At 39.4% G+C, this 115,343-nt stretch carries 89 protein-coding genes, 3 pseudogenes and 2 riboswitches (2 of these 94 running past the window's edge); of the genes and pseudogenes, 47 read left to right on the top strand and 45 right to left on the bottom strand.

The genetic code is table 11. The annotated features are described in order from the left end of the window. The 3 genes from GQR39_RS04920 to GQR39_RS04910 all read right to left on the bottom strand — a co-directional run. On the bottom strand, positions 1-566 hold the 5' end (the start) of the coding sequence (locus GQR39_RS04920; protein ID WP_165734958.1) for a YeaH/YhbH family protein. It extends 718 nt beyond the left edge of the window; only the first 566 of its 1,284 coding nucleotides appear in the window; its start codon is at positions 564-566; its stop codon lies beyond the left edge, outside the window. Between the two features lie 31 nt (positions 567-597). Then, complete coding sequence (locus tag GQR39_RS04915; protein ID WP_165734957.1) at positions 598-2,520, bottom strand: PrkA family serine protein kinase; 1,923 nt, start codon at positions 2,518-2,520, stop codon at positions 598-600. A gap of 210 nt (positions 2,521-2,730) precedes the next feature. Further along, positions 2,731-3,312 (bottom strand): Fe-Mn family superoxide dismutase, encoded by a 582-nt coding sequence (locus GQR39_RS04910; RefSeq protein WP_002960323.1) that lies wholly within the window; start codon positions 3,310-3,312, stop codon positions 2,731-2,733. Positions 3,313-3,578: 266 nt separating this feature from the next. Here GQR39_RS04910 and GQR39_RS04905 point away from each other — a divergent pair, with 266 nt between their 5' ends. Then, positions 3,579-3,917 (top strand): Grx4 family monothiol glutaredoxin, encoded by a 339-nt coding sequence (locus tag GQR39_RS04905; RefSeq protein ID WP_165734956.1) that lies wholly within the window; start codon positions 3,579-3,581, stop codon positions 3,915-3,917. A gap of 89 nt (positions 3,918-4,006) precedes the next feature. Here GQR39_RS04905 and GQR39_RS04900 read toward each other — a convergent pair. Beyond that, positions 4,007-4,285 (bottom strand): annotated as a pseudogene (locus tag GQR39_RS04900) (ATP-binding protein); the annotation flags it as partial. A gap of 655 nt (positions 4,286-4,940) precedes the next feature. Between GQR39_RS04900 and gltB the strand changes: the two are divergent. The 3 genes from gltB to GQR39_RS04885 all read left to right on the top strand — a co-directional run bounded on the left by gltB (position 4,941) and on the right by GQR39_RS04885 (position 12,768). Continuing rightward, positions 4,941-9,398 (top strand): glutamate synthase large subunit, encoded by a 4,458-nt coding sequence (gene gltB, locus GQR39_RS04895; RefSeq protein ID WP_165734955.1) that lies wholly within the window; start codon positions 4,941-4,943, stop codon positions 9,396-9,398. 9 nt (positions 9,399-9,407) lie between these two features. Then, a complete protein-coding gene (locus GQR39_RS04890; RefSeq protein WP_007584567.1) occupies positions 9,408-10,823 on the top strand; it encodes an FAD-dependent oxidoreductase in 1,416 nt (471 codons plus the stop codon). Positions 10,824-11,745: 922 nt separating this feature from the next. After that, the gene (locus GQR39_RS04885; protein ID WP_346774487.1) at positions 11,746-12,768 is read left to right on the top strand and encodes a GGDEF domain-containing protein; all 1,023 of its coding nucleotides are present in this window, start codon (positions 11,746-11,748) and stop codon (positions 12,766-12,768) included. A 371-nt stretch (positions 12,769-13,139) separates the two neighbouring features. Here the strand turns inward: GQR39_RS04885 and recN are convergent, their stop codons facing one another. The 3 genes from recN to nadK form a co-directional block, all read right to left on the bottom strand. Beyond that, complete coding sequence (gene recN, locus GQR39_RS04880; protein WP_165734953.1) at positions 13,140-14,813, bottom strand: DNA repair protein RecN; 1,674 nt, start codon at positions 14,811-14,813, stop codon at positions 13,140-13,142. Positions 14,814-14,888: 75 nt separating this feature from the next. Then, entirely contained in the window at positions 14,889-15,446 is a 558-nt protein-coding gene (locus GQR39_RS04875; RefSeq protein ID WP_165734952.1) for a hypothetical protein, read from the bottom strand. 343 nt (positions 15,447-15,789) lie between these two features. Beyond that, positions 15,790-16,674, bottom strand: a complete 885-nt coding sequence (gene nadK, locus GQR39_RS04870; protein ID WP_004335384.1) for an NAD(+) kinase — start codon at positions 16,672-16,674, stop codon at positions 15,790-15,792. Between the two features lie 154 nt (positions 16,675-16,828). Between nadK and GQR39_RS04865 the strand changes: the two genes are divergently transcribed. Both GQR39_RS04865 and grpE read left to right on the top strand, forming a co-directional pair. Next, positions 16,829-17,794 (top strand): HrcA family transcriptional regulator, encoded by a 966-nt coding sequence (locus GQR39_RS04865; RefSeq protein ID WP_024590838.1) that lies wholly within the window; start codon positions 16,829-16,831, stop codon positions 17,792-17,794. A 58-nt stretch (positions 17,795-17,852) separates the two neighbouring features. After that, positions 17,853-18,464: a nucleotide exchange factor GrpE gene (grpE, locus tag GQR39_RS04860; RefSeq protein WP_007375833.1), complete on the top strand. Its 612-nt coding sequence runs from the start codon at positions 17,853-17,855 to the stop codon at positions 18,462-18,464. 34 nt (positions 18,465-18,498) lie between these two features. Here the strand turns inward: grpE and GQR39_RS04855 are convergent, their stop codons facing one another. Beyond that, a complete protein-coding gene (locus GQR39_RS04855; protein WP_010553412.1) occupies positions 18,499-19,701 on the bottom strand; it encodes a Bcr/CflA family efflux MFS transporter in 1,203 nt (400 codons plus the stop codon). A 197-nt stretch (positions 19,702-19,898) separates the two neighbouring features. On the opposite strand from GQR39_RS04855, the gene GQR39_RS04850 reads away from it, so the two are divergent. Further along, entirely contained in the window at positions 19,899-20,696 is a 798-nt protein-coding gene (locus tag GQR39_RS04850; RefSeq protein WP_010553413.1) for a M48 family metallopeptidase, read from the top strand. 72 nt (positions 20,697-20,768) lie between these two features. Here the strand turns inward: GQR39_RS04850 and GQR39_RS04845 are convergent, their stop codons facing one another. The 3 genes from GQR39_RS04845 to GQR39_RS04835 form a co-directional block, all read right to left on the bottom strand. Further along, complete coding sequence (locus tag GQR39_RS04845) at positions 20,769-21,785, bottom strand: alpha/beta hydrolase (protein WP_165734951.1); 1,017 nt, start codon at positions 21,783-21,785, stop codon at positions 20,769-20,771. Positions 21,786-21,946: 161 nt separating this feature from the next. After that, positions 21,947-22,735, bottom strand: a complete 789-nt coding sequence (locus tag GQR39_RS04840; protein ID WP_010553415.1) for a hypothetical protein — start codon at positions 22,733-22,735, stop codon at positions 21,947-21,949. A 133-nt stretch (positions 22,736-22,868) separates the two neighbouring features. After that, on the bottom strand, positions 22,869-24,182 hold the full coding sequence (locus tag GQR39_RS04835) for a Na+/H+ antiporter NhaC family protein (protein WP_024607544.1): 1,314 nt from the start codon (positions 24,180-24,182) through the stop codon (positions 22,869-22,871). Positions 24,183-24,554: 372 nt separating this feature from the next. Here GQR39_RS04835 and dapB point away from each other — a divergent pair, with 372 nt between their 5' ends. From dapB to ribB, 6 genes are all read left to right on the top strand, one after another. Further along, entirely contained in the window at positions 24,555-25,358 is an 804-nt protein-coding gene (gene dapB, locus GQR39_RS04830) for a 4-hydroxy-tetrahydrodipicolinate reductase (protein ID WP_024592675.1), read from the top strand. Between the two features lie 362 nt (positions 25,359-25,720). Further along, positions 25,721-26,857 (top strand): glutamine-hydrolyzing carbamoyl-phosphate synthase small subunit, encoded by a 1,137-nt coding sequence (carA, locus tag GQR39_RS04825; protein WP_007375827.1) that lies wholly within the window; start codon positions 25,721-25,723, stop codon positions 26,855-26,857. A 16-nt stretch (positions 26,858-26,873) separates the two neighbouring features. Then, complete coding sequence (carB, locus tag GQR39_RS04820; protein WP_121955296.1) at positions 26,874-30,092, top strand: carbamoyl-phosphate synthase large subunit; 3,219 nt, start codon at positions 26,874-26,876, stop codon at positions 30,090-30,092. 48 nt (positions 30,093-30,140) lie between these two features. Further along, entirely contained in the window at positions 30,141-30,617 is a 477-nt protein-coding gene (greA, locus tag GQR39_RS04815; protein ID WP_010553419.1) for a transcription elongation factor GreA, read from the top strand. 241 nt (positions 30,618-30,858) lie between these two features. After that, complete coding sequence (locus tag GQR39_RS04810) at positions 30,859-31,917, top strand: S66 peptidase family protein (RefSeq protein WP_165734950.1); 1,059 nt, start codon at positions 30,859-30,861, stop codon at positions 31,915-31,917. A gap of 80 nt (positions 31,918-31,997) precedes the next feature. Beyond that, a riboswitch (FMN riboswitch) is annotated at positions 31,998-32,175 on the top strand. A gap of 248 nt (positions 32,176-32,423) precedes the next feature. After that, on the top strand, positions 32,424-33,077 hold the full coding sequence (ribB, locus tag GQR39_RS04805; RefSeq protein WP_165734984.1) for a 3,4-dihydroxy-2-butanone-4-phosphate synthase: 654 nt from the start codon (positions 32,424-32,426) through the stop codon (positions 33,075-33,077). 79 nt (positions 33,078-33,156) lie between these two features. Here the strand turns inward: ribB and GQR39_RS04800 are convergent, their stop codons facing one another. Then, entirely contained in the window at positions 33,157-33,813 is a 657-nt protein-coding gene (locus GQR39_RS04800; protein WP_165734949.1) for a nitroreductase family protein, read from the bottom strand. 368 nt (positions 33,814-34,181) lie between these two features. Then, the gene (locus tag GQR39_RS04795; protein WP_165734948.1) at positions 34,182-35,207 is read right to left on the bottom strand and encodes a zinc-binding alcohol dehydrogenase family protein; all 1,026 of its coding nucleotides are present in this window, start codon (positions 35,205-35,207) and stop codon (positions 34,182-34,184) included. A 133-nt stretch (positions 35,208-35,340) separates the two neighbouring features. On the opposite strand from GQR39_RS04795, the gene GQR39_RS04790 reads away from it, so the two are divergent. Genes GQR39_RS04790 through rhlP form a run of 3 tightly spaced genes read left to right on the top strand, consistent with a single transcriptional unit; the run spans position 35,341 to position 37,477 of the window. Then, positions 35,341-36,276 (top strand): LysR family transcriptional regulator, encoded by a 936-nt coding sequence (locus tag GQR39_RS04790; protein ID WP_165734947.1) that lies wholly within the window; start codon positions 35,341-35,343, stop codon positions 36,274-36,276. A 13-nt stretch (positions 36,277-36,289) separates the two neighbouring features. Then, positions 36,290-36,634 carry a lactoylglutathione lyase gene (locus GQR39_RS04785; protein WP_165734946.1) on the top strand — a complete coding sequence of 115 codons (345 nt, stop codon included), beginning with the start codon at positions 36,290-36,292 and terminating at the stop codon, positions 36,632-36,634. Between the two features lie 48 nt (positions 36,635-36,682). Beyond that, a complete protein-coding gene (gene rhlP / locus GQR39_RS04780; RefSeq protein ID WP_165734983.1) occupies positions 36,683-37,477 on the top strand; it encodes a rhombotarget lipoprotein in 795 nt (264 codons plus the stop codon). 74 nt (positions 37,478-37,551) lie between these two features. On the opposite strand, the gene GQR39_RS04775 is transcribed toward rhlP, so the two are convergent. The 3 genes from GQR39_RS04775 to GQR39_RS04765 all read right to left on the bottom strand — a co-directional run bounded on the left by GQR39_RS04775 (position 37,552) and on the right by GQR39_RS04765 (position 43,001). Further along, positions 37,552-38,442, bottom strand: coding sequence for a dienelactone hydrolase family protein (locus tag GQR39_RS04775; protein WP_165734945.1), 891 nt, complete (start codon positions 38,440-38,442; stop codon positions 37,552-37,554). Positions 38,443-38,670: 228 nt separating this feature from the next. After that, positions 38,671-41,820: an efflux RND transporter permease subunit gene (locus GQR39_RS04770; RefSeq protein ID WP_010553426.1), complete on the bottom strand. Its 3,150-nt coding sequence runs from the start codon at positions 41,818-41,820 to the stop codon at positions 38,671-38,673. Positions 41,821-41,822: 2 nt separating this feature from the next. Next, a complete protein-coding gene (locus GQR39_RS04765; protein ID WP_007581894.1) occupies positions 41,823-43,001 on the bottom strand; it encodes an efflux RND transporter periplasmic adaptor subunit in 1,179 nt (392 codons plus the stop codon). Between the two features lie 169 nt (positions 43,002-43,170). Here GQR39_RS04765 and GQR39_RS04760 point away from each other — a divergent pair, with 169 nt between their 5' ends. Together GQR39_RS04760 and GQR39_RS04755 are read left to right on the top strand one after the other, a co-directional pair. After that, a complete protein-coding gene (locus GQR39_RS04760) occupies positions 43,171-43,434 on the top strand; it encodes a YkgJ family cysteine cluster protein (protein ID WP_024612699.1) in 264 nt (87 codons plus the stop codon). 204 nt (positions 43,435-43,638) lie between these two features. Further along, the gene (locus GQR39_RS04755) at positions 43,639-44,109 is read left to right on the top strand and encodes a hypothetical protein (RefSeq protein ID WP_165734944.1); all 471 of its coding nucleotides are present in this window, start codon (positions 43,639-43,641) and stop codon (positions 44,107-44,109) included. Between the two features lie 108 nt (positions 44,110-44,217). On the opposite strand, the gene GQR39_RS04750 is transcribed toward GQR39_RS04755, so the two are convergent. Continuing rightward, positions 44,218-46,083, bottom strand: a complete 1,866-nt coding sequence (locus GQR39_RS04750) for a TonB-dependent receptor (protein WP_165734943.1) — start codon at positions 46,081-46,083, stop codon at positions 44,218-44,220. Between the two features lie 187 nt (positions 46,084-46,270). On the opposite strand from GQR39_RS04750, the gene GQR39_RS04745 reads away from it, so the two are divergent. After that, complete coding sequence (locus GQR39_RS04745) at positions 46,271-46,759, top strand: peptide-methionine (S)-S-oxide reductase (protein WP_165734942.1); 489 nt, start codon at positions 46,271-46,273, stop codon at positions 46,757-46,759. 382 nt (positions 46,760-47,141) lie between these two features. Here the strand turns inward: GQR39_RS04745 and GQR39_RS04740 are convergent, their stop codons facing one another. The 4 genes from GQR39_RS04740 to GQR39_RS04725 all read right to left on the bottom strand — a co-directional run bounded on the left by GQR39_RS04740 (position 47,142) and on the right by GQR39_RS04725 (position 52,428). Further along, on the bottom strand, positions 47,142-47,693 hold the full coding sequence (locus tag GQR39_RS04740) for a DUF4136 domain-containing protein (RefSeq protein ID WP_165734941.1): 552 nt from the start codon (positions 47,691-47,693) through the stop codon (positions 47,142-47,144). A gap of 140 nt (positions 47,694-47,833) precedes the next feature. Continuing rightward, positions 47,834-50,608 carry an ATPase gene (locus GQR39_RS04735; RefSeq protein WP_165734940.1) on the bottom strand — a complete coding sequence of 925 codons (2,775 nt, stop codon included), beginning with the start codon at positions 50,606-50,608 and terminating at the stop codon, positions 47,834-47,836. Further along, the gene (locus tag GQR39_RS04730) at positions 50,605-51,153 is read right to left on the bottom strand and encodes a hypothetical protein (RefSeq protein WP_165734939.1); all 549 of its coding nucleotides are present in this window, start codon (positions 51,151-51,153) and stop codon (positions 50,605-50,607) included. Before GQR39_RS04730 ends, GQR39_RS04735 begins: the two co-directional genes overlap by 4 nt. Before the next feature lie 3 nt (positions 51,154-51,156). Further along, on the bottom strand, positions 51,157-52,428 hold the full coding sequence (locus GQR39_RS04725) for a hypothetical protein (RefSeq protein WP_165734938.1): 1,272 nt from the start codon (positions 52,426-52,428) through the stop codon (positions 51,157-51,159). Between the two features lie 222 nt (positions 52,429-52,650). Here GQR39_RS04725 and nhaD point away from each other — a divergent pair, with 222 nt between their 5' ends. Beyond that, positions 52,651-53,898 (top strand): sodium:proton antiporter NhaD, encoded by a 1,248-nt coding sequence (nhaD, locus tag GQR39_RS04720; protein ID WP_007375803.1) that lies wholly within the window; start codon positions 52,651-52,653, stop codon positions 53,896-53,898. Between the two features lie 101 nt (positions 53,899-53,999). After that, positions 54,000-54,172: riboswitch (Lysine riboswitch) on the top strand. Between the two features lie 75 nt (positions 54,173-54,247). After that, entirely contained in the window at positions 54,248-55,651 is a 1,404-nt protein-coding gene (gene lysC / locus GQR39_RS04715) for a lysine-sensitive aspartokinase 3 (RefSeq protein WP_121955342.1), read from the top strand. Between the two features lie 85 nt (positions 55,652-55,736). Here lysC and GQR39_RS04710 read toward each other — a convergent pair whose 3' ends face one another. Continuing rightward, positions 55,737-56,495: a 4'-phosphopantetheinyl transferase superfamily protein gene (locus GQR39_RS04710; protein ID WP_165734937.1), complete on the bottom strand. Its 759-nt coding sequence runs from the start codon at positions 56,493-56,495 to the stop codon at positions 55,737-55,739. A gap of 141 nt (positions 56,496-56,636) precedes the next feature. On the opposite strand from GQR39_RS04710, the gene GQR39_RS04705 reads away from it, so the two are divergent. Further along, positions 56,637-57,959 (top strand): sodium-dependent transporter, encoded by a 1,323-nt coding sequence (locus GQR39_RS04705; protein ID WP_165734936.1) that lies wholly within the window; start codon positions 56,637-56,639, stop codon positions 57,957-57,959. A 95-nt stretch (positions 57,960-58,054) separates the two neighbouring features. Here GQR39_RS04705 and GQR39_RS04700 read toward each other — a convergent pair whose 3' ends face one another. Together GQR39_RS04700 and GQR39_RS04695 are read right to left on the bottom strand one after the other, a co-directional pair. Then, the gene (locus GQR39_RS04700) at positions 58,055-59,041 is read right to left on the bottom strand and encodes a 2-hydroxyacid dehydrogenase (RefSeq protein WP_165734935.1); all 987 of its coding nucleotides are present in this window, start codon (positions 59,039-59,041) and stop codon (positions 58,055-58,057) included. 110 nt (positions 59,042-59,151) lie between these two features. After that, positions 59,152-59,712 carry a glutathione peroxidase gene (locus tag GQR39_RS04695; protein WP_165725877.1) on the bottom strand — a complete coding sequence of 187 codons (561 nt, stop codon included), beginning with the start codon at positions 59,710-59,712 and terminating at the stop codon, positions 59,152-59,154. A gap of 121 nt (positions 59,713-59,833) precedes the next feature. Here GQR39_RS04695 and GQR39_RS04690 point away from each other — a divergent pair, with 121 nt between their 5' ends. Then, positions 59,834-60,715 carry an NAD(P)-dependent oxidoreductase gene (locus GQR39_RS04690; protein WP_165734934.1) on the top strand — a complete coding sequence of 294 codons (882 nt, stop codon included), beginning with the start codon at positions 59,834-59,836 and terminating at the stop codon, positions 60,713-60,715. Between the two features lie 765 nt (positions 60,716-61,480). On the opposite strand, the gene sbcB is transcribed toward GQR39_RS04690, so the two are convergent. Beyond that, a complete protein-coding gene (gene sbcB, locus GQR39_RS04685; RefSeq protein WP_002963201.1) occupies positions 61,481-62,926 on the bottom strand; it encodes an exodeoxyribonuclease I in 1,446 nt (481 codons plus the stop codon). A gap of 265 nt (positions 62,927-63,191) precedes the next feature. Between sbcB and GQR39_RS04680 the strand changes: the two genes are divergently transcribed. The 8 genes and pseudogenes from GQR39_RS04680 to GQR39_RS04645 all read left to right on the top strand — a co-directional run bounded on the left by GQR39_RS04680 (position 63,192) and on the right by GQR39_RS04645 (position 70,278). Then, positions 63,192-63,929 (top strand): hypothetical protein, encoded by a 738-nt coding sequence (locus tag GQR39_RS04680; RefSeq protein ID WP_165734933.1) that lies wholly within the window; start codon positions 63,192-63,194, stop codon positions 63,927-63,929. A 140-nt stretch (positions 63,930-64,069) separates the two neighbouring features. After that, a pseudogene (locus GQR39_RS04675) lies at positions 64,070-64,612 on the top strand (hypothetical protein). 460 nt (positions 64,613-65,072) lie between these two features. After that, on the top strand, positions 65,073-65,483 hold the full coding sequence (locus GQR39_RS04670; RefSeq protein ID WP_024600637.1) for a hypothetical protein: 411 nt from the start codon (positions 65,073-65,075) through the stop codon (positions 65,481-65,483). 370 nt (positions 65,484-65,853) lie between these two features. Beyond that, positions 65,854-67,347, top strand: a complete 1,494-nt coding sequence (locus GQR39_RS04665) for a hypothetical protein (RefSeq protein WP_165734932.1) — start codon at positions 65,854-65,856, stop codon at positions 67,345-67,347. Between the two features lie 235 nt (positions 67,348-67,582). Next, positions 67,583-67,921, top strand: coding sequence for a methanolan biosynthesis protein EpsI (locus GQR39_RS04660; RefSeq protein ID WP_165734931.1), 339 nt, complete (start codon positions 67,583-67,585; stop codon positions 67,919-67,921). Beyond that, complete coding sequence (locus GQR39_RS04655; protein ID WP_010553499.1) at positions 67,914-69,254, top strand: SPFH domain-containing protein; 1,341 nt, start codon at positions 67,914-67,916, stop codon at positions 69,252-69,254. Before GQR39_RS04660 ends, GQR39_RS04655 begins: the two co-directional genes overlap by 8 nt. A 152-nt stretch (positions 69,255-69,406) precedes the next feature. Beyond that, positions 69,407-69,673 carry a YrhK family protein gene (locus GQR39_RS04650; protein WP_165734930.1) on the top strand — a complete coding sequence of 89 codons (267 nt, stop codon included), beginning with the start codon at positions 69,407-69,409 and terminating at the stop codon, positions 69,671-69,673. A gap of 89 nt (positions 69,674-69,762) precedes the next feature. Beyond that, on the top strand, positions 69,763-70,278 hold the full coding sequence (locus tag GQR39_RS04645; RefSeq protein WP_165734929.1) for a M23 family metallopeptidase: 516 nt from the start codon (positions 69,763-69,765) through the stop codon (positions 70,276-70,278). Here the strand turns inward: GQR39_RS04645 and GQR39_RS04640 are convergent. Further along, entirely contained in the window at positions 70,275-71,444 is a 1,170-nt protein-coding gene (locus tag GQR39_RS04640) for an MFS transporter (protein ID WP_165723005.1), read from the bottom strand. The genes GQR39_RS04645 and GQR39_RS04640 overlap by 4 nt on opposite strands. Positions 71,445-71,743: 299 nt before the next feature. Continuing rightward, on the bottom strand, positions 71,744-72,691 hold the full coding sequence (locus GQR39_RS04635; RefSeq protein ID WP_165734928.1) for a sodium-dependent bicarbonate transport family permease: 948 nt from the start codon (positions 72,689-72,691) through the stop codon (positions 71,744-71,746). A 146-nt stretch (positions 72,692-72,837) separates the two neighbouring features. Here GQR39_RS04635 and GQR39_RS04630 point away from each other — a divergent pair, with 146 nt between their 5' ends. Further along, positions 72,838-73,782 (top strand): LysR family transcriptional regulator, encoded by a 945-nt coding sequence (locus GQR39_RS04630; RefSeq protein ID WP_165734927.1) that lies wholly within the window; start codon positions 72,838-72,840, stop codon positions 73,780-73,782. Positions 73,783-73,794: 12 nt separating this feature from the next. Here GQR39_RS04630 and GQR39_RS04625 read toward each other — a convergent pair whose 3' ends face one another. The 3 genes from GQR39_RS04625 to GQR39_RS04615 form a co-directional block, all read right to left on the bottom strand. Beyond that, positions 73,795-74,796, bottom strand: a complete 1,002-nt coding sequence (locus tag GQR39_RS04625) for a LacI family DNA-binding transcriptional regulator (protein ID WP_007583313.1) — start codon at positions 74,794-74,796, stop codon at positions 73,795-73,797. A 75-nt stretch (positions 74,797-74,871) separates the two neighbouring features. After that, the gene (locus GQR39_RS04620) at positions 74,872-76,398 is read right to left on the bottom strand and encodes an MFS transporter (protein ID WP_165734926.1); all 1,527 of its coding nucleotides are present in this window, start codon (positions 76,396-76,398) and stop codon (positions 74,872-74,874) included. A gap of 32 nt (positions 76,399-76,430) precedes the next feature. Further along, entirely contained in the window at positions 76,431-77,759 is a 1,329-nt protein-coding gene (locus tag GQR39_RS04615) for a GH1 family beta-glucosidase (RefSeq protein WP_165734925.1), read from the bottom strand. A gap of 241 nt (positions 77,760-78,000) precedes the next feature. Between GQR39_RS04615 and GQR39_RS04610 the strand changes: the two genes are divergently transcribed. Then, entirely contained in the window at positions 78,001-80,577 is a 2,577-nt protein-coding gene (locus tag GQR39_RS04610; RefSeq protein ID WP_165734924.1) for an exo 1,3/1,4-beta-D-glucan glucohydrolase, read from the top strand. Positions 80,578-80,895: 318 nt separating this feature from the next. On the opposite strand, the gene GQR39_RS04605 is transcribed toward GQR39_RS04610, so the two are convergent. From GQR39_RS04605 to GQR39_RS04595, 3 genes are all read right to left on the bottom strand, one after another. After that, the gene (locus GQR39_RS04605; protein ID WP_165734923.1) at positions 80,896-82,383 is read right to left on the bottom strand and encodes a tryptophan halogenase family protein; all 1,488 of its coding nucleotides are present in this window, start codon (positions 82,381-82,383) and stop codon (positions 80,896-80,898) included. After that, positions 82,376-83,926: a tryptophan halogenase family protein gene (locus GQR39_RS04600; RefSeq protein ID WP_165734922.1), complete on the bottom strand. Its 1,551-nt coding sequence runs from the start codon at positions 83,924-83,926 to the stop codon at positions 82,376-82,378. Before GQR39_RS04600 ends, GQR39_RS04605 begins: the two co-directional genes overlap by 8 nt. Positions 83,927-84,028: 102 nt before the next feature. After that, positions 84,029-86,995 (bottom strand): TonB-dependent receptor, encoded by a 2,967-nt coding sequence (locus GQR39_RS04595; protein WP_165734921.1) that lies wholly within the window; start codon positions 86,993-86,995, stop codon positions 84,029-84,031. A gap of 656 nt (positions 86,996-87,651) precedes the next feature. Between GQR39_RS04595 and GQR39_RS04590 the strand changes: the two genes are divergently transcribed. The 7 genes from GQR39_RS04590 to GQR39_RS04560 all read left to right on the top strand — a co-directional run bounded on the left by GQR39_RS04590 (position 87,652) and on the right by GQR39_RS04560 (position 92,079). After that, positions 87,652-88,311 carry a hypothetical protein gene (locus GQR39_RS04590; protein ID WP_225305760.1) on the top strand — a complete coding sequence of 220 codons (660 nt, stop codon included), beginning with the start codon at positions 87,652-87,654 and terminating at the stop codon, positions 88,309-88,311. Positions 88,312-88,314: 3 nt separating this feature from the next. After that, positions 88,315-88,989, top strand: a complete 675-nt coding sequence (locus GQR39_RS04585; RefSeq protein ID WP_165734920.1) for a Crp/Fnr family transcriptional regulator — start codon at positions 88,315-88,317, stop codon at positions 88,987-88,989. Between the two features lie 71 nt (positions 88,990-89,060). Beyond that, positions 89,061-89,468, top strand: a complete 408-nt coding sequence (locus tag GQR39_RS04580; RefSeq protein WP_165734919.1) for a hypothetical protein — start codon at positions 89,061-89,063, stop codon at positions 89,466-89,468. A gap of 84 nt (positions 89,469-89,552) precedes the next feature. Continuing rightward, complete coding sequence (locus GQR39_RS04575; RefSeq protein ID WP_165725858.1) at positions 89,553-90,056, top strand: Mpo1-like protein; 504 nt, start codon at positions 89,553-89,555, stop codon at positions 90,054-90,056. Between the two features lie 60 nt (positions 90,057-90,116). Beyond that, positions 90,117-90,908, top strand: a complete 792-nt coding sequence (locus GQR39_RS04570; protein WP_165734918.1) for an SDR family oxidoreductase — start codon at positions 90,117-90,119, stop codon at positions 90,906-90,908. A 61-nt stretch (positions 90,909-90,969) separates the two neighbouring features. Beyond that, positions 90,970-91,563, top strand: coding sequence for a DUF2238 domain-containing protein (locus tag GQR39_RS04565; RefSeq protein WP_165734917.1), 594 nt, complete (start codon positions 90,970-90,972; stop codon positions 91,561-91,563). Positions 91,564-91,623: 60 nt separating this feature from the next. Continuing rightward, positions 91,624-92,079 (top strand): GNAT family N-acetyltransferase, encoded by a 456-nt coding sequence (locus tag GQR39_RS04560; protein ID WP_165734916.1) that lies wholly within the window; start codon positions 91,624-91,626, stop codon positions 92,077-92,079. A gap of 34 nt (positions 92,080-92,113) precedes the next feature. Here GQR39_RS04560 and GQR39_RS04555 read toward each other — a convergent pair whose 3' ends face one another. Beyond that, positions 92,114-92,560 (bottom strand): hypothetical protein, encoded by a 447-nt coding sequence (locus GQR39_RS04555; RefSeq protein WP_165734915.1) that lies wholly within the window; start codon positions 92,558-92,560, stop codon positions 92,114-92,116. Between the two features lie 221 nt (positions 92,561-92,781). Continuing rightward, positions 92,782-92,856 (bottom strand): transposase, encoded by a 75-nt coding sequence (locus GQR39_RS20210; RefSeq protein ID WP_240918174.1) that lies wholly within the window; start codon positions 92,854-92,856, stop codon positions 92,782-92,784. Positions 92,857-93,041: 185 nt separating this feature from the next. Between GQR39_RS20210 and GQR39_RS20205 the strand changes: the two are divergent. After that, a pseudogene (locus GQR39_RS20205) lies at positions 93,042-93,173 on the top strand (IS110 family transposase); the annotation flags it as partial. A 38-nt stretch (positions 93,174-93,211) separates the two neighbouring features. On the opposite strand, the gene dgt reads toward GQR39_RS20205, so the two are convergent. The 4 genes from dgt to GQR39_RS04525 all read right to left on the bottom strand — a co-directional run bounded on the left by dgt (position 93,212) and on the right by GQR39_RS04525 (position 99,198). Further along, the gene (gene dgt, locus GQR39_RS04540) at positions 93,212-94,687 is read right to left on the bottom strand and encodes a dGTPase (protein ID WP_165734914.1); all 1,476 of its coding nucleotides are present in this window, start codon (positions 94,685-94,687) and stop codon (positions 93,212-93,214) included. Between the two features lie 860 nt (positions 94,688-95,547). Beyond that, positions 95,548-96,909, bottom strand: coding sequence for a hypothetical protein (locus GQR39_RS04535; RefSeq protein ID WP_165734913.1), 1,362 nt, complete (start codon positions 96,907-96,909; stop codon positions 95,548-95,550). A 782-nt stretch (positions 96,910-97,691) separates the two neighbouring features. Further along, positions 97,692-97,871, bottom strand: a complete 180-nt coding sequence (locus GQR39_RS04530; RefSeq protein ID WP_002959772.1) for a DUF6435 family protein — start codon at positions 97,869-97,871, stop codon at positions 97,692-97,694. 151 nt (positions 97,872-98,022) lie between these two features. Then, complete coding sequence (locus tag GQR39_RS04525; RefSeq protein ID WP_165734912.1) at positions 98,023-99,198, bottom strand: PQQ-dependent sugar dehydrogenase; 1,176 nt, start codon at positions 99,196-99,198, stop codon at positions 98,023-98,025. A gap of 275 nt (positions 99,199-99,473) precedes the next feature. Here GQR39_RS04525 and GQR39_RS04520 point away from each other — a divergent pair, with 275 nt between their 5' ends. From GQR39_RS04520 to GQR39_RS04510, 3 genes are all read left to right on the top strand, one after another. After that, on the top strand, positions 99,474-100,517 hold the full coding sequence (locus GQR39_RS04520) for an iron-sulfur cluster-binding domain-containing protein (protein ID WP_165734982.1): 1,044 nt from the start codon (positions 99,474-99,476) through the stop codon (positions 100,515-100,517). Beyond that, positions 100,514-101,566: an acyl-CoA desaturase gene (locus tag GQR39_RS04515; RefSeq protein ID WP_165734911.1), complete on the top strand. Its 1,053-nt coding sequence runs from the start codon at positions 100,514-100,516 to the stop codon at positions 101,564-101,566. The genes GQR39_RS04520 and GQR39_RS04515 overlap by 4 nt, the downstream gene beginning before the upstream one ends. A 199-nt stretch (positions 101,567-101,765) precedes the next feature. Continuing rightward, positions 101,766-102,767 (top strand): branched-chain amino acid aminotransferase, encoded by a 1,002-nt coding sequence (locus tag GQR39_RS04510; protein ID WP_257983256.1) that lies wholly within the window; start codon positions 101,766-101,768, stop codon positions 102,765-102,767. A gap of 81 nt (positions 102,768-102,848) precedes the next feature. Here GQR39_RS04510 and GQR39_RS04505 read toward each other — a convergent pair whose 3' ends face one another. Continuing rightward, entirely contained in the window at positions 102,849-105,431 is a 2,583-nt protein-coding gene (locus GQR39_RS04505; RefSeq protein ID WP_165734910.1) for a TonB-dependent receptor, read from the bottom strand. A 671-nt stretch (positions 105,432-106,102) separates the two neighbouring features. Next, complete coding sequence (locus tag GQR39_RS04500) at positions 106,103-106,417, bottom strand: DUF962 domain-containing protein (protein WP_165723651.1); 315 nt, start codon at positions 106,415-106,417, stop codon at positions 106,103-106,105. A gap of 164 nt (positions 106,418-106,581) precedes the next feature. Here GQR39_RS04500 and GQR39_RS04495 point away from each other — a divergent pair, with 164 nt between their 5' ends. After that, positions 106,582-108,738 (top strand): prolyl oligopeptidase family serine peptidase, encoded by a 2,157-nt coding sequence (locus tag GQR39_RS04495; protein WP_165734909.1) that lies wholly within the window; start codon positions 106,582-106,584, stop codon positions 108,736-108,738. A gap of 104 nt (positions 108,739-108,842) precedes the next feature. On the opposite strand, the gene GQR39_RS04490 is transcribed toward GQR39_RS04495, so the two are convergent. Continuing rightward, a complete protein-coding gene (locus GQR39_RS04490) occupies positions 108,843-110,135 on the bottom strand; it encodes an anti-phage deoxyguanosine triphosphatase (RefSeq protein WP_165734908.1) in 1,293 nt (430 codons plus the stop codon). A 247-nt stretch (positions 110,136-110,382) separates the two neighbouring features. On the opposite strand from GQR39_RS04490, the gene GQR39_RS04485 reads away from it, so the two are divergent. Continuing rightward, on the top strand, positions 110,383-111,189 hold the full coding sequence (locus GQR39_RS04485; RefSeq protein WP_165727731.1) for a glucosaminidase domain-containing protein: 807 nt from the start codon (positions 110,383-110,385) through the stop codon (positions 111,187-111,189). Then, positions 111,182-111,850 carry a DUF2987 domain-containing protein gene (locus tag GQR39_RS04480; protein ID WP_101162854.1) on the top strand — a complete coding sequence of 223 codons (669 nt, stop codon included), beginning with the start codon at positions 111,182-111,184 and terminating at the stop codon, positions 111,848-111,850. The genes GQR39_RS04485 and GQR39_RS04480 overlap by 8 nt, the downstream gene beginning before the upstream one ends. 72 nt (positions 111,851-111,922) lie before the next feature. Here GQR39_RS04480 and GQR39_RS04475 read toward each other — a convergent pair whose 3' ends face one another. From GQR39_RS04475 to GQR39_RS04465, 3 genes are all read right to left on the bottom strand, one after another. Next, positions 111,923-112,927, bottom strand: coding sequence for a LacI family DNA-binding transcriptional regulator (locus GQR39_RS04475; protein ID WP_165734907.1), 1,005 nt, complete (start codon positions 112,925-112,927; stop codon positions 111,923-111,925). A 62-nt stretch (positions 112,928-112,989) separates the two neighbouring features. Next, a complete protein-coding gene (locus GQR39_RS04470; RefSeq protein ID WP_165734906.1) occupies positions 112,990-114,312 on the bottom strand; it encodes an MFS transporter in 1,323 nt (440 codons plus the stop codon). A gap of 28 nt (positions 114,313-114,340) precedes the next feature. After that, positions 114,341-115,343, bottom strand: the 3' portion of a protein-coding gene (locus tag GQR39_RS04465; protein ID WP_165734905.1) for a GH1 family beta-glucosidase. The gene runs 326 nt beyond the window's last position; 1,003 of the gene's 1,329 nt are visible here — the last part of the coding sequence; its start codon lies beyond the right edge, outside the window — the gene reads right to left on this strand; it ends in the stop codon at positions 114,341-114,343.

Genomic DNA, 115,343 nt, shown 5'->3' with positions numbered 1-115,343 from the left:
TCTTTTAAACGGCGTTTTTTACCTGCACTCATGGCAACACGCCGTGCAAGCGAGCCTTGTAATGAGCGGACAATATCAATATTACTTGGCATGCCGTCGCTACAAAAACCTGCGCGATGGGTTTTCATTTGCACTAACTTATCAAGCTGGTTCTCTTGTAAGTTAGGAAGTTCTAAATCTTCAAACATTAAATCAAGGTATTCATCTTTTGATATCGAAAATACAAATTCATCTTGCCCTTCGCCCGAATCGCTGGCGTCACCTTCACCGGCACCGCGGCTTTGTCCGCCTGTAGGGCGCTCAATTTTATCACCTGTAGAAAACTGATCGTTGCCTGGGTGAATTTGTTCTCTATTCCCGCCTTGTCCTTGATGAAACGTAGGTTCGCTGATATCGCGCTGTGGAATAGAAATACTCTCACCAGAGCTTGAATCGGTAACGCTGCGCTTGTTAATCGCATCTGAAACCGCTTCTTTAATTTGTTTTTTATAGCGCCTAATAAAGCGCTGGCGATTAAGCGTACTTTTATTTTTTCCGTTTAAACGCCTATCTATAAAATGCGCCATATTGACCTCCTATATACTACGACTATGAAGGTTATTGCGATTTTCTAACCCGTAAATACCACTCAGAAAGCAAGCGAACTTGTTTTTGTGTATAGCCTTTTTCGACCATACGGTTCACAAAGTCTTCGTGCTTTTGCTGATCCTCAGCAGACGTTTTAGTATTAAACGAAATTACGGGGAGTAAATCTTCGGTATTAGAGAACATTTTTTTCTCAATCACCGTGCGTAGTTTTTCGTAGCTTGTCCATAGTGGGTTTTTACCGTTGTTGTGCGCACGGGCACGCAATACAAAGTTCACTATTTCATTACGGAAATCTTTAGGGTTAGAAATACCTGCTGGCTTTTCTATTTTTTCAAGTTCGGCATTAAGTGCCTCACGGTCAAATAGTTGTCCTGTATCAGGGTCGCGATATTCTTGGTCTTGTATCCAAAAGTCTGCATAAATAACATAACGGTCAAAAATGTTTTGTCCGTATTCTGAATACGATTCTAAATAAGCGGTTTGCAGTTCTTTACCTATAAACTCTACATATTGCGGAATTAAATAGCCTTTTAGAAAGCTTAAATAACGCTCTTCTATTTCGCTTGAAAATTGTTCTCGCTCTATTTGTTGTTCAAGCACATAGAACAAATGCACCGGATTTGCAGCAACCTCAGTGGTATCAAAGTTAAACACGCGGGATAAAATTTTAAAGGCAAAGCGAGTAGAGAGCCCCGTCATGCCTTCATCAACACCTGCGTAATCACGATACTCTTGATACGATTTTGCTTTAGGGTCGGTGTCTTTTAGAGTTTCGCCATCATATACCCGCATTTTAGAATAAATACTTGAATTTTCTGGCTCTTTTAAACGTGATAGCGTCGTAAATTGCGCCAATGTTTTAAGTGTACCCGGCGCGCATGGCGCGTTGTATAGCTCGCTGTGCTCAAGTAATTTGTCGTAAATTTTAATTTCTTCAGTTACACGTAAGCAGTAAGGTACTTTTACAATATAGACACGGTCTAAAAATGCTTCGTTGTTTTTATTGTTTTTAAAGGTTTGCCACTCAGACTCATTAGAGTGAGCGAGGATCATGCCATTAAAAGGCAGAGCACTAATGCCTTCTGTGCCGTTATAGTTACCCTCTTGTGTTGCGGTAAGTAAAGGGTGCAGCACTTTAATAGGTGCTTTAAACATTTCTACAAATTCCATCAGCCCTTGGTTAGCTAAACATAAAGAGCCAGAGTAGGCGTATGCATCAGGATCGTTTTGGGCAAAGTGCTCAAGCTGGCGAATATCGACCTTACCCACTAGCGCTGAAATATCTTGGTTGTTTTCATCTCCAGGTTCGGTTTTGGCAATGCCTATTTGGTTTAAAATTGAGGGGTAGCGCTTAACCACTCTAAATTGGCTAATATCACCATTGAATTCTTTTAAGCGTTTGCCAGCCCAAGGCGATATAATGGTTTTTAAGTAGCGCGGTTTAATACCGTATTCTTGCTTTAGTACGTCGGCGTCCTCTATTGGGTCAAATAATGCAAGAGGATGGTCGTTTACCGGAGAGCCTTTAATTGAATAAATAGGTACTTGTTGCATTAAATATTTGAGTTTTTCAGCAATGGATGATTTACCCCCACCAACAGGTCCAAGTAAATAAAGCACTTGTTTGCATTCTTCTAGCCCCTGAGCCGCATGTTTTAAATAAGAGACTATTTGCTCAATGGCGTCTTCCATACCATAAAAATCAGCAAAGGCAGGGTAGCGCGCAACTACTCTATTAGAAAATAACCGGCTTAGTCGTGCATCCGTTGCGGTATCTACCATGTGTGGTTCGCCAATTGCCATGAGTAGGCGTTCTGGTGCGCTGGCGTAGGCAGACTTATCGGTTTTACAAATCTCAAGAAATTCAGCGATACTGTATTCTTCTTCCTGTGCCGCTTCGTATCGTGCTTGGTAATGCTCAAAAATCGTCATAATAACCTCCGAAACCCGCTGTAAAAAGGTGCTTACCTTTTAAAGTCTAGTCACGAATGTGTATTTTTGTGCAATAAAATTAAAAATTTAAGTGAAAAAAGATCATGTTACTAAAAGTGTTTTATTAAATAGTAAGGCGCTTGGGTGTGATAAATAAGAAACAAAAAAAGACGCCTAAGCGTCTTTTTTACATTAGCGTTTAAAGGCTAATTAAGCGAAGTTAGCGTTCGCGAATTCCCAGTTAACAAGCGACCAAAAACCTTTAAGGTAATCTGGACGAACGTTACGGTAATCAATGTAGTAAGCGTGTTCCCATAAATCCACTGTAAGGATTGGAGTAACGCCATCATCAGTTAATGGTGTAGCAGCGTTAGATGTATTAACGATGTCTAGTGAACCATCAGCAAGCTTAACTAACCACGTCCAGCTTGAACCAAAGTTATTTACTGCTTTGTCATTTAATGCATCTTTAAACGCATCAAAAGAACCCCATTTGGCGTTGATTGCATCAGCAACTGCGCCAGTAGGCTCGCCGCCGCCGTTTGGAGATAAGCTGTTCCAGTAAAAAGTATGGTTCCAGATTTGTGCTGCGTTGTTAAATACGCCGCCTTCTGATGAACATACGATCTCTTCTAGAGATTTGTTTTCAAACTCAGTACCAGGGATTAAACCATTAAGCTTAACCACGTAAGTGTTGTGGTGTTTGCCATGGTGAAACTCTAGTGTTTCTTTTGAAATATGTGGCTCAAGTGCGTCGATTGCATATGGTAGTGACGGTAGTTCAAATGCCATTTTTTTATCTCCATCTTCTTTGGTTGATAGTCCATTTGGTAATACGTAATGTCTGTTGAAACAGAGCAGTTACCTATACCAAGCGGTAATATAGTGTTACTATAATTGTTGAGTATTTTACTCAAGTTTAAGCAAACAGCAATGCTATTGCGAAAGACTATTTCAATTGCGGCTTTATTTGCCCATATTAAGTTATATATTTGTGGTCACGATGAGTTATTTTCAAGACCTAAATATATTTAGCTATCGTTACTTTGAGGTTGTAGATGGAAACCATTGATAAAATTAAACAGCAAATTTCAGAAAACCCAATAATCCTTTTCATGAAAGGGTCACCAAAATTACCTAATTGTGGTTTTTCTTCACAAGCATCGCAAGCGTTAATGTCATGTGGTGAACCATTTGCATACGTTGATATTTTACTTAATCCAGACATTCGTGCTGAGCTTCCAGCATACGCAAATTGGCCAACATTCCCGCAATTATGGGTAGATGGCGAATTAGTTGGTGGTTGTGACATTATTATCGAAATGTTTCAACGCGGTGAATTACAGCCGTTAATTACAGAAACTGCTGCTAAATATAAAGTAGCTGACGCAGAGTAATTTATTACTCAACCTGCTATCAGGTTATTAAGCTCTTTAAACACAAAGCCACTTTTTAAGTGGCTTTGTTGTTTTTAATTTTTGTGAATTTACGAATAAGGAAGGCTCACTTGTACGTTTAAGCCGCCCTCTATTTTGTTATGTAAACTTATATGCCCCTGGTGCGCTTCTGCTATTTCTCTGCATAAGGCTAGCCCTAAACCACTCCCCGTACTTTTTGTAGAATAAAAGGGCACTAAAGCATTTGCCATTACTTGCTCGCTCATTCCTTTGCCGCAGTCGCTCACATTTATAACACAAGCTTGGGGTACAAATTCGACCTGAATATGTATTTCATTGGCGTTGGAGCCTGACTCGTGTGAATTTTTATTTCGTAGCTGATAATTCGTATTACTTTTTTCTATATAAGCAGAGACTCCTGTTGCTTTAATTCATTTATCAACTCAGAACTTTATAATAGGGCAAGCGTATTGCCAGACTTTACGTTTAAATTTGTAACTCCCTTCTGGGCTATATATTTTAGGCGTTTTGCTTTCTAGACTTTAAAGTTTATGCCTACATCGGACATAGTTTTAAATAAAAATTCACTATTAACTTACAAAAAATGACAGGAACTTTCATAACTATACTAATGAGCAGCAATAATCGGGGATGTTAAGCCATTAAAGTAATGAAATAGCATAAAACTATCTAAATGTTAACTGAATAGCCCCTCTAGCGCTGAATACTTATTCACTTTCGGTTGTCTTTACGTTTACGTAAGCTGGCATGCTGGAGGCTCGTGTTTTTTACAATATGTTAAACTTGACACCAGTGTCATGAAAAAATAGTGGTTAAAATAACGCTAAATGTTAAAAATAATGATAAAAAGAAATCTTGCTATGAAGTGAGAAATATTCAAGAATGTGAATATGTATTCAAAGTGCTATTGACTCTATTTAAGATAGAGGCTAGTTTTGTCCGTCTGTTAGCAAATCGTCGAGCAGTTCATCCACGCTAACAGTGCAGCAAGGGGAGGGGTCTATGTTATACGACTCAAAGTTAGAAAAAGAAAATTGTGGCTTTGGCTTAATAGCCCAAGTTAATGGTCAAGCTAGTCATAGGCTTATTCGTACTGCTATTACGGGGCTTGATCGCATGCAGCACCGTGGTGGTATATCTGCCGATGGCAAAACAGGTGATGGCTGTGGTTTATTATTACAAAAACCAGATAGCTTTTTCCGTGCTATTGCTAGTGAACATAACTGGCACTTAGGCAAAAACTACGCAGTGGGTATGATATTTTTAAATTCAGACCCTGTTTTAGCGCAAGCTGCAAAACAAATACTTAGCGAAGAATTAGAAAAAGAAACGTTAAATATTTTAGGTTGGCGCGTTGTGCCAACTGACCCATCTATGTTGGGTCCTATTGCTGTACAGCAATTACCAGGTTTTGAACAAATTTTTGTTAGCGCGCCAGAAGGTTGGCGTTCTAAAGACTTAGAGCGTCGCTTATATGTAGCACGCCGCCGCGCTGAAAAGCGCATTGTTGATGACGAAGCTTTCTATATCGCAAGTTTATCTGGTTTGGTAACTATCTATAAAGGCTTAATGATGCCTGCAGATTTACCAAATTTTTACCTGGATTTAGCTGATATTCGTATGACGAGTGCGATTTGTGTTTTCCATCAGCGCTTTTCTACTAATACTCAGCCGCGTTGGCCTTTAGCTCAACCTTTCCGCTATTTAGCACACAATGGTGAAATTAATACTATTGAAGGTAACCGCCAGTGGGCACGCGCACGTTCATACAAGTTTGCGTCACCGCTTATTCCTGATTTACAAAGCGCAGCGCCGTTTGTAAACGAAACCGGTTCTGATTCATCAAGCCTAGATAATATGCTTGAGCTATTTTTAGCTGGTGGCATGGATTTATTCCGCGCTATGCGTATGCTCGTGCCACCTGCATGGCAGAAAAACCGTGCAATGGACGACGATTTACGTGCATTTTACGACTTTAACTCTATGCATATGGAACCATGGGATGGCCCGGCAGGTATTGTAATGTCGGATGGTCGTTTTGCGGCTTGTAACCTTGACCGTAATGGACTTCGCCCAGCGCGTTATGTAATTACACAAGATGGCTTTATTACGCTTGCATCAGAAGTGGGTATTTGGGATTACACTGCCGATGAAGTAGTTGAAAAAGGCCGTGTTGGTCCAGGTGAATTATTAGTTATTGATACTAAGCTTGGCAAAATTTGGCACTCAGATGAAATCGATCAAGATTTAAAATCTCGCCATCCTTACAAGTCATGGCTTGAAGAAAACGTTAAGCGTTTAGTTCCATTTGAAGAACTTACTGAGCAAGACGCCGGTAATCGCTCATTTGATGACGAAACGCTAGCTAAATATCAAAAAATGTTTGGTTATACCAACGAAGAGCTTGATAGCGTTATTCGTGTAATGGGTGAAAACGGCCAAGAAGCAACCGGCTCAATGGGTGATGACACGCCATTTGCTGTGCTTAGTGAAGGGCATCGTTCGCTGTATGATTACTTCCGCCAAAAATTTGCGCAAGTAACAAACCCACCTATCGATCCACTGCGTGAAAATCATGTAATGTCGCTTGCGACATGTATTGGTAGTGAGCAAAACGTATTTAACGAAACAACAGGCCATGCTAAGCGCCTACAGTTTGATACGCCAATTTTAATGTATGCAGACATGCAGCAGCTATTAAATGCTGATGAAGCGCATTACAGCTACTGTAAAATTGATATTACCTACACAGTTGAAGAAGGTTTAGAAAATGCGGTAACGCGTATTTGTGACCAAGCACAAGAAAAAGCAGCCGCTGGTTGTATCATGCTTATTTTAACTGACCGTAACTTTGATGAAGCAAATTTGCCGATTCCAGCAGCTATGGCTGTAGGTGCGGTACAAAAACGATTAGTTGATAACAATCTTCGCTGTGAATCAAACATTATCATTGAAACCGGTAGCGTGCGTGATGCGCATCAGTTTGCTGTGTTATTAGGCTTTGGTGCTACGGCAATTTATCCATACCTTGCGTATGAATCGTTAGTTGCAATGAGCGACAGCAAAATTATTAATAAGTCGTATTGCGAAGTAACTCTTGCTTACCGTAAAGCCATTAACAAGGGCTTATACAAAATCATGTCTAAAATGGGCATAAGTACGGTTGCGTCATATCGCTGCTCAATGTTGTTTGAAGCGGTTGGTTTATCTGACGCTATTGTACAAATGTGCTTTAAAGGTGTTGCAAGTCGCATACAGGGCGCATGCTTTACCGACTTTGATGACGATCAGCAAAGCTTACACAAACTCGCTCTAAGTAAGCGTAAATTATTAAGCCACGGCGGCTTGTTTAAGTACGTACATGGTGGCGAGTATCATGCTTATAATCCAGATGTAATCCAAACCCTACAAAAAGCAGTTCGTTCTGGTGAATATAGTGATTACAGTGAATATGCAAAACTTGTTAATACGCGTCCTATTGCCACTTTACGTGACATGCTTGCGCTTAAAATTCCAGAGCAAGGCATTAGCATCGATGATGTAGAGCCTGCAGAAAACCTATACAAGCGTTTCGATTCAGCAGCAATGAGTATTGGTGCATTATCGCCAGAAGCGCATGAGGCTCTAGCAATTGCAATGAACCGCTTAGGCGGTTGTTCAAACTCTGGTGAAGGCGGCGAAGATAAGCTGCGTTATGGTACCGAGAAAAACTCGCGTATTAAACAAGTTGCTTCAGGTCGATTTGGCGTAACGCCGCATTATTTACGCAGTGCTGACGTTATTCAAATTAAAGTAGCGCAAGGTGCAAAACCAGGCGAAGGCGGTCAATTACCGGGTGAAAAAGTAACCCCATACATTGCTAAACTTCGTTATTCGGTTCCCGGTGTTACGTTAATTTCGCCACCACCACATCACGATATTTATTCAATTGAAGATTTAGCGCAGCTAATTTTCGATTTGAAACAAGTAAACCCTAAAGCGCTAATTTCTGTAAAACTGGTTTCAGAACCAGGCGTAGGAACCATTGCAACGGGTGTTGCTAAAGCGTATGCCGATTTAATTACTATTTCTGGCTATGATGGTGGTACAGGCGCAAGCCCACTTACTTCAGTTAAATATGCAGGTAGCCCATGGGAGCTAGGACTTGCTGAAACGCAGCAAGCCCTTGTTGAAAACGGACTACGTCATCGTATTCGCCTGCAAACAGATGGTGGTTTAAAAACAGGTTTAGATATAATTAAAGCGGCAATTTTAGGTGCAGAAAGCTTTGGCTTTGGTACCGGCCCAATGGTTGCGCTTGGTTGTAAATACTTACGAATTTGCCATTTAAACAACTGTGCGACCGGTGTTGCAACACAAGACGAAACACTTCGTCAAAAGCATTACCACGGCTTACCAGAAATGGCGATGAACTACTTTAAGTTTATAGCGCAAGAAGCACGTGAAATCATGGCTAGCTTAGGTGTTGTAAACTTAACTGATTTAATCGGTCGTTTAGATTTGCTTGAAGCAATTGAAGGCAAAACAGCAAAACAGAAGAAAATTGATTTATCGTCTGTTTTAGCTCAGCCAAATAACCCAACTGGCGAAACGCTTTATTGTAGCGCGCCAAATAGCTCGCATTACTTAGGTAAGTTAAACGAAAGTTTGCTTGCTAAAGCACAAGAGGCAATTGATGCTTCAAGCGGTATTTCACTAGTAAGTCGTATTTGTAATACGGACAGATCGGTAGGTGCAATGCTTTCTGGCTATATTGCCGATAAATATGGCAACCAAGGTATGGCGGCAGATCCTGTAGCAATTGAGCTACACGGTACTGCCGGTCAATCATTTGGTGTGTGGAATGCCGGTGGCCTTGAAATGACACTGGTTGGCGATGCAAACGATTACGTAGGTAAAGGCATGGCGGGCGGTAAGCTAGTTATTCGTCCACCACTTGGCTCTTCGTTCGAAAGTCACAAAGCCACAATTGCAGGCAACACATGTTTATACGGTGCAACAGGCGGCAAGCTGTTTGCTGCAGGTTGTGCAGGCGAGCGTTTTGCAGTACGTAACTCAGGTGTGCAAGCGGTTGTTGAAGGTGTAGGTGACAACTGTTGTGAATACATGACGGGCGGCGTTGTATGTGTACTGGGCAATGTAGGCGTTAACTTTGGCGCGGGTATGACAGGTGGTTTTGCTTATATTTTAGATGAGCGAAATGATTTTGAAAAACGCATTAATCCAGAGCTTGTCGAAATAGTAACACTAGACGAATTAACGTCGCATCAAGAACATTTACGCGGCTTAATTGCTGAGCATTTAGAGCTTACGGGTTCGTGCAGAGCAGAAAGTATTTTGGCTAACTTTGAATTGTACTTACCGATGTTCAAATTAGTAAAACCAATATCAAGTGACGTAAAAAGTTTACTCGGGCATCGCGCTCGCAGTAGTGCCGAACTACGTGTTCAGGCGCAATAAGGGGGCAGTATGAGCGAAAATGTATATCAATTTATAGACGTGCAGCGTGTAGACCCACGCAAAAAACCAATCTCGTCACGTAAAAAATCTTTCGTAGAAATTTACGAACCCTTTTCAGAGAATCAGGTTAACTCACAAGCTGACCGTTGTTTAGATTGTGGTAACCCATACTGTGAGTGGAAATGTCCAGTACATAACTACATTCCACAATGGTTAAAGTTAATACGCACGGGCCGTATTATAGAGGCGGCTGAGCTTTCTCATCGTACAAATAGCTTACCAGAGGTTTGTGGGCGTGTTTGCCCACAAGACCGCTTGTGTGAAGGCTCGTGTACGCTCGATGAAGAGTTTGGTGCTGTTACAATTGGTAATATTGAAAAATACATTACTGATGAGGCATTTAAAATGGGCTGGAAGCCTGATATGTCTTATGTAACATGGACTGACAAAAAAGTAGCCATTATTGGTGCGGGCCCTGCAGGTTTAGGGTGTGCTGATATTTTGGTGCGTAACGGCGTTAAACCAGTGGTGTTTGATCGTCACCCAGAAATAGGTGGACTACTCACATTTGGTATTCCTTCTTTTAAACTTGAAAAATCAGTAATGCAAAAGCGCCGTGAAATTTTCACTGAAATGGGCGTAGAATTTAAGTTAAATGTTGAAGTAGGTGTTGATATTACACTTGATCAAATTTTAGCTGATTACGACGCTGTGTTTTTAGGGGTTGGTACGTATCAGAGTATGCGTGCAGGTCTTGAAAATGAAGATGCAGCGGGTGTTCACGATGCATTGCCGTTTTTGATTGGTAACACGAACCGTGTAATGGGCTACGACGAGACAAAACAACCGTGTATTGATATGGCTAATCAAAAAGTAGTTGTACTTGGCGGTGGTGATACAGCGATGGACTGTGTGCGTACGTCTATTCGACAAAATGCTGCAAAAGTAACGTGTGCTTATCGTCGTGATAAAGAAAACATGCCTGGCTCTAAACGTGAAGTTAAAAACGCGAAAGAAGAAGGCGTTATATTTACGTATAACGTTCAGCCTAAAGGCATTGTATTGAACGATAAAGGTAAAGTGACCGGCGTTAAAATGGTTAAAACTAAATTAGGCGAACCTGACGCAAAAGGCAGAAGCCGTGCTGAAGAAGTACCTGGTTCAGAGCATGTTATTGAAGCAGACCAAGTTATTATGGCGTTTGGTTTCCAACCTCACAAAATGGATTGGTTAGAAAAATACGATGTAGAAATAAACAACTGGGGCGGTATTAACGCACCAGAACAAGGTGAGTTTACACATCAAACTACTAACCCTAAAATATTTGCTGGTGGCGACATTGTACGTGGTTCAGATTTAGTGGTAACTGCTATTTTTGAAGGACGTAACGCTGCAGAAGGTATTATGGATTACTTAAAAGTTTAATTTTTCATGTTAAAATAACGATATTTAAAGCAAGCCAAGTGGCTTGCTTTTTTATTTGTTTTATCCAAATGTAATGTCAACGTAATTAGTGACAAATGGGGCTATATTTATACCACCTTTTGTATGGCTTTCTTGAGCAACACCTTTTGTTAGTAACTTCATGTAGTAACCTTATATAGTAACTTTCAAAGAAACTGCTTTGTTATTATGGGTTGTTCTTTATAAGCCAAATGCGATTTCTTTGGGTATCTACTAAGCGGCTTTCAGGACTCGTTTCATATATATAAACGTTATCGACACTTCTTTCTTCTATGTCGTTTATATACTCTAATACCAATTCGCTTAATTAAGTGATCTATTTTGAGATAACAAAATTATGTCGATAATGAGGCTAAATTTTCGCTACTTAGGTGTTCTTGGCAATTACCTCTACATTGCTTTGTATTCATGCAGTCGTATCTCGAAAGTTTTAACGCAGTTAGCGCCAAGTTCAATCCTTGAAATTGATTGAGTATTATCGCGGATTGGTATAATGCGTGTATTTTTTTGTAGCGGCACTTTTATTGATTAATGTGTTGTTTACTCGGTCCAGGCACAATTCATAGAATAGTTACTACCATCTTTAACTGTGCAGGTTTATATTATTTTTTGACTACCAGTCAGTTCGATTATTGCAGGAATAAAAGGGCGTACTTATATAATTTAGCAAATGGTATTAGTGCCAAGCAATTTAATATCGTGAAAATGTACTTACCTGAGATAAATGCAAGAGGCTAAAAATATGTGCACAATTGTCAGTGCTAATTACTAACCTTAATAGTTGATTTAAATATAAAGTAGGTTCATTATTTCACGCTGTTTACGGTTTGCTTACTTTATATCTATAAGTTTGCTTTTATACATTAATAAATAAATAGAAATTATGTACGAATATTCAAACAATTTAGAAAGGAAGCTCATTGTTCGGTTCTTTTCCTCAATAGGCTTTATAGCAACGTTTTCGATGGCTAGCTTAGCCTTTATTAACAGCAGCTATTTATTAGCATTTACTTTGGTTGTTTCTTCGTTTGTTTACTTATCGGCGTTTAATATAGGTAGAGGTGTAGAGAAGTCTGCAACTGTAATTTTATATAACCTGTATGCACTGATGTTTTATCTGGTACTTACAGGAGGAGCACAAGGTACAGGGCCTATATGGATATTTATAGTGTCTCCTGTTACTTATTCAATTCGAGGGCTTAAACGAGGGACGTTTGATATTGTTTTATTTTTATCGGCGATTGTTCTCGGTTTCTATTGCGCTGATACATTTAATATATATGACTACAATCCTGAGCAGTTTCCAGTCAGAATCATACTCGCTTTTATAATTGTTGCATCGCTGAGTGGTTATTACGAATTTTCAAGAGAAAAATACAGCAGTAAATTAATTGCTTTAAGTCAAAAAAATGAATTTTTAGCAACTATAGATCCACTCACTAATCTGCCAAACCGTCGTTTCACTATGAATAAGCTTATAGCTTTTAAAAATGAGCTTAAAAATAATAATATTCCGTTTGTAATATTATTAGCTGATGTAGATAATTTTAAAAAAATTAATGATCAATTCGGCCATGATTTTGGCGATGAAGCTCTTATCCATTTAGCCAAAACATTTGAAAATAATATTCCGCAAAATGCGATTGCTTCACGTTGGGGCGGTGAGGAGTTTTTAATTGTGATTCCAAATGTAACCGTTGATGAGGGCGAGATCGTTGCAGAAAAAATCCATAATGCCCTTAAAGCTTCAGCTGTAAGCTTATTTTCAGATAGTGTAAATATAACGCTAAGTATTGGCATCACAGCTGCAAACGCTGAGCGCTCAATTGACCTAGATATTAAGCATGCTGATGAACTACTTTATAAAGCAAAAGAGCAAGGTAAAAACAGAACGTGCTCTTTTTAAATGTTTATTTACTTTAATCCATTGAAAACGAATCAAGGGATGGCCTTATTTTAGCCTTTCTGTGTTTTAAGCTCATGTAGCATATTACAATACACGCAATCTGCATTGTAATTAAAACCCAATAACTAACACCTAAATCACTTAGTCCATTTATTTTTTCGCTAGTAAAGTAATAGGCCACAACGATTAGTTGAAAAACTAAAAAGCTATTTAAAAACTTAAATAAACGTTGTTTAAAACAAGTATGTTTATATTTACTAAATATAATTAAACAGGTGCTTAGTACTAATAACAACCAACTTAAAATTATACAAAAATCAACTAAAGTACTGTGCATTATTTAATCCTTGAAGACGTTATTTACTAACACATTAGGCGTGAGCCATTATTAGTTCTTTAGCATTTGCTTTAGCTGTTTTGCTTATGTTATCGCCGCCAAGTAAACGGGCTATTTCATTAATACGGCCATCTTTATTTAAAGGCAGCATATGAGTAAACGTTTCGCCTTGTGCTATTTCTTTAGCTACAAAAAATTGCTGATGTGCACTACTGGCAACTTGCGGTAAATGAGTAACACAAATCACTTGAGTCGACTTACCTAATTGGCGTAATAACTTACCTACAGCAGATGCCGTTGGGCCAGAAATACCTACATCAACTTCATCAAAAATAAGCGTTGGGGTTGTTACTTTTTGGGCAATAATTACCTGTATAGCAAGACTTATACGAGAAAGCTCACCACCTGATGCTACTTTAGCTAATGGCTGAAGTGGTTGCCCCGGATTAGTTGATACTAAAAACGAGACATTATCAAAGCCTAGGCTGTTTGGTGTACGATTACTCTCTTGAGTTAAGGCTATTTCAAAAACACCGTTTTCCATTGATAAGTTAGCCATGCTTTCACTTATTAGTGTGTTAAGTGTATTAGCATACTCGCAGCGGCTTTTACTTAATTCATCAGCAGTTTGCTTGTAACTAAGTAACGCGCTTTCTATTTCTGACTCAAGCTGCTCCAGACGATTACTATTATTACTTATTGACTCAAGTTCTTGAGCAATCGATTGATGAAACTCAACTAACTGCTGTGGTTTTATATGATGCTTACGCGCTAAATCCATAGCACCACTTAGCCTATTTTCTACTTCAACTAAGCGTGCCGGGTCTAAATCTGCTTGCTCAGTGTAATTGCGCACTTCGCGGCTTGCTTCTTCAACTTGTACAGCGGCTTCGCTAAGCATAGCAGCTACGCTTGCTAAACTTTCGTCATATTGAGCCAGTTCGGTAAATTGTTGAGCGCTGTGCTGTAGTAATGAGCAAGCGTTTTGCTCATCACTTTCATATAAGTGTTGTAACTCACGTTGGCACGATTCTAATATTGTTTGGCTATTGCTTAGTTTGTAATGCTCAGCCTCAATTAAATCAAACTCATTTTCTTGTAATGCAAATTCATCAAGCTCAGCAACTTGATACTCTAACAATTGTTTTTGCGCTGCTTGTTGCTGCTGTTGTTGTTCTAAGTGTTTAAACTCTTTTTGTAAGTTAGCAAACTGTTTATAGTTTTTATTTACTGAGTTTACTAAGTGGTGATGCCCTGCATAGGCATCTAAAAGCTGTAACTGATGCTCAGCTTTTAATAAATATTGGTGGGCATGTTGTCCATGAATAGATATTAAATATTGACCAAGTTCTTTTAATTGTGATGCGGTAACTGCACTACCATTAATATAGCTTTTACTACGGCCATTTTTACAAACAACACGACGTAATAAGCACTCGTTGTCAGAAGTGCTTAGCATATGTTGCTCTAAAAATGCTTGAGCAAGCGGTAGATCTGTTAAGTCAAATTGTGCACATACTTCTGCTTTATCAGAGCTTGGGCGAACTGCTGATGCTTCAGCGCGCTCACCTAAGCATAGCGATAGGGCATCAATAGCAATAGATTTACCAGCACCTGTCTCACCTGTGATCGCAGTCATACCGCTGAGCCATTCGGTGCTTAAATTACTTACGATTGCAAAATTTTTAACTTCTAAACCAATTAACATACTGTTTATCCATCCAGTCAATTAACTGTTAATTTATACAGTGTTTTGGTTTTTTGCAAATTAATTTTTTATTATTTAAGCAACACTTACATCTTGAGTAAACTGTGTATCGGAAGTTTGGGAAGATGCATCAATTTGATCATCAACAATATCAGTAGGTTGTATACTCTCTTCGGTTTTAAGCAGAGCAATGAGGGGAGGTAATGTATTAATATAAAAACTCTTATTGTATAAAATTCCTTGCTGGGGCAACTCAGATACAAAGTACTGTACATTATCGATCAATGGTTGAATTATATTTGTTTGATTGGTTTTAATTAACTCGTTGGACAACGTATTAATTAGTAGGTCGGCGGTATCTTCAAGCTGTTGCAAGTTCTCGTCTGTATGTGATTGAACAACAAAAAAATTATTTACAATAGCTTGAATGCGAGGAACGTATTTTGGGCGAATTATTTTAGCATCAAGTAGATCATTAAGCTTTGCTTTAAGGCGCGTATTTACATGCGAAACACGTTCATTAAATAGCTTTTTTCTAGCTTCTATCGCTTTTTTACGGTTACTCTCAATTTTGAGGTAACTGTATAAAAGTGTAATTAATAGCAGTAAAGCAAAGAATACTACATAAGTCATTGCTACTCGTTCCTAAATTAGTTGATTATTATTTTAAGTCGCCATTTTGCTTTATAGTACCAAATTTGGCAATAAGAATAGGGCGTGTTGACCTTTCAGGATTAAGATTTGTTCAATCTAGGGGCGATTTAATCGCGGCGAGAGGTTTGAAACCTAGTGGGCTAAGTAAAAACCGAACAACAAAGAGTCAATCGCCCCTAGAAAGAACCCTGAGGGCAGCGCATGTTTGGCCTTTATGCTGTGTTATCGCTTATTTATGGGGAATAACCACACTACATAGGCTCTGCCTTGCCTAAATACCAAATATACAGCTGCAAATTTAACCTCGAAAGATAAACAGGCCCTAGTACAAACGACTACCCCAATTCAGTTTTGTACGTAAAACGTTGTAGTAAGAGTAATTTTTTGGATGAATTAAGCGCAATTGTTTATCGGCTTTTTTAATTACTACTTCATCGCCGGGTAATACGGCTAGCACTACGTGGCTATCGCAGCTTACCTGTAGGCTATCTGTATTTTCTAGGCTTAGCTTTAAACGAACTTCATTATCGGCATCTACCACTAAAGGTCTGCTAGATAAGGTATGAGGAAACATAGGTACTAACGATATAGCATTTAGTTCTGGCGTTAATATTGGACCGCCACCTGAAAGTGAATACGCCGTAGAGCCTGTCGGGGTTGATACTATTAAACCATCGGAGCGCTGAGAAAACACAAAGTCATTATTTATAAAAGCTTCAAATTCAATCATGTGCGCTACTTTATCGGCATGAAGTACCGCTTCGTTAACGGCTGAGTTTGCACTTTTTAATTCGTTGTGGCGATATACTTCTACTTCTAATAAAAAACGTTTTTCTTCAAGATACTCACCACTGAGTACTTGCTCTAAGCTCGCTTCAAACCCTTCGGGGTTTAAATCAGTTAAAAAACCAAGGTTGCCTCTATTTACACCAATTACAGCAATGTTAAAGCGCGCAAGTACGCGAGCTGCGCCAAGCATGTTACCGTCACCGCCTACAACAATTGCTAAATCGGCTTGTTCACCTAAGTCGACTAACTTAACAAGTTTGTCATGCGGAATATCGTCTAACTGACTCCCTGTGCGTTTTTCTACTATTACCTCAAAGCCAAGCGCAAGTAAAAAGGTATGTAAACGCTGAAGGGTAGCAGCGGCTCCCGGGTGATTAGGTTTGCCAATTAGGCCTATGGTGTTAAAAGGAGAGTCCATAATGTACGCACAAAGAGATTTAATAATAGTAGAGTAACTCAAAACAGAAGTGTTTGAAAATACAGATTATAGCAATATTATAAACCTTCAATTTTATTCGCAGTGAGTTAGCTGCACGACTTGAAAAAGAACTAAACGCCCCGATATCTCTTTCATGCAACAAGATGTAGATACCATGAAACTAAACCCACGAGATCAGCAAATTTTTTCAGCTGTTATGAACATGTACTGTAATGGTGAAGGCTTGCCTGTTCCATCAACAAAAATTGCCAAGCTCAAAGGCATGGCAGTGTGTTCGGCTACGGTTCGTAATGCTATGGCTCGCTTAGAAAAAGTGGGCTTATTGTATTCACCTCATACATCCGCAGGGCGAGTGCCGACAAATGAAGGGTTTGATTATTGGTTTGACGAATTTTTTGTGCTTGCTGATATTGCTAATTATTGGCAACCACAGCAGTCACAACTCGTTGAGCTAGCGCATGGTTTGAGCCAAAAATATCAAGTATGTTGTTGTGTTGGTTTACCTCAAGCCAGTTCACAGCAAGTGTTTAGAGTAGAAGTGCTTGATTTTGATTCTACCGACTGGCTTATTTTATTAATAGATAGGGCAGGGCAGAGTCACAATATTTGTATTGATAAACCTCATGATTCGTCAGACTCTGTTCGTTATCAATTTGCCACGTGGTTGAATACTGTATTTAGCCAACAAACCTTAATGGAAGGTTTGTACCGTATGCAAGCTATGGCAAATACAGCGCCTCGAAATTGTCATGATTCGCTTAATCAATGGACGCGACAACTAAGCCAAAAATTAGGCTCAGATAATAGTATTGTTGTTGGTGAAAATTACCTCTACAAACAAATCGATTGCGAACAAAGTTTAAATATTGGTGTTTCGTTTTTAAATTATGTAGAAGATAAGCTTGCTTTTAAAAATGGTGTATCGGTACTTAATAGCGAAAAATTACCTTTTACTGAGTGCGATGAATTAATTGTAATAAGCGTGCCGTACTTTAAAAATCAAGAATATCAAAGCCGTTTTTGTATAATTTGTCCTAAATCAGCGCAGATTGAAGAAATAATTCAAGAATTTAAATTAATTGAGGCATCTAACTCTTGAATCTTTTTATTCAATCCCCATAATTACCGCAGTTGTAAAGAATTGGAGCACGTATTTTATGTCTGAGCAGACACAAAACCCTGAGCAAGAAGTAGAATTAAACGAAGAAATTTCTAAAATGCAGGCTGATGTAGAAGCAGCAGTAGAAGCCGCTGATCAGCATGCAGAACAAGAACAAAGCCCTGAAGCAGAAATTGCGATGTTATATGCAGAGCTTGAAGCTGCAAAGCAAACAATTGCTGATCAAAAAGACGGTGTTGTTCGTGCCGCAGCAGATGTAGATAATATTCGTCGTCGTGCAGCACAAGATGTAGAAAAAGCGCATAAATTTGCACTAGAAAAATTTGCTAACGAATTGCTACCTGTAATTGATAACCTTGAACGTGCTATTGAATTTTCTGATAAAGAAAATGAGACACTAAAGCCGTTGCTTGAAGGTATCGATATGACGGTTAAGAGCTTTAATGACGCTGTTTCTAAATTTGGTGTTGAAATTGTAAACCCACAAGGTGAGCAGTTTAATCCAGATTTTCATCAAGCAATGTCAATTCAACCAAGTAACGATGTAACACCTAATACAGTACTTGCTGTTATGCAAAAAGGTTACACATTGAATGGTCGTTTATTACGCCCTGCAATGGTTATGGTTTCTAAAGCTGCTGACGCTTAATTAATTTAAGATTATTAGCTTTGATAAAAATGCCTCATATTGAGGCATTTTTTTTGTCTTTTTTATAGTGAATTAGCTGTACGAGCATAGTGAGTAATACAGCACTAAACATTAAACTTGAAAATGGCACTGCGCTTTTTGCGTGCATAATGGCGAGTAGCGGGCCAACTAATGCACCACTACCAAAACGAAGTGTGCCAATTACGGCCGTTGCTGTACCTGTGTTTCTTTCAAACTTCATTAATATTAGCGAATCAGCATTACTTGCAGTGACACCTAAACTCATCATTAATGGCGCAATAGCAGCCACAATATAATAAAGTGATAAGTGCAATAAGCTAAATGTTAACAGCGCAAGCCCCGATACAAACCCACATACAAGCCCAATATAGAGCATTTTTCGAGAGCCCAGCCTTGGTACAATTCGCGTATTTAAAAAGTTACCAAACATCAGCGCCATTACATTAAACGCAAATAACACACCAAATAATTGTTCTGATACTTCATATAAATCCAAATATATAAAAGGTACTGAGGTTAAAAAGCAAAAAAATCCAAACGATACAAACATAGAACTGAGTATATCCGCACGTGCGTCTTTATTGCTCAGTACAGTTTTATAGCTGTCAAAAAACAGAGCGAGGCCTTTTTTCTCATTTTTATGAATAGGTATATCTATTAAATACACTTGTACAAACGCTAATATTAAAAAGCTATATCCAGCAAGAACCAAAAATATGGTTGACCAAACAGAAAATCCTAAAATAAACGAACCAACAGAGGGGGCTACTAACGGTGCTACCATCATGATCATCGACACATACGACATTCCCTTAGCTGTATTTTGCTGATAAATATGACGAATAATACCCGGTACGACTACGGTTGCTGCAGCTCCCGTAAATGCTTGCACTGCTCTAAGAGTCCAAAACGCATGGATTTCGGTTGTAAATGCGAGTGCAAGTGAGCTTGCGCCAAATAGGGTTAAGCCAATACGTGCGAGCTTACGGCGGCCAATTTGATCGGCAATAGGGCCAAAAAATAACATCCCCAATGAATAACCCGCTAAGTAAATACTCAACGATATTTGTACATTTGGCATATTAGTTTGTAAATCGCTTGCAATTACCAGCATGGCGGGCAGATACATATCAATAGCCAAAGGAGTAATCGCCACGATACTGGCTAATAAAGGCAATAAAATACGGGTATTAAAAGACGAGGCTGAGGCGTCCATGTGTAAACTCAACAATCACTAAAAACAAGGGCTATAGTGTAACAGGGCATTGTATTTGGATAAACTTAGTTTGCCTGCTAAGTTTATCGTCTTATCGCATCCTTTTAATATAAAGGTATATAAAGCAAATATTTTAAATTGGTACTGTGTTTGCTATTCTACAAGCAATAAAAAATTCATTACTAAAGAGAATTATCATGAAAAAACTAGTACTTGCAGTATTAGCGACAGCCGTTTTAGTCGGTTGTAAAACGTCACCAACAGGACGCACTCAAATAGCGCTTTACTCAGATCAACAAATGAGTGAAATGGGCACTGCTAGTTTTGCAGATATGAAAAAAAGCCAACCAATTAATAAAGATGCAAAAACAAATGCATATGTAAATTGCATTGCTGAAAAAGTAGTGGCTGTATTACCAAAAGAATACGCGTCGCAAAATTGGGAAGTAGTTGTATTTGAAGATGAATCTGCTAACGCTTTTGCACTACCTGGTGGTTACATTGGGGTTCATACGGGCTTATTAAAAATAGCCACCAATCAAGACCAACTAGCAACAGTGCTAGGGCACGAAGTAGGGCACGTAATTGCTGAGCATTCTAATGAGCGTGTTTCACAAAGCTCTATTTTAGATACCGGTATGCAACTTGGTAGTGCAGCACTTGAAATGGGTAACATTCAATACCGTAATGAAATTATGCAGGGTCTAGGCTTAGGCGCACAGTATGGTGTTGTTTTGCCATTTAGCCGTTCGCACGAGTCAGAAGCTGATGAAATTGGCTTGGATTTAATGGCTGAAGCAGGCTTTAATCCACAAGAATCAGTAACCCTTTGGCAAAATATGAGTGCAGCAGGTAGTGGTACAACACCTGAGTTTTTATCAACTCACCCAGCGCCAAGCAGTCGTATTAAAGACTTACAAGCACAAATGAGTAAAGCACTTAGTGAGCAAAGTACAGCTAAAGCACAGGGTAAAAACCCACAATGTAAGCTGTAATCTAGTTTAATTACTAAATAAAAACCCCTGTGAGTAATTACTTACAGGGGTTTTTGTATTCAGTACTCACCTTTATTTAGTTGTAAGCGCTTTTTGTAATACATTTTTAAAGCGTTCAAAATCTTCAATGTGCGGCAGGTGCCCTAAGTTATCTAGTTCGAATAATTGTGCGTCAGGGATAAGTGTTGCAGCGTGTTTGCCTAATTTATCGTATCGGCCAAGCTCGTAATCAACATCCTCTTTTTTCCAGTTACGGCCAGGACCGGTTCTATCGCGTGTACCAATAATTAATTTAACTGGCACAGTTAAATCTTTAAATTCGGTTATTACAGGTTGAGTGAAAATCATATCGTATGTTTTTGCATTCACCCATGCCATTTGTTCTTTATCTGGGCCTTGTATTTGCCCTGTTATAAAGTCAGTTAAGGCTGAATATGTTGTATTCCACTTACCATCGTAGTAATTTTTTTGCTGATATTTTTTTACACCTTCAGGTGTTTTTGAAAGCTCGTTTTTATAGAAAAAATTAGTATCTTTGTAATCAACATACTGCAAGTAGTTTTCAAGCCCAATAGGGTTTAATAAAATTAGCTTTTTAGTGGCGTTTGGGTACATTAATGCAAAACGACTCGCTAGCATCCCGCCCATAGAGTGCCCAAGTACAATCGACTCTTTAATATTAAGTGAATCTATTAACGCGTGAGTGTGATGAGCAAGCGTCGCAAACGAATACTGGTAATTAGTTGGCTTAGACGACTTGCCAAAACCAATTTGATCAGGGATTAATACCCCATAACCTAAAGATTGCAGGTATTGCGCAGTGGTAGTCCAGTAGTCGGCGTTAAAATTTTTGCCATGCATAAGTGTAACTGTAGGCATATCGGCTTTAGTTGGCTTTAAGTAAATATAAGCCATTTTTAATGATTGTTTTTGCGACTCAAGTGCAAAATAATTTACCTTAAAATCGTATTCGTAATTGCTTAATAGTGCATCATAAGAAAGGGCGGATGTATCTTGAGAAGGGCCAGCTAAGGCATTGTTTGTTAGTACTAATAAAGTAGAGAAACAAATAACTTTAATCGACGACATTCAGTTACTCCTATTAAAGGCGAGCGCTTGGCTTAAAAAGAAGTACAACAATAACTAAGTATTTAAACCTGTTCAATTAAATGTTTTACGTGGACGAAAAAAAGCGAAGCTAAAATAGTGCTTCGCTTATTATTACTGAGTAAAGAGCTGATTGTTGAAGCTTAAAATGTCCACTCAATATGGATTTGTGGTACCGATTCAGTGACTTCAGTACCTAATTTGTTGTGCCAGTATTGTAATTCCATTCCCAGCAGTAGTGTGTTTTCTTTCATTTGAAGGGCGTGACCCATATCCCACACTAAAATAGGCTGTGCTAGTATCCAAGCTTGTACATCGTTACCAAATTCATCTTCACGCTCTGCGATGTATTCAGCGTGGCCTTTAAAGCTAAACTTTTGTGAGCCAATAGTGAAAGGATATTCAAAAGCTACATCAAGCATCCAACTATTAGTTTCAATAGGTGCGCCGCCTTTTGCTACACCTTCACTGTCGTCAATGTAGGCTGTGAACAGCGTTTGAAAAAAGTTAAACCCAGGTACATCCCAGCTTAATTTAACACCTGGTAGATACTTCATTACTTTTGCATCACCAGCAACGTTAATACCGCCCGTTAGGCCAACATCTAATAATGCGCCAGAGCCAATTTGCTTACCAGTGATGGCAGATAAGCTAACCGTTGAGTACCACTCACCATAAAAATCAGCATCTTGGTAACCGTCATCTATATCGTCTTTACTGTAATCAATAAAAAAGAAATTATCGCCGTAGTCATAGCCCGATGCATGTTGAAGCGAGTAAACAGTGGTGTCTGACTCTTGCTTAGAAAATGGATTTTTTTGGCTGCCATTATTTATATGTACTGCTGTACTGCTCCAATTGGCAGCAAAAGCCGACGATGATAAAGCGAGAGAAGTAAGGGTAATAAAAGGGAGTAATTTTTTAAATTTCATAACTGTTTAATAACTATAATTTTAGTGACACGCGGAAGCGGCAATTATAGCAGAAGAGATTGATTTGTTGATCGCTAATTTAACACATGTTGCAGCCTACTTAATAAGCTGCAACATGTAATGACTCAATTTATTACGCTTTATTACGGCGTAAACAAATAATAGTAATCGCCGTAAATGCTAAAATAAAACAGTAATAAGAAGACGTTGATACTTCCCACGGGCTAATTTTAAACGTAGCGCCTAACAGTAGCGCTTGTGCGCCATAAGGAAGTGAGCCTTGCGTTACACAAGCAAATATATCAAGCAAACTTGCAGAGCGTTTACCGCTTATTTCACCATCATCTGCCAGCTTTTTAGCAATAGGGCCAGCAACAATAATAGATACGGTATTATTGGCAATACACATGTTACTTGTCATAACCAATGCTGCAATACCTAATTGATCGGCCACTTTACGGTGCCATTTTGCGATGATTTTAGTAATTGCCTGAATCTTATGAGCAATATAATCAAGGCCACCATTAATGCGAATAAATTCAGATAAGCCACCTATAAACATTGATAGTAAAAATATTTCCTGCATATCGGTAAAGCCTTTGTAAATATCTTTTACAAAGCTTGCGCCTTCATAACTTCCTGTAAAGCCCATTAATGCAGCAAAAATAATACCGCTAAACAATACTACAAATACGTTCAAGCCAGCAACCGCTAACACTAAAATAAAGGCATAAGGAAGTACTAACCAAATATCGTAATCTTTGGTTTCAACTACTTGTGCTGCAGGTGTTAAATAAAACAACAAGCCAATAGTTAGTATTGCAGCGGGTACTGCTATTTTAAGATTCTCTTTAAACTTATCTTTCATCTCACAGCCCTGCGTTCGCGTAGCTGCGATAGTGGTATCGGAAATAATTGATAAGTTATCGCCAAACATAGCGCCAGATACAATCGTACCTGCCATTAATGCTGGATCTATACCTGTTTTAATTGATACTGCATAAGCAATAGGACCAATAGCACCAATTGTTCCCATCGACGTACCCATTGCAGTAGATACAACCGCTGCAATTAAAAATAAACCAGGAAGTAATAGCGAAGGTGGAATAAGTGATAAGCCAGCATTTACTACCGCATCTACACCACCGGTTGCACTGGCAACGGCAGAAAACGCACCTGCAAGTAAGTAGATTAAACACATGGTAATAATATTGTTGTGTCCGGCACCTTTAATAAAGGTCTCTACACATTCGTTTACTGTGCCTTTATTTAATATAAACGCAAGCATAATAGCGGGTAATATAGCCACTGGAGCAGGAAGTTGATAAAAAGCGTAATCAACCCCTTGCGATTGTAAATATAAACCAGAGCCCAAAAATAGTGCTACAAAGGTTAAAAGGGGTAGTAAAGAAAGTATTGCTTTGTTTTTGTTAAATGATGGCTGCATCATAATCCTCGAAACCAGTTAATTTACAACAGCCAAAAATTCCTCTTTTAGCTGAATTTAGCAAATCTACCTACTATGTTAATCATTAACAAAATTAGGAGAGTGCAGCGCCCGCAAGCCAAAGACCAAATCGACGCGAAAGAGAAGTTTAAATGTATAGATGGCTAAAGTAAACTGGTATTGTTATTATTATTAAATTAAAAGGTCACCTGACTATTGCATGACTTTTAGATAATATCTACAAAGTAACGCTATTTTCAGCGATTAATATTTGTCCAACTGCATAAAAATACCTAAGCGCGTATTTGTAATGCACCGGATATATACTTAGATTAGTAAAAAACGGATCCAAATTTAAATTAGGTAAAAACAATGACTACAAATCGAATAGGCGTTTTTGGTGCTAATGGCAGAATGGGCTTAGCTTTATTAGAAGCCGCGACAATTAAAGAGCAAACACAACTTACAGGTGCATACGTTCGTAGCAGTTCATCGTTATTAGGTATTAATGTAAATCAAGTAAATAGCGCCGCCGATAACAGTGTTAGCTTTAGCGAAGAAACCACAATAGATAATGTAGATGTTTTAATCGACTTTACGCTTCCCGCTGGTATGAAAAACCATTTAAAAACCGCTGTAGCACAAAAAATTCCTATGGTTATTGGTACAACGGGCTTAACAAGCGACGATATGGCACTTTTACACGATGCCGCTAAGCATATTCCTATTGTATTTGCGCGAAACTACAGTGTAGGAGTCAATGTACTACTGAACCTTGTGCAAACCGCAGCGACCAAATTTGGTGACGATTTAGATATTGAAATATTTGAAGCGCATCATCGTCATAAAATCGATGCGCCATCGGGCACAGCATTAGCCATTGGCGAATCAATTGCACAGGCTAAAGGCTGGGACCACGACGAGGTTGCCGTATACGACCGCAGCCAAGTGGAGACAGCTAAATCGCAAAATGAAATTGGTTATTCGGTACTAAGAGGGGGCGATATAGTAGGTGAACACACCGCATACTTCGCTACAATGGGCGAAAGGCTCGAATTAACCCATAAAGCAAGTTCAAGAATGACATTCGCTCTAGGTGCTGTAAGGGCTGCAAGCTGGTTGAAAAACAAACCTGTAGGACTTTATGATATGCAAGATGTACTAGATCTGAAGTAGTTTAGTTACTTTTTTAACTGTTTGGGTCTAATTTTGCCTACAGTGACTTGTTTGTAACAATTTACTAAATAATATTAGACCTAAAAGCTAACTTAATGTAATATGCAGCCAATTTGCCAAAAATTACTAAATGCGTGTTTCCAATTATACCCAAGTGGCTAGTAAATCCGGGGTTTCAGTGGGAATAAAAATAGTTTTAGGCAAGAAAAAATGATTGAAGGTTGAATGCTTTACATCTGCATCATTTAAGACTGCGTAAAACAATTTAAGCTCACAGAAATCTGGTTTTGACGATCCCTCTGGGTATTGGCGGGGTGTTAAGCAATTGCTTACTCCCGTTTTTTACTGTTAGGAGGTTTAACTTGACTAAATCCGCTCTGTTAGTCCTAGAAGACGGCACAGTGTTTCGCGGTACTGCAATCGGCGCTGACGGCATGTCAGTCGGTGAAGTAGTATTCAATACGTCTATGACTGGTTATCAAGAAATTTTGACTGATCCATCATACGCGGAACAAATCGTAACTTTGACGTACCCACATATCGGTAATACGGGTACCAACAGCGAAGACGAAGAAGCGAATCAAATTTGGGCTAAAGGCCTAGTGATCCGTGATTTGCCACTGCTAGCAAGTAATTTTCGTAACGAGCAATCGTTAGATGATTACTTAAAAGAACGTAATATTTTAGGTATTGCGGACATCGACACCAGAAAGTTAACTCGAATTTTGCGTGATAAAGGCGCACAAAACGGGTGTATTATTGCTGGCGACGAGCTAGACGAAAATAAAGCGCTACAAGCCGCGCAAGCCTTCCCAGGCTTAAAAGGTATGGATTTAGCAAAAGTTGTCTCAACCAAGGAAAATTTTGAGTGGCGCGAATCAAGCTGGACATTAGGCGAAGGATTTAAAACCCTTGATGCTGCTGATGAAAAGTTTCATGTTGTTGCCTACGACTTCGGTGTAAAGCGTAATATTTTACGTATGCTTGTAGACCGTGGTTGTAAACTTACAGTAGTACCAGCGCAAACCTCTGCCGCTGACGTACTGGCTTTAAACCCTGATGGTATCTTCCTATCTAATGGCCCTGGCGATCCTGAGCCATGTACTTACGCTATTGATGCAATTAAAACCTTTTTAGAAACCGACACACCAATTTTTGGTATCTGTTTAGGTCATCAGTTATTAGCCCTTGCCTCAGGTGCTAAAACAGAAAAAATGAAATTTGGCCACCACGGCGCTAACCACCCAGTTAAAGACCTAGACCGCGATGTAGTTATGATCACAGCTCAAAACCATGGTTTTGCAGCTCAAGAGTCAAGCCTGCCAAGTACGCTTCGTGCCACGCACAAATCGTTATTTGATGGAACGCTTCAAGGTATTCATCGTACAGATAAACCTGCGTTTAGCTTCCAGGGTCACCCTGAAGCAAGCCCTGGTCCGCACGATGCAGCCCCATTATTTGACCACTTCATCGATTTGATGCAAGCGCGTAAACACTAATTTAACTGGAGTAATAATGCCAAAACGTACCGACATAAAAAGCATTCTTATCTTAGGCGCAGGCCCAATTGTAATTGGTCAAGCTTGTGAATTTGACTACTCTGGTGCTCAAGCGTGTAAAGCACTTAGAGAAGAAGGCTACAGAGTTATATTAGTTAACTCAAACCCTGCAACTATCATGACCGACCCTGATATGGCCGATGCAACATACATCGAACCAATTCACTGGGAAGTGGTAGAAAAAATTATTGAAAAAGAAAAGCCAGATGCAGTACTGCCTACAATGGGTGGTCAAACGGCATTAAACTGTGCGCTTGAACTAGACAAGCACGGTGTATTGGCTAAACATGGCGTTGAACTAATTGGTGCAACAGCTGATGCAATCGACAAAGCAGAAAACCGTGAACGCTTTGACGTAGCAATGAAAAATATTGGTCTTGAATGTCCTCGTGCTGAGATTGCTCACTCTATGGATGAAGCCAAAGACATCATAACGCGGATTGGTTTACCATGTATTATCAGGCCTTCTTTTACTATGGGCGGCACCGGCGGCGGTGTAGCGTATAACTTAGAAGAGTTTGAAGAAATTTGTGAACGTGGCTTAGATTTATCGCCAACGAACGAATTACTAATTGATGAATCACTGATTGGTTGGAAAGAGTACGAAACAGAAGTTGTACGTGATAAAAACGACAACTGTATTATTGTTTGTACCATTGAAAACTTTGACCCTATGGGTGTTCACACTGGCGATTCAATCACCGTTGCACCAGCGCAAACGCTAACCGACAAAGAATACCAAATTATGCGTAACGCCTCTATGGCAGTATTACGTGAAATTGGTGTAGAAACTGGCGGTTCTAACGTGCAGTTTGGTATTAATCCTGAAGATGGCCGTATGGTTATCATTGAGATGAACCCACGTGTATCACGTTCATCTGCATTAGCATCAAAAGCAACGGGTTTCCCAATTGCTAAAATTGCAGCAAAACTAGCAGTAGGTTACACGCTTGATGAACTTCAAAACGACATTACTGGTGGCAAAACTCCCGCGTCTTTTGAACCTTCAATCGATTACGTTGTTACAAAAATTCCTCGCTTTAACTTTGAAAAATTTGCCGGTGCAAACGACCGTTTAACTACGCAAATGAAATCAGTTGGCGAAGTAATGGCAATTGGTCGTAACCAACAAGAATCATTACACAAAGCATTACGTGGTCTTGAAGTGGGTGCAACGGGATTTAACCCGATAGTTGCGCTTGATGACCCTAAAGCAAAAGAAAAAATAATTCGTGAACTACGCGAGCCAGGCGCTGAGCGTATTTGGTACATTGCTGATGCAATGCGCCATGGCATGAGCGTTGATGATGTTTACGAGCTGACTAAAGTTAACCGCTGGTTCTTAGTACAAATAGAAGACATTTTAAAAGACGAAGCAAAAATAGCGAAAGTAGGCATGGCGGGTTTAAATGCTGACTTCCTACGTAAACTTAAGCGCAAAGGCTTTGCAGATCCGCGTATAGCAGAAATTGCAGGTGTATCTGAGGCTGAAATTCGTAAAAAACGTCATTTATTAAACATCGTGCCAGTATACAAACGTGTTGATACGTGCGCTGCAGAATTTAGCTCAGACACTGCTTACATGTACTCAACTTACGATGAAGAGTGTGAAGCTAACCCAACAGATCGTGATAAAATCATGGTTATTGGTGGTGGTCCAAACCGTATCGGTCAAGGTATTGAGTTTGATTACTGTTGTGTACATGCCTCGCTTGCGCTTCGCGAAGACGGTTACGAAACTATTATGGTTAACTGTAACCCTGAAACGGTATCTACCGATTACGATACATCTGACAGGTTATACTTTGAACCAATTACGCTTGAAGACGTACTCGAAATCGTACGTGTTGAAAAGCCAAAAGGCGTTATCGTACAGTACGGTGGTCAAACACCACTTAAGCTAGCGCGTGAGCTTGAAGCCAATGGCGTACCAGTGATTGGTACTTCACCTGATGCGATTGACCGTGCAGAAGACCGCGAACGTTTCCAACAACTTGTTGAGCGTTTAAACTTACTTCAGCCAGAAAATGCAACAGTAACTTCAACCGAAGAAGCCTTACTTAAATCAGTTGAAATTGGCTTTCCATTAGTTGTACGCCCGTCGTACGTACTAGGTGGTCGTGCAATGGAAATTGTATACGACGAAGATGATTTACGTCGCTACATGACCGAAGCTGTACAAGCATCAAACGAAGCACCTGTATTACTGGACCGTTTCTTAGATAACGCGATTGAAGTTGACGTTGACGCAATTTGTGACGGCGAGCAAGTAATTATCGGCGGTATTATGGAGCACATTGAGCAAGCGGGTGTTCACTCGGGTGACTCAGCCTGTTCATTACCAGCACATTCTTTATCACAAGAAGTGCAAGATGTAATGCGCAAGCAAGTAACCGACATGGCGCTTGAACTTGGTGTTGTTGGCTTGATGAATACACAGTTTGCAGTTAAAGAAGACAAAGTGTACTTAATCGAAGTTAACCCGCGTGCTGCACGTACTGTACCGTTTGTATCAAAAGCAACCGGTGTGGCGCTTGCAAAAGTAGCTGCACGTTGTATGGCTGGGCAGTCTTTAGCGAGCCAAGGTATTACTAAAGAAGTGATCCCTCCTTACTACAGCGTTAAAGAAGTTGTTTTACCATTTGCTAAGTTTCAGGGTGTGGATCCAATCCGTGGTCCTGAGATGCGTTCAACAGGTGAAGTGATGGGTGTTGGTGATACTTTCGCCGAAGCATTCGCAAAAGCACAATTAGGTGCAAGCAACACTTTACCACGCGGTGGTCGCGCGCTATTATCTGTTCGTAATAGCGATAAGCCACGTATTGTTGAATTAGCCAAAATCATGACCGACTTAGGTTTTGAACTTGACGCAACTGGTGGCACGGCACAAGCTCTTGAAGAAGCTGGCATTGAAGTACGACGTGTAAACAAAGTATATGAAGGCCGCCCGCATATTCTTGATTATATCAAGAATAAAGAGTACAGCTATATCGTTAATACCACCGAAGGTCGCCAAGCGATCGAAGATTCGAAGGTGTTACGTCGTGGTGCATTGCAAAATAAAACCAACTATACGACAACCTTGAACGCGGCATTCGCTAACTGTACTGCTAATAAAGCAGATGACCGCAGCAAAGTGACGTCAGTTCAAGAGCTACATCTGCGATTGAACTAAGGAAATGTGCCAAGGCCAACTAGGGCCTTGGTGTTAAGTGAGAAAAGTATGCAATCAATTCCGATGACAGTTCGTGGCGCAGATTTACTGCGTAAAGAGCTTAACGAATTAAAAACAGTTACCCGTCCTAAAATCGTAAGTGATATTGCGGTTGCACGTGAACATGGTGACTTAAAAGAAAACGCTGAATACCACGCTGCGCGTGAGCAACAGGGTTTTTGTGAAGGGCGTATTCAAGAAATTGAAGCTAAACTTTCAAATGTTCAAATTATCGACGTAACTAAAATGCCAAATACCGGTAGAGTTATTTTTGGCACTACGGTAACTATTGTAAATATAGAAACCGATGCTGAAGTAAAATACCGTATTGTGGGCGATGACGAAGCAAATATTAAAAACAACTTAATATCTGTTAACTCACCGATTGCACGTGGCTTAATTGGTAAACAAATGGACGACGCAGTGTCTATTCAAACGCCAAAAGGTATTGTTGAGTTCGAAATCATTGAAGTTGAGTATCTTTAACGCATAACTCACTTTAACGTTTTTAAATAAAAACCGATGTAATTACATCGGTTTTTTTATGTCTGTAATTTAACCTTTAATGGTAGGCGCGTTTGTACAGTATTCATATTCTATAAATATGGTCTATGTTGGTATAGTAGGTACTTATATCAATTTATTAAAAGCATGAGCATTTAGCGCATCAAATAACTCGCTGATTTAATGTAATTGGTATTAACGTATTCTCTAAAAAGGAAAATATATGCCTAATATACTTTACCCAGCGCCTTTAAAAGTAGGATCAAAAATAGCAATTTGTTCACTTTCATCAGGCCTTAAAGAAAAGTACCATGCACGGTTAGACATTGTTATTAATGGATTAAAACATCGAGGGTATGATGTTGTTGAAGGAGAGTTTTTACGTCAAAGCAAACCGCATGGACAGCTTAACGCTAAAGCGCACGCTCAGCAGTTAATGGGTTTTTTATTAGATGATGAGATAGATGCAATTATGCCTCCATTTGGTGGCGAGCTTGCAATGGAAATACTGCCCCTACTTGATTTTAATGCAATTAAAGAAGCAAAGCCTAAATGGTTAGTTGGGTTCTCTGATGTAAGCACCATTGCATGCGCACTCACGGCAAAATGCCAATGGGCAACACTACACAGCGCTAATTTTATGCAGTTACATCCTGACGAAAAAAGTCCTTATTGCCTGCAAATATTTGAAACACTAAGTTATGAAGCAGGTAGCAAATTTGAGCAAGCCCCGTCATCGCATTATCAAAAAAATAGACCTGATTACGTACAAAACCCAAATGCATTGTTTGAACACTCAGAAGTTACTCAGTGGCAGTGTTTAAATTACTTTGATGCACGCACTATTGAAATGTCGGGTCGCTTATTTGGTGGCTGTTTAGATACAGTTGGCTTATTACTCGACTCTCCATTTTTGGCACTACATGAATTTAAAAAACACAGTGCACCCGAAGGGCTTATTTTATACCTAGAAAACTCAGAGCTGACGCCAACAACCGTTGCACGGTTTTTACTTTCATTAAAATTGGCAGGTATATTTGACGATATAAACGGTATTATTATTGGTCGCAGCGTGATCACTCAAGGTCAAGATGCTTCTTTTGATTACCGCCACGCGCTTGATGTTGCACTAGGTGGGTGTTTATTTCCTGTGATTATTGATGCCGATATTGGTCATGCTCCACCTAACTTAAATTTAGTAAACGGCGCTACTTGTACAATCACCGCTGACATAAATGAAGGTAAAGTAGTCAAAGCCTCATTAAATACCGAGCTTTGTTAGAAGTTTATTCACTTACCTTTGATAAGTAATTAAGTTAAAGGGTATAATAAGCCCGCTTTTATAGCGCTTTAGTTATAAAAGTACATTCTCAGGGCGGGGCGAAATTCCCCACCGGCGGTATGTCTAATGTTATTTATAACTTAGACGAGCCCGCGAGCGCTTTATTTAACTTATTTTTTAACTAGGTTCAGTAAAGGTCAAGCAGATCTGGTGAGATGCCAGAGCCGACGGTTACAGTCCGGATGAAAGAGAATATGGCTTATTATACTAATATCAATTTTATTAAAGATACGATCATTGTATCGCGTTAAGTGAGCTATTTTTCTAGCGTTATAATAGGTCACTAATTTAATGCAGTTGGTATAACAGTGTGCGCTGCTTTTTGCTGCGTGCATTTTGTTATTTTATTTAAGCTATTTTGGTAGTGATCGTTTTAAATTTAAAGCGATATATTACTGATCCTTTCACAGTCCTGAATCTATTATTTTTTTATTTGGAATATAATGATGATTCAGTCTCTACTTACTCAATTCGGCGAAAGCCATATCCGCGTACAAAGCGCAATTGCTGCACTACAGCAAGGGCAAGGCGTACTTGTTGTTGATGATGAAAACCGTGAAAATGAAGGCGACTTTGTATTTTCAGCTGAGCATTTAACGACTTCTCAAATGGCCGAAATGATCCGCGAAGGCAGCGGTATTGTTTGCTTATGCATGGGGGAGGAGCGCATTAAACAGCTCGACTTACCGCAAATGGTAACCCATAACACAAGTCAAAATAACACCGCTTATACAGTCACTATTGAAGCTAAGCATGGCGTTACAACAGGCGTGTCTGCTGCTGATAGAGTAACTACTATAAAAGCAGCGACTGCCGATAACGCCAAACCAAGTGATTTATCGCGCCCTGGGCATGTATTTGGTTTAAAAGCACAAACGGGCGGAGTATTAGTTCGTCGTGGTCATACCGAAGCATCCGTTGATTTAATGCAGCTTGCCGGCTTAAAACCATTTGGCGTAATTTGCGAACTAACAAATCCAGATGGTTCAATGGCGCGCTTACCTGAGGTGAGTGATTATGCTAATAGACATAATATGACCGTGGTTTCTATTGAAGATTTAGTGCAATACATTCAGGCTGCACAGCTTCAAGTAAGTTAAACTGCTTTAAAGCAAAAAACCACTTATTTAAATAAGTGGTTTTTTAATATTGTTATCATTTAAGTTTATAACGTATTACTTATAAAACCTGAATAACTTGCTCTTTTGCCAAGCGAGATTTAGGTAATTTAGCATTATAGTCTTCTGCGCTATCGTGATAGCCAAGTACTAATGCTACGTCGCACACGTAACCATCAAGTTCTTTTTCAAAAACTTCGCCAATCAGCTCGGCATCTACGCCTTCCATTGGAGTAGAGTCAACACCTAAGCGTGCAGCTGCATGCATAGTGTTACCCAGTGCAATGTAAGTTTGTGCTTTAGTCCACTCTTCATTAACGCCTTGCTCATCAGTATTCATATCAACAAACGCGTAAGCACCAAAAGCTTGTTCGCGATTTTCTGCTTTAGTACGACCATTTTTAATATCTGCATCAATGATTTGTGCGTAATCATCGCGGGTATATTTAGGGTTGTGAGCAAATAATATTATATGCGAAGCTGTTTTAATGTGTGGCTGGTTAAACGCAAATTTATTAGCAAATGTACTATGCATACGCTCTTTAGCCTCATCTGATTCAATTACGATGAATTTCCAAGGCTGCGAGTTAATAGATGAAGGAGACAGGCGCATAGCTTCGTAAATAACGGCTAAATCGTCTTGAGATACACGTTTCGTTGCATCATAACGTTTTGCTGTGTAGCGCTTTTCTAAGTCATTAATAATAGGGTGAGTCATTAGTTTTTCCATTGAGTAGGTGTTTTACCAGTATTTACTATGTTGAGTCAGTTTTAGTAAAAACAAACCCTTTTAAAAATTTATTACAAAAATAATATCGTGCTTTTAAATCACTCTACTTACTTTATACAATCGATATATCTACGTAACGTAAGGCTTATCAATATAGCTATGTGCGGATAGTAGAGGATTATTACAATATGATAAACAGGTATATGGTTGAATCATTATCAAATATTATTAGGTAATAGTTTCTTTAATAAATATAAATACAGCAAAAGCCACCCCGAAATATTGGCTGGAGACGCCAATTGCATTGGCGCCTTTAATCAATTCAGGTATAAATAAGGCGTGTAATATTTATAGAATTAAAAACCTTCCAACACTATTTTGCCAATAGAGCGACCTTCTTCAAGTTCTGTGTGTGCAATACGCAGGTTAGCCGCATTTATAGTGCCTAAGTTTTTACCAATTGTGGTTTGAATGTAGCCTTGGTCAATCAAATCGGCAACATGATTTAATAACTTACTTTGCTCAATTAAATCTTTGGCATTAAACATTGAACGGGCAAACATAAATTCCCAATGTAGAGATAAACTCTTCATTTTTAATTTGCTAACATCTAATGACTCAGGATCGTCAATCATTGCAATTTTACCAAATGGTGCAAGTACCTCTGTATACGCTTCAAAGTAAGTATCAGTACTATGCAGGCTTGCTACATGTGTTACCGAGCCAATGTTTAACGCGTCAATTTGAGCAGGTAATGGTTTTGTATGGTCAACGACATAATCTGCGCCTAGTTTTTTAACCCATGCTTGAGAGCTTTCGCGCGATGCAGTGGCAATCACCGTTGCGCCAGTAATCGCTTTAGCAAGTTGAATAAAAATAGAGCCAACGCCGCCTGCGGCACCTGTTACTAAAATAACCTCTTCTGATTTTGTTGTTGCATCAGCAGCTTGTTTTACAATGTTTAAATGCTCAAATAATAACTCGTATGCTGTGATTGCAGTAAGGGGTAATGCAGCCGCTTCGGCGTCGGTTAAGCTTTGCGGTTTAAACCCTACAATGCGCTCATCCACTAATTGAAATTCTGCATTACTACCTGGGCGAGTAATATCACCTGCGTAATAAACCGCATCACCGAGTTTAAATGCCGTTACAGCATCGCCGATTGCAACAACTTCACCAACGGCATCCCAACCAATAACTTTTACTTCACCATCAGTAGGGGGCATAGATGCACGCACTTTGTAATCTGCTGGGTTAACTGCAATTGCTTTAACTTTAATTAATAAATCGCGACCTGTTGCAACTGGCTGTGGTAATTCAACATCAATTAACGATTCAGGATTAGTAACAGGAAGAGATTTTTTATAACCAATGGCTTTCATAATAAATGTCCTAATTTGTTTACATATAAGGTGCAAGCCATATTTTGGCTAGCTGATGGATATATAGTAGACCTTGCTTTAATGTAGATAAACCGCATAATCGTTGAATCATTATCAAATATAAATAGATAATATGAACATAGAAGATTTAAAACTTATTTTAAAAGTCGCTGAGTTTAGAAGTATTACGCTCGCAGCTGCTAAGTTAGATATGCGTACAGCCACAGCAAGCGCCGCTATTAAACGCGTGGAGTCAGCGCTTGGTAGCGAGCTGTTTGTTCGTACCACACGTCATTTGAGGTTGTCGGCTGCTGGGGAGCGCTACATACCACAATGTGAACAGGCTTTGGCAGTGCTTGAGCTCGCAAAACAAAACCTTAAAGGTGAACACGACGAAATAGAAGGGGAGCTGCGTGTTGCACTTTCATCTGACTTAGGGCGTAACTTAGTGATCCCATGGATTGATGAACTCATGGACACTTATCCAAAACTAAGTTTAAGAACCCATATAAGTGATAGCAATATCGACTTTTACCGTGACTCAGTTGATATAGCACTTCGTTATGGCTCGCCTAATGATGCAAGCGTTTATGGTTTTAAAATTTGTAACGTACCACGCTTATTATGTGCAACTCACGAATACCTCTTACAAAACGGGACTCCCGTGCATCCTGATGATTTAGCGTCGCATCAAGGTTTGTTTTATCAGTTGCAGGATATTATAAATAATACGTGGGAATTCAGTGATGGTGAATCAAAGTATAAAGTTAAAATGGATGGCAGGCGCGCCTCAAACGATGGCGATTTAGTCAGGCGCTGGTGCGTTGCGGGTAAGGGCTTAGCTGTAAAATCGGCACTTGATATAGCCGACGATTTACTCAATGACAGGGTAGTTACTGTTATGCCAAATTATCAACATGTTAATGGTGAACTTTGGCTTATTTGCCCAAGTAGGCAGTCAATAACCCCAGCGGTGCGTTTACTACGTGATGCATGCAGAGCAAAATCCCAAGCTATTTTGCAGCAGTTGGTAAATAAAGGAATTATTGATAAAAGCGTACTGAGCTAATTAAGGAAGAGTTATGCAAGTTGACGATATACGAGTCTTTATTCCCTGTAAAAATTATGAGCAATCTCAGCGCTTTTATAAAGCGCTTGGATTTAAGATTGAAGATGCCTCAAATGATTTATGTGTGTGTACCTTTGGCGAATGTACGTTCTTTTTACAGCGTTATTATAATAAAACGTTTGCTGAAAACTTAATGCTGCAACTTTGTGTGTTAAATATAGATGAAGCATACGAACTCATTAGCAACCTAAACGGTTTTGATATCCGCTTTGAGGGTATAAAACAAGAACCTTGGGGTAACGTTATTTACTTATGGGGACCATCGGGTGAGCTTTGGCACGTAACTGAATTAAATTAAAAATAAAAAGGAATAAATGTGAAATTTAATAAATATATAATTATTTTTATGGCGACCTTACTTGCTTCTTGTAGTTCGTTTGTGAGTAACAATACAGGTAAAAATACGCAATCTAGTAGCTTAATGGACTTCTTATATCCTGATCAACAAAGCCGCTCTACCTATAAACCTGAGATACCTGTTTTAAAACTCCCTGTTACCGTCGGAATTGCATTTGTACCGTCTAAAAACTGGCAGCCAGACGGGTTAGAGACCCAAAACCAAGTCGAGTTACTCGAAAAAGTAAAAAAGTCATTTCTACAATATGATTACATTGACCGCATTGAAGTTATACCAAGTACCTATTTAAAAGGAGGTGAAGGTTTTGCAACACTCGAGCAAGTTGGGAGGCTTTACGATGTAGATGTAATGGCACTGGTTTCATATGATCAAGTTACGCAATCTTATGAAAATAATGCAGCCTTACTTTATTGGACAATAGTGGGTATGTACGTTATTCCAGGTAATGAAAATACAATTCAAACCTTTGTGGATACAGCTGTTTTTGATATTAAAAGTAGAAAAATGCTATTTAGAGCACCTGGTATAAGTAAGCTTGAAAAAAGAACAACAGCAATAGGTATTGATGAAACGTTATCTGAAAAGTCGGCTGAAGGTTTTAATCTAGCGGTTAGTGATATGAGTACTAATTTAGATGCAGAACTAGCAAGGTTTAAAACACGTGTTAAAGAAGAAAAAATTGCAAAAGTCGAAAATAAAGATGGCTCTAGCAGCGGTGGCTCTTTGAGTATTTATTTAATCGTTTTGTTGTCGTTATTAGTTATGCGTAGCAAAAAAGTTTAAAGTTGATAAAAAACCAAGTATTTTTAATAATGCCATCGGCTTAGAGCTGGTGGCATTATTTTTTATTCGCTAACTTAGCTTAACTTTTTATCAAAAAACTCAACGGTACGTTGCCATGCAAGCTCGGCATTGTCTTTATCATAACGACCTGTAGAGTCGTTATGAAAACCATGATTTGCCCCTTTATACATATGCATAGTGTATTCAACGCTATTGGCTTTTAAGTCTTGTTCGTACTGTGGCCACGACGCGTTTACACGTTTATCTAGCTCGCCCAATTGAATCATTAAAGGTGCTTTAATATTTTTACGTAAACTTTCGCTGGCTGGAGTACCGTAAAAAGGCACTCCGGCGCTGATTAAGTTGCTATCTACTGCCGCTAAATAATTAACAATGTAGCCGCCAAAACAAAAACCGACAGCGCCTAACTTACCGTTACTGTTAGCATGCGATTTTAAAAAGTGTGCTGCGGCTACAAAATCGTTTTGAATTTTAGCGCGATCCATGGTTTTTTGCATAGCGCGTCCTTCATCATCGTTACCAGGGTAGCCACCCAGTGGAAAGAGCGCATCGGGTGCAAATGCAATAAAACCGACCTTCGCTAAGCGCCTTGCTACATCCTTTACGTAAGGGTTTAATCCACGGTTTTCGTGTACCACAAGTACAACAGGGAGCTTACCTTCTATGTTTTTAGGGGTTGCTAAGTAACCTTTGCCTTTACCGTGCCCGTCTGGCGAATCGAATTCTTCGTATGTTGCTTTAATATCATCGTCATTAAACGACACTTGTTCAGCAAGTGCATAGTTAGGTAATAATGCTGATGTAAGTACAGCCATCGAAAAGCCAAGAGCAGCAAGGCCACCGAGTTTTTTCATAAAAGTACGTCGGTCCATTAAACCGTGGGCGTATTCGTCATACCAATCAAAGGCTTCTTGAGGAATGTGATCAGAGGGAGATGTATTCATGGCTGTTCCTTAACTTTATTATGTCTATTTATTATTTAAATACCATAACGTATTAGGGATAAAAAACGAACAATATTTCTCTCAATTATTAGGGGGGTTAATAAATCCTGCTTGTTAAACAATGGGTAGTAGAGGCAGTATTAGCAAATAGGTGAATATCATTTTTAAGCTAAAAATAAAAAGCTCGGCATAATATGCCGAGCTTTTTTGGTTGGGATGTTACTTAATTTAGCTGTGAGTAGGCGCTGGTTGGGCATCTACTAGTGGTGGCTTGCCACGCATTTTACGTACTAATCGTTTAGCATCTTCTAGTGCAACATACTGGCACGGTATAAGTATCAGTGTAATTACTGTGGCAAATAACACACCAAAAGCAAGTGATACAGCCATTGGGATAACAATTTTAGCTTGTAAACTCGTTTCAAAAATAATTGGCATTACACCAATAAAGGTAGTGATTGAGGTAAGTAATATCGCTCTAAAGCGACGAGCACCGGCTTGCATTACAGCATCCTTAATCGCAACACCTTCAGCGCGTGCTTTATTTACAAAATCAACCATAACGAGGGAATCATTTACGACCACACCCGCTACAGCAATAATGCCAAACATCGATAAGCTACTCATGGTCATGCCTAAAATCATATGCCCAAACATCGCGCCAACTACACCAAACGGAATAACCGACATTATAATAAGTGGCTGCGAGTAAGAGCGAAGCGGAATCGCTAACAAGGCAAATATAATCATCATTGATATACCAAAGTCACGAAGCTGCTCTGAAGCACTATCCATCTCTTCTTGAATGCGCCCAGCTACATCACTTGTAACGCCAGGGTAGCTTTTAAGTAATGTTGGTAAGTATTCATCACGAATTTCTTCTGCAATCGCAAATGGTTCGGCTTGGTCGGTATTTACCGCAGCCCATACGTTTACAGTACGTTTAGAGTTTTCGCGGCGAATACGGTTTACACCGTCAACCAACTTAACTTCGGCTATTTCACTTAGCGGTACTTCAGCGCCTGTAGGCGTAATAATACGCACACTTGCTATGTCACTTATTGAGTTACGTTCGTCTTCTGGATAGCGAATCATGACTTTAATTTCTTCGCCTTCACGCAATATTCGCTGCGCTTCTAAGCCGTAGTAACTAAAGCTAACTTGCGATGCGACATCAGCAAGCGTTAAACCCATGCTGTAAGCGAGTGGTTTTAAATCAAGTTGCACTTCGTCGGTAGCGCTTTGCATTGAATCGTTTACGTCGCCAACGCCTTCCATTGTTTGTAATTTGGCTTTTAATTTACCAGCCACTTCTTTTAGCTCGTCAGCATTTTTGCCTTCAAGTTTAAAGCTAACGTCGCCATCATCTCGACCGCCATTCATTATACTGTCTTGAATGGTCATGGTTTTAATGCCGGGTAAAGCGGGCATTTGCTCGCGCCATAACGCACTTAGGGCAAAGGTGTCGATAGGGCGTAAATCAGGCTCTACCAAAATGGCCATAATATTTGCTTGCGTTCGTCCGCGCAGGCTTACCGATAAATCGCGGATCATCGGTTTACCGTATTGCTCTTGTAGTTGCTGATCGACCTTTAACAACACGCTTTCTATTTTACGTGCGGTTTCAAGCGTTGCTTGCTCAGATGAAGCAAGGTTCATCTCTATATCAATACGCGGAAAGTCGTGCGGTATTTTAGGGTTTGGTACAAACTTAACTAAACCACCTGCAAACATACCTGCGCTTACAATAAGCAAACACATAAAGCCAACAATTACGGTATAGCGGTAGTGAATACAGCGGCTAACAAAAGGAAGGTAGTAGTTGTTCACAAAGCCTTTTAAACCACTATCAATTACCATACGTAAGCGATGTAATAGGTTTTTAGGATTTGGTTTACGCGGATTCATTGCTGCAATATGCGCAGGTAAAATAAGTTTTGATTCAATGAGTGAAAAAATCAAACATAAAATAATCACGCCACCAATTGCCTTAGAAAAAGCAGCACCAGGGCCGGTTGCGAGTGTTTGTGGTAAAAATGCCGCAATAGTTGTTAGTACACCAAAGGTTGCTGGCATCGCAACACGTTTAACACCGCGCACTACGTTATCAAGTGTATGGCCGTATTTTTCTATTTCGGCACTGGCTGACTCGCCCACAACAATGGCGTCATCAACAACAATTCCGAGCACAAGTATAAAGGCAAAAAGAGAGGCTAAATTAATTGTTACGTCTAAAAAGCCAATGGGCATAAACAAAAAGGCACCCAGAAAAGACACCGGTAAACCCATCATTACCCAAAATGCCAAGCGTAGCGGTAAAAATAGTGCCAGCACTATCATTACTAACAAGCCACCCCAAATCATGTTATCGACCATCATATCGAGTCGACCTTCAAGGTAGTAAGTTAAATCAACAATAGGAGATAGCTTAACACCTGCAGGTAAAAGTGGCTCTTTAGCCGCCATGTAGCTTTTAAGGACTTTTGCTACATCGGTAATATCTTGATCTTTTGATGCGTTAACTTCAAACGAGAGTGAGTTTTTACCATTATATTTAGAATATTGTAGGCCTTCTTCAAAGCCATCATTAATGGTTGCTACATCGCCTAAATAAATTTGTGCGCCATCAGCAAGGGTAATAAGGGGGAGTTTTTCAAACTCAAAGCCACGGTAGGCTTGTTTTTCAACACGCATCGAAATATAACCGTTTTCAGAGCGTATTTGCCCCGCCGACATATTGGCCGAAAAGTTTTGCACAGCGCCTGCAATATCTCTAAATGTTAAGCCGTACTCGCGCAGTTTATCAGGGCTGACTTCTATACCAATTTCGTATTCTAAGCCGCCGTTAAAATTAACAAGATTCACGTGAGGCAGTGCTTGTAACTCGTCTTTTATATCGTTGCCAAGCTCTTTTAACTGGTAGTTACTCATGTCGCCATAAAGCGCGAGTATCATTACTTCTTGCTCAAACTTATCGCGGCGAACAACAGGGCGCTCCATTCCCGCAGGAAAGGTGTTTATTGAATCAACTTGTACTTTAATTTCATCAAGTACTTCTTGTGGATTGTATTGTTCTTCTATTTCAATCCACGCTTGTGAAAAACCACGGTTAGAGTAAGTAATTAGGCGTTTAATGCCTTCAATACCTTCGAGGTTTTCCTCAACTTTTATGGTTATTCCTTCTTCAACTTCTTGCGGGGCTGCACCTGGGTAAACCGCTTGTACGCTTATCCAGTTACTTTCAAACTGTGGGAACATTTGTTTGCGAATGGTCATCGCCATTAAAATACCGCCCACTAATATAAATATCATTAGTAGGTTGGCAGCAACGGGATTTCGGGCAAACCATGCTATTAACCCTGTTTCACGAGTGTTCATGATTATTCCTCTTTCAGCGCAAGTTGAGTTACATCAGTTTTATCAGGCGCAATATCTTCAACTTTTACTGCCATACCTTCAGTTGGATACTCAAGCGCTGAGGTAACAATTTGCTCGCCATTTTTTAGCCCTTGGCTGGCTATAATCATGCCGTTTTGTTCGCGTATAATATTGAGAGTTTTAAACGATAATGTTAAATCGTCATTTAAAATTACAATTTTATTATCTTTAACTAAATGGTGCGCAACAATAATTGCGTTATCAAGCGGGCGACCTTCAATGGTAGCGTTAATGTATGAACCAAAACGAAGTGGGCGTGTTTTATCGCCATAAGGTGTTGCAAGTTGTGCAACCAAGTAGCTCATACGGCTTGTTTGATCAACCACACCTTCGGTGCGAATTACTTTGGCTTGCCACATTGTTTGCTTACCCGCGTATTCTGCGTTAAATGTAACATTTGAGCCTACGCCGCCATTTTTTAAATATTGTAGTTCTTGGTCGGCAACGGGTAAACGTACCTCTGCAACTGAGGTTGCACTCAATGCACCAAAACTATTACCTGGGTTTACTACTGAACCCAAGCTAATTGTGCGTTCATTAATAATGGCATCGTATGGGGCTTTAATATAAGTACGTTCAAGATTACGGCTAGCACGTTTAACACTTGCTTGAGCAGAGCGGTAACGCGCTAATTTTTCGGCCAGTTGTGGTTTACGTAAATAAAGTTCTGAGGCAATAGCTTCGCTTGAGTCCGATTTAATACGCTCCCATTCAGCTTTTGCTACATGTGCTTGTGCGCGTTCTATTTCAAGTGCTGAGCTTGCTTGTGCTAAACCTGCTTGCGCTTCAATAAAGTCTGCCTCGTAATCATTTGCATCAATTCGTGCTAAAATATCGCCTTGCTTTACAAACGCGCCTTCAACAAATTGATCTGATACCGAAATAACTTGCCCACTAACTTGTGCTATCAGCTCGGTACGGTCCTTTGGTTTAACAATGCCGTACGATTTAACATCGAGCGTTATAGAATCTAAAAGTATGCTTTGTGTTGCAACTAAAGGGCGTAAATCTTGCTCTGGCTTTTCTTCGGGTGGTTTTTTCATTGCCATAAAGGCGAAAGCTAAAGCAATACCGCCTGCTAAAACAGCAATTGGGAGTATTATTTGTTTTGTAGTAGCCACAAGGCATTCCTTCATAATTGGTGGTGACAGAGCAATAATACGCAATAAAGTGTTTACAAGGCGTTTTAAGATGTAACAAAGCATTACATATGTACATTACAACTGAACATGCGGCTAATTACGTTCCTAAAAAGGAATTAAAGTAAGTGTGTTTTATTCAGAGGATATTATGAAAACCGAATCGATGAGTTGCAGGCTAGGCTGCGGCGCATGTTGTATCGCGCCAAGTATTAGTTCGCCTATTCCAGGTATGCCAAATGGTAAAAAGGCCGGAGAGCGCTGTATTCAGCTGGACGAACGTAATTTATGTAAGTTATTTGGTGATTCAAGCCGACCTAAAGTATGTAGTGATTTTAGCGCCACATTTGATGTGTGCGGGTCAACAAATGCACAAGCTTTAGCGCTTATTACAGAGCTTGAAGAGCTAACTTAATCCTCGTTTTTAATACACATCTATTTACAATATATTATTAATAAAAATCTTCATAAGGTTAATAAAAGCAGTCGTTAATTTATTTAATGGCGAAATATTAGACACATTTAACTTTGTTGCTAATATAGGAAATTGTAAGATACTTTTTATAAATCTAATTTATAGGTGATTTCGTTCAATCTTAATTTTTAAAAGGAAAGAAAAATGAAAAATTTACTTACAGCATTTACATTAGGTGTGACTTTTTTAGGTTGTTCAAACTTACCCATTAAAACCGATATTAAAGAAGACCACTTTAGACTCGAAAACTTTAAAAGAGAGCAGGGAGTAGATCTAGAATATGTCTACTTGATGTGCTTTAACAAAAAACCTACACAATGGGCTGAACCAAAGCAGTATATCAGTGGTGAGCATGATTTATGGGTAAAGGCGAGTGTTTCAAACCCTGATGTTTTAAATAGTCAAAAAGAAGCTTTTGTTAATTTTAACGTTAATTTAGATTCTGATAAAAGCTACATGCTAAATAGAAAAAGGGAAGGGGATAAAATATCAATCTGGATACAAGAAGTTGAAACCGGTACGGTTGTTTCGCAGGTTCTTACAGATGAGCTTAGTCGCCCTTTACAAATTGATAATGAGCTAAGAAAAAGACAATGTCGTTCTGGTTCAATATAAGCTGAGTAATCAAAGCTCTTAATATTTAGTATGTCGTTTATTCTTTGCTAAATATTTATTCAAAGACCTGCTTTAAATAAACAGGTCTTTGAATGTGATAGCTTAATTCTACCAACTATACGTTGCGCTTAACGTATATTGCTCACCTCGCCCTGGTGTACCAGGTATCTCTTCAAACGATTCACCCCATAAGTTATCTGCTGCTAAAGTAATAAATAAGTTTTTTAGCATTGGCGGCGTAATTTTTAACGTTAAATGAGTAAATAAAGCATCGTCGTCACTACCGCGCAGCGCATTTTCGTGCTGTTTGCGCCACTCGTTATCTATTCTAAACTGCAATATATCAGTAGGATTCCACACTGCGCCGAGTGTTAGGCGGTGATCAGGGAAGTTTAATGCGTAAAAACTAGCGTCAATATCTGCCGCACCGTAATTTTCTGATTTATGAAGGTAGGTGTAACTCGCTACAATTTCGGTTGTTTCAAAGTGTTTAGTTGCTAAGAACTCAATGCCCGTCGTATTTATATCTACAGGGTTTGCAAAGCGTGCAGAGCTTGAATCAAAATTAAACGTCCAATCGGTTAAGTTGTCATCTTTGCGATAAAAAATAGCCGAATTAAGTTGCCAAGTTTGCTCATAAACTAATAAACCCAGCTCTAGGCTTTTAGTCGTTTCGCGCTCAAGGGTGTAATTACTTCTAAATAAGCCACCCGAATCACTTCCGCCAATGGCGGTATAGCCTGCCACTTGGCTTGCCTCTGCGTACGATAAATAAAACGTGCGCTCAAAACCTTTGCTGTTTTGTGTATTAAGCGTTATATCACCAATAAGTGACAGTTCAGAGTCGTCTCTATTTGTATCGTCAAACGCAGCACCTAAACGAAATGTAAGTTGTTTATTATCCTCAAGCGCCATATTGTATTCAGGCAATACGCTTAATTTATAATACTTACGTGAGGTAAAGTTGTTTTCAAGCGTGGTAGATTCAATTGAGTCGTCAATAAACTGTGCTGAATAATTTACAGCAAATACATCGCTTTGAGCATGATGCCCCGATAGCGCTAACGACTTAACTTCACTTTTGTGAAACGCTTCAAAAGCGCTTGGATTTTCGCGAGAGTAAATATAATGATCGTCGTGTGTGCGGTAATAAGCCGACACTTCAAAGTTACTATCCTGCGCATAACTTTGCTTATGGTTTAGCATTAATAAGCGGGTTTCTAGCTCTTCTGTTTCGTTAACGCCAAATGGAGTGTACAAATTTGGCCAACCAAAAAACTTATCTTGTGAGCCAAAAAACAAATCTGTTTGAGAATCAGCGCCAGCTAATTGAACGCGACCCGATGCACGCGTAAAGTCGTGATCGCCGTTATCAATAGTGCCATCGCTTTGTGAGTGAGAAATCTCACCTTCAAAACCAAGCTTCCAATCCTTTGCGCCTTCAAGGGGCATACTTACAGCTGCATGTAAGCTTTGTAAGTTAAAATCGTTAGTACCAGTACCTAACGATACGCTGCCGCCCGTGCTAATTGGTTTCCAGCCAAACGATACAGTGCCTACAGAGCTATTAGCACCATTAAGTGCATTGTCTGCGCCTGTTAAAATATAAGGGCCGGTAAGCATTTGCGGTGCAATAGGAATTTCAGCAAAGTAATGACCAGACTGTGGGTCAAGTAAAGTAGCACTACCAACTCTAAAGCCGGTATTTTCAAAAATACCACCGCGTATAGTCACATCGGCTTGCGCTTCAGCCATATTACGTGATTGTAAATCAACACGTGGGTCATACTCTAAATTAGATACTGGAGAGTCAAATGTACCTACAGGTAATGTGTTTGCAGTGGGCGATGCCTCAACCGTTATTTTTTCGATTGCCGGTGATGCTTCAGTTTTATCAGTTATAGCTTCGCCGTAGGCAAAACTGCTCGCGCTGCATAGCAGTGCAGGGAGTATAAAGTGCGGTGACCATTTCATGTTGTGTGTCTCATTTTTTATATGCAATTACGGTAACAATTAAATTCAGAACACACTTTTAAGGCGTGATAAAATAATTCAATTAAACAACTGCGATTTTGGCGCGATTGTACATTAATTCATTAAAAACTGCATTTGATAATCATTTGCAACGTTAATGCATCTAACAAATTTGGTCACATTTATTATGAATATAAAACAGCAAGATACTATTTACTTTGCAGGTGGCTGCCTGTGGGGCGTGCAAGAGTTTTTAAAGCACTTACCTGGTGTGATAAGTACTGAAGCAGGGCGGGCTAATGGAAAAAACGATAATACACAAGGTGAATACGACGGTTATGCTGAGTGTGTAAAAGTAATATTTAGTACAAAAGCGGTTAGCTTAAACGAGCTGTTTGGCTTCTTTTTTGAGATTATTGATCCGTATAGCGTTAACAAACAAGGGGATGACGTAGGCCCTAAATATCGCACTGCCATTTATAGCAAAAGCCAAGAACATTTAAAGGTCGCTAGCAATTATATAAGCCAGCGAAGTGATGCTGATAAAATTGTGGTAGGGGTAGAGCTGCTAACTAACTACGTGCCAAGCGATCCTGAGCATCAAGACCGCTTAACTAATCACCCTGATGATTACTGTCATATACCGCTTGAGTTACTGCATAAGTATAAATCGTAACTTAGAGTAGGGTAAGCGCATAAAGATAAGTAATTAGAAGCTGTCGCTTCTCGCGCAAGCAAGCTTAGCGCCTACGGGTAAAGTTTGACGCGGTGTTTTTTGCAGACGTGCAGCTTGCTGACGTGACGAGCGCAGCTCGTAATTTAAGGTTGAATATAGCGTTAGGTAAAGGTAAGTGATTAGAAGCTATCGCTTCTCGCGCAAGCAAGCTTAGCGCCTACAGGTAAAGTTTAATCCGGTGTTTATTTTGTAGACGTGCAGCTTGCTGACGTGACGGGCGTAGCTCGTAATTACTTTATTTTAAAAGTTCCAAAAATACACACCCACAAAAAAGCTCACGTACTGTGAGCTCTTTTAAAACTTACTTATAGCTAATTTTAACTTACTGCTGCTTTTGTGGCGGGAAGTTACTTAATATTTCGCTGACTGTTTTATTAATTGATGCTTCACGTTGTTCTGGCGATTGATTTTTCTTTAATCGACCTTCTTTTGCGCCGCGCCATATTAGCTGGTTAGATTCACGATCTACAATATCAATAATCAGTGTACCCACTTCGTATTCACGCGCAGTTGTATCGCGTTGAAAACCAGTACCCCAATAACCCCAATGCGGGCGGTAGTTTATATTGAAGTTGTCTACTTCAAGCTCTTTATCTACCGATGCATGATAGTTAACAAGTACATCAGCTTGCGCTGCATCAACTAAACTCATACCTAGTGTTTGGCTCAATTCTGCATTAACGGCAGTGCGAACACGCTTTTCCATTAGGCCATTAATTTGATAGTTATTTGTGTCTTTAGTTAGGCTGGCGTTTTCTACCCAAGCAAATGTTTTAAAATTACTAAAGTTAGCTGATTTATCGTAATCCCAATCTGGGGTTTGTGTACAGGCTGTAAGAAGTGCTAGCGCTGCAACAATAAGTATATTTTTCATTACGTTTGCTCCAATAAAATGCATTAATTTAAAATAACACACATAGTTTAAATGTGTATTATTTAAACGTCCTAAATATTAGTCTAATTGTCAGGGCTGAACGACTAATTAACCTCTGTTAATTAGTCATCAGTAAAAGTTTAATGTTCAACTTCAATCCAATCTTTTTCATCTACCCAGTTTTGTGCACCGTCTTTTACCGAGCGAATAGGCACAATGTAGTCACAACTTATTTGTGGCTTAACTGAGGCAAATATAGGCACAAAACCAAAGCTTAGTGCGGTTTCTATGATTGCTTTTTGATTTTGTGGGTCAATGTCGGCCGCTTCATCTATGTAAATAGGTATACGGTATAGGTTTTGTTCCTGGTCACTCAATAAGTAACGAATAAACAACATGCCACACAATAACTTAATCGTAATACGTGTGCCGTTTGAACCCGCCGAATCTATTTTTTCAAAGTGCTCTGTTTCACCTGCGCGGTTAACTACTTCAAATCGAATATCAAATAAATCGGTAAGCGTTAAACCCGCTTTATCTGAGGCGAGTTTAATTAAGTGATCTTTCGCTTCGTTTACCGCACTTTCGCTGTACGGTTCTTGGCTCAGTAAATCAAGTGTGTCACCTTGCTCAAACTGATGCGACGTGCTGATAATGGTATCTATACTATCAACCAGCATTTTACGCGGTATGACGTTAATTTTAAACGCTTGCAGGTTTGAAATACGGTGCTGGCTTATGCCTTTATTAAAGCTATTCATTTCGCGGCGAAGGCGGTCTAAATCTTCTCGCAAGCCTTTAATAGTTGCGGCCACTTCGGTAAGCGCAACGCGTGCTTGGCGTTCAACAGCGTCGCGTTCGTTATCAATATTATGAAAGGCGCTTATTAGCTTTTGGTATTTAGTGTATTCGTCATTTTCGTTGTCGAATTTAGTAATACCCGCGTTATATACATGCAAATAAGTGTTGCGTACGTTTATGTCAAAATTACGCAGCTCTTGGCAGTCTTTATTAAAGTGATGAACAAGATCGCTTAAGTTATCAAAGTCGACCGTAATATCAATCATGTACGGGGTCACTTTGCCGCTGTACAAATCAAGCGTGTGGTCAATTCGCTCGCTTTTAACTTGGCGTAAGCGCTCAGTTTGGCGATTAATTTGCTCTTGTTTCGATTTAATTAACGAGCGACGATCGGCAATTGAGCCACTATTTTTTTGAATATCTTGCAGGTAGTCGTCAACTTGTTCGCGCTCAGCTAATAACTGCTCTTTTAGCATGGCTTGCGCTTCAACCGACTGTTGCATTATATCAAACTGCTCTAAGCGTTTTAGGGCGCTCTCTGCGCTCATAAGCTCATCGTATAGCGCGTCTTTTTCTTTTTGCTTGTCGGCAACGTTTGCTGCAACATCGCGTTGTTGCTTAAACTCTTTAAGTGAATGCTCAAGTGCATTTAGCTGAGCGGTTAATTGCTCCTTGTTTTCGCCGCTTTGCATTTGCACAGGCGAGAGCTTTTTGAGATTAATGCTCGCACCTGGTAGCGTTAATACACCGCCTTTAACGTTTTCACTTAATAGCGATAAAAACTCCCCAAACGCGTCTTCGTCATCAATGGTTATATCGCCATTAGTGGTGGTCGCAAACGAGAGAATATCTGGGTTTAAAATGCGCGATATTTCTTCTACTTCTTTTAACGAGAGGTCTTCGCGCATACGGGTAAACAAATTAAACTCAAGGTTTTTAAGTTGCAGCTTTAAGCTCTTAATTTGTTTTTGTGTTTCGCTAATGCGGTAGTCAAGCGTGTGCAGGCTTTGCCCTTGTGCGCTGGTTATAGAGTGCGAAAGCGACTCGTAATCTTGCTTTAACTGAGTCAGGCTGGTTTTAAGAGTGGCTTTATTTACCAGTTCAAATTCGCTTTTAAGCGCATCGTAATCTAAAAACCACTGCTCAATTTGTGTTTGTCTGCGCTCTATGTCGCGCGATTGCTGTACGTATAGGCTTTGCTTTTGCTCAAACTCGTGTTTTTCGTGCTCAATATCTTCAAGCGCAATGCCCAACTCATTAAGTTGCGATTCTTGATAGGTATCAAAATCAATCAGTGCTTGGTCAATTTTAGGTGCGTATGCGGCTAATTTACCTTTAAGCACGGTTTGGTTTTCAAGCATTGATTCAAGCGCGGCTATTGGCTCTTGCATTGACTCAAGGGCTTTTAATTCGCGTTTTGAGCGATTTACTTTATCAAACGAGCGGCGCCATACTTCATAAAAGTCGACCTTAGAGTTTGACATATGGCGTTCAAACACGCGTAGCATAAAGCGTTTTACGTCGCTTGCGCCTAATTTGTGTAAGTTAAGAATACGTCTAAATATTTCTTTATAAATAGAAGAGTCTTGCACATTGTTAAGCGGGATCATTTTTAAGTTAATGTCGCCGTCAAAAGGCGTTGCACCGCCAGTCAGTAGCGCGTTTAGCTCTTGTGCTTTAAGCTCAATAGGGTTGTAGTTAAGCGATTTTAAATGGTTGAACAGCTTGGTAAATTTAATAATAGTTTTACCTTGCGTGTACTGCTCTAAATCAAGCTTTCCTTGATAACAAAAGTACTGATGCGCGTAACCGGCAATTTTACCAAGTCCCGCAACGCCTATTACTACCGAGCCATGAGGCAAGTTAGCTTCGAGCAAAATGTACGACTGATCGGATGAAAAATAAAACTTACGGGTTTCATCTAAATCGTGTCCGTCCCATTCTGTTAAGCGCAAATCGTTAATAAGCGGAAACTGCAGGGCGTTAATAACTGAGCTTTTACCTGTGTTATTGGGCGCGCAAATAGAGCTGCTTTTATCAAGCGGAATCACACATTTTGCATAGCCTGCAGTGTTAAGTAGGGCGAGTTTACTTAGTCCATATAGATTTTTCATTCCTCGTCCTCTGTAATGTAGGTTTCTTCGTTTACTTCCATGAGTGCATCTATGTAGCGGTGAATTGGCGCTTGTAGCATAAAGCCGCCTTCTACTTCACGGGCTAAACCTAAGCGCACCATGCGCAGGTAAACGTCTTTACGCAAATCAGATCCCGAAAATATCTCAAGCTGATCAAACAAATGTTTGTTAATTTGCACCAGCGTTTGCATAAGCTCTAAATCGTTTACGTCGTCAAACAATGCGCGCATTGGGTCTTTACCCGTATTGGCGTAGTGCTCAATTAAAATGTAAATAGTGAGCGCGATAGCGCGAGATATTTTGCCCATATTGGGTGTGCTTTCGTCGCTACCAAAATAATAAAAGCCACGGCTGTCGCGTTTTAAATCGTTACCTAAAGCGGTAAATAGGGCGGTGTAGTCTTCTATGTGTTGGTCAAGCTCTTGCCAAATTACGTTGTCTTGCTCGCAAATGTGATAACCCGCTACTAATTTTTTATTAATGGCTTGTAGGTGGGTTAGCTCGTCTAAGTTTATGTGTGTCATGGTTTATTTACCTGCCTTTGAATCTGGCTGAGGCTCTGAATTAAATGGATATAAAGAAAAGTGCTGACCGGCAATTTTTACGCGGGCTTTTTCATCGCTTTGAATTATTTTAATATCGCTGTCGCTGACTAATTTTTGATACAAAAATAGCATTTCGTCGGCATCGAGATTTGGGTAGCTTTCGTCTAAAAATTGCAGCAAGGGCTGCGGCTTTTTGCGTTTTTTATTAAAGCGCTTAGCAAAGCTGGTTTTAACATCGTTGTAGTCAGGAATATTAGGCGTAACAAATGCAGGCACGTCTTGTTGATCTGGCAATTGATATTCTTCGTGTTCAAATTCAACCAAGCTTGCCATGTAAGCCACAATATGACGTTGCTGACCAAGCGAATATCGCTGTGCGTCGCTCACAAAATGTGGCTGTACAGCACTTAGCATGTTGTCTACGCCATTTTTGCGCACAAGCCCAAGTACTTTGGCTGCTTGGCGAGTAATTAAGTTATTACGGCGTAACTCTTCGCGCAGCGGCATAAGCATGTCGGCACTTTTACGTAAGCTTTCTCGACCCACTAAATGCATTTCGAGTATACGGGTACGTAATTGCTCCAGCATGCGTTTGTCGGTATACGCTTTACCTGAGCGCTCAATGTGCAGTATTTGCTTACTTATTTGCTCTTCAATGAGGGTAAAACATGCATGAAATTCACCGCGAATATCAACCATTTCAAGCATTGGCTCTATGTATTCGTCAAACGCTTCTATTACCGCTTTATAACGCTTTTGCAGCGATTGCACCGCATTATTAGATTTAGCTTGTTCAACAATATTTAAAATAGCGTTTTCGTTGTGCGTATAGAGCTTCATTATTTTACGCACCCGATCATCCATAATGCGGCTGTAGCGGCGTAAATCGCCAAAGTCTTCTATTTCGCCAGCGTTATCTAGGCGATTACCTAAACGAGCTAGGTCGTCGACTAATACGCTAATTTCTTGCGCTAAACCTAAATGCTCTTCTTGCAGTAAAAACGTAGCAAAATCGGCAATAGCACGATTTATTTCAAGCTGAGAAGATTTAGCCAGTGGAATTAAAATATCTTGGTTTAACAAACGATTTGTTTCTTTATAAATGCGTTCGTTTGACCACGTAGGCTGCTTTTGCTTAATCGCGTTTTGTACGTCTTTTAGGCTAAAGTCAGCCATTTTAAAACGTTTAAATAATAGCTCTAATACACCCCAATGTTCGGTTATGGTGTTTAGCAGCTTTTTAGCTGGGATCATAAGAGGTTACAACATCCTAGTATTTTATTATTGAGTTCTTTTAGAAGACTCATTATTACGTATTTTTAATTAACCTTGTCTGTATATAGTATTCGTTTTTAAGACCATTTAATAATAGTTTTTGCATAGAGGCAGTGCTAAAATTCGCGCCGAAAATAGGCACATGAAATGGAATGTTATTTGTGTGTTCTTTAAAACTATATCAAAGGTTGTTTAACTACCATGGTTTCCTCGATTATTCTAACCCTGATAGCGATTGCATTTTTACTGATCGTTATAGAAGATATAATCCATGTCAATAAAGCTAAAACCACGCTGTTTTTTGGTACGCTTTGCTGGATTCTTCTTTTTATATACCCTCTACACGGGCAAAGCCCCGATACGATTCAACACCTTTTAAATGAAAATATTTTAGAAATTGCCTCTCTATGGCTATTTTTAATGGCTGCAATGACCTTTGTAGCGTATTTAAATTCAAAGGGGTTTATAGAAAATATTGTTCACCGTGTTATGCCAAAAAGTATTAGCGAAAAAAAGCTCATGTTTTTGGTGGGTGGTTTTGCATTTTTGTTTTCGTCGATTTCAGACAACGTAACAGCGACGCTTATATCGCTCGCGGTTGTTATGTCGTTAAAACTTGAACCTAAAAAGCTCATTAAATACGCCACGCTTATTGTGTTTGGTGTTAACTCAGGTGGGGTCTCGCTAATAACCGGTGACGTAACCACACTGATGATATTTTTAGATGGCAAAGTAACCATTGCTCATTTATTACTACTTATAGCGCCAGCACTTGCAAGCGTTATGCTGCTAGCCGCGTTACTGTCTATCGGTATGAAAGGGCGTGTTGAGTTTGCTGGTGCAGGTAAAACCCGCATTGAAAAAACCGACATTACCATTGCTGTTATATTCTTATCTACCGTAGTGAGCACACTTATGCTGAGTGTAGTTTACAGCGTACCGCCTTTATTAACTTTCTTGTTTGGTTTATCAGTGATGTTTTTAGTAGCGCAATTTTTAATGCGCAAAAAAGACATAAACAAAGACATAATCGATTTTGTTCGCGATATAGAATACGACACATTATTGTTTTTTGTAGGTGTACTTTTACTTGTAGGCGCGCTTAAAGAAATTGGTATGTTGAGTAAATTTACCGACCTATACACGGTAATGGCACCTGAGTACGCAAACTACTTAATGGGCATATTATCAGCAGGGGTCGATAACGTACCGCTTACTGCTGCTTTATTAAAAGCCGATATAGTAATGAGCCAACAACACTGGTTGTCGTTTACGTATGCAACGGGCGTGGGCGGTTCAATGCTTATTATTGGTTCGGCTGCGGGCATTATTGCCATGAGCAAAGTTAAAGCGCTTACCTTTATGAGCTACTTGCGTTTATCGCTGCATTTATTAATTTGTTACACCGTAGGATATGCGGGCTCGTATTACATGGGCAGTTTTATTTAACTCATAGATTATTAAATGCTTGACAGCTAGACGTCTAAACGATAACTTTCAAAGCCCCGCTACTTAGTGGGGTTTTGTTTTATTAGCTACTGGTTAATAAAGCATTCAGAAGAGGTGCGATACTTAGGTACTTAATGTTAGGCGACGAAAGCCGATGATCATTAAGGAGGGAAGTACTCGCCGAGGAAAATAATGGTACGTCGTCATTATTTTTCGGTTTATGGGGCTGAATCCTCAAAACTGTCACCAATATAGGTGGAGAGCTTCTGGCAGTGGACTTATCTTCAAGCATTCCTTTGCCAAGTTCTTCTTGTTTTATTGCGGTTTGGATACCGCGAAAGGAGACTAAATGACTACCCAATCAGCGCCACAAACAGTGCCACAAACAGAGTTAAGCGCAAAATCAGATTACATCGTTGCCAAATTTGGCGGAACCAGTGTTGCAAATTTTGAAGCGATGAGTCGCTGTAGCGAAATTATTGTTGCAGATAAAAGCGTACGTATTGTTGCCGTGAGCGCCAGTGCTGGCGTAACTAACCATTTAGTTGCACTGTGTAAATCAAGTATTACCCCAAGTGAGCGCCAAGAACACATAAACGGCGTGCTTGCTATTCAACAAACTATTTTAGATGAGTTATCGCTTGATGCCGATTTAGCGGTTGGCTTTAACGAAACCCTAAAAGCATTTCAAACATTGGCTCAAGAGTCACTAACTACCGATCAGCAACACGACGAGCTACTTAGCTTTGGTGAGCGTTTATCGTCGTATTTGTTTGCTCAGGTGCTGCGTTTACAAGGTTTAAATGCCGATCGCTTTGATGTGCGCAAGGTGCTTAAAACCGACAGCCAATTTGGTAAAGCAACGCCTAATGTTGCGGCCACAGCGCAAGCTGCTAAAGAATTCTTAATCCCGTTATTAGATGAGCAAGTAATTGTTACTCAGGGCTTTATTGGCAGTGACGAATACGGCCAAACAACAACGCTTGGACGTGGTGGTTCTGACTATAGCGCTGCACTTTTAGCTGAAGCAATTAACGCTAAAAGCGTGCATATTTGGACCGACGTAGTGGGTATTTTTAGCACCGACCCGCGTTTGTGCGCAAAAGCGACGCCTATTGCACGTTTAAGTTTTGACGAAGCCGCTGAAATGGCAACCTTTGGCGCAAAAGTATTGCACCCAGCAACTATTTTACCAGCAAGCCGTAGCCACATTAATGTATTTGTAGGCTCTAGCCGCGAGCCAGAGCGTGGCGGTACATGGATTGAGCGCGAAAAATCGCAGCAACCAGGTATACGCGCAGTAACGCAACGTAAAAACCAAATATTGCTTACGCTTAAAAGCCCAGAAATGCTACTAGCAAGCGGCTTTTTAGCACGCGTATTTACACTATTAAGTGAATACAATATATCGGTAGATTTGGTAACCACATCAGAAATCAGCGTAGCTATAACCCTTGATAACGCGCAAAACGCCTCGCGCCCAGAGCTTGATCAAGAATGCCTAGATAAGCTTGCAGAGTTTTGCCATGTTTCGGTAGAAAACAACCTAACATTGGTGGCACTTATTGGCTCTGAGATTCAATTACGCCAACACGAAATGAACTTAATGAGTGTATTAAAAGACTTTAACATACGATTAATTTGCCATGGTGCTAGTAAGCACAACCTATGCTTTTTAGTAGAGCAAACTGAGTCAGATAACGTAGTACAGTCTATTCATAGCCGTTTATTAGAAAACGATTTTGCTGCGTAAGTAACCGTTATTCAGGAAAATCACCTAGTAAAGTTACCTAGTAAAATCAACAAATAAAGTTACTTAACAAAATTACTTAACAAAATTACTTAACAAAATCATTTAATAAAAAGCATCGCCAGTCGATGCTTTTTTTATGCACCACACTCACATCAAAACAAACATTGTTGTCACTGCTATCAGCTACAGTAATGCTATTACTGCAAGCACTCAGCTTTGCACTATGTAATTCGTCAAACACATTGGGGCTAAGTAATTTTGCAATAGGGCGGCTGGTGGCTTTAGCAAGTGACTCTTTTAATGTCCAAATTCTAAAAAACGTATCTGCTTGGGCTTGGGTAGTAGTAGGCTTGGTGATAAGTGAAATTTCATCATTATGATAAAAATGCTTAGCAAGCTTTTCAAATGGGCGCTTTAGGCTTACTTTTTCAATATCAAACCCAAATTCACTTTTATCAAAATTTAGCGCGACCCCAACTAAACCATGCGAGTGCGAAATACAGGTATTAATAACATCACCACTTACGTGTATTTGCAGCTTTGAGCTTGCTTCGTCAAATTCGGTACTCATTTTATTAAGGGGTAAGTGCGTATGTTGCGGCTGCGTTATTTTAATAAGGTGTTTTAACAATAACCGCGTAGCTAAATACTCTTGCTTAGCTTGCGGACTTTTTCTGCGGTTTATAATAGTTAATTCAAATGGGCTTAAGCAATCGGGCAAATTAAAGTCACTAAGCTCAAGTGTTTTAGCATTAAAGAGTAAAATACTGTTACTCGCTAAAGACAAATTTGCCAATTGAGTTGAAGTAATACTCAAGGCGTTTTTAAAATAGTGTTCAGTCATAAAAGCCCTAAAGCAAAAGAAGTCGCTGATATTGTGAGCGGTTAACGCCACTAATAAAGGCTGGGTACAATTTTATTACTCAGCTGGCATGAAATATGGTTTAATTCACAATAATCAAAATAATAACAGATTTGTAGATGTATGGCACAAGTGCGTGATGGGTTTCAAAGCCGACTTGGTTTTGTTTTAGCCGCTGCTGGCGCAGCAGTGGGTTTAGGTAATATTTGGGGTTTTCCTACGCAAGCGGCCAACCATGGCGGCGGTGCTTTTTTACTGGTTTATTTTATTGTTATATTTTTACTTGCGCTTCCTGCGCTGTATACCGAACTTTATTTAGGTCACAAAGCACAAGCTAATCCTGTAAAAGCATTGGGCGATGCATGGCAAAACACTAACCGTAAGGTTGGTGCTGCGGCAGGCTATATAGGCCTTGCGGGCGCAGTTGTTATGCTAAGTTTTTATTCAATAGTGGCAGGATGGATGCTCTCGTACGCTATTGAACCTATAACAACCTTTTTTGGGTTTTCAGGCGCAAGCGAATTTTTACATAGCGACTCAGTGCTGCGTAATTTTGTATTTACGCCGCTTATGCTTATTTTAACAGCCAGTATTATTTTAAAAGGGGTTAAATCGGGAATCGAAACCTGGTCGCGCCGTTTAATGCCACTGCTACTCGTATTGCTTGTTGGTTTAATTGCCTACATTGCAACACTCGATGGCGCAAGTGAAGGCTTTGCCGCGTATTTAATCCCTGATTTTAGCCAAATACTCGACCCTAATTTGATTATTGCCGCAATGGGGCAAGCGTTCTTTTCGCTCTCGTTAGGTGTGGGTTGTATGATGATTTACGGATCGTATTTACAGCCAGATGCTAATTTACCAAAGCTCACAGCCGGTGTTGCCTTACTCGATACCAGCGTTGCTTTTTTAGCGGGGTTACTTATTATTCCTGCTATTTATGTGGCGCAGCATAACGGTGTAGAGGTATTTAGTGGCGGTAAACTGATTGGTGAAGGGCAACTTATTTTTGCTATTTTACCTGCGCTATTTAGCACCATGGGCGAAATTGGTTTATTAGTGGGTTTACTGTTTTTTGTATTAATGTCTATCGCATCGGTTACGTCAACTATATCGACAACTGAGATTCCGGTGGCGTTTTTAGTCGAAAACCACAACGTTAGCCGCACCAAAGCAACGTGGGCGGTAAGCGCCGTTGTACTTGTGTGTGCAAGCGCGATTATACTAAATTTTGATTGGTTATTTGGCTTAGTTATTATGCTATTTACTCAATACCAATTGCCGCTTATGGGCTTGTTTTACTTTATTACAGTAGGGTGGATGTGGCAGCGTGGTAATAAATTACACCAAGCAACAACCGGCGTACATTACTGGTTTGCTCAGTATATTCGTTTTGTTTGCCCAATATTAATGACCTTGGTATTTGCAAACGTTGCCTTTGGTTAATTTTATCTAAGCCCTAAAATAGATTAATAAAGCGAAGTGAGTTTAAAACGCACTTCGCTTTTTTTGTGCCTAAAATTTAGGTATAGCCAAGAACTTTATAAAACCTCATTAGTCAGAGGCCTACCTTCATTTACTTCAAGCGCGTTAAGTAGGGTTGTGTTTGCTATTTCGGTGAGTGCCTCTTGGGTAAAAAAGCCCTGATGGCCTGTTACTAAAACATTTTTAAAGCTCACTAAGCGCGAAAATATATCGTCTTGATTTATTTCGTCGCTGTGATTTTTAAAAAACAGCTCCGACTCTTGCTCGTAAACGTCGAGCCCCAAGTAGCCTAATTTTTTAGTTTTAAGTGCGTTTATACACGCTTTGCTGTTAAGCAGTGCACCGCGAGAGGTGTTAATGAGCATAACGCCGGTTTTCATTTTGCTAAATGCCTTATCATTTATTAAATGATGAGTTTGCTCGTTCAGTGGGCAATGTAAAGAGATCACATCGCTTTGGCTAAGTAAGGTGTCTATATCGGTAATTGTATAATTACCTGGTTTTGCATAAGGGTCGCACACTAATACTTTAGCGCCAAAGCCATTTAAAATGTTGCACAGCGCAAGGCCAATTTTACCGCAACCTACAATACCCACGGTTTTATTGTGCAAGTTAAAGCCTAGTAATCCGTTTAAATCAAAATTGTCTTCGCGTACGCGGTTATACGCTTTATGGGTTTTACGGCTAAGCGTTAGCATAAGTGCAATACAATGCTCGGCTACTGCTACTGCTTCTGGGCTGTATGCTGGGACGCGTAATACCTTTAAGTTATGTGCTTTTGCTGCAGTTAAATCAACGTTATTAAATCCTGCACAACGCAGCAAAATAGTATTTATGCCTTGGATTGCCAGTTGTTCAATAACCGTGGTGTTTACGGTGTCGTTAACAAATACACATATGGCATCAAACCCGTTTGCTAAAATAGCCGTTTGTTCGCTCAGGGCTTGCTCAAAATACGTTATTTTTATATCACGATGATCGCGTGTACTTTGTTCAAAAAAAGGCAGTTCGTACTTTTGAGTACTAAAAAAAGCAATGTTCATGGTAATAGCCTCGATGCTTAAGGAGTATTATTTATTACTAATACAATAAACTACTTTATAAACCTGTGCTTTAGTAACGCGCATTTTATTGATTTAAATTAAGCCCTAATTTATGCCTTAGCCGACGTAAACAAAGGTATTTTTGACGATACTTTTTTACCACCTCTAGCAGCGCTTAACTTTGCGGCTTGCAGTAGGTTGCTTTCTATTACTTGTTTAAGTGTTTCGGGCTTAGTACGTGGTGCATAGCGTGCAACAAGTTGCCCTTGTGAGTTAATTAAAAACTTAGTGAAATTCCACTTAATTGCACGATTTTGCGAAATACCCCGCGTATGCGACTTTAAATAATTAAACAACGGATGTGTTTCTGGCCCGTTTACCATTACCTTACCAAATACCTCAAATGAGACATTAAATTGATCTTGGTAAAAGTCTTTAATGGCTAAATTATCAAGCGGCTCATTTTGGCCAAACTGGTTACACGGAAACGCAAGTACAGTAAAACCATTGCTTTTGTATTGCTGATAGAGCTTTTCGAGCGCATTTAATTGCACCGAAAAATTACACTTACTCGCTGTATTAACAATAAGGACGGTTTTGCCCTGTAATTGGCTAAGAGAAAAATTTTCGCTGTTAAAAAGTGGTGCATTAAATTGATAAATACTATCCATAGGTTACCTACTTACCTTTCCCGCTAAGGAAATTTTATAAAGACTTTCATTCGCTTTTTTATCGACCGGTTGACATAATCGAGGTCTAGTTTCTAAGTTATCAGTTAAATAGGTCATTTTTATGTCAATGAAAGTCGCATTTATAGGTTTAGGCGTAATGGGTTACCCAATGGCGGGGCATTTAGCAAAAGCAGGGCACAGCGTATGCGTTTATAACCGCACGCAAGCTAAAGCACAAACGTGGACTGCAGAACATTCAGGAAGCCTTGCATCAACCCCGCGCGAAGCTGCCAGTAATGCCGACATCGTATTTATGTGTGTTGGTAACGATGACGATTTACGCTCAGTAGTGTATGGCAACGACGGCGTGTTAGCGGGCATGTTACCGCACACTGTTTTGGTTGATCACACCACAACTTCTGCCGAAGTAGCACGTGAAGTGGCTGCAAAAGCGGCTCTGCAAAATATCGACTTTATAGATGCGCCTGTATCGGGCGGACAAGCTGGCGCCGAAAACGGCGTATTAACGGTTATGGCGGGTGGCAGCGAAGCCGTATTTGCTAAAGTGCAGCCAGTTATGGCGGCGTTTAGTCGTTTTAGCCAATTACTAGGCGGCGTTGGCTCGGGACAACTTTGTAAAATGGTTAATCAAATTTGTATTGCTGGCGCAGTGCAAGGTTTAGCCGAAGGCTTACATTTTGCTAAGCAAGCTGGGCTTGATGGTGAAAAAGTAATAGAAACAATATCTAAAGGCGCAGCCGGTTCGTGGCAAATGGAAAACCGCTACAAAACAATGTGGGCGGGTGAATATGAGTTTGGTTTTGCCGTAGATTGGATGCGTAAAGATTTAGGCATAGCACTCGATGAAGCTAAAAACAACGGCGCTACTTTACCAATGACCGCAACGGTCGATCAATACTACGCCGACGTACAAGCACTTGGCGGCGGCAGATACGACACCTCAAGCTTACTAGCACGCATTGAAGCACTGCATAAGAAGTAACGTTTACGTTGAGTATGTCGATGTAGACGCTATAGATTTGTGGTTGCTTCGTAGACGCGAAGCTTGCTTGCGTGACGGGCAAAGCCCGTAAAGTGACTTATTCACAATGAGGTTATGAGGCGCTGCGCTTTTAGAGGAAGTAATAGTTCTAAAAAATTATTGTTTTTATGTCTCCTCATTTACTCCTCATTCGCTTCTCTTTGTGAATAGAGTTTTATTTAAGTAATTAAAAGCTGCGCTTTTCACGTGAGCAAGCTCGACGTCTACCGCCAAAGTGTCGATATGAGTTTTACTTTGTAGACGCGAAGCTTGCTTGCGTGACGGGCAAAGCCCGTAAAAGTGACTTACTCACAAAGAGGTTTAGAGGCGCTGCGCTTTTAGAGGCAGTAATAGATCTAAAAAATTATTTTTTTATGTCTTCTCATTTACTTCTCATGCTCTTCTCTTTGTGAATAGTGTTTTATTTAAGTAATTAAAAGCGGTGCTTTTCACGTGAGCAAGCTCAACGTCTACCGCCAAAGTGTTGATATGAGTTTTACTTGTAGACGCGAAGCTTGCTTGCGTGACGGGCAAAGCCCGTAAAGTAATTTATTCACAAAGAGGTTGAGAGGCGCTGCGCTTTTAGAGGCAGTAATAAGTCTAAAGCGGTTGTTGTTTTTATGTCTTCTCATTTACTCCTCATTCGCTTCTCTTTGTGAATAGAGTTTTATTTAAGTAATTAAAAGCTAAGCTTTTCACGTGAGCAAGCTCTACGTCTACCCCAAATTACATGCTTTGAGCGTAGTTATACAGCGCCTTTAAAATTGTAAGATTTTTTTCGCTGTCGTCATGTTCATGCGCTAGGTTTTCAAGGGTGATCATAAAATCTTGCGCGTTAATCGACGGTTGATCTTCCCCATGCATTAACTTGTTTTGGCAATACTGGCGCCATTGGTCAAGCTCTTGCTGGTTTAGCGTTTCAGGCCAGTTACGGGCGCGGTATCTAAACAATAACGTATTAAACTTTTTATCTTCAAAGTCTAACTTCAATCCAGCCAATTCATCTGGTTTTGCATCACGAATAATCGCAAATTTAGCTTTATCAGCATGGCTTGTAAACCCATCGTAAAGTAAGTAGTCAACGTTAGTAGTTGCGCTGTAATCGCCTTGCTCGTTAAACACTTCGGTTACTTTATCGCGAAGGTCGGTATTGGCTTTTAAAATAGCTAAGTTAGCTAAGCACTGCTCGCGGTCAATGCCTAAACGGGCTGCGTTTTCAGGTAATAAGGTTTTAGCTGGGGCTAAAATAGGGCACTTGTTTAAATGCACTAGTTTTAAGCCAACAGGTAAATCGTCCTCGGCTAAATCTACACGTTTGGTGTATAAACGTTTGCGTAACTCTTCTACGTTTAAATCAATGAGTACTTGTGGGTTTTGGGTTAAATCAAAACAAATAACCGCGTTTTTATTTACCGGATGAAAGCTCATTGGTGCAACCCAGCTTGTACAGCCTTGTGTTGCAGGTATGCGCGACGTGGTATGCACCAGCGGCGTCATGTTAAATACATCAACCAATTCAGCAAGGGCTTTTTTATTACGCAGCCCAAAAAAGAAGTTATACAGCTTTGGTTGTTTTTCTTTTATTAGCTTAGCCAGTGCAATAGTAGCGGTTACATCGCTTAGTGCATCGTGCGCTGCGGCGTGTTCAATACCATTGGCTACCGTTAAATGCTCTAGCTTAAAGCTTGGGCTGCCGTCTTCTTTTAACGGCCATTCAATGCCTTCAGGGCGCAGCGCGTAACAAGCGCGTACTAAATCAATAATATCCCATCGGCTATTGTTATTTTTGTATTCACGCTCATATGGGTCGTAAAAGTTACGGTAAAAACTATAACGGCTTACTTCGTCATCAAACCGAATACTGTTATAACCGGCAACACAGGTGTTTGGCACGCTAAACTCAGCATGAATTTTTGCTATAAACTCAGCTTCAACTAAGCCTTTTTTCATCGCCACTTGTGGCGTAATACCCGTAATTAAACACGCCTCAGGGTGAGGTAAGTAATCCGCTTGCGGCTTACAATATTCAATAAGTGGCTCGCCAATAATATTTAAATCAAGATCGGTACGAATACCCGCAAACTGGCTCGGCTTATCCTTTTGAGGGCTCGCTCCCCAAGTCTCGTAGTCGTGCCAATAGATTGTTGCTTGATTTTGCTCTTGATATGCCATGCTGAAAACCCTGAGTAGTTAACTTTAAAGCGCCTAAATACGCGCCAAGTTACTAAAATAATGAATTATTTAGATTATGGCATATGGGCGAGGGAGTTTATAGGTTTGGGTGAGGATTTAAAAGAAAGAGAAATATTGTGTTTAACGGCATTAGTATTTATTACAAGACTAATTTAACAACCAGAATGAATTTTATTAAATATATATTGCTTTATTCTTCGTAATTAAATTACTTTGATATTATTTAAGGACATAGAGGTTTAAAATGGATCTAATATTTAGGAAATTAAAAGAGGTGAGTTCCTTCATCTCAGAGCAGTTGAATAGAGATTTTTTAAACTTGAAGAAAATCATCAAAAATCATTACTTGCTAGTAACTAGTATCGGAGGATTAATTTTTACGCTTATATGCTATTCATATACGGTTATATTTTATAGAGGCTTTGGTATTAATATATTTGAATTCTCCGATATAACGGAGATTTATAGGTTAAGTGCAAATGGAGATATTACTACTGTTTTAATTGCTACATTTTTTTTGCTTATACAATGCTACTTTGCATTTTTAATGTTTCACAATAAGAAAATTAATTATTTTGGTATAGCTATCTCTATGATGCTTTTTATCATTTATATGTTACCGATCATTAAAGTTATTGACTTGCATGAGCAAAGAAAGAACTTCGCTAGATATGATATAAAAAATAAGTGGTCAACTGACTTAAAGTGCGTGTCAATATTATCATCTACAGATAAATTTATGCTTCTATGGGAGCATACAGACGATAAATTTTTAGCCGTAAATATAAATAATGTGATGACGGTGAAAAAACGATTAGCATCGAAACCTGAATTTTCTTATAAATCCGACATAGCAAAGCCATCCCTGAATAACAACGTAAAATCATTGCTGACAGAAAAAAGCATACTTGAACAAAAACTTTGGAGTAGTAATTTAAAGAACAAATGTAATCTTGACTTAGATCCATTCCAAGTTAATTAATAAGCGGGCATTAGACTAAAGTCTATAAGTTAATTTTCCTCACTTATTAGGTTTGTTTTAATCGTTTGTCGGGGTTGTGGTAATTCTCTAAAGTTCAANNNTCGGCAACAAGCACGGCTTAACTAATCAGGAATATGACCATGAAACTTACACTTATCAAAACTATCGCTCTTAGCTCACTATTAACATGTTCAGCTGCTGCAATGGCTGATCAAAGTGATTACAAATTAATGGTTATTGAAACTGCAACAGCGCCACAGCCACTTGAGCAATCATTTAATAGCTGCGCACTGAATGTTAAGTCAAAAAATTACGCTGAAGCTGAAGCAATTTGTACTAAAGCAATTTNTTAAGTCAAAAAATTACGCTGAGGCGGAAGAAATTTGTACTAAAGCAATTTCACTTTTAAAAGACGCAGATGGCCCTAAATTTAAAGTACGCCAACTTACGTCATTCGCATTAAGCAACCGTGGTGTTGCACGTTTAAAAGCGAATAACGACACTGCAGGCCTTGCTGATTTATACGAAGCAAACCAAATGTCTACAAGTACANTGGTGTTGCACGTTTAAAAGCGCATAACGACACTGCTGCACTTGCTGATTTATACGAAGCATCAAAATTGTCTAACAGCACGATGGTATCGCACAACTTAACTCGCGCTAAAGAAGAATTATCGTTATAAAAAACCTTTTTAACGTGTTTTATAAAGTGCTTATTAAAGCATGATATAAAATAGCGAGAGTAAAAAAGCCGATGTTGGGTTAAACCCCAACATCGGCTTTTTCGTGCTTATTAACTTTGTATTGTGTTATACCAGNNNAATTCTCATTTAGAACAACCAAATAGCGAATTTTTTGCCTAGCTATCAACACGTATTTTCATCCTCAAAATAGATCACTTAATTAAGCGAATTGGTATTATTAAAAAATAATAAAACTGTATTCTGTTATTTATTATTTAGTGATTTCCATGGCTTTTAACTTATTGTAATTACTGGGTATTTTTGTTGGTGTTAGACTAAAGTCTATAGGTTAGATTTATTCACTTATTAGGTTTGTTTTTATCGTTTGTGGTAATTAAGCTAACACTCTAAAGTTTAGTTGTCGGCAACAAGTACGACTTAACTAATTAGGAATATAATCATGAAATTTACACTTTTAAAAACCATCGCTCTTGGCTCATTATTAACTTGCTCAGCTGCTGCAATGGCTAAACAAGGTGACTATAAATTAATGGTTATTGAAGACTCTGTAACTGCAGCACCCGCATTTGAAAAATCATTTAATAGCTGTGCTTTAAATGTTGAATCAAGAAACTACGAAGAAGCAGAAGCTATTTGTACACAAGCAATTGCATTACTTAAGCAAAGCCATGGTCCGCGTTTAAAAGTACGTGAACTTACATCGTTTGCATTAAGCAACCGTGGTGTAGCGCGTATTAAGGCTCAAAAAGACACTGCTGGTATTTCTGATTTATATGAAGCGGTTCAAATTTCTAAAAACTCACTTGTAACGCATAACTTAACTCGCGCTAAAAAAGAGTTATCTCTTTGATATTAACTTTATAGCTTGAATTAGCTGTAAAATTCGCGAGTAGCAAAACCCCACGTTAGATAACACTTAACGTGGGGTTTTTGTATTTGTATTAAAAACACATTTGCTTACAAAAAACTCTCTACCACCAATCCCCTTTAAACTCGGCATATAGCTTATATTAGTGAATAAAAGTAAATAGTTTGCCTGTTCTATTAACAAATGTAAGAGATAAATTTAACATGGTGTGTCACCATATAGGTACGGGGCATGTTTTGTTGCCATCCTCCCAATAAAAATTCAATAAATTCCTGTTGTTTAAATCTACTTATTTAATTTATAACAATATGATTTTTAATAATAATTAAAGTGCAAAAAAGGAAGTCTTTGTATGTTTTTTAAAAAAAGTCAGTTAGCTATTTCATTAGCGTTTACGCTAGGCCTTGTTGGATGTGGCGGCGGTGGCGATGATAAAGTGGTCGTTGTAGAGCCAGTTGTAGCTAAGCCTGACCCTATAAAAGTAGACCCCGTAGAAGTTAACACTATCTCTCTTACTGGAAAGGTCATTGATGGTTATGTATCTGGTGCAATAGTATGGCTAGATATTGATGGCGATGGTACTTTTGATGAGCAAACAGAACCTTCTGTAGTCTCTGAAGAATCGGGTAATTATAGTTTTAATTTTACAGAAGAGCAGGCGCTGTGTGTGCCGTATTCAACTATGTATGTTGATGTACCGGTTGGCGCAATTGACGAGGACTTAGGAGAGGTAACACAAGCGTATCAAATGTCATTTCCGCCCTCAATTGAGGCTTTGACTGATGAAGATATTCGAAATATATCCCCTTTAACAACCGTTATTTGGGAACAGTTGAGCCTTCAATTACAAAAAAGTGGTAACAATAATTTAAGTTGTGATGCACTTAAAGAAAATACTGAGTTACTTGCAAACCTTCAAAGCGAAATAACAAATGTTATGCAAAACTTGGTTGCGCATTATAATTTGTCGACAGAGCAAATTTACTCAGATTTTATCGCTACTAACGACAGCGACGCTTACGACAGAGCACAAGCAATTGTTAAGGGACTAAAAGCGGCCTATAAATTCAAGCAAGAACTAGATGCTCAGTATCCTGATGCAGAAGAAGTAAGAGCAGTGATTTACCAGGACACAGCAAAAGATGCAGAGTATGGATTTGAAAATGCATGGTACCGCGATAAAGTTATTTTTGCAGGCGCTGAACTTATTTATGAGCAAGTAAAGCTTCAAAATACAGACGAACTCGACAAAATTGACGTTATTTTGTCTCGATTGGATTCAACAGATACGCCTTGGGGCGAAGAATCGTTAAATGGAAAATTAACAGTTAGAGACGATGTTTACATTAGCGCCGATCGTACTTACCGATGCTCTAGCATTGAGAACGTTAGTTTTGAGCAAAGCAATGTGCTTTATGGCGTTGATAATACAAGTCCATCGGTTAACTTCCCAACAGCAGATGAATGCGTTAGTGCTAATTTAGATACACCGTTCGAGCGAGGTTTTAGCATTAGCTATACTGAGTCAGGATCGTTTTACCAAACTGACTTTGCCTTTAGAGAGGAAAATGCTGACTTTCAAACATTATCTAATTGGGTAAATGTTAAAGACAAAGCTGTTGATTTAGAAACTCAAGATTTAGTTACTGTACTCGCTGCTATGCCCTATAAGTTTGATGACGAAACATCTATTGATGCTAGCTTTTGGCGTAAATACAAAACCACAGACAACGTACGTATTATTAAAACGATTGAAGGGAAATGGTTTAGAGATACTCGCCAAGAAGATGGAACAATGCTGCATGAGTGCGGTGAAAATGGTATTGATTGGGTGCAATGCGAATAATGTAAAAAGCACTTTAATAAATATTAGTTTAATGCCAGTCAGTTAATAACTGACTGGCATTTTTTTGTTTAAAAAAGCTTACTTTTATGTGCGGTTATAACTGTATACCTGATGGGCTTTATTTTAATCTGTTTTTTACTTGGGTTTACTGTAAAATTACTGGGTTAACATTTGTTAAGTAATACTTACAATTGTTATTGCTCATTAAGTATTTAAACTAATTTAAGTAGAGCTTATGATTTTTTATATTATAGGGTTAAGTTTACTTGTTATTATTTTATGCGTTGCGCTTTATGTAATTTACAGCAATGTACATAAAAGTCGGGTAAGAAAATCCAAAGAATACAACGTACTATTTAATAAAGACACGATAGTGGATGATTTAATCACTCAACTAACAGAAAAAAATAAAACACAAGAAAACCAAGATAAAACAGCTAAAGGTAAAGAAGAAATCCTTGCAATATTTGTTGAGTTACATCGCTCTGGTAGCTTTTGCGCACACTTGAGTGAACAGGAAATTATTTACTTTGTTAAAAAGAAATTAAACATGGAGAGTAGTAAAAATGGATAGCGAAAAAGCAGTCCCAGCAGTAAAAAGTGACTCATTTATGAGTCGATTTGGTCGTCGTAATGTAATTGTTGTTTCATCAATTGTTGTTGTATTAGCCGTAATTGCAACGCTTACATCGCAAGTTGTTTCGTGGAATGAAGCAGATGAGCGTTTAGTACATCAATCAGCTTTTACAGGTAACTTAACCGTAATAAATCAAGCCGGCCCTTATTTAAAAGCGTTTGGTACTACATCGGCTTATAAAAAAGTAATTTCGATTAACTTTACGGGCGATGCCGGTGCAACAGCAAGCGCAATTGTACCGCTAATACCAATTCGATTTTTAGATACTACAACGGGTGGCGCACGAGGTGTCTCTCGTTTTAGATTGCCAGGCAATGTACCAGCAGCTGAATCGGGTGCTTTACGTGGTTTACTTAAAATACACGAAGAGTTTGGTTCACAAGAAACATTAATATCTAATTTATTAATGCGTGCAACCACTGAAAATGTAAAAGCGTCGGCGCGTATGATGTCGGTAGAGCAGCATTACTCTGGTGGTAATGGTCAATTAAGCCAAGATTTTGCTGATCAATTAACAAACGGTATTTTTGTTACTGAACAAATTATTAGTACGGGTGAGCGCGATAAATCTGACGATTTAGGTAATTTAAGTAAACAGCAGCGCGTCACTATTAATATTAAGATGGATGATGAGGGTAATACACTGCGTAACGCACCTATTTTAGGCGCTTACGGTATTACAGTAGTTGATGCCAGCATTATTGATATTGACTACGAAAGCAAAGTAAATGCTCGTCTTGAAGCCCAAAAGCAAGCTGCTGCTGATGAAGCGCTAGCGCGTCAAAACCTTAAAAAAGCTGAGCAACAAGCACGTACTGAAGTGGCTTTAGGTGAACAAGCAATTGCTAAGCAACGTGCTGAATCTGAAAAGCTAAAAATTAAAGAGCAAATTGATGCTGAGCGAATTAAGGCAAATGCTATTATTTCTGCGCAGCAACGAGTGGCTGTAAAAGCCGAGCTTGCAAAAGAACAAGAAGAGATTTTAAAGCAACAACGCTTAGAAGCATTAGGTATGGACGTTTTAGCTGAGGCTCGCTTAAGAGCTAAGTCTGCTGCACTTGATCCTAAGTATGTATTTGATGAAACGTTAAAAGCAGAAGTGAAAATTCAAACTGCTTTATTTACAAGCTTAGGTAATAGTCGTTTAGTGCCTGAAATTGTAATAGGCGCAGGCCAGGGCGAGCAAAGCAATGGCTCTGAATTTATGCGTTTATTAGCCGCTGACGCTGCATTAAGCCTTAAAAAGCGTTTAGAAAAAGATAAAAAATAAACGATTAGTTAAGTATTGCACAAACAATAAAAACGTTGGCTGATTCGCATTGGCCAGCGTTTTTTATTGCGTAAATTTTGTTATTGTATGGTGCGGCTTAGCTTGTGAAAACAAGCTTTTTAAATTATGAAATAAAAGAGTGAGCAGTACTTATGAACTCCAGTAATCAGTTTATTTTAGATTTAGGGCAAGAGCATATTACCATTCAGCGACGATATGAAGCGCTGGGAGCGTTTAACGATTTTTTGATTGCTGTTTGGTTTTTAATTGGCAGTTTTTTCTTTTTAAATGACTCACTAATAGAAAGTGGCACATGGCTGTTTATAGCGGGCAGTGCTCAATTACTTATAAAACCTGTTTTGAAGTTGACCAGCTTAGTACATGTTAGTCGGGTATTTCATTCAAATAAAACTCCATAAATAAAACCATAAATATGACTCATGATGAGTTCAGTTATTATGGCTAATAATTTACCAGTATAAGTTATTTAAATATCAAGGATAGAGCAGTGAAAGTACTTAAGTGGATTGCAATTGGAATAGCTACTTTATTAATTATAGGCTTACTAATTCCCGAAAAAATAATGATTCCGGTACAAGGTGCTACACCTAAAGATTGGAACCATAATACATTTTGGTATGAGCCTTGGGGCAGATCGGGTGTGCACAAAGGAATTGATATTTTTGGCATAAAGAATACTCCAGTAGGTGCCTCAACAAACGGGGTTGTTATATTTGCAGGTGAATTAACTCGTGGAGGTAAAGTGGTGGCGGTGCTTGGGCCTAAATGGCGTATACATTATTTTGCACATTTAAATGACTACTCGGTAAGTGCAGGTGATGTTGTAAGCATAAACAGTCAAATTGGGTTACTAGGCGATACCGGAAATGCGGCAGGGAAGCAGCCTCATGTACATTATTCTATTTTATCGTTAGTGCCCATGCCATGGCTTTATACAACACAAAGCCAAGGCTGGAAAAAGATGTTTTTTTTGAGCCCACACGACAAATTAAAAACTAATTAGCCTGCAACTGGGGTTTTACCCGCGCGAATATTTTTAATGCTTTTAATAAACATATAAATACAGGTAGTTATTAAACAGCCTGCTAAATAAAACACAATACCGTTTGATGCATCAGATAAATTTGCAGCAAGCATAGGGCCAAATACCGAACCAATACTGTAACTCAGTAGCATAACCTCAGTTGCTGAGACTATTTTAGCCATTGGCAGTGAGTCGCACGCAAGTGTTATAGCAATTGGGTAAAGTGCAAAGCTGCATGCGCCTAGTATTAAGTAGCTCACTATTAATCCGGCTAAAGTGTTTGCTTGTAATATACCCACAGCACCGGCTGCGCCTACTAAACAAAACATACCCATCAATAAGCTTTTTTCAAGCCGAGTAGATAAGTAACTTACGAGCGGCTGCACGACCATGCCGCCTAAAATAATAACCGCCATAAGTGTCCCTGTGTACTGAGCTTGATCAGTCTGCGCTGAAATATAAACCGGCATTAAGCCGTAAATAGGGCCCAGTAATAAGCCTGATGCTAAGCATCCGAGCATTGCAGGGTGGCTTAGTGTTTTTATTTCTTTTAGTGGTAGTTTTTCAAGATGCTGTTTTTCGGGCTGACCTTTGGTTATTAATAAAGGCGCTAAAATAGCTAAAAATAATAACGAGGCTACAAATAAATAAGGCGTTGAACCTTCGGTGCCAAGCGGCCCTATAGCAAGCTGGCCTACGGCGCTGCCCCCATAAAGTGAGGTCATGTATAAGCCCAAACGTTTAGCACGCGACTTTGCTGTGTTGGTCATTAATAACCAAGACTCAACAACGACAAACACACCGGCAACAGCAACACCTGCTACAAATCGTGCAATTAACCAGTTAACGGTATTTGGCAGTGCAAGTTGTGCAAGCACACTTACAATTAATAAGCTTAAAAATAATATAAATGCGAATCGATGACCAATTTTTACCACAATGCGCTCTATTGTGGTGGCGCCAATAAGTAAGCCAAAGTAAAAAATGCTCGCAAGCCAAGGCGCTAGGTTTTCATCAAGTTTAAATGCGGGTAACGACAGCGGAATAAGGCTCATTAAAAAGCCGGATGCGATAGCAAAAAACGACAGCCCGATAACGGGTGCTAAAGGGTTATTAGAGGTGCTTGTGGCGGCTGATTCGGCCATTTGTGTTTATCGACTCATCAAGGTAAATAACCACTGTTTTAAAGTTTGAGAGGTTACTTTAATAATAAAATTTGCGCGAATTTAGAGCCAAATTAAAAATAAGTAAAGTGATATTTTATTAAACAATATAAATAAACTTTAAAACGATCGTTTTGGTAAATTATCGGATCTATTATGCTTTTTATTGTAGTGTTTTTATGTAGATATTGTTTTATATTTGTGAGCATTTATTAGTGTTAAACCCTATGTAGAATAGGGTTTAACCGTTTTTTAAAGTGATAAAATTAGCACTTATTTGTTTATTGCATTACTAGTGCAAGGTGGTGATATAAACCAATACCAACAATCACATTAAACGGAAAAGTTACACCGAGAGAGCTCAGCATAGCAAGACCAATATCGGCTTTAGGAATTGCCGCTTTTATTGCAGCGGGCGCGGCTATGTAAGAGGCGCTGGCCACTAAACTGCCCAATATAACTACCGAGCCTAATTCTAAATTTAAAAGTGTGCCTACTGCTGTGCCAATCGTGCCTAAAAATAGCGGGCTCACAATAGCAAATACCGCTAGTTTCCAATGTTTCCAGGGGATAGGGCGAAGAGTTTGCGCGGCTACTAAACCCATTTCTAGTAAAAATAATGCCAGAACAACCTTAAAGCTACTTGTTAAAAGGCTAGTTACTTGGCTGCCTTGAACTGTGCCGTACATCATACCTATGACGACACCACCGATAAGCAAAATGACACTTTTGTTCGTAAGAGTTTCGTGCCAAAGCGCTTTTAACGATGGTTCACTTTTTTGGCTGTTTTGTTTATCAAGTTTTCGGTAAAGCAATAAACCAACAATGATTGCAGGGAGTTCTAACATCACTAAATACAGGGTTACTTCTGCACCAACTACCAATTTAGCCGATTCGGCATAGGCAAGCGCTACAGCAAATGTCCCCGCACTTACTGAGCCATAATGCGCGGCAATGCTGGCACTATTAGCAACAGAGAGTTTAATCACGTATTTTAAAATAGGGTAAAGCATCAATGGTATAAGTGCGCCAAGTAGCATTACCGATCCCATTTCGGGCAGTAGTTGCCAGCTTAAGTTGCCATGGAGCACCATACCGCCTTTTAAGCCGATGGTTAACATGAGCAATAAGCTTAATGTGTCGTAGGTGGCTTTTGGAATGGCCAAGTCCGAGCGTAAAATACCCGCCACTAATCCTAAAATAAAAAACATAACAACAATATCTGGCACTGGCTTTCCTTACTAGGTGGTAAATTAAGTGGCGCTATTGTAGATAAAACTTTGTATAGTAAATAATAAAATAAATACGAGTTATGTATAGATAAATGTCTATAACTTATTTATTAAGTGCAGTTTGTTAGGTTTATGAGGTAGGTATGGATTTACGACATATATCGTTTAGGTTGCTCGAAGTATTTATGAGCGTGGTTAAAACGGGTTCTATAAGCGAAACCGCAAGGCGCTTACACTTAACGCAGCCTACGGTGTCGCTACAAATAAAGCGATTGCAAGAAGCTGTAGCTGAGCCGTTAATGGTTATGCAGCATCAAAAAATGCATGCGACCGAAGCTGGACTTGAGTTATTTAAAACTTGCCAACAGGTGTTTGGGCATTTTGACGATTACCAAGGTTATTTAACCGAACTTAATGGTGGAGCACGCGGCCGTTGTAAAATTGCCATGGTTAATACGGCGCAATATATTTTACCAAAATTACTTGGCCCCTATAGTAATTTACATCCCCACGTTGAACTTCCGCTTGAGATTGGCAACAGGGCAGAGGTGCTTGATAGGTTTGAGCGAGGAGAGGACGATATTTATGTATTTAGCCACCCGCCGTCGCTTGAACACGCACAAGCTGCGCGCTTTTTGCATAATCCACTGGAATTTATAGTGCCGCTAAATCACCCGTTAGCTCACGTAAAAGCCGTTAAATTAACTGATTTAATGCAGTATCGCTTTTTACTCCGAGAAAATGGCTCAGCGACCCGTATGTTATTTGAAAGCGAGTTACAAAGCCGAGGCTTAGTGCTGAGCGATAGCGTACAAATGGCGAGTAATGAAGCAATACGTGTCGCGGTTGCATCGGGGATGGGCATTGCGGTTTTATCACGCCATGTACTTGCAACAGACGATACAAGTTTTAAAATTTTAAACGTAACCGATACCCATTTAGCGAGTCATTGGTATTTTGTAATGCGAACAGATAGGCACATATCGCATGCTGCACGTAACTTTTTAAAGTTTGCGCAGCAGCACGTAGAGCAATATTTAGATACGCAGTGGGTGCGTAATGAGTTACATAACTTACACTTAGATTAATCTTAAATTTTATTAATTAATATCGGGTGTTGAGTCTCTTAAAATAAGCTTTGGCTGAAACACGTGCTTTACTGTTATGCCGCTTTTTTTATAAATGTCCTTAAGTACTAAGTTAGCCGCAGCTCGGCCCATTTCGGGAACTGGGTTATCTATTGTAGTAAGCGTTGGGTAGAGGTAATTGGTAAAAATTACGTTATCGAACCCAATAATAGCTAAATCTTTTGGTAGGTTAAAACCGTGTTCGCGGGCGTATTTCATAGCACCCGATGCCATTTCGTCATTGGCGCATACAAGCGCGGTTATTTGCGCTTTATTTTGAATAAAATGCCTTAAGCCGTCGCTTCCGCCGGTTTCTTTAAAGTCGCCTATGTAAAATAGGTTTTCGTCAAAGGTTAGGTTGTATTCTGCTAGGGCTTGTTTGTGGCCTTTTAAACGGTTTGACGCATCTTCTTTAAACTGCGGGCCTGCTATGTACGCAATGTTTTTATGACCTTTGTTGATCATGGCTTTAGTGGCTAAGTAGCCGCCCATTACGTTGTCGAGGCTAATGCAGTTTTCTTCAATTTCTTTAACGTAGCGGCTCATTAAATAAATAGGGGTTTTGCCTTTACTTAACTCAATTAGGTACTCGTTTGATACCGCTTCTACGTGGGCAATAATAGCGTCGCAATTACGGCCTATTAAAAATTCAAAGCCGCTTTTTTCTTTTTTCTCGTCACTGTGCCCAGGCGTAATAATAACGTGTTTACCCGCAATACGAAGGTGCTCTTCAATGGCTGACATCATTTGACCAAAAAACGGACCATCCAACTCAGAAACTAAAATACCGACGCTGTTTGTAGTGCTAGATGCCAAAGAGCGAGCAATAGAACTTGGCTGATAGCCTAGCTCTTTCATTGCTTCTAATACCTTTTTTTTAGTTTTTTTGCTTACGTAGTCGTTGTCGTTAAGCACCCTTGAAACAGTTGATAAAGACACACCTGCCATTTCTGATACTTGATAAATTGTCGCCATTGATGTCCTAGCTTATATGTGTTTTTACTCGCGCTTTATAAAAATATAAAGCGCGAAGAATCATTAAAAGTTAATTTACACATTACTGCGTCTAATTGCTAAGTCTTCTGTTATTTTTTGCGTCATCGCTGAAGTAAGCGGATAAATAAGCATCAATGCGGCGCCTAAAAAAGCAAATGCGGCAGGTATCCAGCTCATAAGTAACTGCATACCAGGTAGGGCTTGCGTAATTGTTAGCTCATCCATACCGTTATAGCCGTAGCCTGCAAGTACCACTAATACTAATGCACCAGCAAAACCACCACCGGTTTTTTGCACAAATGTACCCGCAGAATAAATAAGGCCTGTAGCGCGGCGTTTATTTTTCCACTCTGAATAATCGGCTGAATCGCCAAGCATACTAAAGAACAATGTTGGCATCATGGCGGCAAAAAATTCAGCAGCACAACCAAAGGTAAATACTGCTACCAGGTTATCGCTAGGTACCCAGTAAAATGCAGTAGTGAGTAACCCGCTTAGCATTAATGATGCAATAAAGAGGTTTCGTTTACCCATTATTTCAGCCAGTTTACCTGTGGCAAGTGCGCCTAATATAGATACAACCAACAAGGCAATAAAGTATTGCCCAGCCATGAGTTCATTGGCTACGTGGTACTTAAAGTAGTACGCAATTACGCCGTATTTAATGCCATTAAACATCATGGTTAAAAAACCAATGCCAAGTAATACCAGCCAAGGTTTGTTGGTCAGAAGATCAACCATGTCGCGCTGTGATCCCGTTAAGCTTTGCTTATCTTTATTGAGTAATTTTTTAATAACGAATGTCATTGCAGCCATAACAAGGGCAAAAAATACGCCGCTGTATAAATCGCGGTAATAAAAAAACAAGGTAGTAGCAAGCAAAGGTAGGATTATAAATGGCAGGCTTTTGGTTAAATCAAATAATTCTGATTTTAAATTACCTTCATTTGAGGCGTGCGGTGTTACACGCTCTTTAGTGGTCGCAAACGTTATAATCATTAAAATAATAAGTAAGCTGGCAAATAAGTACATAGTAAGCTGATAGCCTTTAGCGTTGTCGCCACCGCCAAAAAATGCCACTAGCTCAGGTAAAAAACCCATAACCAATAAACCACCAGTAAACGCACCTGCAAACCTAAAACCAGAGAGCTTTGTGCGCTCTGTATCGTCTGGTGTCATTACGCCCATAAGTGCCGAGTAGGGCACGTTACTTACGGTGTAAGCAAGCGTTAAACCAATGTAGGTTACGTAGGCATAAATAAGTTTGTTGGTAGTGCTAAAGTCGGGGGTAGTAAAACACAACACCATAAACAAGCCCAAAAATGGTGCCGAGTAGAGTATCCACGGGCGAAACTTACCAAAGCGCGACTGCGTTCTGTCGGCAATCATACCCATAATAATATCGGTTACGCCATCTGATAGTCTTACCACTAAAAACAACATGGCAGCGGCAGCCGCCGATATGCCAAATGTATCGGTGTAAAACACCGCTAAATAAGCAAGCGCGCCGCGCCACACTAAGTTAGCGCCGGCATCGCCCATGGCGTAACCGACTTTTTCGTATAAAGGGAGTTTGTTCACAGTGTGTGTTCTTATTGTTATAAGCCGATAAATTATCGGCTAGTTATTAGTTTAGTGTACGCTTTACCGCTGGCTTTAACAGTTCGTTTTTGTGTGTTGTAGTCTACGTGTACTATGCCAAAGCGTTTTAAATACCCCTCAGCCCATTCAAAGTTATCCATTAGGCTCCAAGCAAAGTAGCCATCTACTTTTACGCCTTGCTCGGTTGCGTTATGTAGGGCATTTAAATGCTCGTGGTAATATTCAATACGGTCGTTATCGTTCACTTCGCCGTCTTTAAATTCGTCAGCCATGGCTGCACCGTTTTCGGTAATGTAAATAGGTGGTAGGGTGTATTTTTCGTTTAACGATACAAGTAATTCTGTCAGCGCTTTAGGATAAATTTCCCAGCCAATATCGGTCATTGGTGCTTTATGTGGCAGCTCATGGTAAAAGTCGGTTTCACTTGCTTGATAATGCATGCGGGTATAAAAATTAACCCCTAAGTAATCTAGTGGTTGAGCAATTATTTCCATGTCGCCATCCAAAATATCAGGGCGGTGGGCTTTAGGTAATTGCGAAATTATATCTGGGTACTTACCTTGCATTACAGGCTGCATGTACCATTGGTTTATGTAGTCATCAGCAAATGCAGTAGCTTTTAAATCGTCTTCACTTTGGGTAACTGAGTAACAAGGCGTAAAGTTAAGTACAATACCGTTTAGTGTATTTGGGCTGTTTTTAGCAAGTACTTGCATAGCCAAACCGTGACCCAGTAATAAGTGGTGCGCGGCTTTACGACCAAATTCGCGACCTACAATACCCGGCGCATGTACGCCAATTTCGTAGCCTAAAAATGAGCTACAAAACGGCTCGTTTAAGGTGGCGTACGAGTGTACGCGGTCACCAAATGCTTTTGTAATTAAATCTGTGTAATGCGCAAATTCGTAAGCGGTGTTACGGTTTAGCCAACCGCCTTCGTCTTCAATATGTTGTGGTAAATCCCAGTGGTACAGCGTTACAAAAGCTTTAATGTTACGGCGTTTTAATTCATCTAAAATGTCGGTGTAAAATTTAACACCTGTCGGGTTTAGGTGGCCATTTTTAGTCATTACGCGCGGCCACGAAATAGAAAGTCTGTAAGCGTCTACACCTAATGACTCAATTAAGTTTATATCGTCTTTCCAGCGAGAGTAGTGCTCGCAGGCTACATCGCCATTTGAATTATCGACTATTTTGCCTTCTTTACTGCAAAAGGTATCCCAAATACATGGCAAGCGATCAGCTGCGCCGCCTTCAATTTGAAATGAGGCCGTAGCTACACCATAGGTAAAATTTTTGGCTAAAAGGGGTGAGCCACTAGGTAAAGATAATTGTTTCATTAAGAGAAAACCTCTGCTTCTTTTTTTGGTAAAGGTTGCTTTGTATATAGCGTGTATTAAATTTAATATTGGAAGCGCTTCCATATTTAATTTGATTAATCACTAAGGATGGTATTTAATAACTTTAAGGAAGCGCTTCCATATTTAGGTTAGTGGCTATTGCTAAGTAGGTCAATAGTTAAATTTAAATAACAAATAGGTGCTGCACAAAAACACACTGACACAACACAGGGCTATAAAAATGAAAAAAAGCTTAAACACTAATAGGTTACGAATGCTCCCTATTTTAATAGGCGGATTATGCGTTTTAAGTGCGTGTAATAAACAAGAGGTTAACGCTAATAATAGCCAAGGCGCCGTAGCCAAAAAGGCTGAGCATGAGCAAGGTGATTTATCACTTTGGCCAACGCTTAAAAGTAAGGTAGTGAAAACGCCTGAAATTGAAAATACGATTGCACAGTATTTAAAAACAATGACGCTTGAGCAAAAAGTAGCGCAGATGATCCAACCTGAAATTCGCGATATAACTGCTGCAGACATGCGCAAATATGGTTTTGGTTCGTATTTAAATGGCGGTGGCTCGTTCCCGAATGCTAATAAGCATGCAACGCCTGCAGATTGGATAACGCTTGCTGAAAGCATGTATCAGGCCTCGGTTGATGACTCAATTGATGGCAGTAAAATTCCGACCATGTGGGGCACCGATGCCGTACATGGCCATAATAATGTGATTGGGGCGACGTTATTCCCTCACAATATTGGTTTAGGTGCAGCAAATAATCCCGCATTAATTGAGCAAATTGCAGCAGCTACGGCAATAGAAGTAATGGCAACAGGCATAGATTGGGTATTTGCACCAACTGTTGCGGTTGTGCGCGACGACCGATGGGGCAGAACGTACGAAGGCTACTCTGAAGACCCTGCAATTGTACGTGAATATTCAGCCGCAATTGTAAACGGATTACAAGGCAGAGCTGGTGATGACTTTTTAAGTGACAAACGCGTAATTAGCACTGTTAAGCACTTTTTAGGCGATGGCGGCACGGTAGATGGCGACGATCAAGGGGACAACATTGATAGCGAAGAGACGTTATATAACATTCATGCACAAGGTTATATAGGAGGCTTAACCGCAGGTAGTCAGTCGGTTATGGCATCGTTTAATAGCTGGAATGGTAAAAAAAATCACGGTAATAAATACTTACTTACCGATGTACTAAAAACAAAAATGGGTTTTGATGGCTTTGTTGTAGGCGATTGGAACGGGCACGGACAAGTCGCCGGCTGTACAAATGAAAGCTGCCCGCAAGCTGTTAATGCCGGGCTTGATATTTTTATGGTGCCAACGGGTGCTTGGAAACCACTTTATGAAAATACAATTAAACAAGTAAAAGCGGGCACAATAACAATGGCGCGAATAGATGACGCCGTGGCACGTATTTTACGCGTTAAATTACGCGCGGGTTTATTTGATAAACCAAGCCCCGCAAATCGAAAATATTCAGGTAAGTTAGAACTAATAGGTGCACCTGCACATCGCGATATTGCCCGCCAAGCGGTACAAGAGTCGTTAGTACTGCTTAAAAACAACAACCATTTATTACCGCTTAACCCGTCAAGCAACATACTTATAGCAGGCGATGCGGCCGATAACATAGGCAAGCAATCGGGTGGTTGGAGTATTACGTGGCAAGGAACTAATAATCAAAATGCAGATTTCCCTGGAGCAACGTCTATTTATGCCGGATTAAAAACGCAAATAGACTCTGCTGGCGGTAACGCTATTTTAAGCCCAACGGGTGAATTTAATACTAAGCCCGATGTAGCCATTGTTGTATTTGGTGAAGAACCATATGCAGAGGGGCATGGCGATAAAGACAACCTTGAGTTTGAGCGTAACAATAAACGCTCTCTTAAAATATTAAAAACATTAAAGCAGCAAAATATACCGGTTGTTTCTGTGTTTATATCGGGCAGACCAATGTGGGTTAACAGCGAGCTAAACGCGTCAGATGCATTTGTAGCAGCATGGCTTCCTGGCACTGAAGGACAAGGCATTGCAGATGTTTTATTAGCGGATGCAAGTGGGCAGGTACAGTACGACTTTAAAGGTAAATTGTCTTTCTCATGGCCTAAATCGCCACTACAAACCGCAGTAAATAAGGGCGATGCTGATTACTCACCATTATTACCCTATGGCTTTGGTTTAACATATAAAGATGAAAGTACGCTTGCCAATAATCTAAATGAAGACTCAGGTGTTGATATTAGTAACCTTGCGCCGTTGTCTATATTTAATGGCAGTTTTAAAACGCCGTGGCGTTTGTTTTTAAATTCAAACAGCGAGCAGCACCAAGTAGCAAGTAACAGTGTAAAGCTCGGTGGCATTACTTATCGCACTGAAGACAAAGCGATTCAAGAAGATGCGATGCAATTTAACTTTGATGGCACTGCATCCAGCTACATCGAAATTAATAGTAACTTTACCGAAGACAAAGTGGCCTACATTGAAGCAAATTCGACCCTTAGTTTTAGCTATAAAGTAAACCAAATACCTAGCTCACATACATACCTTGCAATGAAGTGCGAACAAGGTTGTGGCGGCGAGCTTGATATTACTAATGAGCTTGAAAATGCTGATTTAAATACATGGCAAACCATGAGTATAGATTTAACCTGTTTTGCTAAAAAGGGCGTTGATTTTGCCAGAATAACCAGCCCTTTTATTATTAAAACGGCAGGAGAGCTTAACGTTTCAGTTGCAGATATTAGCTTTGAACCACAAAGCGCTAAAAGCGCCGTGGTTAAGTGTGAATAATAAAACGTAAAAGTTGTTGTGTGTACCCAAAGCCCTAAGGGCGTGTTTATCTTTGTGGATTGAAATTTGTTCAATCTAGGGGTAATTTAATCGCGGCGCGAGGTTTGTAACCTAGTGGGCTAAGTAAAAACCGAGCAACAAAGAGTAAATTGCCCCTAGGCAGAACCCTACGGGCAGCGCATGTTTGGCATTTATGCTACGTTATCGCCTATTTATGGGGAATAACCACACTACATAGGCTCTGCCTTGCCTAAAAACCAAACATACTGCTGCAAATTCAACCACCAAAGAACAACACGCCCTAATAAGGGCTTTTTTTTATGCTGGGCAATACTGTTTTAAAAACTCATGATGAGATGGTAATTGGCTGACGCGTTGCTCTATTTGTTGCTTAATGCCGTGTAAAAAACGGGTGAGTTCTTCATCGCTCATCATGCTGGCTATTAAGTGATGTTGGTTAGGCTCAATACCTTGACCAAGCATTACTTGCACCCACGAGTCGACTCTAAAAATGTCGCCATCGTCTAAAAATACACGGCCGGTTTGTTTAAACAAATCAATTTTATGTTGAAGTGTTTTTGGCACCTCCATCGCGCTACAGTGTTGCCAAAACTCACTGTCATCGCGATTAGTTACTTTGTAGTGCAGCACAATAAAGTCGCGAATATTTTCTATTTCACTTTTAAGCTGTTTGTTGTATTCGTCAATGGCGTGATTGGTAATGCCATTAAACGGAAATAAACGCATAAAGCGAATAATACCCGACATAATTAAGTGAATGCTGGTGGACTCAAGTGGCTCTACAAAACCGCTAGCAAGGCCAAGTGCTAGGCAGTTTTTGTTCCAGCCTTTTAAGCGCCGGCCTGTTTTAAATTTAATAATACGCGGCTCTGTAATAGCCTCACCTTCAATGTTATTTAATAGTAGCGCTTTGGCTTGTTCGTCATCCATATATTGGCTGCAATAAACTAATCCATTGCCGACACGGTTTTGCAGCGGTATACGCCACTGCCAGCCGCTTTTGTGTGCAATAGATCGGGTAAGTGGCAATACGGTATCGCTGGTGGATTTTGTTTGCACGGCAATGGCGCTGTTACACGGTAATAAGTGCGACCAGTCTTCGTAGCCAGTATGCAATGCTTGCTCTATTAATAAGCCTCTAAAGCCGGTGCAATCAATAAAAAAGTCGCCATTAATATACTCGCCACTATTTAAAGTTAATGACTCTATATGGCCTGTTTTAGTGTTTTTTACTACTTTTTGTATTTTGCCTTCAATACGTTTTACACCTAACGGCTCTGAAAATTCACGTAAAAACTGCGCGTAACGCGTGGCATCCATATGGTAGGCATAGTTAATGGGGTTTTGCTGATTAAACGCAAATTTACCGGCTTTAGCCGCTTGCAGCTCGTAGCAGTAATCGCCAAATGGGTTGTTTATTCCAAGTGCTTTTCCTTGCAGCCAAAAGTGATGAAATTCACCCGCCCAACATTCTTTGCCCGTTGCGCCAAATGAGTGAATATAATGCGTGTTTTCATCGCCCCAGTTTTCAAAGCTAATACCTAATTTAAAACTAGCTTGAGTGGCTTTCATAAATGCTTGCTCGTTTATACCCAGCAATTTATGAAATGTACGAATAGGCGGAATTGTTGCTTCGCCAACGCCCACAGTGCCAATATCGTCAGATTCAACAAGGGTTATGTTTATATTGTTGCCAACTAATTTAGCAAGTGCTGCTGCAGCCATCCAACCTGCAGTGCCGCCCCCAGCAATTACTACGTTTTTAACAGCGTTTGTTTTAGTCATTATGTGGCTGCCCATTATTTGATAAAAGATGATTTAAAAGCGCGCGATTACTTGGTAGTCCGTTTAAACACTGCGCTATTTTTTCGCGGTTTTGCTGATAATAGTAATCCCCAACACGTGGGTCGTTAAATGCATTTTGTGCAGATACTGTTTGTGTATTAAAGCCCATGCCATATAAAACGTATTGGTAACTGCTTGATGAAAACACTTCTTCGTTTTCAATAAAATCAAAGCGGCTAGGGGGCTGAAACTGCCAAAGTTTAAGTAAGTTTTGCAGGCGCTTGGGCGCGGTATTTAAATTACTAATATCTTGCCAATAAGGAGTGTCGTCGCGCTCGCTTAGCACATAATGAAGTTTTAAAAACTCAATAACGCGCTGCCAACGGGTGCTAAAACGGTCATTAAAACGCGTTTCAAGTTGGCTCATGTGGGTGCGGTTTTGCGGGAGTTGCTCGCTTATCATGCTAATTGAAAGCTCAACCATAGCAAGTGCTGACGCTTCAAGTGGCTCTAAAAAGCCAGCTGACATACCCACTGCAACACAGTTTTTAATCCAAAATTTTTGCCTGTAGCCAGGGCTGAATTTTAATACGCGGTAGTTAAGTTGCTCAGCTTGTTGCTCACTGGTGCTTTTGGCTATGTAGCTTTTTAGTGTATTTGTTGCGCTTTCATCACTTTGATATTTACTACTAAATACATAACCTGTACCACGGCGCGTTGGCAGGGCTATATCCCAAATCCAGCCGTTACTTTGTGCTGTAGATAGCGTTGCAGAGGCAATTGGCTGACTGGTGTGTGCATTAGGTATTTGCGCCGCAACAGCGCTGTTATTAAATAAAATATGATCTTGCGCTATAAACTCACTATTAAAATGCTCACCAATTAAACGAGCGCAAGAGCCTGAGCAATCTATAAATAAATCACCCGTTATATCGCCATTATTATTTGTTTTTAATGAGGCAATATAGCCATGCTCGTCGTTAATAACATGAGTTACATCGTCAGTAATATGCGTAACGTTTAGGTTTTTAACGCAGTAATTTTTTAAAAACTCAGCAAATTTACCCGCATCTAAATGATAGCCATAGTTGGTAACTGCTGCATATTCGGGTGTTTGTAATTGTTTTGGTGCAAGTGCTGCTTGGCATACAAAGCTTTGCATATTAACAACGTCGGCAAATTTTTGGTTAGGTGCAATACGTTGCCAACTGGCGTGTAAATTAGTGTGCTCGTAGCCTTGTGGATTCATAAAAGGGTGGTAGTAGTTTTCTCCCTCGCTGAGGTTTCGCCAATTTATAAATTTAGAACCTTGCTTAAATGACGCGTCGCACTGGGTTATAAAATCACTTTCTTTAATGCCAATGCGTTGTAGGGTGTTGCGCATTGACGGCCACGTGCCTTCGCCCACACCCAATATAGGCACATTTGCCGACTCCACTAACGTTACATTAAGGTGCGGGTGTTCGGCGGCTAATAAGCCTGCGCTTAGCCAGCCGGCAGTACCACCACCTAAAACGACTATTTTTGTTACTGGTTTGGTCATGAGTTAACACCCTAAAGTTGATAACAATTAAACTAGCATCAATACTGTTTTAAATACAAAAAAGCCGCTAGTAAAAACTAACGGCTTTACTTTGTATTACCTTTAGAAGTTGTAACGCATACCAATATTGTAACGTGCACCTAGCTGTTGTAGGTTCCACAATTGAACTGACGTACGGCCATGTTCGCGGCTGTTTTGTTCAGTAATATTAAGGCCTTCAACAAAAAACGAGAGTTGCTCGCTGTAGTTGTACGCAACATTAAAGTCGATTTGATAATATTCTTCAGTAAAGCCTGGCTCATTTACGTATCGAGCTGCGCTATTTAAAAACTTATCGCGCCAGTTGTAAGCAATACGTGCTTGAAAATCGTCGTTTTCGTACATTGCAATAAAGTTAGCTGTATCGCTTAAACCCACTAGTGCAAATTGTGTAGTAGTAGGGTCAGCGTTTACATCAAAGTCTATGTCGCCATTAACAGTGGTGTAGTTTGCTTGCACCCCAAAACCGCTTTCACCAAAAAAGTGCTGAAAGGCAATTTCGAAACCATCAATTGTGGCATTTTTATTGTTGGTAGGTACTTGCGCTGTAAATTCTAGTAATGGGTCATCGCTGTTAGCAATTACATCGTAGGCGGCTTCAAACTCTTCGTAGGTCATAGAGTCAAAATCAACATTGTTTTCTGTTGCGGCAACCATTTGAAATAAGTTTGAATCGGTTACTGCAAGTCCGCGAGATTCTAGCTCAACAATGGCAGCTTGAGCGCGAGGGCCCGCTGTTGCATCACGTAATCCGTAGTAGTTTTGCGTCATTGGTGTTAAACCAATAAAGTTTTCGATGTCTTTAGTGTAATAACCTACCGACACATAACTTGTTTCTGCAAAGTACCACTCAGCCGATACATCAATATTATCTGATTCAAGCGGCACTAAGCCTGGATTACCCGTTGACGCTGTAGCCGGTGAAGAACCCGCTAAAAGAGTAGGGGCACCTGGTACACCAACAGTCGCTGCTGAACTTAAGTTGTCGTAAGTTGGGCGAGCAATTGTTGTGCTATAAGAAAAACGCGCTTTTACGTTTTCAATTACTTCTATGTCAAAGTCAAAGCTTGGTAAAAAGTGATCGTAGCTAGATTTAAGCGTGAAATCTTCTTTATCTGAGCCAAAACGAACGTTAAAGTCGTTATTACCTTCCCATGCTACTGCGTTAGGTAAGTCGATATTAGCCGTTGAGGTAATGTCGGTAGACTCTTGGCGTGCGCCAATAACAATGTTGTATGGCATATCGCCAATGTAGCCGTTGTAAGTAAATTGCACAAACGCTGCGGTTATGTCTTCTTCAATGGTGCGGTTAGTTGCAAATGCGCCATCGGCTGCAAAGTTAAAGCCGTACTCTTCACCTGCCCAGTAACCAATTTGCGATGCGCTGCCGGTATAACCTTGGTTGAACGAGCCCGATGTATCGTAGTCGTCAAACTCAGCTAAAAAGTTTGTTGGGTTAAGGTAGCCATCAGGTAGTTCGCCTGGGTTTTCTATCCCCCAGTTACCCATTGTATTACGTGTAAGTGATTGCAGTGAATGGCTTTCCATAGAGCGAGACTCTATACCAAAGTCAATTGCACCGTTTTCAATTTCGTATTTACCATGGATTCTAAATTCTGTGATTTCAGACTCTTGGCGAGCAAAGTTAGAATCTAAAATAGACGTACCCACATCAGAGGCATCTAACGTGTTATTACAATTTAGGTTGTCTCGGCGGCAATCATCAAAATCGATACTCATTGATGGAAGCTCACGGCTAAAATCAACTTCTTGTGCGTTAACTACGTTTGCGCCCAAGCCTGCATTTACCCAGCTGCCGTAAGGTGCATCTGGTTTGCTAGTGGCTTTTGAATTGTGCGCATCAAACATAAAGCTCAATTCTGAATTGAAATAGTATTCAACGTTTAAACCAATAGAGTCGTTTTGGTTAACTTGGTTTAGCTCTTGAAACGCTAAACCTAAATCGCGTGTTTGCTGATCGCGACGTTCTTCTCGGTAGTAAATAGGGGTTTTTACTGTGTTATCGTCAAATGTTAGCGCGCTTTTGTAGTTATCCATCCATATTGATTGCTCAGCACGGGCTTCGAACAAATCTTGCTTAGAATATGTGTAATCAAGCGTGGCTGTTAAATCGTCAATTGGGCTGTATTGCAGCGTTAATTGAGCGTTTGTACGCGTACGTTCTCTGTCGGCAATGGTATAGCGCAAATCTGATGGCATTGAATAAAGCTGACCAACAGCGGGTGCATTAGTTAAAACAATATCGTCTGCTGCTTGTGGGATTGTGCCGTCAAAAGCAGATGTATTCCATTGATTTACAAACGCACCTGTTGATGAGCTATCGCGCTGTTGCATGCTGGCAGTTAACGAGGCGCCAAATTTAGCTTCACTGTCGGTCCAGCTAATTAAGCCCGAAAGCTCTGGTGTTATGTCATCACCAACGCGGTTTGTTGAATCGTGTAATGCTTTTACGCCAATGCTTGAAACAAAGCCTGGATTATCAAGTGGGCGAGCGGTATTAATATTAATTGTTGCGCCAATACCACCTGATGCAATACTTGCTTTACCCGTTTTATATACTTCAACCGATTTAACGCTGTCAGACGCTAAGTTTGCAAAATCAAAAGCACGAGAGCTGGGTGTACCGCCGCCTGAAGGCAATGAAGCTGCCGGCATAGTACGTCCGTTTAGGGTTACCATATTGTAGTCGGGGCCAAAACCACGAACTGTTACTTTAGAGCCTTCACCATTTGAGCGATCAATCGACACACCCGTAATACGCTGTAGCGACTCTGCTAAGTTGGTATCTGGAAATTTACCAATATCTTCAGCTGATATAGCATCTACAACGCCAGCGGCGTCGCGCTTTAAACGAGTAGACTCTTTAATACTACTTTTAAAACCAGTAACTTGAATTACTTCAACATCTGTATTTGCTTCTTGTGCATATACAGGTAAAGAGATTGATGCGCCTAAAATCAGAGATAGGCTGGTTGCTATCTTTGTTTTTCTTACAATATGGTTAGACATTCGGTTTCCCTCGCGCTTTTATCATTATTATTAACAGCTTGTATGGGGCTGTTATTGTGTAATTGTAAACATTGTCAAATGTATGGAAGCGCTTCCAGAAAAACCTATTTAATTTAGCTTTGTGGAAGCGCTTCCAGAAATGCTAGTTTAAATTTTAAATAGGGTCAACTATTGTTTTAATAAAATGAGACTAAATTGTTTTTAAAATGTGTGTTTTTTAGATTTAAATCATAAATTACAGTTGGTTATGAAAGGCCATTCAAGTACAGTGCTGTAACAACATTTTATTATAAGAAACCCGATTACTGATTCATTTAGTTATTTAAACACTTTATGGTGTTTTAACATCAGCTTTTGCTACAGGCTAAAATTAATAGGTAGAGCGTTGGTGACTAAACCTAGGCACCTTTGCTGAAAATTTACACATTATTAAATGTGAAATTTTTAGGCACCTAAAACAGAGGGTATCTCATTTTATAAATTGGTCATTAAAAATCAGATATTGTTTAAAAAATCGTTAATTAAATCACTAAAAAGTAACGTAGTTTTTGCAGAAGATGGTTTAAAAATAAACTTATAAAGTATTGCGCATAAGAGTGTTGCGGGTCGCTAGTTTTATCGCTATTTTAAAGGCTCTCTCATAGATGGATTTTATTATGCGCATTAAATTTTTAGCGAGCTTTTATTCTTTCTTCTTGTTTGCACTGTTTGGTTGTGACGACCAAAGCATGGCAATGCAAGATAGCCCTCAGCTAAATAGTAATGCAAGTAACTTACCCACTGATCTCAAAGTAAACACACCTCCAGCAGCTCAAACAAACGAACCCGCTTTAGTGGTCGGTATGCTTGCAACACATTGTAAAAGTAATGAAGCAGCCTACATTAACGCAAAAATGCATAAAGTTGTGCGTAACCCAGATGAAAGTACAGCCTACAAGTTAGAGCCTACCGATAAAGTGCTTTCTATTTGTGTTGCAAAAGATGACTCATCGCTTAGTTATCGATTTGGTAGAGTTAATGACATAGGGCTTGAAAAAGAAGCTACACCAGATGCACCATTTGGTAGTTACTACAGGCAAGTAGGGCGTATTGGCGAGAGTATTTTATTTTTTAGTAACGGCGAATATCATTATTATATTATTAACTCAGGCGGTATGGGCAGCGGTGTAACCGTTAATGTTTATAAAAACGATACATTAATAACTGAGCTGTTTTCGGGTAATGATCCTTACGATGATTTTGTTATAGCAACCGATTTAAATTTCCCTAAAAAATTGGTTATCGAAAAACAGCCATTTAATAAGCAAATGCAGTAAATAATGACTCCACAGCAGCAAAACGTAATAGAGCAAGGGCATTGGTTTAAAAACCGTAGCGCTTATTTAAAAAGCTTTTTATTAACGCAGGGCAAAACGCTCTCGCTAAAAGCTCAGCAATCATTATTTTTGCGAGGTGATAAGCACGATGGAATTTATGCAGTGCTTAGCGGCGTGGTGCGTATTAGTGGCGTAAGTAACGAAGGCAAAGAAGCCGTATTGAGCTTTATTGATTCATCACTGTGGTTTGGCGAAGTTACCTTGTTTGATGGTGGCCTGCGTACTCATGACGTATATGCACAAACTGATGTTGTGCTTTTTTACATTCCCCAACGCGAGCTTGAACAGCTATTAAACGAACAGCCACAATATTGGCAAGAGTTTGGTTTATTGTTGGCACAAAAGTTACGCCTAATGTTTACCTCAATGGAAGATCACGCATTACTAAGCGCTGAGCAAAAAGTATGCAATCGACTTTTAATGCTCAGCGAGCATACAGAGCACTTAACACCACTTGTTTTATCTCAGCAGCAACTTGCTGATATGACCTACCTAACGCGCCAAACTATTAATCAAATACTGCAACAGCTTGTTAGCCTACAAGCCATTAGTTTGGGGTATCAACGCATAACTGTTTTAGATAAACAAAAGTTACAGGCGCGTGCTACACAAGCTTAAATAGAGACTGTTTTATTTAGTTGGAACCAAAATTGCTACAGATAATGTAACGCAATAATGGATTTGAGCTAATGACTACAATAACCTTTAAAAATCAATATAGTAATTATAACTCTCCTACAGTAAATAAAGCGGCAGGTCTAAGCGAAGTTGCGGCAACTAATGTCCTTCCTAATGAAAAAACAAGTGATGCTAAAGGCATTACCTCAGCCTCTAAAGATCAAACGTTTTTAGAAAGTGCCCAAGAAGCACTGGTTTATCAGCGCTTAGGCGTAAACAAAAACAAGATAGACGAGCTAAAAGCGACAATAGAAGAGCTCACTAAAGAGCTACAAAGTGAGGGCGCAGACCCTAGCACAATTGCTGATAAAATAGAGGAACTTCAAAAAATGCTGGAGCAAGAGTATCAAAAAGGGCGCGAGCGAACGAATATGCAAGGTGAGCATGAGCCGGGTAAAATAATTTCTGCATTTGTTTAATTTACAAAATGTCGGATAACTGACATTGTTGCTGTGCTTACTTTTGCTAAAGTAAGTTTTATAGATAAAAATAAAGGTAAAACAATGAAAACACTTCAACAGCAACTTGGTAAATATGGTTTGTATCATCGTTCTAAGCGTAATGTACTAACGCACTTTATTGGTATTCCGCTCATTGTATTTGCAGCGTTGTGTTTACTAGCGCGCATTCAAATACCCCTTGGTAGTGTAGTAATTGATGGTGGACAACTTTTTGTATTAGCGTCGGTTGTTTATTATTTTATGCTGAGCTTTTCGCTTGGCTTTATTATGGCCGTGATATTCACTTTACTCCTTGTTGGTGCTCAGCCTATTGCGGCAATGGCGTTTTGGCCTTGGTTGAGTATTGGCGTAGGTGTGTTTGTATTTGGCTGGGTATTACAGTTTATTGGGCACTATTACGAAGGTAAAAAACCGGCGTTTGTAGATGACCTAATTGGTTTAATTATTGGCCCTTTGTACGTAACTGTTGAACTACTATTTTTAATGGGTTTTTACAAAACATTAGAAGATGAAGTAAACGCAATAGCAGGTCCTACAAAGGCGTAAAATACTTTACTAAGTACCTTTATAAAACCTAATAAATAACAATAAAAGGGCAGATAACGCATGCAATATAATAATAAAACCGTGTGGATCACCGGCGCATCATCAGGTATCGGTAAAGAGCTTGCTATACAATTTGCTGAGCTTGGAGCGTGCGTTATTTTATCGGCGCGCAATGTAGATAAACTAAACGATTTAAAAGCAACGCTTAAAGGCGAAGGGCACTTAGTTGTGCCACTGGACTTAGCCGAGCCAGAGCATGTACTGAGTACAATAACAGCAAAAATGAGCGAGCTTCCTGCAATAGATATTTTAATTAATAACGGCGGCGTATCGCAGCGCAGTTTATTTTTAGAAAACGACTTTAACGTGTATCGCCAATTAATGGAGGTTAATTACTTTGGCTTAATTGCACTTACTAAAGCTGTATTGCCTGCTATGGTGGCAAGGCGCAGTGGTTCAATTGTGTCTATTAGTAGTGTGGCGGGTAAAGTAGGTTCAAAATTTAGAACAGGTTATTCGGGTTCTAAATATGCGGTTGTTGGTTTTATGGATTGCCTACGTGCAGAAGTAGCACAACATAACATTCATTGTTTAACAATTTGCCCAGGCTCTATTAAAACAGCAATTGCGCATAACTCACTAAACGAGCAAGGCATAGCGCAAAATAAACCAGAAGAGTCGATAGAAAATGGCATGGATGTAAGCGTAGCAGCTTCAAAAATGATTCGTGCCATTAGTAATAAAAAAGACGAAGTGATTATTGGCAAAGGTTTAAGTGGTTGGGCGCCTACAATTAAGCGCTTTTTTCCTACTTTGTTTAATCGCATTACCGCAAAAACAAACTATAGGTAGCGTCGTTTATTTCAAAGGCGTAAAATGCCGTAAATTTGATCAATTTAGAAAAGGATTCTAAATGAAGTATTTATGGCTGAGCCTGTTTTTTATTGTATTAATTTGGTCTGGTATTTACCCAAAAGATCAATTTACATGGCTGCTTGAAGTTATCCCCGCAATTATTGGTTTAGTGCTGCTAGCAAGTACCTATAGCCACTTTAAACTTACCCCTATTTTATATACATTTATTTTAGCGCATTGCATAGTGCTGATGATTGGCGGGCATTACACCTACGCCGAAGTCCCTTTGTTCGATAACCTATTTGGTAGCGAGCGTAATAACTACGACAAAGTAGGGCACTTTTTTCAAGGGTTTGTACCTGCACTACTAGCACGCGAAATTTTACTGCGCAAAAAAGTAGTAAATGGTCGAGGTTGGTTAATCACCTTTGTTATTTCGGTATGTTTAGCATTTAGCGCGTTTTACGAATTAATAGAATGGTGGGTTGCAGTATTAAGCGGCGAAAACGCAGAAGCGTTTTTAGGCACGCAAGGTTACGTGTGGGATACCCAATCAGATATGGGACTGGCGTTATTTGGGGCAATTTGCTCGCTATTAGTACTTTCAAGAGTACACGACAAACAGCTAAAAAACGTTAAAGATTATTTATAGGCTATAGGAACGTTCTATAGAAATGTTTATAAAAACATTGATAAAAAAGACTATTAACTTATGACCGCAAACACTAGTGATTACTCAATAAGCACAGACAAAAGCAAACTTAACTTTAACGTTATTTATAACTTTATTGCTAATAGCTATTGGGCCAAAGGCATTCCTAAAAGCGTAATGCAATCAGCAATTGATAACTCAATGTGCTTTGGTGTTTACAGCGCTCATAACGAACAAGTTGGATTTGCCCGAGTAGTGACCGATAACGCCACGTTTGCCTATTTAGCCGATGTTTTTATTGCACCGCACTCGCAAGGAAATGGGCTGAGTAAGTTACTCATTAAAACGATAGTAGAGCACCCTGAGCTGCAAGGGCTCAGGCGCTTTTTATTAGCGACTTCTGATGCACACGGGCTTTATGCACAATACGGGTTTAAACCGATAGATAACTCAGGGCTGCTAATGCAAATAAACCCTGAAAATGTATATGGTAAAAATAATCGTGATACCTATTAAATGGGGGAAGAGCAAATTCCGTATAATGTTCTTGTTATGTGTAAACTTGCTCCAAGCAGCTGAATTTATTAAAAGTCACTTTAAAAACAGAGCCTGAACGAAGCTCTATAATATGATGAAACGAACCATCAATAGTAGATATTTCATGCGTTAAAACATCACCATGAAAAGTATCACCATAATTATAAGGATTTTCTGAGCCTAAAATTTCATATGATTTTACACTGGAGTAGCTAAGTACAATATCACGATCGTGTTGCTGCCCAAGTAAGTTTAAAACAATTGATAATAAAGGTTCAAATGGGCGAACCTTATTTCTATTTTCTGCAATTGTAATAGATGAAACCCAGGAATCATGGAGAGATTGAGGATGGTTTAATTCGTATCTTTCAGTATTAATAGCAAATTCAAATAACTCATTTGGATAATTTTCTTTATTTGATTTTAAATTAGAAATATATTCATCAAAATTAGAATTCATACACTTAACTTCCATTTACACATAACGAGCCTGTAGATTAACTCGTTTTTAAATTTGTTTTTATTGATAAACAAACCATAGCTGAGTTCCTATTTTGGTTCAATTGATTACTGTATTTTTACGCAGAATATAGAAGTGTTTGATATTGTTTTAATTGGCGTTTTGGAAGGGATTAAGGGTGGTTGAGTGGCTTTTATTTAGGGTAAAAGGGCTTACCCTTCTTAATGCATCGTGTTCTGCAGCTTTTCTATATTATGAACAAGGCAATACAGTTGCCATTGCGCATTCACTTTCATTTGACCCCGTAAGGTCAATTTATTCATGCCTTTATTCACTGTAATATTCCGCTTTTTATTTAAAAGAAAGCCGGTTCAATACAGCCGAGCAGTTTGCGTGATTCATTATTTATAATAATGCACTCTTCATACTGTTTTTGTTGGCTTTTTCATAATAATTAGGATGGGTGTCATCCTAATTGTCCGCATTTAAGTGGATACTAATCCTATTTAGGTGCTGGAAAACACATACGCCCTACGATGAATCAACTTACTTAACTGCATTGAAAAGTAAGGGATCACCGCTGTTAAAATTTGCTGTGGAAAGTGAGCTTTAGCGCTTGCTGTCCACCTCAGGGCGTGTTGTTATATCAATTTACATAGATGCACTAAGATTTTGATACTCTTCAAGAGCAAAACCATCTGTCATTCCACTTATGTAATCTATAAGAAGTCTTGAACGGTAATAAATTTCATGAAGTTTATCCGTATTCGTTAGTTCACTTTGATCATGCAAAGTGAAAACAGACGCTAAGTAAGTTGCTTTATGTTTACTCGATAGTTTATGAAAGAGTCGAGTTTCAATTGGCTTATTCTTCAATCTATTTTTTTCAATCAAACCTTTAAAATTTTCATATGTCAGCTTCATTAATGGTGAGTATATCTTTAATAAACCAGATATAACGGCATAACCCTTAAGCTCTAAGTTCTCTACTTCACTATGGTTAAAAACGTTATCTACAGAAAGGTACCTCAGTGTTTCCGTAGCTAAGTTATATTTATCACAACCATCTAGTAGGGATTCATCTAATGTTCCATTAAAAGCTGATTCATGATTTTCCACATAGCGTTCTGCCGCATATTTTGATAAATCATTAACTAAGATTGTTCTTAAAGTTAATGTATATACATGATTAGTATTAAATTTCTCTTTAACAGCTTTCTCCATTGCTGTATCTGCTATTTTGAGCAAGTACCCTTCATCGACTACGGAATCCTTGACCCCCTCATTCCCTCGAAAAGATTTCCATATTCTTGTGATTTCAGAGTGTAATTTTTCAATCGACAGTATACCTTTATCAACAGCATCCTCAACATCTGCGATACAGTAAGAAATATCATCAGCGGCTTCCATAATATATGTTAATGGGAAGCGACAACCACTGCTAATAGATAATTTATCTTGTATTTCTTTGTATAAACATTCTTCAGAGAAATAATAACCAGGTTTCTTTTTTCTATATTTGTATAGTTTACCTTCAGGACTATCTTCGTTTGGTTTATCCTCATAAGCAGAGCGCGTATATTTTATTAAGCAAGCCAACTGTGTATACGTCAAGTTCAATTCTTGAATATGGTGTAGCAACCTTATTCCCTGAGCATTACCTTCAAAGTTACACAGATCTTTAATTAACTTTTCACAGTCGTTTTCATCGCTATATAAATCATGAATAACCTCAGATAGGAATGATTCTGTCCATAAATTGATTGCCTCCTCACCAAAGTGCCCAAAGGGAGGGTTTCCAATGTCATGCAATAAACAGGCTACTTCAACTGCGCTTACAAAGCCTTCTGCATATTCATTAGTTTCTATACCTTGCTCATTAAGCTTTTTTAGAATGAGTTTACTTATATAACGACCGACTTGTTGCACTTCTAATGAATGTGTTAATCGGCTTCTAACCGCAGCATTTGCTTCTAGTGGAAATACTTGAGTTTTTTGCTGTAAACGCCTAACCGCAGCGGAGTTTATAGATCTACCTCGATCGCTTTCCATCTCGTCATTGAAAGATCTTCCCTCAATAGATGACTTTCTAAACCGATTAATTTTAAGCTTTTCTTGATAGTTCATAATACTCCTTGAATATTGATATAACGAGCCTGTAGATTAACTCGTTTTTTATTTATTTTTATTGATAAACAAACCATAGCTGAGTTCCTATTTTGGTTCAATTGATTACTGTGTTTTTCATAGAATATAAAAAGCTGGTTTGGTGTTGTTTCAATTGGCGTTTTGGACGGGATTATAGGTGTTTGAGTGGCTTTATTTTAAGTTAAAAGGGCTTTCCCTCATCAATGCATCGTGTTTTGCGGCTTTTCTATATTATGAAAGGCAATACAGTTGCCACACAATAAAGTAAAGGCATTCACTTTCGCTTGACTCCGTAACCGTAAGGTCAATTTATTCATTCCTTTATTCACTGTAATATTCCGCTTTTTATTTAAAGTAAAGCAGGCTCAGTAAAGCCAAGTTGTTTAGCATTGCTTAATAAAAATTGTTGTCGTCTATCGAGCTATCTATTTCTACTTTCATCTTGTCAATGTAGTTTCATTTTCATGAATTAAACTTAACTCACTGCTATTATGGATAATTTACGTAAAAGTTAGAATGGGTGTCATCTTAACTTATGATCTTAAAGGAGGAAGAGACTGTAATGGCTTTTCGGTGTTTTCACATGAAGATAACCCTGAAAAATGGCTAGAGACAAATTCTAGTTGGGGTAAATTTAGTACTTGGTTGTTAAAATTGGTTATAACTGAAGGGGAACAAGACTTTATTTAGATAGTAAGATTTTTGAACACTACCTGAGAATGAGTAATTCTACACCCTCAACGCCCGCTTAAGCGGACAAAAGTTGTTGGTTATAATGTGTAGCGAAGCGGAACCTAACCAACTGTTTTTGTTAAGTTTAAATCGCTTGTTATATGTGACTATCGCAATAGTTTTAAGCTTACTAAGTTTTCTAGTTTTTCTGTTTGAAAGCCACGAAAGTCAAGGTAGTAAATTAAGTCCCTAAACTTTACATGTGATGTATCCTTATTTGCATTCATTAAACCCAAGGCAGTTGTAATGCTATCAATCAAGCTTTGCTCTTGAGTTGATTCTAATAACACCAGTAGAGCACATACATTTGAAAGCATGAATTCACTCCACTCAATGTCAGAATTCAAATAGAACGTGTATAAGTCAATGCAGGTTACTACTTTTATTTTTTTAGAGAGTATAAGATCGTTAAGCCCACCAAACACAATAGATGAACTCAGATTTGACATTTGCTCTGGAGCTTCAAACTCTCCAGAGTTTAAGAGTAATTTCGTAGCCTGTTCTCCATAGTTCAGGTGCATGTGCACATGCATCCACTCACTGTCGTATAGTGAAACTCCAAAATGAGCTGAAATAACTTTTGCAGTAAAAATTCGCAAAAATTCCAGTGGATACAGATCATGTGAAGCTAGAGGAAAAAATGGTTGTACTGGGAAAATAGCTTTGTCATAAAATACTCGTCTTCCGTGAGCTACAGAGTTTCTTGCTTCGATTAAACTTTTCGTCCAATAAGACGTTTTTTCATCGAAAAGGTTATACTTTTTCAGCGAATAGGATATTTTTGCAAACACTGAAATATCTTTTTCCAAGACTGAGGACATTAATTTTGCTTTGGCAGATGTTTCACTATCTAACGCGACACCTGACAATGAAAGGATTTCTTCGTTATATTTTCGACAAAAATCTTCCATTAGTGCTTTCGATTCATTTATTAATTTTTTGGATGAAAGATCTCCAAGAAGTTCTAATACATGAAAGTAAGATAATGTCGCTTCGTCATTATATAGAAGACTTTCTTCTGTTTCTTTTTCTAAGAACCTAGCTTTTCGCCAACGATCTAAAAGAGAAAACATAAGTTCTTTATCGTGTTGTCTTAAACTGCCGAGCTTATTTAAAAGCTCTTGCAAATTAAATGAGTAATCAACTCCACCCTTAAATAAAGTATTATTTATTGACAATTCCCAGTCGTCAGCTACTACCATTTTTCTAGTAGATGAACCAAACACATCAAATGGTTCATCAACAATAAAGGAAATGATTCCTAAAATGCTTAAATAACGAGATCGAGTAAAAATGGGGGCATCAGCTAAAGTCTCATATGCCTTGCTGTCGTATACAATAGTAACCTTTAGTAGAGAGGTGTTATCATCCGATCCAACAGTTGTTTCAACCGTACATTTATCCATTGAAAACGATAGTTGAATATCACTTTCTAAATTAATGTCATACTCTACAACACATTTACTCACTCAGAACTCCATATTACATACTACACATAACACTTTAGTATTTATGCAACACGCAGTGTGTGTTGCATAATCGCTTGTTGGACTGAGGCACTACCTGCTCGGTGTGTTCGCGTTGGTATTGTTTATGCTATGGACTTTACTTATAAAGAAAGGCTTTTTATGGTCTAACCGATATCTAGTCAATTTCATTGACGTGTATATCGTATCTAAGCTATCCCTGCGTTACTCAGCGTTTATTATGTTCCTATTAAACCTAATATTTAACTGTTAAGCAATGATATTTTCATCACGCACAGTCACTACTAGACTGAGCAATTAAGCAAGTTAACTCATTGATTCTATTCAGCAGGCTCGCCCGCTAACTCGTTCGCTCTGTTGTAAGAATTGCTGTTTCCGACGCTGATATACCAATAAATCGTAAGATGTCAACCTTGTAAATCATTTAACAGCCACTAAAAAACGGTGGTGATAATGCAAGTAGCCGCTTTAAGTACACTTGTTTGTGTATGCATATTATAAAAGGTGGTTTAGGAATGGTGGAAGTTGTATAAGGAGGTCATGAATTATTTACTAAACGCGTCTTCCTGCTTTTGAAACAGGGGTGACACGTTAAATATACTGATACCAATCGACTTAAATATTTAGCCTTTCTAGCGTGCTAAATAAAGCGTTAGCGGCGTTATAAATTTCTCATGTAGAACAACTACATGTCGAAATTTATGCCTTGTTATCACTCTATTTATCCGTCGCTATAAATGTCTAATAACTTAACACGATTGGTATTATTTAGCTTTTTTTGCCTCTAGAGTTTCTATTTCACTCCAGATCTTTTCGGCTTCGGCGCTTAACATTGCGAAGCTTTTAATGTCGCCTTTTCTTTGTGCCTGCATGCCTTGCTCTAGTTTTACATCGTATTCTTTACGCAGTTTTTTTATTGGGTCAGGCTTTAAAAATGAAAACATTAGTATTCTCTTAATTTATTAAATTATATTTAGTTAGTGTACGCATTAATGGGCTTAATAGTTCTTTGTTCGGTGAAAATGTTTACTTTGCGCTTTAAAAGCGCAAAGTAAACACGGTGTAATTTTGCATACTGTGTGCTAGTTCTAGTGTTTACGTTTCTGGCTCCAGGCGTTTAATACCTTGACCATCAATACCTAAATAAATAAAACCATCGTTGCCTTGGGCTAGGCTGCGTACTCTGCCAATGCCATCGAGTATTTTATATTGCTTAACAACCTTACCCTTTGATAGCTCTAGTGCGCTAATGAATGCAAATTTCATTGATGCTAATAATAGCTTACCTTTAAGCTTTGGGTATTTATCACTCGTTACATACAACATATCGGAAGGGGCAATTGAAGGGGTCCAATGTAATACGGGCGATTGCATGCCGTCTTTTTCTTTAAGGTCGGTAAACTTGGTACCGCTGTAGTTAACGCCATAACTTACTAAAGGCCATCCGTAGTTAGCGCCTTTTTTTATAATGTTAAGTTCATCGCCGCCGCGTGGCCCGTGTTCGTGAGACCATAAAATATTGTTTTGATTATCAAACCACATGCCTTGTGGGTTACGGTGCCCATAAGACCATACCGCATGCTTTGCATCTTTTTGTTTAACAAACGGATTATCACTTGGGATATTACCATTTTCGTGTAAGCGATAAATTTTACCGCCATCACGCGTGAGATCTTGCGGGTTAATATCGCGCGAGCCGCGATCGCCAATTGAAAAATAAACATAACCTTCATCATCAAACACAATACGGCTGCCGTAGTGCTGGCCTTTGGTACTATTATGCTCGCCTTTGTATAGCAATTGCTGATCAGATAGCTGCGTATGATCGCTACTTAGCTTGGCGCGCATTAAGGCGGTGTTACTTCCGCTTCCTTTGCCCTCACTACTTGAGTAACTAAAGTACAGCCATTGGTTTTGCTTACTATCGGTGTGTAGTGATAAATCAAGCAATCCACCTTGGCCATTAGCGTCAATGTTGGGCAGCCCAGAGACCTTAGTTAATTTAGTTGTATTTTTAGGTAATAAAAATAACGTTCCGCTGCGCTCAGATATTAGCAAATCACCATTAGCTAAAGGCTCAATAGCCCAAGGTATAACCACACCTTCTGCCGCTGTTACTGCGTTAACGCTAAGCGCTAAAGTATCGAGCTGTTTATAGTTTTTTACGTAATCGCTTTTTGCATGCGCGGGTGCGTTAATAGCAAATATAGCAATGGCTAAGCCTGCACTTATTAGTTTAGGGAGTGTGTTATGTGACATTAAATTTATCATTATGGCTTCCAAAATTAATCCAATCTTACATAACCTTAACATGGCATAAATAAATTTGTTAAGCGTTGAGTTGAATGAAAAACACACACTTCTATTTTTATAAAATTACCTCTTCTCAGGAAATTGTTTTAGCAATTAGTGCTAATAAAAAATTGAATAATTACTCTATTGGGGTTGAAAACTTAAAATTTGAGCGTACACTTGTGCGCTGAAGTTTGAGCGTACACGTGTAAGTTCAAACGTTAAGTATTTTACGACCCAAGAGATTAATAGTGATGATAATTAAAGTATTAAACCAATTTTCAAAATGGTTTTTACACCATCAAAGTTTTGCAGGCTACATAGAGCCAATAATGCAGGTGTTTAAACCTGCGTGGCGTGCAGGGCAGTTTAGAGCGCAAGTAGTTAGTACCGCTGTGCTTGATGGCGGTTTTTTAAGTGTGCAACTTAAACCAAGCAAACAATGGCAGGCGCATACGTCAGGGCAGCATATAAGTTTAACGCTTGAAATTAATGGGCGATTATTAACACGCGTTTTTACCGTGGCTTCAAGCGCTCAGCAATTTAAAAATACAGGTTTGGTGCGCTTACTAATCAAAACAAATGCGCAAGGGCGCTTTACAGGTTTACTCAGTAGCGCATTAAAAGCGGGTTTGTGGTGCAATATTTCTGCGCCAAACGGCGACTTTGTATTTAAAAATACACATACACCGGCTACTTTTGTTGCCGGTGGGTCGGGTATAACACCTATGCTGGCTATGCTTGATGATTACTTAGGCCAAACTACGCAAAAAGTCTCGTTAGTGTATTACGCAAAAGCCACTGAGCATCAATGTGTTGATGAGCTAAGTGAGTTGGCAGCGCAATTTGAGCATTTTTCGTTTTTATTATTAACGCGTGAGCAATCAAGCGATATAACCAGCAATATTAAGCCGTGGGAAAATCCAGACATATACTGCTGTGGCCCTGCTGCATTTATGCAGACGGTGAGCGATTTTGCTAAAACGCATAAGCTAAATTACTACCAAGAAGCATTTGGTTTGGCGCTGCCTAGCTTAAACGACGACAGCCAATTTAATGTGAAAATTAACGCCAGTGCCCATGTTGTATCGGGCAACGATGTTTTACTGACTCAGTTTGAAGAAAAAAAGCTACCCGTTAAACGCGGTTGCGGTATTGGTATTTGCCATCAATGCCAATGTATTAAAAAGTCAGGCGTGGTACGTAATTTAAAAACAGGTGAATTGAGTGACAACGGCGAGCAATTAATCCAACTTTGCGTAAGCCAACCTGTTAGTGATTTGGAGTTACAATTATGAAAAACATTAACTATGACATGCTCGCAAGCGAGTTAGATGCCATTAAAATGGACACCCTTGGCAAAGTAGGCCAACAAGATGCCGACTACATTCGCTCTGTTGTGCGCAAACAGCGAGTGTGTGAATGGAGCGGGCGAATCTTGCTAATGCTTGGTTTTATTCAGCCATTATTGTGGGTTGCAGGCGTGTTATTACTAGCGCTGGCTAAAATTTTAGACAATATGGAAATTGGCCACAATGTAATGCATGGTCAATACGATTGGATGAACGACAAGCAACTTAACTCACAACATTATGAATGGGACATAGCGTGCGACGGGCAAAGTTGGCACCGCGTTCATAACTTTGAGCACCATACGTATACTAATATTATTGGTAAAGACCGTGATTTTGGTTATGGCTTGTTGCGTTTAAGCGATGATTTTAAATGGCGTTTTAAAAATGTATGGCAGTTTTTTACGTATATTAATTTAAGTGTGTTATTTCAGTGGGGCGTGTCGTATCACGAGTTGGCTGCAGAGCGTGTTTTTATAGGTAAAAAGAAAGAAAACCGCGAAGGGCTTGTTTCACACTCTACATTAAAGCAGCGCTTTTTTAGTAAAGGCGCTCGCCAGTTAATTAAAGATTATGCGATATTTCCGTTACTTGCAGGACCTTTATTTTTATGGGTATTGGCCGGTAATTTAGTAGCTAACTTAATCCGTAATTTATGGACGTCGACTATAATATTTTGTGGTCACTTTACTGAAGAAACAGAGACCTTTAAACAAGAAGACTGCGTAAACGAAACCCAAGGGCAGTGGTATTACCGCCAAGTACTGGGCTCGTCTAATATTAGAGGGTCGCATTGGTTTCATGTTTTAACAGGGCATTTGAGCTGCCAAATAGAGCATCACTTATTTCCTGATATGCCGTCTTCGCGCTATCAAGAAGTAGCGCCTCAAGTACAAGCTGTTTTGAAAAAACACGGTATTGATTATCATACAGGTGGTTTTTTTAGACAGTATACGTCGGTGTTAAAACGTATTATTAAATATTCGTTTAAATAAACATGTTTTAATTAACGAATGAAAAAATCGGTCTGTGTAACTACACTGACCGATTTTTTGTTTATTGCACTCAATACGGTTGATTAGTAAACAGCACTTGCAAAAATTTCTCATAGTTAATTAAAAAAGCCTTACTTTAGCTATGGTTAAATAGCGTGTGATTGTCATACAATGGAGGAAAATAGACCACACAAGAGAGATTAAAATGGCCGCATTTGGTACCGTGTTTATGCCGCAGATGATTCAAGCTCGTTTTTCTGATAATAAATGGAGCGAAAGCTCAATTGTCCCTTCCGATAAACTTGAACTTCATGCTGGTGCGCACGTTCTTCATTATTCAAGTACATGTTTTGAAGGCTTAAAAGCCTTTCGCCATGAAGATGGTTCTGTTTATCTTTTTAGAATGGATGCAAACATTGCACGCATGCAACAAAGCTCAGCGCTATTAAGCTTACCGAGTTTTGACAGCGATATGCTAAAAACGATGATTATCGATATTATGCGTGAATACGCAGATGAAACGCCATTACCACCAGGCTCTATGTATATTCGCCCAACGCACATTGGTACTGAGGCGGCAATTGGTAAAGCAGCTGCGCCATCAATGAGCTCGCTTTTATACACGTTACTATCGCCAGTAGGTGATTACTTTGCCGGTGGCGCAACTGCACTGCGCGTACTGCTTGAAGAAGATGGTATGCGCTGCGCTCCGCACATGGGTATGGTAAAAAGTGGTGGTAACTACGCCAGTGCTCTAGCACCTATTAGTGCTGCACGAACTAAGTATCAAGCAGATCAAATTTTATTTTGCCCAGGTGGCGACGTACAAGAAACCGGTGCTGCTAACTTTATACTTATTGATGGCAACGAAATTATCACTAAAGCGCTTGATAGCACGTTTTTACACGGTGTAACGCGTAATAGTATTTTAACCATAGCAAAAGATTTAGGTATGACGGTAAGCGAGCGTAACTTTAGCGTTACTGAGCTACTAGAGCGTGCTGCTAAACCAGGTACTGAAGCGGCGCTTTCGGGCACTGCAGCTGTACTAACTGCTGTGGGTACGTTTATTCATAACGATAAAGAATACAAAGTAGGTACTGGCGAGCCAGGCCCAACTACTGCGCGCCTTCGCCAAGCATTGAACGATATTCAATGGGGTAAAAGTGAAGACAAGCACGGCTGGTTAACTAAAATCTAATTATAGATTTAATCGCAACTCGCATTAAAAAGCCACCTAATCGGTGGCTTTTGTGTGTTTGGTTACTTTAAGCTGTGCTTATTAGAACTTCATTTCTATTTTACCGTACACGTAGCGTCCGTTAAATCCATACGGTGAGAAGCTAGAGTAAGCAAATAAACGTGAGAAGGTGGTTACATCGTCAACATTTTCACGGGTTGCATCTGGGTAAACATCAAAAATGTTATTAGCACCTAAGCTAAGCGATACGTTTTCACTAAGCGAGTAGGCGACATCTAAGTCGGTTATCCATTTAGGCTTAAGCACTTCGTTACGTTCAGGGTTGTCTGAAGGGTCTTGAGTTTCACCGTAACGTGTTGTTCTAAGCGTTGTACGAATATCATCGTTAGTCCACGTTGCACTTAAGTTGTACTTATTACGCGGTGTGCTTACTTCAAAACGACGCAGCTCAGTGCCTGAGAACAAGTTGTCTTGATCAAACCCTGCACCTTGAAGCTCTGCTGGTGGGTCGATAATATTTGTTACTTCATTTTTACCGTAGTTGTAACCTAGGTTAAAGGCTAAATCGCCGTAACCATCAGTTGCTACATTATATGAGGCAACCACATCCACACCACGGGTTTTACTGTCAATTGCATTTAAGAAGAAACGACCTTGGTTAGCGCCTGTGCCTTGAAGTAAATCGGCAATAGCATCGCCCGATAAGTTGTTTGATAGCACAATGCGGTCATCAATTAATATTTGGTAGTAATCAACCGATAAGCTGAAATTAAAGTCGGTAGACCATGTAAAACCAACGCCGTAGTTTGTTGCTTCTTCAGCATCAAGACCCGGTGAGCCCAGTGCTTTTGCTACATCGCTGCTTGGTGCAAAGGTACCGGTTTCGGTTGGTTCGCCATCAACAAATACAGTGGCCACTGAGGTAAAGTATTGTTGCTGCAATGAAGGTGCTCTAAAACCAGTTGATACTGAGGCGCGTAGTGCTAGGTCTTCAGTTAATGAATAACGAGTTGCAATTTTACCGTTAAGTGTATCGCCAAAGTCTGAGTAATCTTCATAACGGGCGGCAACCGCTAAATTCCAATCGTCGGTTAGGTAGGTTTCAAGGTCTATATATAAGCTCACGTTGTGGCGGCTGTTATCGCCCTCTGATTCGGGTGTAAACCCCGGGAATACTTGTGCGCCCGCTGCGCCAAATGGGCCATCAACAGGGTCGGTTACTGCGCCTCCTGGGCCAAATGTGCCTTGTGCATATGATGCTTCTTCGCCAGCATCTATTTGGTATCCTTCGCGGCGATACTCAGCACCTACTGCTACGTTTACAGAGCTTTCTAAAAAGCTGACGTCTACCTCGCGGCTAAAATCAACGTTTAAAGTAAGTTGATCGTAGGTAAGTGTTCCTGCATCAAAGCTTGTTTGGCTAGTAGGGCCATATGAGGTATTTAAGCTATTGGTAACACCAAACTCAAATGCATCTTGACCATATACGGCCGATACATCGTAATTCCATTCACTTACAAAACCTTTAGCGCCAAGTGCCAGTGAAAAGTCATCTATGTCTGAGGTAATAACAGGTAAAAAGCCATCAGGGTATACTTCTTCTATATTACGGCTATCGCTTGCACGGCGATAAAACCCGCCGCCTTCGCCTTCACGTTTGCTATAAGAGCCAAATGAATATAAGTCGACTTCGTTTGTTAACTGGTAACCTGCGTTATAAAACATTGAAAAATCTTCAACATCGCCATTACCAAAGTTATGGTTGTAACGATTTACGGTAAGTTCACGTGGGTCAAGCGCGCCATCTACTGAACCGTCATCTATGCGTGCATAGTTTTCACGGTTATCGTAGTCTGAGCGGTTAGTTGAATGGCGGTCGCGGTATTCTGTTGAGATGTTTAAAAAGCCATTATCGCCAAGCTCAAAACCCATATTACCTTGCAGCGTTAATGTTTGACCATCGGTTAAAGAGCGATCGCCCCCTTCGGTAAATGCTAAATTACCATCACTGCCTTCAGAAACTGATTTTAGCTGTGGTACACCGTCCATTTCGGTTACGTTAGCACCATATATAGCCGCAACTGAACCACCGCTGCTGGCACTTTTAAGTACAATATTAATAACACCCGCTATAGCGTCAGAGCCATATTGCGCTGCTGCACCATCGCGTAATACTTCAATACGGGCAATAGCATTTGCAGGTATCGCATTTAAGTCAACCGATGATGAGCCACGACCCGTTGAGCCATTTAAGTTAAGTAATGCGTTGCTGTGGCGGCGTTTACCATTAACAAGCACTAAAGTGTGATCGGGTGCTAAGCCACGAAGCTGAGCGGGGCGTACATGGTCGCTGCCATCAGTAAGTGATGCTTGTGGGAAGTTAAAGCTGGGTAATAAACTGCTAAGTAGGGCATTCGTTTCAGTAAAGCCTGAGTTTTTAAGTGCATCTGCACCAATTATATCGATGGGTACTGCGCTGTCTTCTACTGTACGGCCTAATCGGCGAGAGCCAATTACGCTTATTTGTTCGATGTTTTCTTCTGCTTTAGTGTCTTGCTCTGCAGCATTTACTGAGAGCGAACCAAGTAGTGCAGCAGACGCGCTCATTGCGAGTAATATTTGTGGTACCGATTGCTGTAATTTAAATAACGGTTTTCTATTCATGCTGTATTTCCCCATACCCATTGAATTATTTTAGTTTTGTACAAAAAGATTAATAATACCAACCCGCAATAATACTTAATCATTTTTAGGGGCTAAACGTGTCGCTATCTGCGTTAAAAAATTCTCATTTAGAACAACTAAACAGCGAATTTTTTGCCTAGTTATCAACACGTTTCTCCATCCTCAAAATAGATCACTTAATTAAGCGAATTGGTATAAGCTTTTTTGTTACCTTGAACATATACTTAATTAACAAAGTCAGTCAATTGAATAACATTCAATTAATTTAAGAGTTTTTATAATTACATTTGGTTGTTTTTTATAATGATCATTGTTTTAGTTATATAGCGAAGGTAATTGCTAAGTAATTGATGAATAATGAATTATATTTAAAAGTTAAATTTAACGTTTAATTAACTGGTAAGATGAGATGGATGGTTTAAATTAATTATGGGTAGGGAACCATTTTTATTGGGCTGGCAATAAATAGCTGTTGAGCTATAAATATTTTTTAAAATTTAAAATACAAATAAACCCATTGGATGTTAACTAAATTAACATTTAATAGGTGTGTTATAAATTATGTACTACTTATTAGAACCTATACTTTAAAGCATGAAGCAATTTTGTTTTTATAAGTAATTGGTATAAAAAAAGTGCTAAAAATAGTGTTAAAATTTAATTTTTCCAACAAGCATATCTTTAAACATTACCCAATCTCCCCATAAACTGTAAAAAGGGTGTTTAAAAGTAGCAGGGCGGTTTTTTTCAAAAAAGAAATGTCCGACCCACGCAAATCCATATCCAATAACAGGTAATAGCCACAATAAACTGTAGTGTTGTTTTAATAATGCTATTGCGATTACAGCAAGAACAAGTGTACTTCCTATAAAATGTAAGCGGCGGCAAATCACGTTGCGGTGTTCTTTTAAATAATAAGGGTAGAAGGCTTTAAAGCTTTTAAACGTGGGGTTTTTACTTTGCATAGTGTGCTCTTTTATTGTTTTTTATTTTAATGAGGGTTGTGCTATTAAAGCGTAAGTTTACATTTGTTTACAGCGATAAATGGCGCTTAACGCATCTAAATAGACAAAAGGGCTAAAAGTTAATAACTTAGGCGCACTATCAATAAATAAGAATGGAACTCAGGATGTTTAAACACACTCTAGCATGTGCTGTAATTGTAGCGCTTAGCGGCTGTTCAGAGCCAACTAATACGGTAACTCAAGAAGAAGTAAAAGCACCTATGAAGCAAGTTAATGCAGTTATATACCCAGAAACAAAAAAAGGCGATGTAGTAGATACCTACTTTGAAGAAGCGGTTAGCGACCCATATCGTTGGCTTGAAGATGATATGAGCGACGAAACTGCCGATTGGGTTAAAACGCAAAACAATTTAACGTTTTCTTATTTAGAACAAATACCTTATCGCGATAAGTTAAAACAGCGCCTTGAAAAACTAATGAATTACGAAAAAATAGGCGCTCCTTTTACTGAAGGCGATTACACCTATTTTTATAAAAACGATGGCCTGCAAAATCAATATGTCTTGTACCGCAGTAAAGATGGCGGCGACGTTGAAGTATTTTTAGATCCAAACAAGTTTAGTGAAGATGGTACGACGTCTATGTCGGGTTTATCGTTTTCAAAAGATGGGTCATTGCTCGCATATCAAATATCTGAAGGTGGCAGCGATTGGCGTAAAATTATAGTTATTGATGCACATACCAAAGAGCAAGTTGAAGAAGCGCTTGTTGACGTTAAATTTAGTGGCATTGATTGGTTAGGCAACGAAGGTTTTTATTATTCAAGTTACGAAAAACCTAAAGGGAGTGAGCTTTCGGCTAAAACAGATCAGCATAAAGCGTATTACCATAAGCTAGGTACTGCTCAGTCTGCTGACCGTGTTGTATTTGGTGAAACTGATGAGCAAAAACATCGCTATGTAGGCGCTGATGTAACCCATGACGGCCGATACTTACTTATTTCAGCTAGTACGTCTACTTCAGGCAATAAGCTGTTTATAAAGGACTTAACAAAAGAAAACAGTGAGTTTGTAACGGTTGTTGGAAATACTGATTCAGATACATCAGTTATTGATAACGAAGGCAGCAAGCTGTTTTTAGTTACTAACCTTAATGCACCAAACAAAAAAGTAGTGACGGTTGATGCAAGTAACCCAAGCCCTGAAAATTGGGTTGATTTAATTCCAGAAACCAAAAACGTACTAAACCTTACAAAAGGTGGCGATACCTTTTTTGCTAACTACATGGTTGATGCGATTTCGCAGGTAAAACAGTACAACAAAAAAGGCGAGCTAATTCGCGAAATTTCATTACCAGGCGTGGGTACTGCACGTGGTTTTGGCGGTAAAAAAGATCAAACAACGCTTTATTATTCGTTCACTAACTACAAAACACCAGGTACTACTTATACGTTTGATGTCGCTACGGGTGAATCGGGTGTTTATCGTAAATCGGCTATTGATTTTAATAGCGATGATTACACGTCTGAGCAAGTGTTTTACACATCAAAAGACGGTACTAAAATACCGATGGTAATTACCTATAAAACAGGCATTAAGCTTGATGGTTCAAACCCTACTATTTTATACGGTTACGGTGGTTTTAATATTAGTTTAACGCCAAGCTTTAGCCCTGTTAATGCAGTATGGCTTGAGCAAGGTGGTGTATACGCCGTTGCTAATATTCGCGGTGGTGGTGAGTACGGTAAAGACTGGCACAATGCCGGCACTAAATTGCAAAAGCAAAATGTGTTTGACGACTTTATTGCGGCAGCTGAGTACTTAAAAGATAAAAAGTACACGTCTAAAAAGCGTTTAGCACTTCGCGGTGGATCTAACGGTGGCTTGTTAGTTGGTGCAGTGATGACGCAGCGCCCTGACTTATTTCAGGTGGCACTACCTGCTGTAGGTGTACTTGATATGCTGCGCTACCATACATTTACTGCGGGCGCTGGTTGGGCATACGACTACGGTACCAGTGAGCAAAGCAAAGAAATGTTTGAATACATTAAAGGTTATTCACCACTTCATAATGTAAAAGCAGGTGTTGAGTATCCAGCCACTATGATTACAACTGGCGATCATGATGACCGCGTTGTCCCTTCGCATTCGTTTAAGTTTGCCGCTGAGCTTCAAGCAAAGCAAACAGGTAATAACCCAACGCTTATTCGCATAGAAACAAACGCAGGGCATGGTGCAGGTACACCAACGAGTAAAACAATTGAGCAGTATGCTGATATATTTGGTTTTACGCTATATAACATGGGCGTAGAGTCGTTATAAAAGCGCTTTAACAAAATAGCTAACTTTAATAGCTGAGCAAAAAGGCCGAGTAAATTTAATTTACTCGGCCTTTTCAATGTTAGCAGTTAGCAGTTAGTAGTTAGCTATTGCATAGGTGAAAACAATCGTTGATACGTTTTATAAGCGTACTCGTCGGTCATTCCGCTTAAGTAATCGCAAATTATACGCATACCTTGGTTTTGCTTTTGCGCTTCTATGTATTGTGCTTGTGTTGTTTCGGGCAATAAACGCAGCGGATCGCTAGCAAACGCGGTAAATAACTCTATTAGTAAGTTTTGACCTTTGAACTCTATTTGCTGCATTTCGGGGTCACGTATTAAACGTTGAAACACAAAATGCTTAAATATTTGCAATACATTGTCGTATTGGGCATCTAATTTAGCGGTGTACTTTAAAATAGGGCATTCAAAGTCATCGTTTTGAATATCTAAATGTATATGAATAATAAAGGTATTAACCAGCTCACCTATGGCATCTTTTCGCTCATAATCATTTTTTGAAAACAAACGCTTGGTGAGTGACTCAAGCATGCTGTTTAACCAGTCAAAATTTAGTGCTTTTAAATGGGGCAGAGCATGGGTTTGCCAATCGTCTAACGTAAGTACATGGGTTGCAATGGCATCTTCTAAGTCATGAACGGCGTATGCTATATCGTCGGCATGTTCCATTATGGCGCTGTCGAGCGATTTATACGTTGTTTTAGCGCGGTACTTATCAATAGCGGCATGATTACCCAGCAACGTTTTATCGTTTTGACTCAGTGGTTCTACTATCCAATTGAATATGGCTGCATCGTCGTTGTATAACCCTTTGGCAGGTCGCCATTCATCTGCTTTTATAAATGCACGACCGGTTGCGGCATCGGGAATGGTATGCCATAGCGTGTTAATAAATGCGGGGTATTTTATAAAACCTAATAAAGTACGACGAGTTAGGTTCATACCGTGCCCATTACTGTAGGGCTCAAGTTTTGCAACTATGCGCAGTGTTTGTGCGTTACCTTCAAAACCACCGTGATCGCGCATCATGTAATTTAGCGCTATTTCACCACCATGACCAAAAGGCGGATGGCCTATATCGTGCGCTAAACACAGTGTTTCGAGCAGTCCGGTTGATGGAAAGTGCGTAAAGTCGCTATGTTGCGCTTTTAAATGACGCAATATGCCGGTACCAATTTGCGATACTTCTAAAGAGTGGGTAAGGCGAGTGCGGTAAAAGTCGTTTAGGCCAATGCCCATAATTTGGGTTTTAGCTTGCAAACGCCTAAATGCAGCTGCATGAATAATACGCGAACGATCGACCTGCCACGGCGAGCGGTTATCGTTAGGACGATGTTTATATTGCTCTATTATTCGGCTTTGCCATTGTTTATCCATACTGCTTACTCACACATAGTTAATATTATTAAACTTTGCCCAGTATACCCATGGACTTATAAATTGCGAATGAACAAATACACTACATAGGCTCTGTTTTATCTAAAATTCAAATACACTGCTGAAAATTCAACCGTAAAAGGTCATCAAACCCCAGTTATTCGCGTTTATAAAGTGGCTTAGGTATAATGCGCCTTCGTATGCTTGTGTATAAACCATGCATAACTAAGTTTAATAGAGAGAATAGATGTTAAAAACGATTTTTAAGCTTTTACTAACTGTATTTTTTGTTTGGGCGCTTGCATACCCGTTTATACAAAGTGACGATGTTGAACTAGACGAGCAAACGTCAGAACAACCAAAAAAAGTGAAGAAAAAAGAAAAACCATTACATAATGTAAAACTGCCAAAATTTTCAGAATTTAGTGATGTTAAAGAAAAAAAACATGCATTTTTTAGCTTTATTCGTCCGCACGTTGAAGCCGAAAATAAAAAAATATTACAGCAACGCGCTAAGCTCGAAATAGCACGCATGATGTTACAAAACGAATTACCTTTAGAAAAAAAGCAAAACAAAGATATTGCTAAAATTTTAAAGTCGTATGACTTACCAACCACGGTTGATACGCTAATACTTACGCAAGCATTGCGCCGTGTTGATGTAATTCCTAAAGAATTAGCGCTTATGCAAGCTGCAAACGAATCTGCATGGGGCACTTCGCGTTTTGCACGTATTGGCCTTAACTTTTTTGGTCAGTGGTGTTACACAAAAGGTTGTGGCATGGTGCCAAAACGCCGTAATACCGGGGCTGCGCACGAAGTTGCTGCGTTTAAATCGGTAAGAGCTGCTATAAACTCTTACTTTAAAAACATAAATACGCATCCTGCTTATAAAGATTTGCGCGCAATACGTGAAAACTTACGTCTTGAGCAAAAACCAATTTTAGCGACTGAACTTACACATGGTTTAATGTCTTACTCTGAGCGCGGTGAAGCGTATATAGAAGAGTTAAACACGATGATTAGCCAAAATAGAGCCTACTTTGATGAATAAATACATTTTTAATTGTACCAACGCTATTGTGTTAGTGCTGCTGAGCATTAGTGCGTTTAATGTAAATGCGAGAGAATTTGTGATGTCGTATGACGGTTTTTACGACCGCTTAAAAATTGTTAACAAAGGCGATTTTCAATATGCGCGAGTTAACTTTTACATTAGTGATATTGGTACTAATGAAACATGTGCAATTAAAAGCGGTACTATTTTAACCGAAAGAAACGAGTATCCACTTAACTTTACCGATAAAGCACAATTACTATTGCCGTTCGATAAGCAGCTTGATACCGATAAAGCGGTTATTGTAGTAGAGCCGCTCAATCCTGTACACGATTGCCAATTAAAGCTACAAATAGAAGCAAACGAACTTGAAGGTTTAGCATTTTCAAAGCAGTCGTTATATACCATTAACGAAGAACTTGATGAGCTATTAACTGATTTGTCGGGCTTTTTTGTAAGTAAATTAATGTGGTTTTTATTACCCGAACAAAAGGGCGTAGCAGTTACATTTAAAAGCCCAATGCAATTTGATGATAAGAGCATAACGTGTGAAAAGTCAGTGTGTTATTTTGCAGTTGAAGATAGCTGGGAAGATGATAGCGCAGTGCTTGGAGATATATCGAACGTTATTAAAGTAACGCCTTGGATTGTTAAGTAGCTCACATACAAAAAGCGGCATTTAGCCGCTTTTTTTGTACCAAAATCAGTACTCGTTTTTAGTCTTTGGTTTTTATTTAATAAGTGGCGCTGATGAATCGCGCTGCATTAAAGTAGGTTCAAAAAAGCGATTTATAACGAGGTTTTTATTTTGATATACGTCTTTAAGCACTAATTTAGCTGCCATTTCGCCCATTTTCCCGACCGGATTATCTATGGTCGTGAGTGTAGGGTATAGGTAGTTTGCAAAAATAACGTTATCAAATCCAACAATCGATAAATCAATTGGTAAGTTATAACCGTGCTCTCGTGCATACTTCATGGCACCGGAGGCCATTTCGTCATTGGCGCATACCAGTGCAGTAAAGCTAAGTTTTTCATCAATAAAATGTTTTAAGCCTTTACTACCGCCAGTTTCGTTAAAGTCGCCAATATAATAAAGCGTAGGATCAAATTTAACACCAGCCTCTGTAAGCGCTTGTTTGTGACCTTCAAGTCTATTAAATGCATCGGCTTTAAACTGCGGGCCTGCAATATACGCTATTTGTGTATGGCCTTGATTTAATATCGATTTAGTGGCTAGGTAACCACCTAATTGATTATCTAGGCTGATACAGTTGTCTTTTAGTTGCTCTACGTAACGGCTCATTAAATAAACGGGTGTAGAGCCTTGGCTTAATTTTATTAGGTAGTCGTCTGAGACGGCTTCTACGTGCAAAATAATGGCATCGCAGCGTCTGCTAATTAAAAACTCAATGCCTTCTTGTTCTTTGTCTTCTTCACTGTGTCCGGTGGTAATAATAACGTGTTTACCCGCAGCACGAAGCTCTGATTCAATACCTGCCATCATTTGGGCAAAGAAAGGACCATGTAACTCAGACACTAAAATACCGACACTGTTAGTACAGTTAGAGGCTAAAGATTGCGCTATTGAATTAGGCTTGTAGCCAAGCTGCGCCATAGCATTAAGCACTTTTTGTTTAGTTTTATCGCTTACACGGGTATTTTTGTTCATCACGCGAGAAACGGTGGCTAACGATACGCCCGCAAGCTCTGAGACTTGATAAATTGTTGCCATGTTATTTGTTCACTCGCTTATCCTTAACTACTTCGGCTAAATAATACCTTAGAGTATATATCTTAACTAGCTGTTAGTTTAGATTGAATATTTTCAACAACCTGATTAGTCAGTGTATATTTTTTCATTATGTAGGCAACAAATAATGAGCCAAAAGCAGGTAGTACAGTGAATGACAGTAAAATACCGTGTTGGGTATCAAGAGTTTGTACTGCATCGGCCTGATAACTGTAAAAAGATAACAACCAGCCTGCAATTGCGCCGCCTACAGCCACGCCCATTTTAATAAAAAATATAACGCCTGAATAAACCAAACCCGTAATGCGTACACCTGTTTTTTCATGCCCGTAATCTATGGTGTCGGCCATTTTTGCCCACAACAATGGGGTTGCCATATCTAAAAAGAATTTCCATAAAATAAAGGCCGCAAATGCCAATACTAAAGAGTCTTTACTAATAAAGTAACTAAAACCACAAATAGCGGCGGCAATAACTTGTAAGCTTATATAGGCCTTTATTTTACAAAAGCGCTTTGCAAGTGGTTGAGCTAAAGCGCAACCTACCATACTGGCTGCAACACCTAGCGTCATAAATAAGGTGATTAAATCGTCTCGACCTAAATAGTATTTTACGTAGTAAACAGCAAGCGTAAGCCTTAATACTTGCCCGGTAAGTAAAAAAAATGCAGCTAAGCAAAGTGTTCGCCACTGATCGTTTTTAATTAAGGCTTTAACACTTTTGGCAAAAGGAATGTTTTGCTCTTTTGGCTGTTGTATACGCTCTTTTGTGCCTAAAAAACAAAGTAAAAACAGTACAAAACCTAAAATGCTCATTGCAGTCATTGTGTATTGATAGCCCTTGGCAGCATCGCCTTGTCCAAAATACTCAACCATTGGCATAGTACAACCCGCTACTATTACGCCGCCTAACATACCAAATACAAACCGGTAAGACTGAATAGTAACGCGCTCTTTTACGTCTGCAGTAAGTACGCCGCCCAATGCACAATAAGGGATATTAATAGCGGTGTAGACAACCATAAGAAGTGTGTAAGTAGTAAAGGCATAAATTATTTTATCGGTGCCTTCTAAATCGGGCGTAGTGAACGCTAAAATACTTATAATAGCAAAAGGAAGTGCAAGCCAAAGTAAGTAGGGGCGAAAGTGCCCCCAGCGCGTATGTGTTTTATCAGCAAGGTTACCCATTAATGGATCGGTTACGGCATCAAAAATACGCACTGCTAAAAACATAGTACCAACAACGGCAGGCGATAAACCTACTACATCTGTGTAGTACAGCATTAAAAACATCATAACTGTTTGAAAAATAATATTACTGGCGGTGTCGCCTAAGCCATACGCTATTTTTTCTTTTACACTGACCATGATTGTTTATCCCGCTTTGTGCTTATTATTATCTATTTGAGATAAGTGCTTTATAGGCTAAGCCACTATTTTTAATAGTACGTTGCTGCGTTTTATAATCAACATAAACAATACCAAAGCGCTTTAAATAACCTTCTGCCCACTCAAAGTTGTCCATTAAGCTCCAAGCAAAGTAGCCATCTATAACAACACCCTGTTCAACTGCATTGTGAACTGCGTTTAAATGAGTATTATAATAACTTAAACGGTCTAAGTCGTTAACTTCGCCATTATTATATGTGTCGGGCATTGCTGCGCCATTTTCGGTTATATAAATAGGCGGTAGGGTGTATGTCTTATTAAGCGATACAAGCAAATCGGTAAACGATTGCGGGTAAACCTCCCACCCCATATCTGTCAACGGACCCGTAGGTGCAATGGGTTCATAAATATCAGTAGGGTGCGCTTTATAAACTTGGCGGGTATAAAAGTTAATGCCTAAGTAATCAATTGGCTGAGAAATTAATTCCATATCACCTGGGTGTATGTCTGGTAAGTGATCCTCAGGTAGTTGGCTAATTATATCAGGGTATTTACCGTCCATTATTGGTTTCATGTACCACTGATTTAAATAGTCATCAGCGTATTTGGCACTGTCTATGTCTTGTTGAGTATCTGTAAGTGGGTAGGCGGGTGTAAAGTTAAGCACAATGCCGTTTTGAGTATCAGGCGATGTTTTATTTAGCACGTTCATAGCGAGACCATGAGCGAGTAATAAGTGATGAGCTGCTTTTTTACCATACTGCTTGCCTACTAGGCCTGGGGCATGTATGCCAATTTCGTAACCTAAAAACGCGCTGCAAAAGGGTTCGTTTAATGTAGCGTAAGAATACACTCGTGTTCCAAATGCGTTAGTAATTAGTTCTACGTACTGCTCAAATGCATAAGCTGTTTTTCTGTTAAGCCAGCCGCCTTCATCTTCAAGATGTTGCGGTAAATCCCAGTGATACAAAGTAACAAAGGCTTTTATTTTTTTTCGTTTTAGCTCATCT

The organism is Pseudoalteromonas sp. C8 (genome assembly GCF_011378685.1).
GTDB classification, from domain to species: domain Bacteria; phylum Pseudomonadota; class Gammaproteobacteria; order Enterobacterales; family Alteromonadaceae; genus Pseudoalteromonas; species Pseudoalteromonas arctica.
This window is presented reverse-complemented; position numbering and strand designations above follow the sequence as displayed.

Bases quoted from the DNA above. Each gene is read 5' to 3' on its own strand.
- GQR39_RS04915 (WP_165734957.1), bottom strand. From the start codon at position 2,520: ATGACGATTTTTGAGCATTACCAAGCACGATACGAAGCGGCACAGGAA.
- GQR39_RS04910 (WP_002960323.1), bottom strand. From the start codon at position 3,312: ATGGCATTTGAACTACCGTCACTACCATATGCAATCGACGCACTTGAG.
- GQR39_RS04905 (WP_165734956.1), top strand. From the start codon at position 3,579: ATGGAAACCATTGATAAAATTAAACAGCAAATTTCAGAAAACCCAATA.
- gltB (WP_165734955.1), top strand. From the start codon at position 4,941: ATGTTATACGACTCAAAGTTAGAAAAAGAAAATTGTGGCTTTGGCTTA.
- GQR39_RS04890 (WP_007584567.1), top strand. From the start codon at position 9,408: ATGAGCGAAAATGTATATCAATTTATAGACGTGCAGCGTGTAGACCCA.
- GQR39_RS04885 (WP_346774487.1), top strand. From the start codon at position 11,746: ATGTACGAATATTCAAACAATTTAGAAAGGAAGCTCATTGTTCGGTTC.
- recN (WP_165734953.1), bottom strand. From the start codon at position 14,813: ATGTTAATTGGTTTAGAAGTTAAAAATTTTGCAATCGTAAGTAATTTA.
- GQR39_RS04875 (WP_165734952.1), bottom strand. From the start codon at position 15,446: ATGACTTATGTAGTATTCTTTGCTTTACTGCTATTAATTACACTTTTA.
- nadK (WP_004335384.1), bottom strand. From the start codon at position 16,674: ATGGACTCTCCTTTTAACACCATAGGCCTAATTGGCAAACCTAATCAC.
- GQR39_RS04865 (WP_024590838.1), top strand. From the start codon at position 16,829: ATGCAACAAGATGTAGATACCATGAAACTAAACCCACGAGATCAGCAA.
- grpE (WP_007375833.1), top strand. From the start codon at position 17,853: ATGTCTGAGCAGACACAAAACCCTGAGCAAGAAGTAGAATTAAACGAA.
- GQR39_RS04855 (WP_010553412.1), bottom strand. From the start codon at position 19,701: ATGGACGCCTCAGCCTCGTCTTTTAATACCCGTATTTTATTGCCTTTA.
- GQR39_RS04850 (WP_010553413.1), top strand. From the start codon at position 19,899: ATGAAAAAACTAGTACTTGCAGTATTAGCGACAGCCGTTTTAGTCGGT.
- GQR39_RS04845 (WP_165734951.1), bottom strand. From the start codon at position 21,785: ATGTCGTCGATTAAAGTTATTTGTTTCTCTACTTTATTAGTACTAACA.
- GQR39_RS04840 (WP_010553415.1), bottom strand. From the start codon at position 22,735: ATGAAATTTAAAAAATTACTCCCTTTTATTACCCTTACTTCTCTCGCT.
- GQR39_RS04835 (WP_024607544.1), bottom strand. From the start codon at position 24,182: ATGCAGCCATCATTTAACAAAAACAAAGCAATACTTTCTTTACTACCC.
- dapB (WP_024592675.1), top strand. From the start codon at position 24,555: ATGACTACAAATCGAATAGGCGTTTTTGGTGCTAATGGCAGAATGGGC.
- carB (WP_121955296.1), top strand. From the start codon at position 26,874: ATGCCAAAACGTACCGACATAAAAAGCATTCTTATCTTAGGCGCAGGC.
- greA (WP_010553419.1), top strand. From the start codon at position 30,141: ATGCAATCAATTCCGATGACAGTTCGTGGCGCAGATTTACTGCGTAAA.
- GQR39_RS04810 (WP_165734950.1), top strand. From the start codon at position 30,859: ATGCCTAATATACTTTACCCAGCGCCTTTAAAAGTAGGATCAAAAATA.
- ribB (WP_165734984.1), top strand. From the start codon at position 32,424: ATGATTCAGTCTCTACTTACTCAATTCGGCGAAAGCCATATCCGCGTA.
- GQR39_RS04800 (WP_165734949.1), bottom strand. From the start codon at position 33,813: ATGACTCACCCTATTATTAATGACTTAGAAAAGCGCTACACAGCAAAA.
- GQR39_RS04795 (WP_165734948.1), bottom strand. From the start codon at position 35,207: ATGAAAGCCATTGGTTATAAAAAATCTCTTCCTGTTACTAATCCTGAA.
- GQR39_RS04790 (WP_165734947.1), top strand. From the start codon at position 35,341: ATGAACATAGAAGATTTAAAACTTATTTTAAAAGTCGCTGAGTTTAGA.
- GQR39_RS04785 (WP_165734946.1), top strand. From the start codon at position 36,290: ATGCAAGTTGACGATATACGAGTCTTTATTCCCTGTAAAAATTATGAG.
- rhlP (WP_165734983.1), top strand. From the start codon at position 36,683: ATGGCGACCTTACTTGCTTCTTGTAGTTCGTTTGTGAGTAACAATACA.
- GQR39_RS04775 (WP_165734945.1), bottom strand. From the start codon at position 38,442: ATGAATACATCTCCCTCTGATCACATTCCTCAAGAAGCCTTTGATTGG.
- GQR39_RS04770 (WP_010553426.1), bottom strand. From the start codon at position 41,820: ATGAACACTCGTGAAACAGGGTTAATAGCATGGTTTGCCCGAAATCCC.
- GQR39_RS04760 (WP_024612699.1), top strand. From the start codon at position 43,171: ATGAAAACCGAATCGATGAGTTGCAGGCTAGGCTGCGGCGCATGTTGT.
- GQR39_RS04755 (WP_165734944.1), top strand. From the start codon at position 43,639: ATGAAAAATTTACTTACAGCATTTACATTAGGTGTGACTTTTTTAGGT.
- GQR39_RS04750 (WP_165734943.1), bottom strand. From the start codon at position 46,083: ATGAAATGGTCACCGCACTTTATACTCCCTGCACTGCTATGCAGCGCG.
- GQR39_RS04745 (WP_165734942.1), top strand. From the start codon at position 46,271: ATGAATATAAAACAGCAAGATACTATTTACTTTGCAGGTGGCTGCCTG.
- GQR39_RS04740 (WP_165734941.1), bottom strand. From the start codon at position 47,693: ATGAAAAATATACTTATTGTTGCAGCGCTAGCACTTCTTACAGCCTGT.
- GQR39_RS04735 (WP_165734940.1), bottom strand. From the start codon at position 50,608: ATGAAAAATCTATATGGACTAAGTAAACTCGCCCTACTTAACACTGCA.
- GQR39_RS04730 (WP_165734939.1), bottom strand. From the start codon at position 51,153: ATGACACACATAAACTTAGACGAGCTAACCCACCTACAAGCCATTAAT.
- GQR39_RS04725 (WP_165734938.1), bottom strand. From the start codon at position 52,428: ATGATCCCAGCTAAAAAGCTGCTAAACACCATAACCGAACATTGGGGT.
- nhaD (WP_007375803.1), top strand. From the start codon at position 52,651: ATGGTTTCCTCGATTATTCTAACCCTGATAGCGATTGCATTTTTACTG.
- lysC (WP_121955342.1), top strand. From the start codon at position 54,248: ATGACTACCCAATCAGCGCCACAAACAGTGCCACAAACAGAGTTAAGC.
- GQR39_RS04710 (WP_165734937.1), bottom strand. From the start codon at position 56,495: ATGACTGAACACTATTTTAAAAACGCCTTGAGTATTACTTCAACTCAA.
- GQR39_RS04705 (WP_165734936.1), top strand. From the start codon at position 56,637: ATGGCACAAGTGCGTGATGGGTTTCAAAGCCGACTTGGTTTTGTTTTA.
- GQR39_RS04700 (WP_165734935.1), bottom strand. From the start codon at position 59,041: ATGAACATTGCTTTTTTTAGTACTCAAAAGTACGAACTGCCTTTTTTT.
- GQR39_RS04695 (WP_165725877.1), bottom strand. From the start codon at position 59,712: ATGGATAGTATTTATCAATTTAATGCACCACTTTTTAACAGCGAAAAT.
- GQR39_RS04690 (WP_165734934.1), top strand. From the start codon at position 59,834: ATGTCAATGAAAGTCGCATTTATAGGTTTAGGCGTAATGGGTTACCCA.
- sbcB (WP_002963201.1), bottom strand. From the start codon at position 62,926: ATGGCATATCAAGAGCAAAATCAAGCAACAATCTATTGGCACGACTAC.
- GQR39_RS04680 (WP_165734933.1), top strand. From the start codon at position 63,192: ATGGATCTAATATTTAGGAAATTAAAAGAGGTGAGTTCCTTCATCTCA.
- GQR39_RS04670 (WP_024600637.1), top strand. From the start codon at position 65,073: ATGAAATTTACACTTTTAAAAACCATCGCTCTTGGCTCATTATTAACT.
- GQR39_RS04665 (WP_165734932.1), top strand. From the start codon at position 65,854: ATGTTTTTTAAAAAAAGTCAGTTAGCTATTTCATTAGCGTTTACGCTA.
- GQR39_RS04660 (WP_165734931.1), top strand. From the start codon at position 67,583: ATGATTTTTTATATTATAGGGTTAAGTTTACTTGTTATTATTTTATGC.
- GQR39_RS04655 (WP_010553499.1), top strand. From the start codon at position 67,914: ATGGATAGCGAAAAAGCAGTCCCAGCAGTAAAAAGTGACTCATTTATG.
- GQR39_RS04650 (WP_165734930.1), top strand. From the start codon at position 69,407: ATGAACTCCAGTAATCAGTTTATTTTAGATTTAGGGCAAGAGCATATT.
- GQR39_RS04640 (WP_165723005.1), bottom strand. From the start codon at position 71,444: ATGGCCGAATCAGCCGCCACAAGCACCTCTAATAACCCTTTAGCACCC.
- GQR39_RS04630 (WP_165734927.1), top strand. From the start codon at position 72,838: ATGGATTTACGACATATATCGTTTAGGTTGCTCGAAGTATTTATGAGC.
- GQR39_RS04625 (WP_007583313.1), bottom strand. From the start codon at position 74,796: ATGGCGACAATTTATCAAGTATCAGAAATGGCAGGTGTGTCTTTATCA.
- GQR39_RS04615 (WP_165734925.1), bottom strand. From the start codon at position 77,759: ATGAAACAATTATCTTTACCTAGTGGCTCACCCCTTTTAGCCAAAAAT.
- GQR39_RS04610 (WP_165734924.1), top strand. From the start codon at position 78,001: ATGAAAAAAAGCTTAAACACTAATAGGTTACGAATGCTCCCTATTTTA.
- GQR39_RS04605 (WP_165734923.1), bottom strand. From the start codon at position 82,383: ATGACTAAAACAAACGCTGTTAAAAACGTAGTAATTGCTGGGGGCGGC.
- GQR39_RS04600 (WP_165734922.1), bottom strand. From the start codon at position 83,926: ATGACCAAACCAGTAACAAAAATAGTCGTTTTAGGTGGTGGTACTGCC.
- GQR39_RS04595 (WP_165734921.1), bottom strand. From the start codon at position 86,995: ATGTCTAACCATATTGTAAGAAAAACAAAGATAGCAACCAGCCTATCT.
- GQR39_RS04590 (WP_225305760.1), top strand. From the start codon at position 87,652: ATGCGCATTAAATTTTTAGCGAGCTTTTATTCTTTCTTCTTGTTTGCA.
- GQR39_RS04585 (WP_165734920.1), top strand. From the start codon at position 88,315: ATGACTCCACAGCAGCAAAACGTAATAGAGCAAGGGCATTGGTTTAAA.
- GQR39_RS04580 (WP_165734919.1), top strand. From the start codon at position 89,061: ATGACTACAATAACCTTTAAAAATCAATATAGTAATTATAACTCTCCT.
- GQR39_RS04575 (WP_165725858.1), top strand. From the start codon at position 89,553: ATGAAAACACTTCAACAGCAACTTGGTAAATATGGTTTGTATCATCGT.
- GQR39_RS04570 (WP_165734918.1), top strand. From the start codon at position 90,117: ATGCAATATAATAATAAAACCGTGTGGATCACCGGCGCATCATCAGGT.
- GQR39_RS04565 (WP_165734917.1), top strand. From the start codon at position 90,970: ATGAAGTATTTATGGCTGAGCCTGTTTTTTATTGTATTAATTTGGTCT.
- GQR39_RS04560 (WP_165734916.1), top strand. From the start codon at position 91,624: ATGACCGCAAACACTAGTGATTACTCAATAAGCACAGACAAAAGCAAA.
- GQR39_RS04555 (WP_165734915.1), bottom strand. From the start codon at position 92,560: ATGAATTCTAATTTTGATGAATATATTTCTAATTTAAAATCAAATAAA.
- dgt (WP_165734914.1), bottom strand. From the start codon at position 94,687: ATGAACTATCAAGAAAAGCTTAAAATTAATCGGTTTAGAAAGTCATCT.
- GQR39_RS04530 (WP_002959772.1), bottom strand. From the start codon at position 97,871: ATGTTTTCATTTTTAAAGCCTGACCCAATAAAAAAACTGCGTAAAGAA.
- GQR39_RS04525 (WP_165734912.1), bottom strand. From the start codon at position 99,198: ATGATAAATTTAATGTCACATAACACACTCCCTAAACTAATAAGTGCA.
- GQR39_RS04520 (WP_165734982.1), top strand. From the start codon at position 99,474: ATGATAATTAAAGTATTAAACCAATTTTCAAAATGGTTTTTACACCAT.
- GQR39_RS04515 (WP_165734911.1), top strand. From the start codon at position 100,514: ATGAAAAACATTAACTATGACATGCTCGCAAGCGAGTTAGATGCCATT.
- GQR39_RS04505 (WP_165734910.1), bottom strand. From the start codon at position 105,431: ATGAATAGAAAACCGTTATTTAAATTACAGCAATCGGTACCACAAATA.
- GQR39_RS04500 (WP_165723651.1), bottom strand. From the start codon at position 106,417: ATGCAAAGTAAAAACCCCACGTTTAAAAGCTTTAAAGCCTTCTACCCT.
- GQR39_RS04495 (WP_165734909.1), top strand. From the start codon at position 106,582: ATGTTTAAACACACTCTAGCATGTGCTGTAATTGTAGCGCTTAGCGGC.
- GQR39_RS04490 (WP_165734908.1), bottom strand. From the start codon at position 110,135: ATGGATAAACAATGGCAAAGCCGAATAATAGAGCAATATAAACATCGT.
- GQR39_RS04485 (WP_165727731.1), top strand. From the start codon at position 110,383: ATGTTAAAAACGATTTTTAAGCTTTTACTAACTGTATTTTTTGTTTGG.
- GQR39_RS04480 (WP_101162854.1), top strand. From the start codon at position 111,182: ATGAATAAATACATTTTTAATTGTACCAACGCTATTGTGTTAGTGCTG.
- GQR39_RS04475 (WP_165734907.1), bottom strand. From the start codon at position 112,927: ATGGCAACAATTTATCAAGTCTCAGAGCTTGCGGGCGTATCGTTAGCC.
- GQR39_RS04470 (WP_165734906.1), bottom strand. From the start codon at position 114,312: ATGGTCAGTGTAAAAGAAAAAATAGCGTATGGCTTAGGCGACACCGCC.